The 115,343-nt window shown below is 43.0% G+C and carries 117 protein-coding genes (2 of these 117 cut by a window edge); 42 read left to right on the forward strand and 75 right to left on the reverse strand.

Translation table 11 applies throughout. The features are described 5' to 3' along the window. On the forward strand, window positions 1-1,158 hold the 3' portion of the coding sequence (locus tag DFP75_RS05415) for an alanine/glycine:cation symporter family protein (RefSeq protein ID WP_110573063.1). It extends 360 nt beyond the left edge of the window; 1,158 of the gene's 1,518 nt are visible here — the last part of the coding sequence; its start codon lies beyond the left edge, outside the window; its stop codon occupies window positions 1,156-1,158. Between the two features lie 118 nt (window positions 1,159-1,276). Here the strand turns inward: DFP75_RS05415 and DFP75_RS05420 are convergent, their stop codons facing one another. Together DFP75_RS05420 and DFP75_RS05425 are read right to left on the reverse strand one after the other, a co-directional pair. After that, a complete protein-coding gene (locus DFP75_RS05420) occupies window positions 1,277-2,857 on the reverse strand; it encodes an L-lactate permease (RefSeq protein WP_110573065.1) in 1,581 nt (526 codons plus the stop codon). 183 nt (window positions 2,858-3,040) lie between these two features. Next, a complete protein-coding gene (locus DFP75_RS05425) occupies window positions 3,041-3,700 on the reverse strand; it encodes an NADPH-dependent FMN reductase (RefSeq protein ID WP_110573067.1) in 660 nt (219 codons plus the stop codon). Between the two features lie 204 nt (window positions 3,701-3,904). Between DFP75_RS05425 and DFP75_RS05430 the strand changes: the two genes are divergently transcribed. Continuing rightward, window positions 3,905-4,666, forward strand: a complete 762-nt coding sequence (locus tag DFP75_RS05430; protein ID WP_110573069.1) for an EAL domain-containing protein — start codon at window positions 3,905-3,907, stop codon at window positions 4,664-4,666. A gap of 10 nt (window positions 4,667-4,676) precedes the next feature. On the opposite strand, the gene DFP75_RS05435 is transcribed toward DFP75_RS05430, so the two are convergent. Genes DFP75_RS05435 through DFP75_RS05450 form a run of 4 tightly spaced genes read right to left on the reverse strand, consistent with a single transcriptional unit; the run spans window position 4,677 to window position 6,748 of the window. Then, window positions 4,677-4,889, reverse strand: a complete 213-nt coding sequence (locus DFP75_RS05435; RefSeq protein WP_245926987.1) for an ASCH domain-containing protein — start codon at window positions 4,887-4,889, stop codon at window positions 4,677-4,679. Then, window positions 4,886-5,077 (reverse strand): DUF3185 family protein, encoded by a 192-nt coding sequence (locus tag DFP75_RS05440; protein ID WP_110573071.1) that lies wholly within the window; start codon window positions 5,075-5,077, stop codon window positions 4,886-4,888. The genes DFP75_RS05435 and DFP75_RS05440 overlap by 4 nt, the downstream gene beginning before the upstream one ends. Window positions 5,078-5,109: 32 nt before the next feature. Beyond that, window positions 5,110-6,024 carry an NAD-dependent epimerase/dehydratase family protein gene (locus DFP75_RS05445; RefSeq protein ID WP_110573073.1) on the reverse strand — a complete coding sequence of 305 codons (915 nt, stop codon included), beginning with the start codon at window positions 6,022-6,024 and terminating at the stop codon, window positions 5,110-5,112. A gap of 19 nt (window positions 6,025-6,043) precedes the next feature. Further along, window positions 6,044-6,748: a pseudouridine synthase gene (locus tag DFP75_RS05450; RefSeq protein WP_110574418.1), complete on the reverse strand. Its 705-nt coding sequence runs from the start codon at window positions 6,746-6,748 to the stop codon at window positions 6,044-6,046. A 197-nt stretch (window positions 6,749-6,945) separates the two neighbouring features. On the opposite strand from DFP75_RS05450, the gene DFP75_RS05455 reads away from it, so the two are divergent. From DFP75_RS05455 to DFP75_RS05475, 5 genes are all read left to right on the forward strand, one after another. Further along, window positions 6,946-7,899, forward strand: coding sequence for a TAXI family TRAP transporter solute-binding subunit (locus DFP75_RS05455; protein ID WP_110573076.1), 954 nt, complete (start codon window positions 6,946-6,948; stop codon window positions 7,897-7,899). Between the two features lie 174 nt (window positions 7,900-8,073). Next, entirely contained in the window at window positions 8,074-9,834 is a 1,761-nt protein-coding gene (locus tag DFP75_RS05460; RefSeq protein WP_110573077.1) for a TRAP transporter permease, read from the forward strand. A gap of 284 nt (window positions 9,835-10,118) precedes the next feature. After that, complete coding sequence (locus DFP75_RS05465) at window positions 10,119-11,315, forward strand: DEAD/DEAH box helicase (RefSeq protein WP_110573080.1); 1,197 nt, start codon at window positions 10,119-10,121, stop codon at window positions 11,313-11,315. A 316-nt stretch (window positions 11,316-11,631) separates the two neighbouring features. Further along, window positions 11,632-12,468 (forward strand): M23 family metallopeptidase, encoded by an 837-nt coding sequence (locus DFP75_RS05470; protein ID WP_245926988.1) that lies wholly within the window; start codon window positions 11,632-11,634, stop codon window positions 12,466-12,468. Continuing rightward, complete coding sequence (locus tag DFP75_RS05475; RefSeq protein WP_110573084.1) at window positions 12,378-12,842, forward strand: bactofilin family protein; 465 nt, start codon at window positions 12,378-12,380, stop codon at window positions 12,840-12,842. The genes DFP75_RS05470 and DFP75_RS05475 overlap by 91 nt, the downstream gene beginning before the upstream one ends. Here DFP75_RS05475 and rho read toward each other — a convergent pair. Further along, window positions 12,839-13,795 carry a transcription termination factor Rho gene (rho, locus tag DFP75_RS05480; RefSeq protein WP_110573086.1) on the reverse strand — a complete coding sequence of 319 codons (957 nt, stop codon included), beginning with the start codon at window positions 13,793-13,795 and terminating at the stop codon, window positions 12,839-12,841. The genes DFP75_RS05475 and rho overlap by 4 nt on opposite strands. Window positions 13,796-14,126: 331 nt before the next feature. Further along, window positions 14,127-15,557 (reverse strand): ankyrin repeat domain-containing protein, encoded by a 1,431-nt coding sequence (locus DFP75_RS05485; protein WP_181416999.1) that lies wholly within the window; start codon window positions 15,555-15,557, stop codon window positions 14,127-14,129. Between the two features lie 286 nt (window positions 15,558-15,843). Here DFP75_RS05485 and DFP75_RS05490 point away from each other — a divergent pair, with 286 nt between their 5' ends. Beyond that, the gene (locus DFP75_RS05490; protein WP_110573090.1) at window positions 15,844-16,968 is read left to right on the forward strand and encodes a helix-turn-helix transcriptional regulator; all 1,125 of its coding nucleotides are present in this window, start codon (window positions 15,844-15,846) and stop codon (window positions 16,966-16,968) included. Window positions 16,969-16,995: 27 nt separating this feature from the next. Here the strand turns inward: DFP75_RS05490 and DFP75_RS05495 are convergent, their stop codons facing one another. Together DFP75_RS05495 and DFP75_RS05500 are read right to left on the reverse strand one after the other, a co-directional pair. After that, window positions 16,996-17,163, reverse strand: a complete 168-nt coding sequence (locus DFP75_RS05495) for a hypothetical protein (protein WP_175404928.1) — start codon at window positions 17,161-17,163, stop codon at window positions 16,996-16,998. A gap of 97 nt (window positions 17,164-17,260) precedes the next feature. After that, the gene (locus tag DFP75_RS05500; protein WP_110573092.1) at window positions 17,261-19,402 is read right to left on the reverse strand and encodes a sensor domain-containing diguanylate cyclase; all 2,142 of its coding nucleotides are present in this window, start codon (window positions 19,400-19,402) and stop codon (window positions 17,261-17,263) included. 377 nt (window positions 19,403-19,779) lie between these two features. On the opposite strand from DFP75_RS05500, the gene DFP75_RS05505 reads away from it, so the two are divergent. After that, window positions 19,780-21,042, forward strand: a complete 1,263-nt coding sequence (locus DFP75_RS05505; RefSeq protein ID WP_110573094.1) for a hypothetical protein — start codon at window positions 19,780-19,782, stop codon at window positions 21,040-21,042. Between the two features lie 136 nt (window positions 21,043-21,178). Here DFP75_RS05505 and DFP75_RS05510 read toward each other — a convergent pair whose 3' ends face one another. Next, complete coding sequence (locus DFP75_RS05510) at window positions 21,179-21,532, reverse strand: DUF1428 domain-containing protein (RefSeq protein ID WP_110573096.1); 354 nt, start codon at window positions 21,530-21,532, stop codon at window positions 21,179-21,181. 273 nt (window positions 21,533-21,805) lie between these two features. Between DFP75_RS05510 and DFP75_RS05515 the strand changes: the two genes are divergently transcribed. Beyond that, window positions 21,806-22,681 carry an MYG1 family protein gene (locus DFP75_RS05515; RefSeq protein WP_110573098.1) on the forward strand — a complete coding sequence of 292 codons (876 nt, stop codon included), beginning with the start codon at window positions 21,806-21,808 and terminating at the stop codon, window positions 22,679-22,681. Between the two features lie 83 nt (window positions 22,682-22,764). On the opposite strand, the gene DFP75_RS05520 is transcribed toward DFP75_RS05515, so the two are convergent. Next, window positions 22,765-23,670: an ankyrin repeat domain-containing protein gene (locus tag DFP75_RS05520; RefSeq protein WP_110573100.1), complete on the reverse strand. Its 906-nt coding sequence runs from the start codon at window positions 23,668-23,670 to the stop codon at window positions 22,765-22,767. 143 nt (window positions 23,671-23,813) lie between these two features. Between DFP75_RS05520 and DFP75_RS05525 the strand changes: the two genes are divergently transcribed. Then, on the forward strand, window positions 23,814-24,944 hold the full coding sequence (locus DFP75_RS05525; RefSeq protein WP_110573102.1) for a hypothetical protein: 1,131 nt from the start codon (window positions 23,814-23,816) through the stop codon (window positions 24,942-24,944). A gap of 54 nt (window positions 24,945-24,998) precedes the next feature. On the opposite strand, the gene DFP75_RS05530 is transcribed toward DFP75_RS05525, so the two are convergent. Beyond that, on the reverse strand, window positions 24,999-25,157 hold the full coding sequence (locus tag DFP75_RS05530; protein ID WP_181417000.1) for a hypothetical protein: 159 nt from the start codon (window positions 25,155-25,157) through the stop codon (window positions 24,999-25,001). Between the two features lie 104 nt (window positions 25,158-25,261). On the opposite strand from DFP75_RS05530, the gene gloA reads away from it, so the two are divergent. Then, window positions 25,262-25,786 carry a lactoylglutathione lyase gene (gene gloA / locus DFP75_RS05535; protein ID WP_110573104.1) on the forward strand — a complete coding sequence of 175 codons (525 nt, stop codon included), beginning with the start codon at window positions 25,262-25,264 and terminating at the stop codon, window positions 25,784-25,786. Window positions 25,787-25,855: 69 nt separating this feature from the next. Here the strand turns inward: gloA and DFP75_RS18380 are convergent, their stop codons facing one another. Beyond that, window positions 25,856-26,008, reverse strand: coding sequence for a hypothetical protein (locus DFP75_RS18380; RefSeq protein ID WP_175404930.1), 153 nt, complete (start codon window positions 26,006-26,008; stop codon window positions 25,856-25,858). A 207-nt stretch (window positions 26,009-26,215) separates the two neighbouring features. Here DFP75_RS18380 and DFP75_RS05540 point away from each other — a divergent pair, with 207 nt between their 5' ends. Next, on the forward strand, window positions 26,216-27,175 hold the full coding sequence (locus tag DFP75_RS05540) for a ribonuclease Z (protein ID WP_110573106.1): 960 nt from the start codon (window positions 26,216-26,218) through the stop codon (window positions 27,173-27,175). 26 nt (window positions 27,176-27,201) lie between these two features. On the opposite strand, the gene DFP75_RS05545 is transcribed toward DFP75_RS05540, so the two are convergent. The 9 genes from DFP75_RS05545 to DFP75_RS05585 form a co-directional block, all read right to left on the reverse strand. Next, entirely contained in the window at window positions 27,202-27,711 is a 510-nt protein-coding gene (locus DFP75_RS05545; RefSeq protein WP_110573108.1) for a 2-thiouracil desulfurase family protein, read from the reverse strand. A gap of 61 nt (window positions 27,712-27,772) precedes the next feature. After that, on the reverse strand, window positions 27,773-28,378 hold the full coding sequence (locus DFP75_RS05550; protein ID WP_110573110.1) for a pyridoxamine 5'-phosphate oxidase family protein: 606 nt from the start codon (window positions 28,376-28,378) through the stop codon (window positions 27,773-27,775). 392 nt (window positions 28,379-28,770) lie between these two features. Further along, window positions 28,771-29,244: a hypothetical protein gene (locus DFP75_RS05555; RefSeq protein ID WP_110573112.1), complete on the reverse strand. Its 474-nt coding sequence runs from the start codon at window positions 29,242-29,244 to the stop codon at window positions 28,771-28,773. 113 nt (window positions 29,245-29,357) lie between these two features. Further along, the gene (locus DFP75_RS05560) at window positions 29,358-30,662 is read right to left on the reverse strand and encodes a KAP family P-loop NTPase fold protein (protein ID WP_110573114.1); all 1,305 of its coding nucleotides are present in this window, start codon (window positions 30,660-30,662) and stop codon (window positions 29,358-29,360) included. A gap of 94 nt (window positions 30,663-30,756) precedes the next feature. Beyond that, the gene (locus tag DFP75_RS05565) at window positions 30,757-31,581 is read right to left on the reverse strand and encodes an alpha/beta hydrolase (RefSeq protein ID WP_110573117.1); all 825 of its coding nucleotides are present in this window, start codon (window positions 31,579-31,581) and stop codon (window positions 30,757-30,759) included. Between the two features lie 237 nt (window positions 31,582-31,818). Next, a complete protein-coding gene (locus tag DFP75_RS05570) occupies window positions 31,819-32,790 on the reverse strand; it encodes a transposase (protein ID WP_110573119.1) in 972 nt (323 codons plus the stop codon). Between the two features lie 121 nt (window positions 32,791-32,911). Next, window positions 32,912-33,826: a DUF4868 domain-containing protein gene (locus DFP75_RS05575; RefSeq protein ID WP_110573121.1), complete on the reverse strand. Its 915-nt coding sequence runs from the start codon at window positions 33,824-33,826 to the stop codon at window positions 32,912-32,914. Beyond that, window positions 33,823-34,407 carry a hypothetical protein gene (locus tag DFP75_RS05580; RefSeq protein ID WP_110573123.1) on the reverse strand — a complete coding sequence of 195 codons (585 nt, stop codon included), beginning with the start codon at window positions 34,405-34,407 and terminating at the stop codon, window positions 33,823-33,825. The genes DFP75_RS05575 and DFP75_RS05580 overlap by 4 nt, the downstream gene beginning before the upstream one ends. A gap of 795 nt (window positions 34,408-35,202) precedes the next feature. Further along, on the reverse strand, window positions 35,203-36,684 hold the full coding sequence (locus DFP75_RS05585) for a carboxypeptidase M32 (RefSeq protein ID WP_110574420.1): 1,482 nt from the start codon (window positions 36,682-36,684) through the stop codon (window positions 35,203-35,205). A 208-nt stretch (window positions 36,685-36,892) separates the two neighbouring features. On the opposite strand from DFP75_RS05585, the gene DFP75_RS05590 reads away from it, so the two are divergent. After that, entirely contained in the window at window positions 36,893-37,261 is a 369-nt protein-coding gene (locus DFP75_RS05590) for a type II toxin-antitoxin system RelE/ParE family toxin (RefSeq protein WP_110573125.1), read from the forward strand. Between the two features lie 11 nt (window positions 37,262-37,272). Further along, on the forward strand, window positions 37,273-37,587 hold the full coding sequence (locus DFP75_RS05595) for an XRE family transcriptional regulator (RefSeq protein WP_110573128.1): 315 nt from the start codon (window positions 37,273-37,275) through the stop codon (window positions 37,585-37,587). Between the two features lie 74 nt (window positions 37,588-37,661). Here DFP75_RS05595 and dld read toward each other — a convergent pair whose 3' ends face one another. The 3 genes from dld to DFP75_RS05610 form a co-directional block, all read right to left on the reverse strand. Then, window positions 37,662-39,401 (reverse strand): D-lactate dehydrogenase, encoded by a 1,740-nt coding sequence (dld, locus tag DFP75_RS05600; RefSeq protein ID WP_110574422.1) that lies wholly within the window; start codon window positions 39,399-39,401, stop codon window positions 37,662-37,664. Window positions 39,402-39,575: 174 nt separating this feature from the next. Further along, window positions 39,576-40,004: a BLUF domain-containing protein gene (locus DFP75_RS05605; protein WP_110573130.1), complete on the reverse strand. Its 429-nt coding sequence runs from the start codon at window positions 40,002-40,004 to the stop codon at window positions 39,576-39,578. A gap of 110 nt (window positions 40,005-40,114) precedes the next feature. Beyond that, complete coding sequence (locus tag DFP75_RS05610; protein WP_181417001.1) at window positions 40,115-40,597, reverse strand: GyrI-like domain-containing protein; 483 nt, start codon at window positions 40,595-40,597, stop codon at window positions 40,115-40,117. Between the two features lie 79 nt (window positions 40,598-40,676). On the opposite strand from DFP75_RS05610, the gene DFP75_RS05615 reads away from it, so the two are divergent. Next, window positions 40,677-41,423, forward strand: coding sequence for a helix-turn-helix transcriptional regulator (locus tag DFP75_RS05615; protein WP_110573134.1), 747 nt, complete (start codon window positions 40,677-40,679; stop codon window positions 41,421-41,423). Here DFP75_RS05615 and DFP75_RS05620 read toward each other — a convergent pair. After that, the gene (locus tag DFP75_RS05620; protein ID WP_245926989.1) at window positions 41,420-42,298 is read right to left on the reverse strand and encodes an alpha/beta hydrolase; all 879 of its coding nucleotides are present in this window, start codon (window positions 42,296-42,298) and stop codon (window positions 41,420-41,422) included. The genes DFP75_RS05615 and DFP75_RS05620 overlap by 4 nt on opposite strands. A gap of 282 nt (window positions 42,299-42,580) precedes the next feature. Here DFP75_RS05620 and DFP75_RS05625 point away from each other — a divergent pair, with 282 nt between their 5' ends. Then, window positions 42,581-43,270 carry a DUF3800 domain-containing protein gene (locus DFP75_RS05625; protein ID WP_110573136.1) on the forward strand — a complete coding sequence of 230 codons (690 nt, stop codon included), beginning with the start codon at window positions 42,581-42,583 and terminating at the stop codon, window positions 43,268-43,270. Window positions 43,271-43,328: 58 nt separating this feature from the next. On the opposite strand, the gene purU is transcribed toward DFP75_RS05625, so the two are convergent. From purU to DFP75_RS05660, 7 genes are all read right to left on the reverse strand, one after another. Continuing rightward, window positions 43,329-44,195, reverse strand: a complete 867-nt coding sequence (purU, locus tag DFP75_RS05630; RefSeq protein WP_110573138.1) for a formyltetrahydrofolate deformylase — start codon at window positions 44,193-44,195, stop codon at window positions 43,329-43,331. Between the two features lie 91 nt (window positions 44,196-44,286). Beyond that, complete coding sequence (locus DFP75_RS05635; RefSeq protein WP_110573140.1) at window positions 44,287-44,934, reverse strand: sarcosine oxidase subunit gamma; 648 nt, start codon at window positions 44,932-44,934, stop codon at window positions 44,287-44,289. Then, window positions 44,927-47,944: a sarcosine oxidase subunit alpha gene (locus DFP75_RS05640; protein ID WP_110573142.1), complete on the reverse strand. Its 3,018-nt coding sequence runs from the start codon at window positions 47,942-47,944 to the stop codon at window positions 44,927-44,929. Before DFP75_RS05640 ends, DFP75_RS05635 begins: the two co-directional genes overlap by 8 nt. An 11-nt stretch (window positions 47,945-47,955) precedes the next feature. Further along, window positions 47,956-48,255 carry a sarcosine oxidase subunit delta gene (locus tag DFP75_RS05645; RefSeq protein WP_110573145.1) on the reverse strand — a complete coding sequence of 100 codons (300 nt, stop codon included), beginning with the start codon at window positions 48,253-48,255 and terminating at the stop codon, window positions 47,956-47,958. A 32-nt stretch (window positions 48,256-48,287) separates the two neighbouring features. Further along, the gene (locus DFP75_RS05650; protein WP_110573147.1) at window positions 48,288-49,541 is read right to left on the reverse strand and encodes a sarcosine oxidase subunit beta family protein; all 1,254 of its coding nucleotides are present in this window, start codon (window positions 49,539-49,541) and stop codon (window positions 48,288-48,290) included. A 244-nt stretch (window positions 49,542-49,785) separates the two neighbouring features. Next, window positions 49,786-50,703 (reverse strand): histone deacetylase family protein, encoded by a 918-nt coding sequence (locus tag DFP75_RS05655; RefSeq protein ID WP_245926990.1) that lies wholly within the window; start codon window positions 50,701-50,703, stop codon window positions 49,786-49,788. Between the two features lie 59 nt (window positions 50,704-50,762). Further along, on the reverse strand, window positions 50,763-51,860 hold the full coding sequence (locus tag DFP75_RS05660; protein WP_110573151.1) for an HD-GYP domain-containing protein: 1,098 nt from the start codon (window positions 51,858-51,860) through the stop codon (window positions 50,763-50,765). A 151-nt stretch (window positions 51,861-52,011) separates the two neighbouring features. On the opposite strand from DFP75_RS05660, the gene DFP75_RS05665 reads away from it, so the two are divergent. Both DFP75_RS05665 and DFP75_RS05670 read left to right on the forward strand, forming a co-directional pair. Further along, window positions 52,012-52,470, forward strand: coding sequence for an EVE domain-containing protein (locus DFP75_RS05665; RefSeq protein ID WP_110574426.1), 459 nt, complete (start codon window positions 52,012-52,014; stop codon window positions 52,468-52,470). A gap of 122 nt (window positions 52,471-52,592) precedes the next feature. Continuing rightward, window positions 52,593-53,579, forward strand: coding sequence for an OmpA family protein (locus DFP75_RS05670; protein ID WP_181417002.1), 987 nt, complete (start codon window positions 52,593-52,595; stop codon window positions 53,577-53,579). A gap of 19 nt (window positions 53,580-53,598) precedes the next feature. On the opposite strand, the gene DFP75_RS05675 is transcribed toward DFP75_RS05670, so the two are convergent. Further along, on the reverse strand, window positions 53,599-54,261 hold the full coding sequence (locus DFP75_RS05675; RefSeq protein WP_245926991.1) for a hypothetical protein: 663 nt from the start codon (window positions 54,259-54,261) through the stop codon (window positions 53,599-53,601). A gap of 220 nt (window positions 54,262-54,481) precedes the next feature. Here DFP75_RS05675 and miaB point away from each other — a divergent pair, with 220 nt between their 5' ends. The 5 genes from miaB to lnt are packed head-to-tail and all read left to right on the forward strand — an operon-like array spanning window position 54,482 to window position 59,810. After that, the gene (miaB, locus tag DFP75_RS05680; RefSeq protein WP_110573156.1) at window positions 54,482-55,837 is read left to right on the forward strand and encodes a tRNA (N6-isopentenyl adenosine(37)-C2)-methylthiotransferase MiaB; all 1,356 of its coding nucleotides are present in this window, start codon (window positions 54,482-54,484) and stop codon (window positions 55,835-55,837) included. Window positions 55,838-55,850: 13 nt separating this feature from the next. Continuing rightward, window positions 55,851-56,897: a PhoH family protein gene (locus tag DFP75_RS05685; protein WP_110573157.1), complete on the forward strand. Its 1,047-nt coding sequence runs from the start codon at window positions 55,851-55,853 to the stop codon at window positions 56,895-56,897. Further along, window positions 56,897-57,361 (forward strand): rRNA maturation RNase YbeY, encoded by a 465-nt coding sequence (gene ybeY / locus DFP75_RS05690; RefSeq protein ID WP_110573159.1) that lies wholly within the window; start codon window positions 56,897-56,899, stop codon window positions 57,359-57,361. Before DFP75_RS05685 ends, ybeY begins: the two co-directional genes overlap by 1 nt. A gap of 12 nt (window positions 57,362-57,373) precedes the next feature. After that, window positions 57,374-58,240, forward strand: coding sequence for a CorC family transporter (locus DFP75_RS05695; RefSeq protein WP_110573161.1), 867 nt, complete (start codon window positions 57,374-57,376; stop codon window positions 58,238-58,240). Window position 58,241: 1 nt separating this feature from the next. Continuing rightward, window positions 58,242-59,810 (forward strand): apolipoprotein N-acyltransferase, encoded by a 1,569-nt coding sequence (gene lnt, locus DFP75_RS05700; protein ID WP_110573163.1) that lies wholly within the window; start codon window positions 58,242-58,244, stop codon window positions 59,808-59,810. 86 nt (window positions 59,811-59,896) lie between these two features. Here the strand turns inward: lnt and DFP75_RS05705 are convergent, their stop codons facing one another. Next, on the reverse strand, window positions 59,897-60,343 hold the full coding sequence (locus tag DFP75_RS05705) for a hypothetical protein (protein ID WP_110573165.1): 447 nt from the start codon (window positions 60,341-60,343) through the stop codon (window positions 59,897-59,899). A 175-nt stretch (window positions 60,344-60,518) separates the two neighbouring features. Between DFP75_RS05705 and leuS the strand changes: the two genes are divergently transcribed. The 7 genes from leuS to dapA all read left to right on the forward strand — a co-directional run bounded on the left by leuS (window position 60,519) and on the right by dapA (window position 69,866). Continuing rightward, a complete protein-coding gene (gene leuS / locus DFP75_RS05710) occupies window positions 60,519-62,966 on the forward strand; it encodes a leucine--tRNA ligase (RefSeq protein ID WP_110573167.1) in 2,448 nt (815 codons plus the stop codon). Between the two features lie 67 nt (window positions 62,967-63,033). Next, window positions 63,034-63,549 carry an LPS-assembly lipoprotein LptE gene (locus DFP75_RS05715; protein WP_110573169.1) on the forward strand — a complete coding sequence of 172 codons (516 nt, stop codon included), beginning with the start codon at window positions 63,034-63,036 and terminating at the stop codon, window positions 63,547-63,549. A gap of 8 nt (window positions 63,550-63,557) precedes the next feature. Further along, complete coding sequence (gene holA / locus DFP75_RS05720; RefSeq protein WP_110573171.1) at window positions 63,558-64,589, forward strand: DNA polymerase III subunit delta; 1,032 nt, start codon at window positions 63,558-63,560, stop codon at window positions 64,587-64,589. A gap of 46 nt (window positions 64,590-64,635) precedes the next feature. Continuing rightward, on the forward strand, window positions 64,636-65,292 hold the full coding sequence (locus DFP75_RS05725) for a putative 2OG-Fe(II) oxygenase (RefSeq protein WP_110573181.1): 657 nt from the start codon (window positions 64,636-64,638) through the stop codon (window positions 65,290-65,292). A 93-nt stretch (window positions 65,293-65,385) separates the two neighbouring features. Continuing rightward, window positions 65,386-65,994 (forward strand): flavin reductase family protein, encoded by a 609-nt coding sequence (locus DFP75_RS05730; protein ID WP_110573183.1) that lies wholly within the window; start codon window positions 65,386-65,388, stop codon window positions 65,992-65,994. Between the two features lie 27 nt (window positions 65,995-66,021). Beyond that, the gene (locus DFP75_RS05735) at window positions 66,022-68,637 is read left to right on the forward strand and encodes a cyclic nucleotide-binding domain-containing protein (RefSeq protein ID WP_110573185.1); all 2,616 of its coding nucleotides are present in this window, start codon (window positions 66,022-66,024) and stop codon (window positions 68,635-68,637) included. 356 nt (window positions 68,638-68,993) lie between these two features. Further along, a complete protein-coding gene (gene dapA, locus DFP75_RS05740; protein ID WP_110573187.1) occupies window positions 68,994-69,866 on the forward strand; it encodes a 4-hydroxy-tetrahydrodipicolinate synthase in 873 nt (290 codons plus the stop codon). 72 nt (window positions 69,867-69,938) lie between these two features. Here the strand turns inward: dapA and DFP75_RS05745 are convergent, their stop codons facing one another. The 3 genes from DFP75_RS05745 to DFP75_RS05755 form a co-directional block, all read right to left on the reverse strand. Beyond that, on the reverse strand, window positions 69,939-70,178 hold the full coding sequence (locus tag DFP75_RS05745; protein WP_012070611.1) for a GlsB/YeaQ/YmgE family stress response membrane protein: 240 nt from the start codon (window positions 70,176-70,178) through the stop codon (window positions 69,939-69,941). Between the two features lie 280 nt (window positions 70,179-70,458). Further along, the gene (locus DFP75_RS05750; RefSeq protein WP_110573189.1) at window positions 70,459-70,893 is read right to left on the reverse strand and encodes a GNAT family N-acetyltransferase; all 435 of its coding nucleotides are present in this window, start codon (window positions 70,891-70,893) and stop codon (window positions 70,459-70,461) included. Window positions 70,894-70,935: 42 nt separating this feature from the next. Next, on the reverse strand, window positions 70,936-71,799 hold the full coding sequence (locus tag DFP75_RS05755) for an isocitrate lyase/PEP mutase family protein (RefSeq protein ID WP_110573191.1): 864 nt from the start codon (window positions 71,797-71,799) through the stop codon (window positions 70,936-70,938). Between the two features lie 644 nt (window positions 71,800-72,443). Between DFP75_RS05755 and DFP75_RS05760 the strand changes: the two genes are divergently transcribed. After that, window positions 72,444-73,730, forward strand: a complete 1,287-nt coding sequence (locus tag DFP75_RS05760; protein WP_110573192.1) for a cation:proton antiporter — start codon at window positions 72,444-72,446, stop codon at window positions 73,728-73,730. 190 nt (window positions 73,731-73,920) lie between these two features. Continuing rightward, window positions 73,921-74,784: an alpha/beta fold hydrolase gene (locus DFP75_RS05765; RefSeq protein ID WP_110573194.1), complete on the forward strand. Its 864-nt coding sequence runs from the start codon at window positions 73,921-73,923 to the stop codon at window positions 74,782-74,784. Here DFP75_RS05765 and DFP75_RS05770 read toward each other — a convergent pair. From DFP75_RS05770 to DFP75_RS05875, 21 genes are all read right to left on the reverse strand, one after another. Then, window positions 74,760-75,365, reverse strand: a complete 606-nt coding sequence (locus DFP75_RS05770; protein WP_110573196.1) for a PqiC family protein — start codon at window positions 75,363-75,365, stop codon at window positions 74,760-74,762. The two genes, DFP75_RS05765 and DFP75_RS05770, sit on opposite strands and share 25 nt — an antisense overlap. A gap of 15 nt (window positions 75,366-75,380) precedes the next feature. Further along, window positions 75,381-77,027, reverse strand: coding sequence for an intermembrane transport protein PqiB (pqiB, locus tag DFP75_RS05775; RefSeq protein WP_110573198.1), 1,647 nt, complete (start codon window positions 77,025-77,027; stop codon window positions 75,381-75,383). Next, on the reverse strand, window positions 77,024-78,301 hold the full coding sequence (locus DFP75_RS05780) for a paraquat-inducible protein A (RefSeq protein ID WP_110573200.1): 1,278 nt from the start codon (window positions 78,299-78,301) through the stop codon (window positions 77,024-77,026). The genes pqiB and DFP75_RS05780 overlap by 4 nt, the downstream gene beginning before the upstream one ends. Window positions 78,302-78,446: 145 nt before the next feature. Continuing rightward, window positions 78,447-79,289: an LEA/WHy family protein gene (locus DFP75_RS05785; RefSeq protein WP_110573202.1), complete on the reverse strand. Its 843-nt coding sequence runs from the start codon at window positions 79,287-79,289 to the stop codon at window positions 78,447-78,449. 3 nt (window positions 79,290-79,292) lie between these two features. After that, window positions 79,293-80,294, reverse strand: coding sequence for a hypothetical protein (locus tag DFP75_RS05790; protein ID WP_110573204.1), 1,002 nt, complete (start codon window positions 80,292-80,294; stop codon window positions 79,293-79,295). Window positions 80,295-80,318: 24 nt separating this feature from the next. After that, complete coding sequence (locus tag DFP75_RS05795; protein WP_110573206.1) at window positions 80,319-80,672, reverse strand: DMT family protein; 354 nt, start codon at window positions 80,670-80,672, stop codon at window positions 80,319-80,321. A gap of 488 nt (window positions 80,673-81,160) precedes the next feature. After that, window positions 81,161-82,210, reverse strand: coding sequence for a 23S rRNA pseudouridine(2604) synthase RluF (rluF, locus tag DFP75_RS05800; protein ID WP_110573208.1), 1,050 nt, complete (start codon window positions 82,208-82,210; stop codon window positions 81,161-81,163). Window positions 82,211-82,376: 166 nt separating this feature from the next. Then, window positions 82,377-82,736: a ribbon-helix-helix domain-containing protein gene (locus DFP75_RS05805; RefSeq protein WP_110573210.1), complete on the reverse strand. Its 360-nt coding sequence runs from the start codon at window positions 82,734-82,736 to the stop codon at window positions 82,377-82,379. Window positions 82,737-82,896: 160 nt separating this feature from the next. Then, a complete protein-coding gene (locus DFP75_RS05810; protein WP_110573212.1) occupies window positions 82,897-83,466 on the reverse strand; it encodes a DJ-1/PfpI family protein in 570 nt (189 codons plus the stop codon). 243 nt (window positions 83,467-83,709) lie between these two features. Then, window positions 83,710-84,000 carry a type II toxin-antitoxin system RelE/ParE family toxin gene (locus DFP75_RS05815; protein ID WP_110573214.1) on the reverse strand — a complete coding sequence of 97 codons (291 nt, stop codon included), beginning with the start codon at window positions 83,998-84,000 and terminating at the stop codon, window positions 83,710-83,712. Beyond that, window positions 83,997-84,260: a CopG family ribbon-helix-helix protein gene (locus DFP75_RS05820; protein WP_025265718.1), complete on the reverse strand. Its 264-nt coding sequence runs from the start codon at window positions 84,258-84,260 to the stop codon at window positions 83,997-83,999. The genes DFP75_RS05815 and DFP75_RS05820 overlap by 4 nt, the downstream gene beginning before the upstream one ends. Window positions 84,261-84,415: 155 nt before the next feature. Beyond that, window positions 84,416-84,616, reverse strand: coding sequence for a hypothetical protein (locus tag DFP75_RS05825; protein ID WP_110573216.1), 201 nt, complete (start codon window positions 84,614-84,616; stop codon window positions 84,416-84,418). Window positions 84,617-84,866: 250 nt separating this feature from the next. After that, window positions 84,867-85,283: a GNAT family N-acetyltransferase gene (locus DFP75_RS05830; RefSeq protein WP_110573218.1), complete on the reverse strand. Its 417-nt coding sequence runs from the start codon at window positions 85,281-85,283 to the stop codon at window positions 84,867-84,869. A gap of 134 nt (window positions 85,284-85,417) precedes the next feature. Further along, window positions 85,418-86,014 (reverse strand): class I SAM-dependent methyltransferase, encoded by a 597-nt coding sequence (locus tag DFP75_RS05835; protein WP_110573220.1) that lies wholly within the window; start codon window positions 86,012-86,014, stop codon window positions 85,418-85,420. A 139-nt stretch (window positions 86,015-86,153) separates the two neighbouring features. Further along, complete coding sequence (locus DFP75_RS05840) at window positions 86,154-86,612, reverse strand: GNAT family N-acetyltransferase (RefSeq protein ID WP_245926992.1); 459 nt, start codon at window positions 86,610-86,612, stop codon at window positions 86,154-86,156. A 62-nt stretch (window positions 86,613-86,674) separates the two neighbouring features. Continuing rightward, on the reverse strand, window positions 86,675-87,277 hold the full coding sequence (locus DFP75_RS05845) for a hypothetical protein (protein ID WP_217494965.1): 603 nt from the start codon (window positions 87,275-87,277) through the stop codon (window positions 86,675-86,677). A gap of 108 nt (window positions 87,278-87,385) precedes the next feature. After that, window positions 87,386-89,575 carry an ATP-binding protein gene (locus tag DFP75_RS05850; RefSeq protein WP_110573223.1) on the reverse strand — a complete coding sequence of 730 codons (2,190 nt, stop codon included), beginning with the start codon at window positions 89,573-89,575 and terminating at the stop codon, window positions 87,386-87,388. Window positions 89,576-89,686: 111 nt separating this feature from the next. Beyond that, window positions 89,687-90,001, reverse strand: coding sequence for a DUF6966 domain-containing protein (locus DFP75_RS05855; protein ID WP_110573225.1), 315 nt, complete (start codon window positions 89,999-90,001; stop codon window positions 89,687-89,689). Window positions 90,002-90,093: 92 nt separating this feature from the next. Then, window positions 90,094-90,876: a hypothetical protein gene (locus DFP75_RS05860; protein WP_110573227.1), complete on the reverse strand. Its 783-nt coding sequence runs from the start codon at window positions 90,874-90,876 to the stop codon at window positions 90,094-90,096. Window positions 90,877-91,439: 563 nt separating this feature from the next. Continuing rightward, window positions 91,440-92,801, reverse strand: coding sequence for an FAD-dependent oxidoreductase (locus DFP75_RS05870; protein WP_245926993.1), 1,362 nt, complete (start codon window positions 92,799-92,801; stop codon window positions 91,440-91,442). A 127-nt stretch (window positions 92,802-92,928) separates the two neighbouring features. Further along, window positions 92,929-94,566, reverse strand: a complete 1,638-nt coding sequence (locus DFP75_RS05875; protein ID WP_110573233.1) for an NAD+ synthase — start codon at window positions 94,564-94,566, stop codon at window positions 92,929-92,931. Window positions 94,567-94,639: 73 nt separating this feature from the next. On the opposite strand from DFP75_RS05875, the gene DFP75_RS05880 reads away from it, so the two are divergent. Beyond that, window positions 94,640-94,900 carry a PP0621 family protein gene (locus DFP75_RS05880; RefSeq protein ID WP_110573235.1) on the forward strand — a complete coding sequence of 87 codons (261 nt, stop codon included), beginning with the start codon at window positions 94,640-94,642 and terminating at the stop codon, window positions 94,898-94,900. Here the strand turns inward: DFP75_RS05880 and DFP75_RS05885 are convergent. From DFP75_RS05885 to DFP75_RS05905, 5 genes are all read right to left on the reverse strand, one after another. Beyond that, a complete protein-coding gene (locus tag DFP75_RS05885) occupies window positions 94,884-95,339 on the reverse strand; it encodes a hypothetical protein (protein ID WP_110573237.1) in 456 nt (151 codons plus the stop codon). The genes DFP75_RS05880 and DFP75_RS05885 overlap by 17 nt on opposite strands. An 82-nt stretch (window positions 95,340-95,421) precedes the next feature. After that, on the reverse strand, window positions 95,422-96,303 hold the full coding sequence (locus DFP75_RS05890; RefSeq protein WP_110573239.1) for a type II secretion system protein: 882 nt from the start codon (window positions 96,301-96,303) through the stop codon (window positions 95,422-95,424). Beyond that, complete coding sequence (locus tag DFP75_RS05895; protein ID WP_110573241.1) at window positions 96,300-96,677, reverse strand: type II secretion system protein; 378 nt, start codon at window positions 96,675-96,677, stop codon at window positions 96,300-96,302. Before DFP75_RS05895 ends, DFP75_RS05890 begins: the two co-directional genes overlap by 4 nt. Beyond that, the gene (locus DFP75_RS05900) at window positions 96,674-97,186 is read right to left on the reverse strand and encodes a GspH/FimT family pseudopilin (protein WP_110573243.1); all 513 of its coding nucleotides are present in this window, start codon (window positions 97,184-97,186) and stop codon (window positions 96,674-96,676) included. The genes DFP75_RS05895 and DFP75_RS05900 overlap by 4 nt, the downstream gene beginning before the upstream one ends. A gap of 92 nt (window positions 97,187-97,278) precedes the next feature. Then, on the reverse strand, window positions 97,279-98,151 hold the full coding sequence (locus DFP75_RS05905; RefSeq protein ID WP_110573245.1) for an alpha/beta fold hydrolase: 873 nt from the start codon (window positions 98,149-98,151) through the stop codon (window positions 97,279-97,281). Window positions 98,152-98,316: 165 nt separating this feature from the next. Between DFP75_RS05905 and pabB the strand changes: the two genes are divergently transcribed. The 3 genes from pabB (at window position 98,317) to DFP75_RS05920 (ending at window position 101,240) form a co-directional block, all read left to right on the forward strand. Beyond that, entirely contained in the window at window positions 98,317-99,741 is a 1,425-nt protein-coding gene (pabB, locus tag DFP75_RS05910; RefSeq protein WP_110573247.1) for an aminodeoxychorismate synthase component I, read from the forward strand. 8 nt (window positions 99,742-99,749) lie between these two features. Continuing rightward, window positions 99,750-100,400 carry a CoA pyrophosphatase gene (locus DFP75_RS05915; protein ID WP_110573249.1) on the forward strand — a complete coding sequence of 217 codons (651 nt, stop codon included), beginning with the start codon at window positions 99,750-99,752 and terminating at the stop codon, window positions 100,398-100,400. Window positions 100,401-100,505: 105 nt separating this feature from the next. Further along, a complete protein-coding gene (locus DFP75_RS05920; RefSeq protein WP_110573251.1) occupies window positions 100,506-101,240 on the forward strand; it encodes a phosphoadenylyl-sulfate reductase in 735 nt (244 codons plus the stop codon). A gap of 49 nt (window positions 101,241-101,289) precedes the next feature. On the opposite strand, the gene DFP75_RS18675 is transcribed toward DFP75_RS05920, so the two are convergent. Beyond that, window positions 101,290-101,595: a LysR family transcriptional regulator gene (locus tag DFP75_RS18675; RefSeq protein WP_110573252.1), complete on the reverse strand. Its 306-nt coding sequence runs from the start codon at window positions 101,593-101,595 to the stop codon at window positions 101,290-101,292. A 110-nt stretch (window positions 101,596-101,705) separates the two neighbouring features. Here DFP75_RS18675 and DFP75_RS05930 point away from each other — a divergent pair, with 110 nt between their 5' ends. After that, the gene (locus tag DFP75_RS05930; RefSeq protein WP_110573254.1) at window positions 101,706-103,052 is read left to right on the forward strand and encodes an anti-phage deoxyguanosine triphosphatase; all 1,347 of its coding nucleotides are present in this window, start codon (window positions 101,706-101,708) and stop codon (window positions 103,050-103,052) included. Between the two features lie 103 nt (window positions 103,053-103,155). On the opposite strand, the gene DFP75_RS05935 is transcribed toward DFP75_RS05930, so the two are convergent. The 9 genes from DFP75_RS05935 to hpaE form a co-directional block, all read right to left on the reverse strand. Then, a complete protein-coding gene (locus DFP75_RS05935) occupies window positions 103,156-104,448 on the reverse strand; it encodes an NAD(P)/FAD-dependent oxidoreductase (RefSeq protein WP_110573256.1) in 1,293 nt (430 codons plus the stop codon). Between the two features lie 60 nt (window positions 104,449-104,508). Continuing rightward, entirely contained in the window at window positions 104,509-104,928 is a 420-nt protein-coding gene (locus DFP75_RS05940) for a Rid family hydrolase (RefSeq protein ID WP_110573258.1), read from the reverse strand. A 42-nt stretch (window positions 104,929-104,970) separates the two neighbouring features. Beyond that, entirely contained in the window at window positions 104,971-106,110 is a 1,140-nt protein-coding gene (locus DFP75_RS05945) for an ornithine cyclodeaminase family protein (RefSeq protein WP_110573260.1), read from the reverse strand. Window positions 106,111-106,515: 405 nt separating this feature from the next. After that, complete coding sequence (hpaD, locus tag DFP75_RS05950; RefSeq protein WP_110573262.1) at window positions 106,516-107,445, reverse strand: 3,4-dihydroxyphenylacetate 2,3-dioxygenase; 930 nt, start codon at window positions 107,443-107,445, stop codon at window positions 106,516-106,518. Window positions 107,446-107,466: 21 nt separating this feature from the next. Continuing rightward, entirely contained in the window at window positions 107,467-108,795 is a 1,329-nt protein-coding gene (locus tag DFP75_RS05955; protein WP_110573264.1) for a TRAP transporter large permease, read from the reverse strand. Further along, entirely contained in the window at window positions 108,792-109,313 is a 522-nt protein-coding gene (locus DFP75_RS05960; RefSeq protein ID WP_110573266.1) for a TRAP transporter small permease, read from the reverse strand. The genes DFP75_RS05955 and DFP75_RS05960 overlap by 4 nt, the downstream gene beginning before the upstream one ends. 2 nt (window positions 109,314-109,315) lie before the next feature. Further along, window positions 109,316-110,338 carry a TRAP transporter substrate-binding protein gene (locus tag DFP75_RS05965; protein WP_110573268.1) on the reverse strand — a complete coding sequence of 341 codons (1,023 nt, stop codon included), beginning with the start codon at window positions 110,336-110,338 and terminating at the stop codon, window positions 109,316-109,318. Window positions 110,339-110,392: 54 nt separating this feature from the next. Continuing rightward, a complete protein-coding gene (locus tag DFP75_RS05970) occupies window positions 110,393-110,773 on the reverse strand; it encodes a 5-carboxymethyl-2-hydroxymuconate Delta-isomerase (RefSeq protein ID WP_110573270.1) in 381 nt (126 codons plus the stop codon). A 50-nt stretch (window positions 110,774-110,823) separates the two neighbouring features. Beyond that, entirely contained in the window at window positions 110,824-112,287 is a 1,464-nt protein-coding gene (hpaE, locus tag DFP75_RS05975; RefSeq protein WP_110573272.1) for a 5-carboxymethyl-2-hydroxymuconate semialdehyde dehydrogenase, read from the reverse strand. 251 nt (window positions 112,288-112,538) lie between these two features. Between hpaE and DFP75_RS05980 the strand changes: the two genes are divergently transcribed. From DFP75_RS05980 to hpaH, 4 genes are all read left to right on the forward strand, one after another. Continuing rightward, on the forward strand, window positions 112,539-113,294 hold the full coding sequence (locus DFP75_RS05980; RefSeq protein ID WP_110573274.1) for a helix-turn-helix transcriptional regulator: 756 nt from the start codon (window positions 112,539-112,541) through the stop codon (window positions 113,292-113,294). 76 nt (window positions 113,295-113,370) lie between these two features. Next, entirely contained in the window at window positions 113,371-114,108 is a 738-nt protein-coding gene (locus DFP75_RS05985; protein WP_110574432.1) for a fumarylacetoacetate hydrolase family protein, read from the forward strand. Between the two features lie 9 nt (window positions 114,109-114,117). Next, on the forward strand, window positions 114,118-114,879 hold the full coding sequence (locus DFP75_RS05990) for a fumarylacetoacetate hydrolase family protein (protein WP_110573276.1): 762 nt from the start codon (window positions 114,118-114,120) through the stop codon (window positions 114,877-114,879). 14 nt (window positions 114,880-114,893) lie between these two features. Further along, on the forward strand, window positions 114,894-115,343 hold the 5' portion of the coding sequence (gene hpaH / locus DFP75_RS05995; RefSeq protein ID WP_110573278.1) for a 2-oxo-hept-4-ene-1,7-dioate hydratase. 354 nt of this gene lie beyond the right edge of the window; the window shows 450 of its 804 coding nt (coding positions 1-450); it begins with the start codon at window positions 114,894-114,896; its stop codon lies off the right edge, out of view.

Here is a 115,343-nt window from a genome sequence, read left to right on the forward strand (position 1 = left end):
GGTCAATACCGTGGTGGTCCAGCGTATTACTTCGAACGTTGCCTAGGCTGGCGTTGGTTGGGTGTCTTGTTTGCTTTGTCTTCCATTATTGCCTGTGGCGTTTTCCTACCCGGCATTCAAGCAAACTCTGTTGGTAATGCTGTAACGCAAATCTTCGGTGAAGGCGTTATTGTCTCTAGCTCTTTCGGTGATGTTGGCTCTACCAAATTGGTTGCCCTCGCTGTGATCTTGGTCGTTTTGGCATTCATCATCTTCGGTGGCATCAAACGAATTGCAAACTTCACGCAAATCATCGTGCCATTTATGGCGATTGGTTACATTGTGATGGCTTTGATCGTTGTCTTCCTAAACATAGACAAAGTGCCTGGCATTTTCGGCATGATCTTTTCTGATGCCTTTACTGCACAAGCAGGTTTTGGCGCGGCAATCGGTTGGGGTGTAAAACGCGGTGTTTACTCAAACGAAGCAGGTCAAGGTACAGGCCCTCACGCAGCCGCTGCGGCAGAAGTTCAACACCCTGCACAGCAAGGTCTAGTTCAAGCCTTCTCTGTATACGTTGATACACTATTCATCTGTACAGCAACAGCCTTGATGATCCTAATTACTCAGCAGTACAACATTCAAGGTTCTTTGCCTGATGGTCAGTTCATCGTACAAAACGTTGATCCGTCTACTATCATTGCTTCACCAGCCTTTACTCAAATGGCATTGGCAAGTGTATTTGGTCATTCAGGTCCTATCTTTGTCGGTGTTGCGTTGTTCTTCTTCGCCTTCACCACGATCCTTGCGTACTACTACATTGCTGAAACCAATGTTGCTTACCTACGCCGTGCACTGAATATCAATGTGTCACTAACCTTCGTAAAACTGCTTATCATGTTCATGGTAGCTTACGGTACGGTTAACACTGCAGGTTACATCTGGAACCTAGGTGATGTTGGTGTTGGTCTAATGGCTTGGCTAAACATCGTGGGTATTCTCATGATTTTCTTCATGGCAAAACCTACAATGAAGGCATTGCGCGATTACGAAGATCAGAAAGCTGCTGGCGTAACAGAGTATACTTTTAACCCGAAAGCGCTTGGCATCAAAGGCGCAGAGTTCTGGGAAAAACGTTACGACAAGCAACAAGCTGAAAAAGCGTCGGAAAACAAATAATCTCAACACTTTGAAGTAACAATATTTGAAATAAAAAAGGGTTAGCTTATTAAAGCTAACCCTTTTTTATTTCTGCACACTGAAGAACCTTTGAATTCCCCAGTAGCACCATGCACTCTCAATAAAGACTTATGACAGAGAACAAAGCTGCCACCAGCCCATAAGCTAATAATGGAATAATAGTCCGCTTAATAATAAAGCCCTCTTTATTGCTTACTCCCAGAATCGTCGATACAGCAATAATATTATTAATGCACACCATATTACCCATGGCCGCTCCCGCTGATTGCAAAGCCAGCACCAGACTAACTGGCAGGCCAACCTTCTCCGCGATACCCAACTGAATCCCGCCAAAGGTTAAATTTGATACAGTGGCCGAGCCTGAAAAGAAAGACCCAAGCGCCCCCAGAAGGGCAGCGGCATAACTCCAACTGTCACCCAGTAACTCAGCAAAAGCCTGAGCCAATAACAACATAGGAGCTTGATGACCACCTTGCATCATCAGATTAACCATCACCAAGGCACCTATTAGCGAAAGCATAGGCAGAAACAAACGCTGGCCAGTGTCCCGTATAGAGGCCACAACAAGCTCTCGCGACATACCAAACAAAGGAATACAAACCAATGAAACGACAAGAAAAGGAATCGCTGCAGGCACATACAGGCTTTTATATTGCCAACTCACCTCCATACCCAAGATATTATTAATACTAAATACCAAGGCTCGACTCACTTCAAAACCCGCATCACCCAAACGCCAAGTTAACCAAGGCGTCATATCATTAAGTAATGCCTTCAACCCCAATTGAGGAATACGCGTCACGATAAGAATACTAATCAGCAAAGCGAAAGGCAGGAAAACCCTCATCACCGATTTCATCGTCATCGCGTTACCAGATGGACCAGTTTCAGCGGTTTCCCTTAAGCCAATCCCCTGCTTTGCCAACAAAACACTTAAAGCCAAGCCAATAGCGCCGCCAATTAACGAAGGGAATTCATAGTTCCATTGAGCAAACAGCACATAAGGCGCTGTACAAGACACAATACTGAGTAAAATAAACAAGGCGTTTTGACGAATATCTCGCCATGCCACCACAAAAGACAAAGCGATAAAAGGAACAACTAAAGCGGCCAAGCTATTAAGTAACGCGGTTTGTTTAGCGATTTCCATAAGCTGCATGTCGGATAATGACAGCCCAGACAAACCAAACCAGATTGGTGTTCCCACCGCCCCAAAGGACACAGGGACTGTATTCATCGCCAAGGTAAAAATAGCCACAGGGATAGCGGGGAATCCCAACCCAACCAATATAGGCGCAGCGATGGCGGCTGGAGTACCAAAACCAGACGCCCCTTCGATCATAAAAGCAAAGGCCCAACCTATGATCATCAGTTGCGCGACTTTATTTGAGCTGATGCTTTTTAACCATTGGCTGAGTTGTGCTTCCGCACCAGAAAAAAACATCACCCTGTTTAATAAAATTGCACCTGCAACAATAGAAATAGGCGTTAGTACAGACAAAGCCCCAGCGATTATATTGGCGCTTAACAACCCCACATCAGCCTGAAAAAACACCAACTGAATACAGGCAACCAAAACAGCAACAGCAGGCAAGGCTATGTGCGAAGGCACGGCATTCCGCTTTGTCATCGCCCAAATCAAAAGTAAAATCGGTAACGCTGACAAAATGGTATTCATGCTTTTCCTTGCTCAATAATGTCTGATGTCTCGCTGCGCCATAAGAAAACCTATTAGAAAACAAGCAACTTCCCCTTGTCAGTTTACACTTTTAAGAGGTTTTATTTATTGATGTGAATCAGCCATGAAAGCAAATAAAATCAAGCAAATAACCGGTAAAACATCTTAATAAATAAGCCTTTTCTATGGAGCATTCCTTTGACCAGGGTCTTTGGTAAAAGCAGGAGCCAAACTGTGTGGGTCAACTTGTTCTTTATAACAAGCAGACGCCTGTGCCCACCAAACTAATTGATTCAACGTACGACCAAAATAGCCAAGCCACTCGTTTTGATCTTCACCGTCTACTAAATCCCCATCCTCAGAAAAGACATTTTGTGCTTTCGGTACATGAATCATCGACGATACCGGCAAACAACCTAATTCCGACAAAAATGTTCGCATACCAATCGCAGCGCGCATTCCACCCCATTGGCCCGCTGAATAAGTCACAATAGCGCTAGGCTTATATGAAAATAAAGAACTGCCAAAATGATTAAGCAAGTTAGCCAACGCCGGGCTCATTGAATGATTGTATTCAGGACTCACCATAATATAACCATCGGCCGATGCAATTTTCTTAGCCAATGCATCCAGTTTTTCTGGGACCTGACTTTTTGAGTAAGAAAAATGCGGCTTAAAAACAGGTTCCAACGGATAATCCAACGCATCCACCAGCTCAATCTCATGATCGACATGCAGAGCGTTAAAAGCCGCCAAGCATGCTTTAGCAACCCTCTCACCTAATCTAGCGGGTCGCGGAGGCGTACTGTTTCTAACTGTTCCAAGAAAGATTAAAACCTTCATAAATGCTCACCCGATACGAATTATCAAAATGTATTTTCTGTAACATCCTACAATACCCAGTGAAATACAAAACTCTACACTGGTAAATTTGGGATGAAACCTCTATCGTTTAATCTATACAAATCATTGCAGTAGAGAATAAAGTAGCAAAGAAATACCTGACTCCCCTCTACTCACCAAACGAATCACACAGAGAACCGCAATATGATACAAAAGGACTTTCGAAAACTTGGCTGTGCAGAATGTTCAACTGGATGCGATTTAGGATTTGACTTCACTATGGCGTTTCAGCCGATTATTAATAGCCAAACCAAAACCGTGTTTGCACAAGAAGCCCTTGTTCGCGGCTTAAATCAAGAAGGCGCATTTCATGTTTTTCAAAACGTCAATGAAAGCAATCGCTATCGCTTCGATCAAAGCTGCCGCGTGAAAGCCATCAAGTTAGCTGCGGAACTGGGCATTTATAAAGACAGTTTTCTCAGTATTAACTTCTTACCTAATGCGGTTTACAAACCAGAACTATGCATAAGAACCACATTAAACGCGGCGGAAGAGTACCAATTTCCAAAAGAAAAAATCATTTTCGAATTCACTGAAAACGAACAAATCACAGACAGCAAACATTTAGAATCCATCATCTTGCATTATCAGCAACAAGGATTCCTAACCGCAATGGATGATTTCGGCTCTGGATTTAACGGCCTTAACCAACTTGCTGATCTAAAAACGGACATCACCAAAATTGATATTGCGCTGATTAAGAACATAGACCAAGACAAAAAACGCCAAATCATCGTAAGAAACTTAGTGAACCTATTTAACGAGCTCAACATGGTTGTTGTCGCCGAAGGCGTTGAAACACAAGCTGAATACCACACATTACGAGATATGGGCATTCATCTTTTCCAAGGCTACTATTTTGCTCGACCAAGCTTTGAATCGCTTGCTGAAATCAACTGGGACTAGCTAACAATATTTATTGATAAACAACCTTGAAGCGCTCTAAAACCAGCAGCATATCTTCCGTTGGCTCAATACCTAGTTCCTCACATTCAGCAGAGAAAAATGCCCAGTGTGCTTCTCGCCACCAAGCCAAGGTTTTATCACCCTCACCTTCAGCGGCAGCGAACTCTGCACTAACATCACAGTAGTAGTCAGCACTAAAAGGCGTATATTTTTCAGCATTCACTTCAACCTCGTTAGACCCACTAATACACAAGCAACACCACCCACCATCCCGATCCAAGCTTCTACGGGTGTCTCGCCACTTATTGCCCGTGTCACTTGTGAGCTAGCCGCATCGTAGATGTTATAGCCCCATACCGCCAAAGCTGCACCAGCAACAACCAAAATAATACCAATGATTTTATTATTCATATCGACTCCAAGGGGTGATCATTCAAAAATAGCTAAACATTAGCATTTGGTAGTTGAACATACTTTCGCCAATTATGTTGTTCTTTAAAGCCCAATACTTCACGAATTTTACGGTTCGAAAACAAGGCTTCATGCTCACCCATTTCACGAGTAAATGGCACCTTAGGAAAAAAACGTTCGGCTAACTCTTTTGTTGGGATAATGGCACCATTGTGATCGTTACCGGCATTAAAGACTTGAAAGCCTAAACCGTCTTTTTGCAAACACAAATCGACGATTTGCCCAAGATCACGCGCATCGATATAACAAAACGCGTTGCGACGACGCACTTCAGGATGCTCAAAATAATGCGGAAACAGCGACGCGTATTCATGCGGTTCAATCACATTGCCAATACGCAACGCGTAAATATCAATCCCTGAGCGACGTTGGAAACTGCGTGCCGTCTTTTCATTCACCACTTTAGACAAACCGTAACTGTCCATCGGGTCGACGTCGTAATCTTCTTCTAAGGGTAAAGAGTGGGGGTTAGTTTCACCGTCTGAAAAGCAAATACCGTAAGTCGTCTCGGACGAGGCAATAATGACTTTCTTAATACCAAGCTTCACCGCCGCTTCGATGACGTTATAAGTCCCTATGGTATTTACACGGAAGGTTTCATTATCTGGATTAATTAAGATTCTTGGCACCGCCGCAAAATGCACAACCGCATCAAATTTAGGCACACCGGTACCCGGCTCTAACTCGTCAAAACCAGCGTATGAAGTCATGGCATTAAACATTTGACCAGAATCCGTGATATCGGCAATAAGATTATCTACCTGCGGATGATCTAATGGCGTCAGGTCAAGGTTCAAGACTCGATAGCCCTGCTCCAGTAGATACGCAACCGCATGTTTTCCTGCTTTCCCGGATCCACCTGTAAACAAAACACGCTTTGCTGTCATACACTCACCTCCATGAATTTTAATTATTATTGAAAGACTCTACTTCATTCTTAGATAAATAGCGCCATTGTCCGATACCAAGGTCTAAAAAAACGTCACCTATTCGCTCTCTGTGCAATGCTACAACTCGATTGCCAACGGCGGCAAACATACGCTTAACCTGATGAAATTTGCCTTCGGTGATGGTTAAAAGGACTTCTCTTGGTGCAATAATGTCTAATTTGGCAGGACGAGTTAAACCTGTCTCACCTTGCAATTGCAGCCCTTGATTGAACTGAGCCACCAGATCGACACTCTGCTCTGCTGGAATGGCTTTAGACAATTGAACTCGATACACTTTGCCGCAATCATTCGTGGGTTGTGTAATATGGAAAGACCAACGACCGTCATCGGTGATCAACACCAAGCCCGTTGTATCAGCGTCCAAACGCCCCGCAATATGCAGTTCAGAAACCTTATCAACGTCTAAATAATGAAACAGAGATGGGTACATTTCATCGATATTCGAACACACAGTACCGGCTGGTTTGTGCATCATGATGTAGCGAAAATCACGCGCTTTTAGCCTAATACCATTTAACAATACAAGATTGTTTTCATGCACTTGAGCCGCTTCATTTGTCAGCACCTCACCATTTACGACAACAGCACCAGAGTGAATATATCGCGTCGCTTCTTCTCTGGTCAGTTCTGTGCTTTTACAAACAAACTTATCAAGGCGCATAACAGACAACATTAAATAGTGAAAGAACCAGACATTATCCTTGCTGATTCGCTTTTATCAACCACACATAGCTAAGGATACTTCGCATCAGTCACCTTGAATTGGTGGCCTTTTAGACTTCTTAATCAAAAAAGGATTCGTTATAATCCGCGCCCTATTATTAAAAACAGATAACTCAAAAAAAGAGACTAGCCTAGATGAAATTTTACCAAGCAGTAATCGGCACAGCCCTCGGTTTGGCTGTAACGCAATTGAGCTTCGCTCAAAGTCAAATTACCTTTAAATCAGCTAAGACTAGCTCTTCTTATTATCAAATGGCGGTAGAAATTGCTCAGGCTGTAAAAAAAGACACAGACAGCAAGATCATTGTTACCGTAGAAGAAAGCCAAGGCTCAGTGCAAAACGTCATGGAAACCGCCTTTCGAGGTGCCAATTATGTATTCACAACACCGCCTGCGTTAGTCAAATTAGCGCAGAACGGTCAAGCCATGTTCAAAAACAGAAGCAACCCGAAATTTAACGATATTCGAGCGCTTTTCCCTATTCCTTCCTTAGCCATGCATTTCGTCGTATCCGATAAGAGTGGCATTGATAGTTTTGCAGATATGGAAGGTAAAAAAATATTGCTTGGCAAAGGTACGTTCGGAGCCAATGAAGGCGCTAAATACATCAATCTGTTTGGTTTAGATGGTAAAATCGACCTTGCGCAAATAGAACTGTCTAATGCTGTACCCGCCTTGAAGAACGGTCAAATTGACGGTTTTGTCACTTCTGGTTCTTTCCCTGCTCCAAACGTGATCGAAGCTTCCGCTGGCACCAAAGTAAACATTTTGTCCTTCAACGATGATCAAATTGCCCAAACCAAAAGAACCAAATTGGTCATTCCAGCGGGCACTTACGCCGGGCAAGACAAAGACATCACCACAACGTCATTGCCAGTTGTCGTCTACACCAACAGCGCAATGGATGATGAAACCGCCTACACCTTAACCAAAGCCTTTTGGGATCAAAAAAAGAACATGTCCGATTCCTCTCCTTGGTGGAAAGGCGTTACCACGGACATGCTCAGCAACATCAATGGCAAAATCCACCCAGGCGCAGCAAAGTATTATCGTGAAATGGGCGTCACTCTAAGCGAAAACCAGCAATAAGCCACGGATTTAATGTGTCATACGCGACCTTAAATCCATCACGATGCATGATTTTTGGCTGATAAATAAGCAGAACGTTCTCAATTGTCCGTTCTGCTTATTTACTGCTTATGTATTCAATGCTTGTGATACAAAGCAACCTACTTACTCAACTTCTTAAACAGGCCGTACTTTATGCCTAGCAAATATTTTTGGGCCGGTTTTGGCTTCATTAGTATCATTTTCCATTTAACGCTGATTTTTTCAGGATTAGTGCCAAACTTAGTTAGTCGACCGCTTCATATGGCGCTGGCTTTGCCTTGGGCCTTTATTTTCTTAAGCAAAACACCTTTGCAGCGCTATACAGGTTATGTATTCACTGTTCTTGGGCTAATCGCCACTTTTTGGGTCGCTTACAATGCCGATCAATTAATCGATCAATATGGTTACATCAGTGAAAACTACCAACTGTGGATCGCAGGCATCTTATTACTTAGTGTTTTAGAAATGGCAAGACGTTGCATCGGTTGGCCCTTGCCTCTCGTCGCCGCCATCGCACTTTGTTACGGCCTGTTTGGGCAATATATTCCAGGCGAATTTGGCCACCCAGGAACACCCATCGGCAGTTTCTTGGGCACCTTAACCATTGCGGAAGGCGGCATTTGGGGCAAACTGACAGGCGTTTCTGTCAGCATTGTTGCCATCTTTGTTATCTTTGGCGCTGTACTAAACGCAGGGGAAGCAGGACAAGGCTTTATGAACCTCGCCATGGCGGCAGCGGGAAGACTTCGCGGTGGCGCAGCCAAAGTATCCGTTATTTCCTCGGCGTTATTCGGCTCTATTTCAGGTTCGGCTTCAGCTAACGTGGCCTCAACGGGCGCAATCACCTTGCCAGCCATGACCAAACTGGGCTACCCAAAGTCTCTTGCGGGAGCAACAGAAGCGGTTGCCTCTTCTGGCGGGCAAATTATGCCACCTTTGATGGGAGCTGGGGCTTTTGTCATGGTTGAGCTGACGGGCATTCCTTACCAAAGCATTATGATGGCGGCCATCTTGCCTGCTATTTTATACTTTTGGGCCGTTTGGGTTGGAATCGACGCCTTTGCACTGCGTTATGACCTAAAAGCCGTCAGCAAAGATCAGCAACCAAGTCGACGACAGCTACTGATTACTTGCAGCTTTTTCATGATTCCATTTGCCATTTTGCTTTGGGGAATGTTTGGGCCTGCATTTACGCCACAATTTGCGGCCAGTATTGCCATCTTTGGCGCGGCGCTTCTGCTCTTCTTTAACTCAAAAGGCGTATCGAATAAAAAGCAGATTTTTGAGCGTCTAGAAGACATTGGCATTAACGCTGGCAAACAAATCTCTATGATTGCCGCCATCATCTTGTGTGCGTCTATCGTGGTTGGCGTCTTATCCATTACTGGATTAGGCGTAAAAATCACGTCACTGATTATCTCAGGCTCATCAGGCATGCTTTGGCCTGCGATCATACTTACTGCTATTGCTTGTTTAATATTAGGTATGGAAGTACCGACAACGGCAGCTTATGTCATCTGTATTTCAGTCGCTGGACCTGCCTTAGCTCAGCTAGGACTTTCAGCGCTTCAAGCGCACTTATTTGTATTTTGGTTTGCTCTGCTTTCCACCATCACACCACCCGTTTGCGGAAGCGTCTTTATTGCGGCTGGCATGGTAAAGGAAAACTGGTTAAAAGTGGCGGGCGTCGCCATGATGCTGGGAATCGGCTTGTATTTAATCCCACTAGCGATGATCGCGAATCCATCATTGATCGAACTCGGCACAAGCCCATGGCTCGCCATTGCCAGTGCGCTAAAAATCGCTCTCGCATTATATTGCATTTCCATGGCCTTAATTGCGCCATTTAAGCCAGTGAAACGTGCACTGTATTTGTCTGTTGGGCTAGTGTTGATTTTTGCGCTTTCTATCTAGAACACATCTAAGCTCCTAGAATCGTAAGATCTAGGAGCTTAGGATATGTTTCCACAGCAAATAAGAATGTATTCCCCCCACCGAAAACCTTCAAACTTTTTATAAAACAACGAGTAAGACAATTTATTAATGTCTTAAACAAAAACGAACAAGACAAAACTTGTTCGTCTTATCACGACACTTAGCCAGTAAAATAGATTTAAGCGCCCCATAAACGCATTTATAAGCTATAATCCCCATCCCTTTCTTTTCAATTCCCTTACGACAGTCTGTCAGAGCACTTTATGCCATTTTCAAAACTGGGATTATCCAATCCTATTGTTCAAGCTATTACTGAATTAGGTTACCTAAAACCAACCCCAATTCAGAAACAAGCCATCCCAGCAATACTATCAGGCAAAGACCTAATCGCCACTGCACAGACAGGAACGGGCAAAACGGCTGCCTTTGTTCTGCCACTATTAGAACGATTCACTAAAGCCGGCACATTACGCGGAAAACGCATCCGAGTGTTGATTCTTGTGCCCACTCGCGAGCTAGCGGTTCAAGTCGAAGCCAGTGTGGCCCAATACGCGAAACACACAAAGCTCACCTCGATGGCGGTGTATGGCGGTGTGGATACCGAAGCGCAAAAAGAACGCTTAATTGAGGGCGTTGATATTCTGGTTGCCACGCCGGGCAGGTTGCTCGATTTGGCTCATCAGCGCGCACTGCACTTTGATGAACTAAAAGTCATGGTATTGGATGAAGCCGATAGAATGGTCGACATGGGCTTTGTTGACGACATAAATAAGATCATGGAGCGGTTGCCTGAAAACCGCCAAAATCTCTTATTTTCTGCCACTATGACAGACGATGTTCGCGCCCTTGCCTATGATTTTTCAGACAGCAAGATGACAGATCAAGCAGCGGAAATCTCTATTTCTCCAAACGTTCGCGCAGCCGCCAATATCAAACAATGGTTAATCACGGTGGATAAAGACACCAAGTCTGCTCTATTGAGTCACTTGATTAACGAGCAAAAATGGGATCAAGCACTTATTTTTATCGAGAAAAAACACGGTGCCGCTAAGTTGGTCGATCAGTTAGCAAAGCGTGGCATTGTGGCCGATTGTATTCATGGGGATCGAAGCCAAGCAATGCGCGAAAAGATCTTGGCTCAATTTAAATCGGGAGAACTAAAGTACCTGGTCGCCACAGGCGTGGCGGCACGTGGTTTGGACATTGGCGAATTAAGTCGTGTTGTCAATTACGACCTACCATTTAAACCCGAAGAATACATTCACCGCATTGGTCGTACAGGCCGCGCTGGCGCGTCTGGCGAAGCCATTTCTTTCGTTGCCATGGGAGATTTTAAAAACCTTTGCGCCATCGAAAGCCGACTAAAACACATCATTGATCGCAAAGAGATCGCAGGATTTCCGGTCAGAAAGGTCGTTCCTGTTTCAATCTTAAACTACGTTCGTAAGAGTAATCGTTAAACCACTCTTTTAATAAATAAGTCCCTTTAAGATGAAGAAGAATCGACTATGGCAACAATGTCGTTTTATACGGTTCTTTTTCATTACTTAAGTAAAAAGCAATTATTTAAATTATAAGGGCCGACAAGACATACAAAAGTTTACAAAGATAGACGCTTTGCTGTATATCTAAGTAGTGAAAAATGACGTTGGTAAATAAAGCAAACAAATGAAAGACAATATAACGGTATCCATTTCTTCAATTGATGGAACAAAGCATTTTAGTTTTGGAAAAAGAACTCGCCACACATTCAAGTTTGTAAGTTATGTCATTTTTATGGCGGTTCTTCTCACAGCAGGGGTTATTTACTACTTAGTTAATGATGCCGAAATGTCAAAGATAAAGTTACTAGAACTAGAAAACAAATCGTCCTCTTTGACAAAAGAAATCACCTCGCTTACCGCTCTTAAGTTAAGCTTAGAGCAAGATTTATCAGAGCGAGAAGAACGAATGCTGTTAGTCTCGGATCGCTTAAACGACCTAGAAAAAGTACTTGGCTTGGATGATCAGAATAATACGGAACTGGAATCTCGATTGGATACAGCGGCAATGAACTCATCATTACGAGTGGCCATGCTGACACAGATACCAAGCGGTCCTCCCGTTAAAAATGCCAGAACCTCGTCAGGCTATGGCAAACGACAACATCCAGTTCTTGGGATAACAAAGATTCACCGTGGACAAGACTTCGCAGTGAATACAGGAACACCTATTTATGCACCAGCGGATGGAACCGTTGAAGTCACAAGACCAAGTAAAGAAGGTTCAGGTAACTTTCTGCGCTTATTGCATGGATATGGCTTTTCCAGCTCTTACTCTCATATGAGTAAGTTTGCGGTTAGCAAAGGCGATTTTATTAAAAAAGGCGACTTGATCGGTTATTCTGGCAACAGCGGATTAACCTCTGGGCCACATCTGCATTATGAAATACGCTTCATTGGACGAGCACTCGATCCTAAGCCATTCATAGAGTGGGATGTTGATAATTTTGATTCAATTTTTGAAAGTGTAAGAGGTATACGATGGGAATCTTTGGTGGGCAAAATAGAGCTAAGAGTCAGTCAGCAACTACAACTCTCATCGCAGAAGGCTGCACAATTAACGGACAAATAAAAGTCGACAACCATCTGCAAATAGACGGCAATGTTGAAGGACAAATTGAAGCAACAAAACAAATTAAAATCAGCGTATCTGGCGATGTTCAGGGCGAAATTACCACCGACCGCCTGATCATTAATGGCAAGTTTGAAGGCATTTGTCGCGCGAACTACATTGAAATTCTAAGCTGCGGCTGTGTCAGCGGCACAATTTACAGCGATAACCTCAGCATCGAGCCTGGCGGCAAGTTTACAGGGATCACCAACCCATCAGAAAAAGAAGTTCAAAGCCAAGAACCATATGGTCGTCTTAGCAGCCTGGACACCTCAGACGAGCTAGATAATCAGGAGGACAAGATTGTCCTGATGAGCCATGATAAAAACGCTTAACTAGGCGAAAACGCACTCAGTAATTCAGCATTGGTTGGGTACTCTTGTAACAACTCAACCAATTTCTGAGCGCCATCAACGAGCGCAAGATGAGTAAGTGAGCGACGCAACGCGCGTACTTTTTCTAAGTCTTTGCTATCGATCAGCAGTTCTTCTCGGCGAGTACTGCTTTTCGCTATATCAATAGCAGGAAAAATCCTGTGGCTCGCCGCCTCTCGTGACAATACAATTTCCATGTTCCCCGTGCCTTTGAACTCTTCAAAGATCACTTGATCCATTCGGCTTCCCGTATCAACCAAAATCGTTGCAAGAATGGTCAGTGAACCACCATTTTCTATTTTTCTCGCAGCTCCGAATAGCTTACGCGGAATTTCTAGCGCCCTACTATCAAGACCACCAGACATCGTTTTGCCACTGCTTCTTCTATCCGCATTATGAACGCGAGAAAGCCGGGTAAGGGAATCAATTACAATCATCACATCTTTGCCTTCACCCGCCTGAGTTCGCGCAATATCAAGTAAATCATCCGCCACTTTAACGTGTTGAGCATAACTTTCATCCGAAGAAGAAGCGTGCACATCGGCAGCCACACTGCGTTTAAAGTCCGTCACCTCTTCCGGGCGCTCATCAATCAATAATGCATAGAGTTTTATATCAGGGTAAGCCGATCCGACCGCCTGACAAATGTGCTTTAACGTGGTTGTTTTCCCTGAGCCAGGTGGCGCAACAATCAAGCCTCGCTGTCCCAAACCTATTGGTGTAATTAGATCCATTGCCCGCATTGATAAATGCGTAGAACCCAACTCAAGACGAATACAAGGCGACGGATGCACTGCAACGCCATTTAAAAACCGCTTTTGAGGATCATTGGGGAATAAATCCTCAGCAGGTTCTTCGACAGAGGCTACAGTTGAAGTACGCTTGCCTTTCAAACTTAGTATTTTTCTCGTCATAGCAGGGGTTATCGCCTTGGGTAATTTAAAAGTCCGTGTGTGCATTTGAACACAATGCTATTACAAATCACGATTTATTTCGCTTTAAGCAAGCACTCTCGGCTCATTACCTTCGTAACGCACAATATCAAAATGTAAAAGCTCAGCCACTTTTCTGCAGAACCTTCCACTTTTATCGCACTTCTGTTTAACATTATTGCCAGTTTCAAGACAACGACTAGCCTCATATTCGTGTAAACACAGAATGGGGCAGCCACAAAAAATGCGACCTATATCGCATTTTTAATAACCAGATTCTGAATTCAAAAAAGAACATTGATTCTTAACAACATCAATTAATTCTCAACCGCTCAATGTATTTTATATACAATCTAGCACTGCTTTCGTGAGCGTTATATAGGCCATCTAAGGTGGCTTTTGATGCTGAATTCCCTGCCTGTTTACTATATTCAAGATAATAACTTTTTGCATTCAAGCACAATAATTCGACTTGATCTTCGTTACTTTTCCCACAGTCAGCCAACTCCCCTTTTCCAACTAAAAAGAAATAATTCTCTTTTATAGACGTTCGAGAAGCCTTGCCAGCAGCGCCACAGCTTTCATCATATACATTTTTTAAATGCCCGTAAGAAGCTTGTAAACTAGGATCACTACTGCCCTTAATCGCTTGAATATTAGCGCTCATAGATTGACAAGAGTCATCATTAGCCACTGAGCTACCAGCCTGCTTTAGCTGCTTATTTCGCACGACTTCAATCGCCTCTTTATTTGCCGCAAATAATTTTGGCGCATAGAGACGTCGTTCGACAACCGCTCGCTTAGCTGGATCGGGTATCTGAGACGTTTGCGCTAAAGATTGCTGAAGAGTTGCAAGACTATTTTTTTCACCTTCTTCGGACCAAATATCTTTCGCTGTGGCTGTCATAACCTGAGCCGCATCATCCGCGGATATACCTGAAGACACAGCTATGCCACCAATCACTGCGGTAGCGAATACTTTGCCAAATAGGCCATCATCGTCGCTGGTACTTTTATTAAGAGTGCCGCCACCCTGACGAATCAAGCTTGCGGCTTTAGACCCATCGCCGCATTTGTCTATCGCGTAATCTAAGGTACTGTATTTTCCGATTCTTGGAGAATAAGCATCAGCACCATGAGAAAGTAAATAACTGATAGCATCAGTATTACATTTTCTTGCGGCATGCATTAATGCGGTCATACCATTATCATCGCTATAATCTATATTCGCCCCAGCAGCTAATAGCATGTCCATTTGCAAAATAGTGTCGGATTTATTGTAAACCGAAAAAATACGATGCAGTGGGGATTGTCGTGAAGTAGTAGACCCTCCAGTTGCTACAACATTTGGATTTGCACCCGCGGCAAGTAAATCCGCTATCGCTAACGTATGACCTCGTTCAGCAGCAATCAATAATGGCGAGTTTTCATTAACAGCAAAACCAATATTACTCATTATCATGGTTTTATATTCAACATCAGCGCCAGCTGCTATTAACAGTTGAATAGCTTCTACATTACCGACTTTAGATGCTTCCCACAAAAAACTTGCGCCATTAACCAAACGGCCATTTGGGTTAATACCTGCCGCTAACATAGCTGTAAGCATATCGGTACGATTCCTATCTATCGCCTCTCCGACTGCGCCTGCTTGAATCCCAGAACTCCCCACTGTCGATAACAATCTCGACAACTCATTATCAAAAGCAACTTTATCTCCAGAGATGACCGCACTTTTTAACACAGAAGATGGCTCGATGGGTTCTACATAAGGTTTCCTTGATGCACACCCTGAAATGATGACACAAAGAAAGAAAATTTTTATCCATAAGGGCCAGTGCTTGATCATTTAAACCTCACATATGTACTAATAATAACTTACACTCTTTTAAAAAGTGCTTAGATGACTCTAAAACGATTAAAATAGAAATGAGTTTTTTTACAAATATAAACAGCAACTTTATTTTGTTCATACCCCATATGAGGGTATATTTTAACTTATATGTCCCCATGTACAGGAGCATCCCGATATGAAAGAAAACGCCATATTGGACTTAATAGATCTTATTTATGAACGTGGGTTTGAACATAGAGATTGGGACTATGTTCTAGAAAGGCTCTGTGAAACATTAAGAGCAAAAAGTGCTGGATTATTTTTCATAAAATTTCATAAAAACCTTTATCGGGTACTTGGGAGCTATGGTGTTCCAAGCGACTTTTCACCTGAATACCAAGAAAAATTAGGTGTACATGATGCAACAGGAACCATCATGAAGGCCTTACCTGAAGGGACGGCACTTGGGGTAATAGATCATAAAACATCAAAAATAGATTACCCTGATTTTTACCAAAAATTACTGTTACCTAACAATGTTGGCTACATAAGCGCTTTAAACATTTGTAATAATACAGAGTACTTCGTTGGTATTGGCATTCATCGCGGTATGGATCAGGAACAATTTAGTGACAACGAACTAAAAGTATTATCACGACTCTACCCTCATTTCCGAAGAGTATTTGATTTCTCTGACATCCTTGAAAAACTCCATGAAAAGGAGGAATTGCTTAGCAGTGCGCTAGCCAAAGTTCCGCTTGGCATAATTGCAATCGATGCTGATATGAGGATTCATTTCATAAATGATTTAGCAGCTTCATTAGCTAATAGTGTCTTTGGCCTTCATATTAAAAATAAACAATTATTTACCGATCAAACAGCATCGCAAAAGCAAATTAAAGCAAAAATACAAAGTGTATTAGACGGTCAGGTCTCAGCGTCATCATTGCAATTGGACAATAACAATAATATGACACCATTATCCATAACGATCACAAACTCAAGTATACAAGGTTTAGAAATATTAAAAGATGAACTCAATACACCAAATTTTGCCCTAATGTATATCTCACATCCTGATTTTTGCTCGCATATGTCATTGGGAGTTCTCAAGGAGGTATATAAGTTAACTACATCAGAAGCTCAACTAGCATTAGCCTTAACAAATGGCTTATCCCTACAAGACTATGCAGACTCTAAGAATATCAGCATTCAAACCGTAAGAAGCCAACTCAAAAGTGTGTTTAATAAAGTACAAGTAAACTCACAAACTGAACTAGTTCGCACTCTGATTATGAGCTCCTTCAATCTCTTATCTTGATAAGTAATTATAAGTTACTCTTAACATTCAAGGTCGTTTTTTCCCTGAGCCAGGTAGCGCAACAACCAAGCCTCGCTGTCCCAAACCTATTGGTGTAATTTGAGGATCATTGGGAAATAAATCCTCAGCGGGTTCTTCGACAGAGGCTACAGTTGAAGTACGCTTGCCTTTCAAACTTAGTATTTTTCTCGTCATAGCAGGGGTTATCGCCTTGGGTAATTAAAATGCGGTGTGTTAAATATCAACACGCTGATGTTACAGCCATAACCACTCATTTGATATTGAACATTGACTAATTCAATCTCGCCATACGAATACAATTACGACCACTGTTCTTTGCTTCGTACAAAGCTAGGTCTGCTTCTTGGAACAAGCGCTGAGGATCCACCGAAAGCTCAGGCCAACTTGCGATACCAATCGAAATCGTCAGGCTTTCTAAAAACGCGCCTTCATACTCAATCTTAGTATTCTCTACTGCAAGCCTTAGCTGTTCGGCTCGCTGCAAACAATCACCGCCCTTGGCTCGAGGCATAAGAATAACAAACTCCTCGCCACCTAATCGACAGACGATATCCGCTTGACGGAAGAAGCGGTTCAATAAGGCCGCCATCGTTTTTAATGCTTCATCCCCTGCTGGGTGACCATAGGTATCATTAAACTTCTTAAAATGATCGATATCACAAATTAATAATGACAGCGGCTCTTGATTCCTTTCCGATGACGCTATTTCATATTCCAACACTTCGGTAAAAAAGCGCCTATTTTTTAGCTTCGTTAAAACATCTTCATAGGAAAAACGCTGCAACTCTTCACGCAAAGCAAGATTCGCAAGTGTCATGTTAATTTTATCGACAGCCCGCTCTAACAAAGGCATAAACTGATCCGCTGGATAACAACGGCTCTCTTCCGTCACTTTCACCTGTAATAGCGCGACGTAGCTAACGACGCCTTGCTTATTGACTATCTTGAATGGAAACAGTCCTTGCTTCTGATCAAAAATGGCCTGTTCTATCACCGCCACACTAGGAGAAGTTGGCATTTCGACATTACGCCCCCAGCACTGTATGTCTTGCCAATTATCTGAGTTGACCACACTAAAAACACCAGAATATGGCAAACACAACTCAGCAATGCTATTGCCAATTTTATCAAGCCCCTGCTCTAATGTGTGGCAAGTCTCTAGGGCCAGAACAATATCACCGGCAATCTCCAGCTTTTGCTGCTGAAATAATAAGCTTTCGGAACGAAGCTTTTCTTTCTCTGCCATAACGGTGAGCTGCTCAGTTCGCTCGTTTACCTCAGACTCTAGCGATATATTCAATTTGGCTAAACGTCGCTGAGTAAACAAATAATGATTAAATGAAAGCCCGATAATCGCAACGGCAAACAGCAGAGCACCGCTTGATACAGGAACACTGCTCCATGAAACCCATCCATGAGCCACAAACATATCAAGCATCATCACAGCACAAAAGCCAAAGTAGGCAAGAATCAATATTTTCTGTTCTAAGCGTACCCGATTAAAAACAAACAACACAGAAGCAATCAACAGCAATAGCGTTACAATAAAGATGCCATCAAAAATAGGATACAGCTGGCTAATACTCACCACACCAAACAAACTCCCCATCCCAGCAGCCACCAAAAACATAAGATGGAATTTCCACAACCACTGAAAATGACGAACTTCTAAATGTGCCTTTGATAGCCATTCAGCCAACAACATAAACATCGGGATGGGCAACAAGAAATAAGCATAAGCGCCCACATAGTTCCAAAGTAACGGTTTATCCCACACCAACTTCATGACTGGGATATCCCCCAAAACCAAGCCTGCGGCCGCAAGTGAAAAGAAGCACACACTCAAGAATTGACGACGCTGCCCTCTAAATATGGCAAATACCGCTGCCATTAAGGCAATAAATAAAGTGATGCCCGCAACAAGAATGCCCTGAGAGGATTCACTTACCACCTGCGAAAGAATATCAATCCGTTCGCTAAGCTTTACTTCACCCCAGAAGCCAATATTGTGATAGTCAGAAAACACACGAAAATACAGCGTCTTTCCAGCAAAATCTTCTGGCAGCACGATCATATGCCACGGCCAACCTGCGAATTCTCCAGAGCCATCTTGATTAAATTGGCCATGTTTATAAATTCGCTCACCATCTAAATAAGCTTCTGCTAACAAGTCGATACTAGAGGCAAAAAACACAGGATCTCTTAGTGAAACATCGGGCAAAGTGATACGAAACCAAACATTTTCAAAAGCCCCCAGCGAAGGAGGATCGGCAGGAAAGTCTATTGGTCGCCATTGGGCGGAACTGTCTTGTTGAGTCCAGACCGGCACACCGTTAGAGTCAAACGGTGAATCCCCCAAAGAATACTCCCATCCAGTGTCTAGGCTTGTGTCTTTTGCCAATGAAGTGGACACTATACATAGTCCTACTAAAACACAGCATATTCGAGCAAAATTGAAAAATATTTGATGTAAGTACTTCAAAGTATTAACCGATTAAAATTAAGAAAAAAATGATCTATAGAGCAAAAAGTCACTCTAGCTTTTTTAATTAGATTATGAAAGCAGGTAATGTAGATCTATCACATTCACCCTTTTAATAAATCACGCACTATAAAAAAATATTATAGAGATTTTATTATAAGAAAACGTCTAAATAGATTTTAGAATTCACACACGGCTTTCATAGTGCTGACTTATTATAGTTATAACACTATTTTATAAAATATAGGCGAGGTTTTATCATTACCATCATCTCACCATGGATAAAGAACATTGAAGACATGTAACCAATGAATTTATTAAAAAAATACACAGGCTGGTTTGTCCTAGGCACCTTGGCACTTTACCTGATATCTGTCACACAACTTATTTCGGTGTTGCTCCCGACAATATTAGCTTGGTCTGCCAATATTGCCATGTGGCATAGCTTAGCACCCAGTGCAAAACGTCAAGTAAGTTGGCTTATGATTATTGGTAGTATGGCACTACTCTTTGCTGGATCCCAAGGTACTTGGATGACATGGCAACAGGTTTTTGCTGTCAATATACCTATGCTGGCAATGTTTGTGGCTGTTTCTTTTTTAGACTTAACCAACACAGCCGATAAGAGCAGTGAACTTCCTACAGGGTTTAAAGCCATCCTAAATACAGCATTAGGGGTTCAAATTTTAGGTGCCGTAATTAACCTTTCTGTTATTTTGGTATTTGCTGAACGTATGAAGGCGCCGAACAAATTAAGCCCCGTACAACAATTTGTCCTAACTCGTAGCTTTGCCTCTGCAGCTTGGTGGTCACCGTTTTTTGTTGCAACAGGGATTGCATTAACTTATGCACCCGGAATGCAATGGCAAAAAACACTGATTCCAGGCTTAGTGATGGGAGTTGTCGCAGTTATTTTTTCGACCACAGAAGCATTTCATCGAACAAAAGGTGATTTCAAGGGCTACCCAATTAAGCGCGAAAGCCTTTTTATCCCTGTCTTCTTAGCTTTGTCAGTGATACTTTTTCATTATATTTGGCCAAACATCAGCATACTTGTACTCATTTGTATTTTAGCGCCCTGCGCAACCATTCTGCTAATTAGCACCAACTCAAGAAAAGACAGTCTGCTTAAGTTCGTCAACCACAAGCTCCCTCAAATAGGCAGCCAATTTGCATTATTCTTAGCCGCGGGAATTTTCTCCAATGGTATCAGTGCCATTATTTTGAGCTACCCAGAATTATTTAATTTGGATAATTTCACCTTTAATCCGCCACTATTTTCTTTTGTGCTTGCAGCCATGATTATCGTCGGCGTCATTGGCGTTCATCCTGTAATCAGTATTGCTATTGCAAGCCCCATGCTACTGCCTCTTAACCCAGACCCGACTCAATTAGGCTTCTTATTTCTAAGTGCTTGGGCTATTTCCGCAGGCAGTAGCGGACTGACAGGGCTTGGATTACTCATGACAAGTCGCTATCAAATACCAACTAAAGTTATTGTCATGAACAGCCTTCATTATGCTGTTTTCATGTGGGTATTATGCTGTATCGTAAATTGGCCATTTTTATAAATCTTATATACAAAAAATTACATAAATCATTTCAAAAAATAATCACACAATAAGAAAATTCGATTCCATGAATAAAAACTCGATAAAAACCATTGAGGTTTATTCTTAAATTCTCTTCTAGATACAACGAAACTGATTAGACATCTGAAATAATATTGAATCCACCATAGATGATACGTTTACCATCAAAAGGCATTGGATTTTTATCAGGGTCCATTCTTAGGTCTTCCATTGCAGATTGCCATCCAGCATCACGAATTTCTTTTGAGGGCCAAGTGATCCAAGAAAAAGCGATCACTTCATCATCCTTCTTTTGAACAGCCAACGGAAAAGAAGTCACCTCACCTTCAGGAACATCATCGCCCCATGCATCCACCACATTTAATGCTCCATAATCTTTGAAGACAGCCGCCATTTTTTCAGCGTGCTCTATATATTCTTCTTTATTAGATGCAGGTACTGCTGCGACAAACCCATCTACATATGACATTGAGTAACCCTCTATAATTGAATCAAATAGATATAAATTTCTCACTTGGACCGAGCTCTATTTTTACTACAGTAATTCTAGCTGCCTTCTAGCACTACCGCCATTTGAAAAATATAAAGAGCTAAAATGACGGCTCTGATTGGCGTTTATGCATGCCTATATTAGCTGATGTTAAAATCAACGGTGTTACCCACCACTAAAACCCCGTAAAATGCCGACCTTTAGTACCGGTGTGCTGTTAAGTGAAATGACATCAATCAAAGAGACCATAGAATGACCGAACAAGTTCAAGTAATCGCAACGCACAATGGCAACTTTCATGCAGACGACGTATTTGCCGTAGCGGCACTTAAACATATTTTTCCGTCAGTAGAATTAATACGTACACGTGATTTAGACGTAATGGCAAAAGCGGATATAGTGGTAGACGTAGGCGGTATTTACGATGCAGAAACAAACCGCTTCGATCATCACCAAAAAGGTGGCGCAGGAGCACGAGAGAACAGCATTCCGTTTTCATCCTTCGGCTTAATTTGGCAAAAATACGGCGTAGAAATATGCGCAGGTGATAAAGAAGTCGCGAGCGCCTTAGATAAAAATTTAGTGTCTGCCATCGACGCTATAGATTGCGGACACGTGGAAGGCGTACAAACAGGCATTAGCCTAAGCCAAACCATCTCCATGTTTAACCCTACATGGCAAGAAGAAGGCGATTTTGACGCCTGCTTTGATGAAGCCGTTGCCTTCGCATCTCGCATCTTAACTCGCTTCATTGCCGCAGCAAGTGGTGGCGTAAACGCAAAGGCCATCGTTGCCAACGCCATTGAAAAAGCCGAAGACCCACGAGTCATCGTGTTAGAACAATACACGCCATGGAAAACCACCGTACTTAGATTGTCCCAAGACGCCTTGTTCATGGTTTACCCATCGCAAACCGGACAGTGGCGCATACAAACCGTGCCAGTTGAACTTGGCTCATTTGAAGACCGCAAAAAACTGCCTGCGCCTTGGGCAGGACTGTCAGACAAAGAACTGCAAGACGTAACAGGTTTGGACGATGCCATGTTCTGTCACAACGGCTTGTTTATCGCAGGCTGTGCGTCATTTGAAAGCACCATGAAAATGGCCAAAATGGCGTTGGAATATTAGATATTTGGAATAAAGAAAGACCGATGACTGAAACATCGGTCTTTTTTGTGTTTCCTGTACGTATTATGCTCGCTAGTCGCGAACTAAGCTTCCGCTTGAATAATCAGCCTTAAGGCTTGAGTATAGTATTTTCCGCCAGAACCTGTACGCTTTAGGTATTCATTAAGTTTACTCTTAGCTTGCTCTGGATCTTCCAATTTTAGCAAAGCTTCTCCCCAGAAATAATAAAACGCATCTTCCATTGGAGTATCAAGCTTATCAAGTAAATTGGCGTATATAACCGCATCTAAATACTCTTCTTGTTTTAAGGCATCAGTATAAGCGATAAGGTATTTGTCGCGTTTTAGTGACTCGGGAAGCCCCTCGTCACGAGCTTCGATTTCTTTTATGCGATTTTCAATTCCAGCCATTTTTTGCTTTAGTAAATAGGCTTCTCTGTATTGGTGGATCATATCTGAGGAAATGTCTTTGTTATTTTTGGCGTAGTCGTAAGAGTTGTTCCCATCATTGTTTTTAATTTCAGGGTCCATTCCTAGACCGAGCAGATATTGCACTACATCAGCCTTGCCCATATAAGTAGCGAGCATTAAAACGTTTCTGCCATAGTTATTGGTGAAATGGATATCTGCATCAGCTTCGACCAAAATACGTATGGTTTCAAGGTTACCACTGTATCGCGCGGCAGCTAAGAGAGGCGTCCATTGTTCATCGGAAGCTTGGTTTACATCTGCCCCAGCCGCAATCAGTTTTTTTACCAGAGAGTTGTAACCGCCTTCTGCGGCGTAATAAACGGGAGTGCGCCCATTGTCATAGCTCTCAGTATAGTTACGGACATTTGGGTTATAACCATAACTCAGTAGGCTTTCTACTTCCGCCACATCATTATTCCTAGTGGCAGAAATTAATGCGGGTTGTGAAGAACATCCTGTAAGGATCAGAAGAAGTATTAATGCACAGGGCTTTGTGAGTTTAGAAAAGGATATGTTCATAAAGTCTCTTAAAGTCTCTACTTGTACTATAGTTTAATTCTAGAAATCGTTATGGCTTTATAAAATAGTTAAGACCATAATACAATTTTTTGCTATATACCATAGTATTTAACTAGCATATTGGGCTGTGCGAAGAGAATCTAATGAAGATAAACCAGCGTTTAATTTATTTTGTATCGGTAACGTTTGTTAGCGTCGTATTTTTGTTAGGTGTGAAGGCGAATGCCCTATCACTTGAATCACTAATGAACGAAGATCAGGAAAGTGTCTCTAGTGGCTCTCAAGCATCCTCCAGCACTGCTTTTGAAGAGGCCATTAAAACAGAAGCGGCAAAAGCAGAAACAACACCTGAGGTAAGCATTTCCATAGGCGATATGATGGATAAAACCCCAACAAAGCAGGGAGAGCTTTCTCTGGAAAACATTTATCAAGGAAGGTCGCAACATCAGCTGATGACCGCGAAGCAAGAGCTAGCCTCCCTTAACAATCAGCTTAAAAGCGACTGCTCTTGCTCATTAAGCTCATCTAATGCTTGCTACGATTTTAATGCGCGCTCATTGGGGTTGACTCAGCAAAGTGTCATCAGTGCCGCCAATGAGGCCAACCAAATTCTTACTAATCAATCGAAAACTATTTGCCAGAGCTGGAATAACGCGAAAAATTTTGCCTCAGATGATCCTCAAACTATGCAACAACAAGTAGTGGTGATCAAACGCTATAAGAGCCTTCTTAATGAGGTAGAAAAAGCCAGCCAAGAGACTGCACAAAAGCTAACAAAACAAAACCGCCAAATAGAAGCAGCTATTGCCCAGCAAGAAGAAGACTCAGGGTTTGATTGGGGTAAAGCGATGGCGATGGGCGTTGGTGCACTAGCTGGTGGTTTAGGCGAGCTAGATATTGATTCGCAAACGCAAATCATCAGTAGCATTATTCAAGATAGCTACTCTAACGACCCCTCAATGAATAATTTACAAGCGACGGTGAATGGCCTCAGTTCCCAAATGAAGCAAGCATCGGGTAGTCAGAACAGCCTATCTAGTGGGCAAACAAACGGCAGCGGGCAAACGCAAAGCTTTTCCATCGACTTTGTTTATCGCGACTCTTGCCCTTCGCCAAGCAGTACTAAAATTAATGCGCCAATTAAAACCAATAGCCAAGCCTGCGCTAATGCCATGCAACGTTATGCTAAAGCCGCCAGTTGTAATTTGATAGATGATCTCGAAGCGGCACAGAGTGCTTATTACAGTGCTTGTGCTTCGGAGATTTACCAGTGAGATATTTACTCGGTTTCAGTGCTCTACTAAAAACTTATAGCTAGCTTAAAACCGTTAGGCGTTTCGAATTGGACGTTCGCACACGTAAACAGAGATAGTGGCAAAACCTCCCTGGAAAGGGTTCTCAAACTTCACTAAGTGGGATTCCACTGTTTCAAATACAGTGCCCAACAAAGCGATAAAATCGTCTTCCGGTGGGTTCTGTGACCACATCGCAAAAAAACCTTCCTTAACTAATTGACGTCATAAGGGGTTGGAATTTCACAGTCAGCCCCCAGCTCCTGAGTCATACACTGTTATAATCAAGGAGTACAAATATGAGTCGTCATTTTGAAAAAGCCGAAGGGTTGTGTGAAGAGAAAGACCCAGCAACAAATGGATTTGTGTTCAACCAAACCATGTTGCGCATTGCCGACCCTGTTCGCACTCTCGATTTTTATACTCGAATCATGGGTATGACGCTATTAAAGAAACTCGACTTTCCTGAGATGAAATTCAGTTTGTATTTTCTGACTCACGGTGAAGACTTCTCCGATATTAGTAGCGATGATGCAGAACGAACGGCGCAAACCTTTGGCCGCCCTGCTATGTTAGAACTGACCCATAACTGGGACGATACTCCAGAGAATACGCAATACCACAACGGTAACAGTGACCCACGTGGTTTTGGTCACATTGGTTTTCATGTGCCCGATCTAGAAGGCGCGTGCCAGCGTTTCGAGGCACTTGGTGTGCCATTTCAGAAGAAACTAAGCGATGGCAAAATGAACAACATTGCCTTTATCAAAGACCCAGATGGCTACTGGATTGAAATATTCAGTGCAAACCGCATGGCAAGTTAAACCACATTAAGCAAAAAGGCCCCTTTGGAACATGACAAAGGGGCCTTTTTTCTGCGATGAACTTTACTGCTAGCCTTTGTTAACACCGCCTTTGTTTGTTCTGGCATTTCTCTTCTGCTTCTTACGGTCGTTTTTCTCAGTGATGATTTTGATGGCTTCATCTTTGGTTAAATGAGGATGCTTAGCGATCAATTCTTCCACTTTGGTATCAAATGCGGTCATTTATAAATCTCATGTATTAAAAAGTACGAACAAGGTTTGTATTTTAGCTCAGGAAGCGTATAGAAGATAACAATTCTTAGCAGCGACGGATGTGAGTTTTTTGAAGCTAGGTAAATAATAAGCCATCTATACAACCCAAGATTGCCGCTTGGCCATGAAAACATTAGGCTTAGGCAGATAACCCGTCTTTATGCATCAAGGTAAAAAATGAATATTGTCTTTCTTGGAGCCTCGGCAGGCGTTCCCACCAAAACTCGTAATGTAACCGGCATCGCTGTGCGCGAAGAAAGAGGCAACGGCTGGTACCTTGTCGACTGTGGCGAAGGCACGCAACATCAGATACTTCATACCAATTTATCGATCAATGCCTTACAAGCCATCTTCATCACGCACATTCATGGCGATCACTGTTATGGGTTACCAGGCATATTGGCAAGTGCTGCCATGAATGGCCGCAAGGCGCCATTGAAAATTATGGCACCAAGTGGTGTGAAAGAATGGGTGGAAGCGACTCAGCAACATACACAATTGTATCTGCCTTATGACATTGAGTTTGTCAGTACTGATGATCTGCCATCTGTCGAATTTAGAAAAGTTCGTGTGGAAACGGTCGCCCTGTCTCACCGAGTCCCCTCTTATGCCTACTGTTTTACCGAAAAAGACATCAACCCGCGCTTGGATGTGGAAAAACTGGAGCGACATAACATCCCCAGAGGGCCACATTGGGGGCAGCTACAAAAGGGGCAAGATGTTGAGCTAAACGGCAAGCTAATCCATTGTGAAGACTATTTGCTCTACGATAAAAACCCGCAAAAAATCATAGTGGCAGGCGACAATGACCAGCCAGAGCTATTGGCTCAAATAAGCCATGGCACCAATGTACTGGTTCATGAAGCCACCTACACCAAAGACCTCGTTGAGAAGTCAGGCAACAGCTACGGCCACAGTTACGCCGAGCTTGTGGCGACCTTTGCCGAGCAAGCTAACATCCCCAACTTAGTGTTAACGCACTTTAGCCCTCGCTACCAAGCAAACCCGAACCTATCCCCTTCCATCGCCGACATTTATCAAGAAGCCAAAGCCCATTATTCGGGCAACCTGTTTCTCGCCAACGACCTTGACGAATATCAGCTGAACAAAAGCAATGAATTAAAAAAAAGGATCTAGAGGATCTAGAATCAGATGAAAAAATGCTATTTTTCATCTGATTCTAATATCCAATCTGTCTCTAATAGGCTTCGCAGTTCCGCTATCGTATGCTGGCTATAAACCTTGATGCCATTACGCTCTAACAAAGTAGCGGTTACACCTGCACCATCGATTTTATTTCCTTTAAATGTGCCATCGTATATTTTCGAACTGCCACATGAAGGACTTCCTTCTGCAAGCACGGCATAGTCTATTTTTTGCTTTTGGCAGAGTTCCAAAGCCTTCTTGGCGCCACTCACAAATTGAATCGTAACATCAACGCCATCGTTCCCAACAACCTTTGCAGCGCCATCGAGAACATCAATACCTCTTCCTTTGATTATTTCAGCAGGTGCTCTTGGAGTAGGTAGACCAGCAGACACTTCAGGGCAAAAAACCACCAGTTCTGCATTCGACCTGAGCCAAAAAAAATCAGACTCAGGGATGGATAAACAGCTCGCGTTGTATCTCACTTTATTGCCAACCAAACACGAACTAACCAGTACTTTTACCACTAGAACTCCTGTAAAAAACTAAAGCGCCGCACAGAATAATGCAAAGGGCTAAAAATAAAAATCATAAATCTCGTTTGTATCGAGCAATCATATCTTCTTGAGTTTCTGGGTCATCCTTTATTGCTAGCTGGTCGTTAATCATCGCCCCCATCGTAGGAAAATCCGCCCTATCTATTTGCGCCTTTAAAGACCAAAGTTCAGAGCGCATTAACGCTTTAGCACAATGTAAAAACACCTCTTTGATGGTGATCTCAATACAGGTTTTGGGTGGGTTTCTGTCATTAGAAAACAAGCTTAAATATTCTGACGAGGTTGAAATACGAGCAAGCCCGTTAATTCGAAGCGTTTCATCAACACCAGGAATCAAAAACAAACACCCGATTTGACCCGTTTCAATAATATTAACAAGGCTATCAAGCCGATTGTTTCCTTTCCCATCGGGCAAAATAATGCAGTTGTCATTGATAATTTTTACGAATCCCGGATTTCCTCCACGAGGAGAACAATCAACAGAGCCGGATTTTGCGTAGGTAGAAATTGTCACAAACGGAGAATGCGCGAGAAAGTTACTGGAGTGACGCTCTAAGGAAGGCAACTGCTTATCTTTGGCGCGTCCTTTTGGATAACCATAGACTTCTCTGAGCTGCTCTTCGGAATCAAGATACATAAAATCTCCTTATACTTAGCGCTTAACTTCGGGAAAGTGTCCAGAATAAAACTTAAAAACGTACTATTCTTACTCGGTATTTTTGCGGCGCTGTCTGAATCAGGTGTGTTTGTTTGGTTTAATTTTATTCTGGGCCGGATTATCTAAATCAACGGTTTTGGTTTTACCATTAATTGTATATGTAACCATGAGAAAATCTGGTCGAGGAGAGCTCGGATCTTTTCTCTTGAAATTAGGGGCAGATGAAAAAAATGCTCTAATATCTTAATTTTTCATCTGCCCCTAATATCTAAGACTCATAACGCCCCATTCAGGGACTTTTAATAGTTGGCTAAAATAACGAACGTAGTGAGGAAAGCCAACTATTAAAAGTCCCGAACTGCAATGGCGTGTTATATTTTTTGTGCTACATAGCTAGGTACATCGATCTTCTCGCCACCATTGCTAAAGTGATGATCAAAGGCGTATGCCATTTTTTCTAAGGGTGCGCCCTCGTAACCTAAAGTTTGGATTTCACTAATGTAACGTTCCATAAAAGGAACAGCTCCTAAATAGTTCCATTGCGCTACATGAACCAGTTCATGAAAATGTATACGTAAATTTGAAGCTATGTGTGGAAGGACATAATAAGTGTTTTTATATGTGATGCCATCAACTTCCATATCTATAAAATCTCCCAACCCCATTTGACGTAATTCGGGAAAATTTGGTTTGGGAATTTTATCTACGACTACAAAGTACGCTTGCTTTAGAAATGACAAAGGGTAAAAACCTTCAAAATCGTCAAAAAATTGAGAGCAACAAACCCTTTGCTCTTTGAATTCAATATTTGTTTGATCAATCCATTGTTCAATTTGATTTAACATCACCAAACTCCAGAAAAAATATAACGCCCAATTAAGCGGACGGAAACAGTTGGCTATAATGTGTAGCGAAGCGAAACTCAGCCAACTGTTGGAGTTCCGACTTAAATTGCTTGTTATATTTTGTTGTCAACTATTTCGTCTGATGGAAGTTTAAAAATAGAAACTATCCCGCAAACTTCCTCAAACTTTTCAACGTAAAATACATTAGATGCTTGCGGGGTAAGTACCTCACTGTAATGGTTTTTGAAAAAATCGTGTACCCACTTCTCCTTATCATTGCTAGAGAAGAAACGGCCATTACTAAGCTTCTCAAAAAGGTTAGCATTTTTTACTTTTATCATCGCTGCGGGCAAAAAGAATTCAAATAGCTCCTCCCCTTTATTTTTAGGCAATGTAGCAAAGCAAAAGCTAACATAACTAAAGGCTCTCTCTATTTCTCGGCTATTCATATTTAGATGTTTAGTTAGACACAAAGAAACAAACATGGATTTCAACTTTTCAAACCGTTCGCCTTTGTTTGACAGCTTAATATTAAATTCTAAAAGAAAACTATCAAATAATTGATTATATGAGCTTTCTTGATCATTGTTGTCTGCTAAAGGCAAATTTGCTTCTATGTGAATGAACTTCTCTAAATACTTTAATGAATCTGTCTCATCAACACCATATACACTTGAAATGATTTTTGATAATTGGGACTTGTTATATGAAATAACAAATATCACATTTTTTGCAGAAAAGAGGTGCTTAATTTTTTCTAGTACTTCAACAGCAAAATCAGGTCTACAGCGATCAAGTTCATCAATGAAAAATACAACCTTTTCAGAATTTAGACTAATTGACTCTAAAGCCTTTACGTAGGATTGAATATTTTTTTTGGAATCCTCGTATGCTTTAAATTTTTGACTAAGATCGAGCTCGAGAGTGCCGAATGTTGCGGATTGAAATGCGTTAGTTGCAACTTTTTGAACAGCAGAAGAATTTACAATCCCTGCTGTAAAGGACTTAACAGCTAAATTTGTGCCTAATTTTACCAATTCAATTGCAGTATTCTTAGTTACATTTTTTAAATGTTCTAATTGTTTATCTGCTTTAGTGCTTTTACCTATTTTTTTAAGGTGATTCTCAACCTCAGAACAAATTGTTGCCCCAATAGATAAGAAGGTATCACTCGAGAAGTCATTAGCAAAAGCATCATAATATATGGGAATCAAATGTTCTGAAGATTTTAAATCATGAATAAGCTGATGTATAAAGGATGTTTTCCCTGCCCCCCAAGTCGCATCAATCGCAAGGACAAAACCGCTATCAGTATTAGTGAATATATTTTTTAAGTTCGCCGCAAAATCTTCTCTACCAAAGATATAATGACTATTGCCACCTACTCTTGTTGTTTGATGCTCTATGGCTAATTTCATTGAACCCTCAGAAAAATATAACGCCCCAAGCAGGGGCTTTTAAGAGCGAAGCGAGTAAAAGTCCCGCTGACTTGGTTTGTTATACAGAAACCACTCATTGATTGCCATAAATCCAGTCCAGCCCTTGAATTAAAGTTGTTGGAAATGCTGTCGCATGTTTGGCTCCTTCTACAAGACTGAACTTAAGGAGAGTGTCTTCACTGGACTGAGCTTTAATTTTCTCTGCAAGCTGCTTAGCACCAGTAACCATATCCTCTCGTTCTCCAAACTCCGGTTGTTCCAAACTACCAACAGATAAATAAACTTTTATTGGCAACTCAGGCTTTACAATCCGCGAATCCAATATATGATTTTCGTCAAACCAAACTGACGGGCTACCTAATATATAGCTGCTGAACATGTTAGGGTGCTCGAATAGAATGAAAGCGCCAAACAAGCCACCCAGTGAATTGCCAACAAAAGTGCGTTGCAATGGTTTAGCTCTATAGTTAGCCTCGATATAGGGAAAAATAGTTTCACGAATAAATTTAGCATGCCCATCAGCGTTACCAGTTTGCATCTTCCAGCTAGTTGCTTTATAAGGCGTGTAATCTCTTACTCGACTTGATGCACCTTTAGACCCTTTCGAATAAGATACCCCAACGATGATCGCTTCTTCCATTACGCCACTATTCATTGGAAACCTTGTTGCACCTGAAGCAATTTGAAAGCTATACCACGCATCCATCAAGTAAATTACTGGGTAATTTTTGTCTTCATTTGATTCGTACGAGAGAGGTAATTTTATAAATAGTGGGTAAATCCTCTCAGTTGAAGGCTCAGTCAGTTCGATAACTTTGCTTCTTGGTATTTCTAGACCATCATTGGCGAAGCCCTGAGAGCTAAAAAACAATAAAATTAAAAATGCTAGATTTCTCAATGAAACTTCCTTTGTGTATAACGCCCGTATTAGACTTACCAAGACACCCACGTTAAAAACCTAGCCACATCATACAAAACCACCTTCTTCAAAGATAGTATTGATGTAAATTCATCTTTTATCGTTTTGTTAGGATCTAATTAACTACTAGAAGGCTAGTTATTGGATTTTTAGGCGAGTAAATTTACTAATACATGATTAGTATATAAAAAAAGATCTATAAACGGTGGAATTAAGCTAGGCGAGTAGTTGGTTATGACTGGATCTTGGCTTTCTATTTAGTTTGTGTGAATCACAATAATAAGCAATGGATTGTTCCGCACCAACCACTGCACCAGTTCTTGCGCCAAATTCTGCCGCAATACACAGCCAATTTTCTGAGGATATGTTGAGTCGTTGAAGAATCGGTAATAATGATGCGTCTATCGCACCTCGTTTATCTTCTCGGACGATTCGCCCAGTCATATCAACCAATTCAAGGTAGTCTGATAGTTCAAAAGGTAGACCATCTGGCATGTTTTCTCGTGGGTTCCCGACAAAAGGATAAAGCGGTTTTGGTTGCTTTTGATGTTTCGCTGCGGCCACACGCTTTTTAACGCTGGTGAACTCAGAAGTTTCAGGTGTTTGGCTTATTTTTGCTCTCAGTGGATTTAGATCAACATAGGCCATACAAGCCGCTAGTGCAGACTCATCAAGCAACGCTTGAGATTTGAAGCGCCCTTCCCAGAACCTTCCCGTGCATTTATCCTCAGCATTTGCTTGCCTAGCAATGGGTTCATTCAGTTCTTTCATCAGCCAACTGATGTCCATCAGCCGATTCCGATAGGTTTCTGCGGAGGATTCGACCAATTTTAAAGCAAAGTCTTCTAGTGCCTCTCCTTTGGCATATTTTTGAGTAAATTGCGTCCCTTTATGCAATTTATGCCAACGCTGAAGCACTTCTAACGTTGACCAGTTTTGAGCTTTTTGTGCATTCACATGCAGCACCACATGAATGTGATTACTCATAATGGCATAAGCGCAAATATCAATAGAAAAGAGACTGGCAAGAAATAAAAGTCTATCTTCAATCCAACCTCGGCGATGCTCGTAACATGCTCCCGTTACAGGATCATCACCACACAAAAACGCCCTACGAACACAGCGGGAAACGCAGTGATAGTAAGGCGTATCTTCTAAACTAATTTGCTGACTTCTGGCTCTTGGCATGACGAAATTCCTCTTCCATAAGAAATATACTGGTTAAATATACAGTATAGAAAGAAATCGTCAAGTTAGAGTGCGTGTCCACGTATCTGTTCGTATCTGTTTTTAAGGCCTTGTTAAGCACCTAGACTTGGGTAGCGTCAGGAACATCATAGGTATTGTCTGTTATTTCACTCATAAGCCTATGATCAAGCAGAACATTAATGATTATGCTTGCTGTATTCGCACAAGGGATTATGGTGTTATTTACAGGGTCAAAATTAATGCCCCAGTTTCTAGTGGTATTCACTCTTTGCAAAGTCGGAATGAAACTTGGTTCACTGTATATTCCTTTTTCTTCAATAACAGCCATACGTCTTAGCTGTATAGAATTTGTCCCAACATATTCGATAATCGGTGTTATGTCGGAAAATAAGCTACTGAATTCTGGGGATTGCTGGAGCTGTGTAAATGCCTGCACATATGCAGTTCTATGTTGCATAGCTGACTCAAAGCCGCGCTTATTAGCGATGAATAAAGTATTATTAATGACATATAAGTCAAAATTTTTCTCTATAGCGAAGCTATTATCCTCTACACCAGATAGCTCACCATTTGAAAAAATCATATTAATATATTTTTTGGGGTATGATGTTTTCCACGTAGAAGTAGACCTTTTTACGGCATAAACTGTAGTCCCATTTGAAGTAAATTTGACCACATAACCCTTTGCACCCTTCAGATCTTTTGCATCTGTTATTCTGTGCTCACTTTCAAGGCGATCAACTAGTATTTTCAGTTGAGGAAAGTCTGTATTTATAGGATCAATAGACAAACAACTACTCTCATTTGTCTGAGATATATAGGTATAAGGAGTATGTTCAGTGATCCGTTCAATTTCTGTTGCAATAAAATCCTTTAGCTGAGTGTTAAGATCATCTTCTGTTTGAACATAAAATGCTCTGAAGCGTGCCGCACTGCTACTGTTTTTGAAAACCCATAAGTGTAGTGTTGAATTTGCAAAATCAAATGATTTTAAAGATTGAAAGTCACCTGTCATTCGTTTATTCCTCGTGCAATATAAAAATCTTGTATCGTTTGGACCTTATAATTTCCTGGGGTTAGATGCCCCTTTTTTAAAATCCTTACATCTCGAGACTGTCCGTTAATATTGATCTTTGCCTCGTACAACCTCCACCCAAACATTAATAAAAGTGGATTCATAATAATCTGTCCTGATTTGTAAGTTATCGCAAACATCCAAAATAAGAAAACAGAAAAACCCAGGAGATTTTCTGGAGTTTCATAACTCATCCCCATAAATGAAACAACATAAGGGAAAACATAATTGATAATGTCGTTTGGTATCGTTTTAGAGCTTTCCACTTGTGCATCAAAAGGGAATGATATTTTTTTCAGAGATAGATTTGAAACAACTACTGATATACAAGTTACAACAATAAATATAATGGATAAATATGGACTATTAAAAGGGTTATATAAGCATTGCTTTATATCGGAGAAATCACAAAATGATCTGCTCCACCATGACATAGGAATATCTTGCACTGCGAGAATTAAAGCTAGTGGTAAATATGATCCTATGAAAATTATAAAGGCAGATAGAACTCTAAATTGCATTTTCTATTACCACTTTTATGTTCTCCAAATGCTGATGTTTCGTTTCGCTTAACGTCCAAAACAGAGGCGCGCTTCATCACGCCCAAGCTGACTTTGCTTGTTATGTGCTTTGCCACTGAATGCTACCTGTAACTTTTGACTCTGCTTCTGCAATGGCTTCATTTATTGTTTGATAGCTTCGGGAATTAACCCTTGTCGGCTATTGACTCTCAACTACGCTCCGGAAACGGACATAATAAAGAACACTATCTTCGTTTAATCGCTCTAGCTTTTCGTCAGGTTCTAGCATAACGATGTTAGTACCAGAATTTCCAAGTCACGGTCTTACTTATTTTGCCATCACTCTTTTAAATTTAGATCGCTTGAGCCTAATATTGTTGATCTCGTGCCAATGTCGGCCAAGCAATCCTTACTAAATTTATCATTACGATAAACTGACAATACAATGAAAAAAACAGAAAGACCATAAGACTTTTGGGGGATTTCACGAGCAAGATAAATGCTAGTAGATTTAGATCCCCGCCTTCGCGGGGATGACGGTTTATGGCGATGTTTGGTTTGCCTAATAATTGATGAGGTTGGAGGCTCTGAACCCCATCTTCCGTCTTCCCCTTGAAGAAAGGGGAAGAGACTTGGCAGCAGTATTGAATGAGTTATGCGTTTACGAACAACGGCAGATCACGCTTCGCTCATCGTGCCCTACGCTTTGGTAATTTATTAGCTAAGCAGGTGTTATAGGGATGGATCCCCGCCTTCGCGGGGATGACGATGTGCAAGCAAAGCAGCTTTAAAGGACTACAAGTACCGCCCTTCTAGGTGTTTTCTGAAATGGGTGGCGTTTAGGGTTTCGCCTGTGGCGCGTTTGACGAGTTCATCTGTGGTGTGGAGCGAGGCTTGTGACCAAATGTTGTCGCTTAGCCATTGGAAGATGGGGCTTAGGTCGCCGCTTTGGATGGCAGCGCCGAAGTCGACGTTTTGTATCATGGTGGTTTTGTATTGGGCGGCGTACATGGCGCCAAGTGTGTAGCTTGGGAAGTAGCCAAAGGCGCCATCTGTCCAATGGATGTCTTGCATGCAGCCGTTTTTGTAGTTGTCTTTGGTGGAGATGCCAAGGGCGGCTTGCATTTTTTCGTCCCACAATGCAGGCACATCGGTGTGTTCTATGACACCGTTGATCAGGTCACGCTCTATCTCGTAACGCAGGATGACGTGCGCTGGGTAGGTTAGTTCGTCTGCGTCGACGCGAATAAAGCCTTTTTCTACTTGGGTGTAAATTTTGTAGAGGTTGTCTTCGGCAAATACAGGGTCATTATGGGCGTTAAAAGCGTCTGCGGATAAGCGTGATAAGTGAGAGATAAACGGCTTGCTGCGCCCTATTTGCATTTCAAAAAATAAGGATTGCGATTCATGAACCCCCATAGATCGAGCTTCGCCGACTGGCAAGCCAGCAAAGGCGTTGGGTAAGCCTTGTTCGTAGCGAGCGTGGCCTGTTTCATGGACGATGCCCATTAAGGCTTGTACAAAGTCTTGCTCATCATAACGTGTAGTAATGCGCACGTCGGTTGGTACGCCACCACAGAATGGGTGCACGCTCTGGTCGAGTCGGCCGCGGTCAAAGTCGAATTGCAGCAGTTTCATCACTTCTAAGCCAAGAGCTTTTTGCGTTTCGGTGGAGAAAATACCCGATGGCAATAGGATGGATTCAGATTTCTGCTTTTCCAGTACTTTTTCAATCAGTTCTGGCAGCCAGGTTTTCACGTCAGTAAATAAGGTATTCAGCGACGCGGTTGTGGTGCCCGGCTCGTATTTGTCTAGCATGGCGTCATAAGGCGTAAGACCTAATGCAGCACCACGAATTTTTGCCTCTTCACGAGATAAAGCGACGACTTCTTTCCAGTTCTTCTCAAAGCCAGTCCAGTCATTTTCTTGACGCTGAGTGCGCCACGCATGTTCGCATTTGGAACCCGCGATGGATTGCGCTTGTACTAGATCTTCTGGAACCATGGTCGCTTGCTGCCATTGGCGTTTCATTTCCCGCAGGCTGGCTTTTTGTTCTGTGCTTAAGGGTTCTTGCTCGGCGTTACCAAACCATTCTTCTAGCTGTGGTTGCGTCGATAAACGGTGAATATGAACCGATAACTCGGCCATAGCATTGGAACGTGCTTCGCTACCGCCAGATGGCATGTTCGCGGCAGCATCCCAGCCAAGCATGGCTTGAGCATGATTAAAGTGACTAAGTGTTTGGTAATGTGACGTTAACTTGTCGTAGTTAGACATTGCAGTTTTCATCCTGTGCGGTTTGGGTTAACCAGAACGGTATCCATTTCAGTCATCTTATTACATTGGTATAAATGGGAATAGACAAAAAACCATTTCATAACTCTATTCACAAGCGAATCTAACACGTTCAGGTTGTGAAAATATACTCTTGACAGTATATACGTTAAAGCGTATTTTTTAGTCATAAAGACAGCAAGGATTGCTTATGATTTGGGAGATATTAATAACCGACGAATACGAACAATGGTTTCTTGGCTTGACGGACAAAGAGCAAGAAGACGTGCTATCAATGGTTAATGTATTAGAGATCAAAGGTCCTCAATTAGCACGACCCTATGCAGATTCTCTAAAAGGAACAAATAAGGTAAAGAACCTTAAAGAATTGAGAGTTCAGCATGCAGGAAAACCTTATCGTGTCTTTTATGCTTTTGACCCAACAAGGAAAGCCATATTGCTATGTGGTGGCCGCAAAGATGGGAGAAAAGATAAAACATTTTATGATAGATATATTCCATTAGCTGAAAAAGAATTCTTAAATTACTTGAAAAATAGTGATTCAGAAGAAACAAGATAGGAGGTTTAGCTATGGCTAAGTCGCTCAACGAATTACGAGAGAAAATTAAACCAGAGGTTCAAGCCGCAGCTAGAGCTAAAGCTGTTGCCATTATTGCAGAGATGTCTCTTGCAGAAGTCAGAAAAAAAAGAGGCATAAATCAGGCAGATTTAGCAGGCCTTATGAATATTGCTCAGCCAAACATCTCTCAAATTGAAAATCGTCCTGATGCCCTTATCAGTACATTGAATCAATATATTGAAGCATTGGGAGGTAAGCTAGAAATACACGCCAAGTTCCCTGACGGACAAGACATAGAAATTTCTCAATTCGCAATGATTAAGTAAAAAACAAAAAAGCCAAGACATCTTTAACAGAAACGTCTCGGCTTTTTGAGTTTTACTCTAAGCTCTAAGAAAGCTTATTTATGACAACCACAACCCGTGTGTTCGTCGCTCAGTTCTTGCCAGTTTTTCAGTTTACTGGTGCCGCCAATGCCGGCATTAAAGCGGTTAGTTGGGTCGGTTTTTTGGTAAAAATCACGCAACGCAGGTTTAGCAACGTATTCATGACCCACGTTGTGCTCGGCTGGGTATTCCGCGCCGCGGGCATCGTAGCTGGATAGAATTTGTTTCTTCACCGCTTTGGCATCGACGCCTTTTTTCATGATGTAGTTTTGGTGCATAACGTGACAGAAGAAGTGTCCGTAGTACATTTTAACCGCAACTTTGTCTTCAATGTCTTTTGGTAGCTCTTCAAACCAATCACGTTCATTACGAGGAAATGCGACGTCGATGGTCATGATAGAGCCTAGGTCCTTTTTGTTCATGATGTGATAACGCGTCAATGCGCCACCGGTCACAAAACGATGCAAAATAGCTTGGTCTGCTTCACGTTTGGTGCACGCAAAGAAGTCGCCTTCGTTGTTTTTAAAGAAGTTTTCCAAATAGGCTTGCGCTTCCGCAACGCCGTCGTTGCTGGTTTCCACTATCCAGTGATGTTCGTATTTTTCACGAAAATCTTCCATGCGCTTTGGTAGGTGATTCGGGAAAAGCTGACTCGCGTATTGCATCATGATGTCAGAGAATTTAGACGGCATGAATTTCAGTTTGCCAGCCCAACGATCGACCGTGCGTTTAAGGGCAAACATTTTAGGAATGTATTTAGTGCCCAGTTTATCGATCACCAAGTAGCTGTCTTTACCGTATTTTTTACTGATATCGTAGCTGCTGCTGTGCATGTATTCGCCAGATACTGGCAAATTTTTGAATGTCGATAACATGTCACGACGCATCTGTTCCATTACGGCTGGATCATTTGTACCAATGTAGAAAACTTGATACTTCTCTGGGATCGGGAAGGTATCAATACGCACGGCAAAGACGGCCAATTTACCAGCGCAGCCAGAAGCTTCATGCAAACGTCGTGGGTCGTTGTTAAAACGTGATGGCGTATCGGCATCTACATCTCGAATACGTTCATGGTATTCGTTGTCAGAACCCAATTTATCAGGGAATTGAACGTCTTTTTCTTGGTAAGTTTTGTTTTGCAGGTTGGTTAGAATTTCTTCTGGGTCGCTACCCAGCTCTATGCCTAGATTATTCACCAATTGCAGCTCGCCATCTGCCGTTACTTGGGCGAACAATGCCATTTCGGTATAAGCAGGCCCACGCTGAACCAAAGCGCCACCTGAGTTATTGCAAACACCACCCACAATAGAGGCACCAATACAAGAAGAGCCAATCACCGAATGCGGTTCACGACCATAAGGTCTCAACGTATCTTCTAGGCCAAATAAGGTACTACCGGCAAAACCAACAATTTGCTTGCCTTGATCAAGTAGCTGAATGTCGTCGATTCGCATGGTGCTAATAATGACGATAGGACGATCATAATCCGCGCCATTTGGTGTTGAACCACCCGTCAAACCAGTATTAGCCGCTTGCATAATAACGATAACATCCGCTTTCACACAGGCTTGTAGACATTTCCAGATTTCAACCAAACTACCAGGGCGGACAACCGCATACGCCTTGCCACCACCAAGACGAAAACCTTGGCTATAAGGTTTGGTCTTGTCTTCGTCTGTTAAAGTGTATTGATTTCCTACAATGGCCTTTAATTCAGCGGCCAAATCAAAGCTGGAATTGGTGTCCGTCATACTGTTTTCTGTCATAGAGGCTACTTCACAACGTGTCGGGAAAAGAGGCCAGTATACTAAACTTAACGACGAGTAAAAAACACTCCAGCAAAAGAATTAGGAATCATGTTCATAAGGATTGCTTATGCAAGGCAATAGTTACATAAGCATTATAGAGAGGTTTTTCTTAGCGTTTCACTGCGCTTCAGCCCGTTTTATCTCATCTCTGATATCCAGCAATAGAGACAAAGCACGCTCACCATTCATGTTATATGGGTCGAAGTTAATACTTTTTGTATGCTGGTAAAATAGCTCACGGAGGCTTTCCGTGTTTTGTAGATAGCCCATATTCCAGCTATCAAACTCTCTGTCGGAAATGACTTGGTAACCGATTATTTCAGGCTTCTTATGGCGGGAATCCGTCGCGATTTTATGATAAATCTGATTCACGTCTTGGCGTGTTCCTTCTAAACATTGAAGAAAGAACTGCCTGTTAAAAGACAACAAGCCTGTCACATTGAGGGCTTTATTATTGACTCGTGCCACTTTAAGAATGCGGGCAATGTCTTCCACCTCAAATTGCTCGGTAATGGTGCTAGTATAAATAAGTCGAACTAAATCCACATTAAGCCCTTTTTATATCGAACAAATATATAAACCATTTAAATTGAGGCTATCGTTTTTCTATACAAAAGTAATGTGGATTTAAGTAATTTTTGTATGTGTTTTTTTATCTAATTTAATTCCACCTGCTTCTCTATTTTATAAGGCTTAACAGCAATATACACGTCGACGCTTTTTTCACTGGTATAACATTCAAAATCTGCCGTGTAAGCGCGGTAATGTACACAATCGGAACTGCTAAAATAACGCCAAATATCCCCCCATACATCGATCACTACTTGTGGCATTTCCCCTTCACCAGAGAAAACCAGATACTCGCCGGCAGGAAGGTCAACATGTTCTAACTCTGCCATTGATGAAACATGATCCGGTTCAGCGCCAACTAAGACGTTGAAGTCGCCTGTGTAGTCAGACTCATACTGATAATATACGCCATATAAACAAGCGCCCTTTTCATAATTCACTGTGGCTTGCTGTGCAAAGGTTTGATGTAAGGCGCCTATCTTTGCGGTTTCTGGTTGCATTTCGCTAACATTATTCGTTCGCACGCTTAAACCGGCTATACGTTTTTCATCCAGTGTTATTTGCTTCATTTTAATCTCCATAAAATCGACTTGTTTAGAATAGATTCACTATATCGACATATATGACACTTTATGTCACATTAAAATCATGAATAGGTCCAACGCCAAAGATCGCCTAGATAGATTAGAGCAATTAACCGCCATTCTAAAATCAGAAGATGCCCTCACGACCAAAACTATCGCAGCCGAATTGAATGTCAGCGAGCGCACCTTATTTCGTGACATTGGAGTTTTACGGGAACGAGGATTGCCAATTGAAGCGGACAAGGGTCGTGGCGGTGGTATCAAGCTTCACCGTAATTGGGGTGCTGGGCGACTATCACTAGAAAACCAAGAAATGATCGATTTACTAATCAGCCTTGCCATTGCAGAAAGCATGGGACCGACTTTGTTTATGGGGAATATTAATACCGTTCGCCATAAGCTGATGGCTTCTTTTTCACCTAAGCAAAAAGATAAAATCCATCAGCTACGCCAGAGAATTCACATTGGTGAGCAAGCGTCACCAGACGTTTTACAGTCTTTCAGTATGAAAAAGCATGAAACAAACGCGACCATTGAAACCCTGCATACAGCCTTTCTATTTAATCAACGCCTGTCTATTGTTTATCATGACTTTCATGACCAAGAAACGCAGCGCGAGATTGAAGCCCATTATTTGTACCTTGGGTTTCCCGTATGGTATCTGTTGGCATGGGATCACCTTCGTAACGACGTACGTATTTTTCGCTATGATCGCATAAAGAAAGCAGACATTTTGCCACAAGAGTTTACGCTAAGACCGTTAAAGGATTTCAACGCTATCCTGACCAAGCAAAATGTCAGTACACTTTAATCTTCCACTTTTTCCGCATTCGCACCGTGACGCTGAAAGAAATCCGTTACGTCATCGACAATCGGCGCTTTGCTTTTCAAGAACCAAACAAGGCTAGACACCATCGCCACGTGATCTACGCCTTGGTAGATTTTACTTTCTACTGCGCCCTGCTCGGCTTGTATTTTTGCAATCAATTTGTCCATATTGCTTTTACCGACAATGGTATCTTCATCCCCCCAAAGCAGTAACATTGGCGGCTCTTTGCCATCAATAAACGTGGTTACTTGCATATTCGGGTAATTTTCTGGCGGACCAAACATGTCTTTATAGTCTTCTTCATATGGCACAAAGTCATAAGGCCCAGATAAGCCAGCAAAGGCTTTGATAATAGAAGGTGTTAAACCTTCGGCTTGCAAATACTGCTTGTCGGCAGTCAACATTGCGCCAATATGCGCTCCTGCTGAATGACCTGATATAAACAAACGCTCAGGATCGCCTTGGTATTTGGCAATATTGCGATATGTCCAAGCCACCGCCTTGGCACCGTCTTCAACAAAGGTTGGAAATTTTACTTGTGGGTATTTGCTGTAATCGGCAATTACTGTGATATAGCCTTTTTTGGCAAAGGCTTCCCCGACAAAGGGGTACATGTCTTTTGAGCCATCTTTCCAGCTACCACCATAAAAGAAGACAATGACAGGAAGTGATTCACCGGACGAATGCGGTGGAACGTAGACATCCAGTTTTTGCCAAGGCTCAGAACCATAAGCTATATCTTTTGCCCTTTCGGTATCACTGAATGCATTAGGTAAATTGGCTACTCCCAGCCCAACCTTAGTACAGGCAACGAGTAATAAAGAACTCAGTGCCACACATACTTTTGCTATCCTCAAAATAGACCTCTTGCTTCTCTTAAAATGAACTCAATTATAGTAATACGCAGCAGAGAGAAAAATAGACTAGAATTTTTATACTCTAATTTTCACCCAGAAATCATCAAATGATTGAACTATCAAAGTATATTTCCTAGAATGTTTTATGCGGTTGGAAACAACTAAGATTGGCGGGCTGCCTTAATGCGGTGCGCTGAGCGCTAGCTCTTTCCCCCGCCTTCTTTTTTGTGCTTCATAATTCCAATATACTCCCTTAGACAATCAACTTCTTAAGGATTAAGAATGTTTTTACTCTATGCGGATGAATCCGGAACCCCCGGTGGAGCTGATCAAGAACATTTTGTTCTTGCTGGAATAACAGTATTTGAACGAAAATCACATTGGTTATCTCTAGAGCTAGATAAAATAGCAGCTCGGTTTAATAATCAAGATCCCAATTCTGTTGAGCTTCATGGAGCGCCAATGCTGTCTGGCAGAAAGTTTTGGCGAAAATTTGATAAAGAAGATCGGCTCAACGCAATTAAAGATGCCTTACGTTTAATTGATGGCAAATACTATCGAGTGATTGCTTCCGTTGTTAAAAAAGGGGCAATATCCCCACAAGATCCGGTTTACAGTACCTTTCAGCAACTCATTACTCGTTTTGATCATTTCTTAGCAAGGGAACATACCCATTTCAAAAATCCCCAAAGAGGGCTAATTCTCTTTGATAAAAGTAGCAAAGAAGCCCCTATTCAAGCACTCGCTACAGAATTCAAAATAGATGGACACGAATGGGGGAAATTACGCAATATGGCTGATGTTCCCGTTTTTATAGATAGCCATGCAACTAGGTTAATTCAACTCGCAGACTTAGTCGCTTACGCCATATTCAGAAAATATGAAAAACAAGATAATCAATTCTTTGAAATGATTGAAAATAAGTTTGATTATTTTGGTGGCGTTCAACACGGCTTGCATGTAAGTGTGTAAAAAAGCCGCTCTTTGGAGCGGCTTTTTACTTTCAGTAATCTGCTGTTAGATAAGCTGATTAGCCGCCAAACACAACGGTGCGTTTGCCATTCAAGAATACGCGTTTTTCCACGTGACACTTCACTGCATTGAACAAGGTAACACGTTCAATGTCTTGCCCTTTCGCGATAAGGTCTTCCGCATAGTGAGCGTGGTTCACGACTTGGATGCCTTGGGAAATAATCGGACCTTCGTCGAGGTCGTTGTTCACGTAGTGAGCGGTTGCGCCAACCATTTTCACGCCTTTTTCCCATGCTTGGTGATAAGGTCTAGCACCTTTAAAGCCTGGTAATAAAGAGTGATGGATATTGATAGCGCGGCCATCAAGGTATTCACACATACTTGGGGAAAGTACTTGCATGTAACGCGCTAATACAACCAATTCTGTGTCGTATTTTTCGATCAAGTCACGCACTTGCGCTTCTTGTTCTAGCTTAGTTTCAGCCGTAATTGGCAAATGGTAATATGGAATACCATGCCATTTTGCAAGGTCTTCTAAATCTGGGTGATTTGAAATAATAACGGTGACATCTATGTTCAATTGACCTGTGCGAAAACGATACAGTAGATCGTTCAAGCAGTGATCGTATTTAGACACCATAATCGCCACTTTTGGCTTGTGATTTGGTGCCGTTAACGACCAATCCATTGAGAATTCAGCTGCACGTGCTGCAAACTCCGCCTTGAAAGTTTCTTCATTAAATTCGGAATTTTGTGGCAAGAATTCTATACGAATAAAAAAGCGGCCTGACTCTCTGTCATCAAAGGAGTGAATTTCATCAACATAGTTACCGGCTTCGGCCATATATCGAGTCACTACATCAACCGTTCCAATAATGCTTGGGCAGCTAGCAGTAAAAATCCAAGGTGCAGTTTTTGATTTCATACAATTGTCTCTTATTGTCTTAAGCTTTTATATTCACTTGAGGGCTGACCGCATGGTGCGATCAGCCTAGAAGTGACATAACTCAAATAACTTAGGCTTTTACCACTAGACCGTATTCACGACTTGCATCTTGAATCCACAACCAAAGGTAATCAGCAAAACTACGACGCACAACCAATTCGTATTTGTCATCCTCAAGACGGCAAATAGTCACACCACTTTTCGCAAAAACAGTAGACACGACTTTGCCAACTGGGAATTCACGTGGGTGTAAATCCACTGGTGTAGATTTCTTCAGCATGTTGACAACTTGGCTGCCAGACACATCAAAAATGGTCGTTCCGCCGCTGATGTTCACCAAAGAATAGTGTCCTGTCATGCTTTCATAGAAACGAGTTTCCAAGTCAAAAGCCTGTTCACCAGCAACAATAATCAACCACTCATCAGGCGATATCCAGCGAATTGAAACAGCATCCGTCGTTACAGACGTCAGGGGTTCCATTGGCAAAGCAGCACCTAATAAAGACTCAATCTGTGACAATTGCTCAGCGGACGGTACACAACGCAGCGTTAACAGACCTTGCAGTTTACGCTCATGAAAGTACACACCACCTTCTTTTGGGCCGTGCTGGCTAACGCTAGCAAGATCCGCATGGTGCAGCGGGCTTTCACCAACAATATCTGCTTCTGGCAATTGCTTTGTCACCAATTTACTTTCTGCTACTGTGACATCAGACATTTTGACGCTCCCCTTTTGGATCTAAGAATACTGGGCTGCAAATTTCAGCTTCAATAACACGGCCATCAGCTAATGGATAAAATACTCTTTCACCCATTTTATCTAAGCCACCTTTTACAAATCCCATTGCTACAGAGCGGTTCAAGTTCGCACTCCAGTAACTTGATGTCACATGGCCAACCATTGGCATTGGGATTGGTGCTTTAGGATCAAGTACACCTTGGGCACCTTCTGGCAACACCGCTTTTGGATCTATTGTTTTCAAGCCAACAAGCTGTTTGCGGTTCTCACGAACACAGTCTTCACGCTGCATACCACGCTTACCAATAAAGCTAAATGGTTTTTGCATAGAGACAGCCCATGACATGCCTAAGTCAAACGGATGTACAGAACCGTCCGTATCTTGACCAGCAATAATGAAGCCTTTTTCCGCACGCAAGATGTGCATTGTTTCCGTGCCATATGGTGTTAAATTAAATTCTTCACCATGTTCAAATAGCGCTTTCCAAACATGCATACCATAGTTTGCTTGTACGTTGATCTCAAAAGAAAGCTCGCCAGTAAAGGAAATACGGAACACACGTGCTGGCACGCCTGCAACCGTCATAGGTTTCCAATCCATAAAGGCCATGTTTTCTTTAGATACATCGTAATCCGTTAGCTTTTCCAACAACTTGCGGCTGTTCGGACCAGAAATAGTCATCGTTGACCAATGATCTGTCACACTAGTGAAAAACACTTCTAACTCTGGCCATTCTGTTTGGTGATAAATTTCTAACCAAGAAAGAACTCGAGCCGCACCACCAGATGTTGTGGTCATCAAGAAGTGGTTTTCCGCCAAACAAGACGTTACACCATCATCAAACACCATACCGTCTTCGCCACACATCAAGCCGTAACGACATTTACCTACTGGTAATTTCGCCCAAGCGTTGGTGTAAACACGGCCAAGGAATTCACGCGCATCTTTACCTTGGATATCGATTTTACCCAGTGTAGAGGCATCCAAAATACCAACAGATTTACGTGTTGCTAAACACTCACGGTCCAAGGCTTGTTGCATGGTTTCGTTGCCTTGTGGGTAGTACCAAGGACGTTTCCATTGACCAACATCTTCAAACTTCGCGCCACGTTCAACATGCCAAGCATGCATTGCTGTGTAGCGTTCTGGATCAAACAAAGCACCGCAATCACGTCCTGCGATAGCACCAAATGTAACAGGCGTATAGTTAGGACGGAAAATCGTTGTTCCCGTTTGTGGAATGGTTTGATTGAGCATTTTCGCCGCAATCGCCATGCCGTTAATGTTACCTAGCTTACCTTGGTCAGTACCAAAGCCCATTGCCGTATAACGCTTAACGTGCTCGATTGATTCAAAGCCTTCACGACAAGCCAACTCAATGCCTGATGCGGTTACGTCATTTTGATAATCAACGAACTGCTTAGGCGCTTTAGATGTTGGTTTTGTGTGCGGGATATGGAACAAGGCCATTGCTTTGCCTTCTTCAATCGTTTCCGCTTTTGGCAACACTACGTCTTTCTTAGTCATTCCCAAATGAGTCAATGCATCCGCTGCGGCACTCACACCTTCAGCCAAAGCTTGCTCTGTTGTAAAAGAACCGTTAATTGCACCAGCAGTTAATTGTTTCTGATACGTTGTTCCTGGAACAAAACCTAAAATGTCATCGTTCCACACTGGACGAGAACCTGTGTGACAAGACAAGTGAATAACTGGGCTCCAACCACCAGAAGAAGCTACGGTATCCGCTGCCATTTTGATGATAGGACCGACAACGGCATCACCAGCATCGTTCAACGGTGCGATAGAAACCCCCGTCACACGTTTACTGCCGTGAGCTTCGATAACGCCTGAGCCCACCATGATACTGATACCACGTTCGCGCGCTGCATCAACAAACGTACCTTGAGGATTCTTACGAGAATCAACAATAGCCACCACGTTGCGACCCGCGTCATGCCAATCTAGCGCCGTGCGGTAAGCGTTGTTGTTTGATGTCATTAGTACTAGGTTTTTACCAGGTACTACGCCATAACGGTTGATGTAAGTTGATACGGCATTTGCCACCATACAACCTGGCACATCATTGTTGCCGTATACCAAAGGACGTTCATGAGCACCCGTTGCCAAAACAACCCACTTAGCGCGAACACGATGGTAGCGCTGAGCAACTTGACCATTCGGCGCACGGTCTGCAAATTGATCGGTACAATGTTGTTGAATCGTCAAGAAGTTATGGTCGTGGTAACCATTAACTTGAGAGTTTGGCAGCATCAAAACATCGTCATATGTAGACAATTCTTTAACGACATCAGCCACCCATTCTGCAGCAGGTTTACCATCTAGCAATTCTGTACTGCTTAGTAAGCTTCCGCCAAATTCATTTTGCTCATCCGCGATAATCACTCGAGCACCGGCGCGTGCTGCCGTTAACGCTGCAGCTAAACCAGCAGGGCCAGCACCAACAATAATGACATCACAATGTTGATTCATTTTGTCGTAGATATCTGGATCATTTTCTTTTGGAGCTCGACCAAGACCTGCGGCTTTACGAATAAAAGATTCGTAGGTTTCCCACATAGATTTTGGGTACATGAAGGTTTTGTAGTAAAAACCCGGTGGCATCATCTTTCCACCGACTTTACCAACCAAGCCCATCATGTCGTTATCAACACTTGGCCAACCATTAGTTGAACCTGCAACCAACCCACCGTAAAGCGATTGTTGCGTCGCACGTACGTTAGGAATTTGTGTCGCTTCTGTTGCGCCCACTTGCATTATAGCATTCGGTTCTTCTGCACCTGCCGCTACGATGCCGCGAGGACGGCTGTATTTAAAGCTTCGGCCGATAATATCGACGCCATTAGCCAATAAAGCAGACGCCAGGGTGTCACCCTCGAAGCCTGTGTACTTTTTGCCATTGTAGGTAAAAGTAAGTGCTTTAGAGCGATCGATACGACCGCCATCTTGAAGACGATTCTTTTGAGTCATTATGGCGATCCTTACTTACTCTGAATTGCGTTAGCCACAACAGTTGGCTGTTCGCCGACCTTGTAGACTTCATTTATTTCGTAAGTTTGAGTGTCACGAGTAACGTTGAAGTACTTACGGCAACCTGCTGCATGTACCCATAGCTCGTGATGTATGCCTCGTGGGTTAGCACGGAAATACATAAACTCACCCCATTCTTTATCCGTACAAGCATCAGGATCTAGCGGTCGAGCGATATGCGACTGTCCTGCCGCGTGGAATTCTTCTTCCTCACGGTATTCGCAACAATGCGGGCAATAAATATGAAACATGGTAACTCTCTCCTTATTCGGTATTAGCCCGTTTAGTGTGCTACGCCAGCCGCGCCGTGTTCATCAACAAGCGCGCCGTTATGGAAACGGAACATAGAAAAAGGTTTAGCCAATGGGTGCATTTCACCCTTCGCCAGAGACGCAGCAAATACATGACCTGACCCTGGTGTTGCTTTAAAACCACCTGTGCCCCAACCACAATTGAAAAACAAGTTTTTCACTGGTGTTTCACTGATGATAGGACAAGCATCTGGACAAGTATCAACGATACCACCCCATTGGCGGTTCATACGTACTCGGCTAAATACTGGGAACATTTCCACAATCGCTTGGATCGTATGCTCGATCGTCGTATAGGAACCACGCTGCCCGTAACCGTTATAGCCATCAATACCAGCACCGATAACCAAGTCACCTTTGTCTGATTGCGACGCATAACCGTGTACATGGTTTGACATAACAACCGTATCAAGAATAGGTTTAATCGGTTCAGATACCAAAGCCTGTAGAGGGTGTGACTCTAATGGCAATTCAAAGCCAGCCATTTTTGCCATCACACTAGAATTACCGGCAACAACACAACCTACTCGATCAGCTCGAATCTCGCCATAACGAGCGGTACGAACACCAACAACGGTGCCGTCTTCGATAATCAGATCTTCAACTTCTGTTTGTTGGATAAGATCCACACCATGCGCATCCGCACCACGGGCAAAACCCCAGGCAACAGCGTCATGACGAGCGACACCCGCACGTGGCTGCCAAGAAGCACCCATTACTGGATAACGCGCACGATCAGAACAATCCAATACAGGAACAATCTCTTGAACTTGTTTAGCGTCTAACACTTCACCATCGATACCGTTTAAGCGGTTCGCATTTACACGGCGTTCAATATCACGCATGTCTTGCAAAGTATGACCAAGATTCAAACAGCCACGCTGTGAAAACATCACGTTGTAGTTTAGGTCTTGGGATAAGCCTTCCCACAATTTCATGGCGTGCTCATAAAGGTGTGCTGCTTCATCCCACAAATAGTTTGAGCGCACGATTGTTGTATTTCGAGCCGTGTTACCACCACCCAAAAAGCCTTTCTCAATGACAGCGACATTGGTTACACCAAATTCTTTTGCCAAATAATATGCGGTCGCTAAACCGTGTCCGCCACCGCCTACGATGATTACATCGTATTTCTTTTTAGGGGTTGGATTACGCCACACCCGCTGCCAATTTTCGTGATGGCTAAAACTGTGCTTTAACAACCCAAAGCCTGAATAATGCTGCATCAGATCAGCTCCTTACATAAACAATCGTTTCGACGATTATCGTGGTGTGGTTAAAAAGGAAGTAGCGTTTCGGCAAACCGAGACGCTATAAACCAAGTTTTCATAGTGATAATAGAGAGAAAGATTTACGATCTAATGCTTGGAAGCGTCTAGCGAATGACAATTTACGACAGAGCGGAAATGTCGATTTTAGATAGGTTAAAAAACACTCTTATAGTGGGGCTAAATATTGCTCAAACGGACGTTATTCGCGCAATGAATCATTCCAGATCTGATTCGCGGCTTGGTGAAGTAAGCTATGGCGCTTGGCAACCTTTTCTTCATTTCTGTCATACCCGCCACCAATGACGCAAGCGACAGGAAGCTGTTGCGATACGCAGGTATTTATAATGTATGTATCTCGTTCAAAAATGCCTTCATCTGTTAAATTTACATGACCAAGCCTATCGTCTTTGTGAACATCCACACCAGCGTCATAAAAAACAAAGTCAGGTTGATACTCTGCCAATAATGATGGCAACGTGGCTTTTATAATAGACAAGTACTCTTGATCATTTGCGCCTTTGGGTATCGCAATATTGACGCCGGATGTCTGTTTTATCTGCGGGTAGTTTTCTTCACAATGCCAAGACACTGGGACTATGTCGCTTCTGTCTTTAAAGAAGGCAACAGTGCCATCCCCTTGATGAACGTCGCAATCTAAAATGAGAATCTTCTTTGCCTTACCTGATTCAATCATCGCCAGCGCGGCGACAGCCAAATCATTAAATATACAAAAACCCGAGCCATGAGACGGATGCGCATGGTGCGTGCCGCCCGCAAGATGGCAAGCTAAACCGTGTTGAAGTGCCAATTCACTGGTAAGAATCGTACCTGATACCGCTCGCAACGTTCTTTCCACCAGCCATTCAGACCAAGGCAGGCCAATTTCTTTTTCCTCCTGCTTACTAAGCTCGCCACGAATAAAGCGCTGCACATAGTCTTTGGTGTGAGCAGCCATCAAGACGTTAAGAGACAAAGGCGATGGCGTGTATTGATTCGCCTCGGTCAGAATCCCTAAATCCTCCAAGACTTCCGCCAACAAACCAAACTTACGCATTGGAAAACGGTGCCCTGCAGGAAACGGAATACTGTAATGAGGGTGAAATACAAGGGGAAGCAAAGTGACGTCCATGGATAACTAAATACAAGTGAATAAGATGGGCACTATGCTAACAAGCTCTACCGGCTTTTTGCGACCAAAACTTTCCGCATAGCCGCATTGAACGACTCAATAAGTTGCGGCGGAAAGCCTTTACCACTTTCGAAATTCACCATTTGCACGGCTTTAATCGCACTTTTTCTGTATTCACTGCCCGACTTGCCCCAGACAGTATCAATAAACATAACCGCCATCGCTAAAATAAAAGCACCTTGCGGAATAAGAGAACCCACCAAACCTTCCGGCATACCAGAGCCGTCAAAACGCTCCTTATGCGCTTTAACCATTGCAACCGCGTCTTCCCAACCTTCATGCTTCGCCAGCAGTTGAGCACCCACAAGTGGATGATTTTGTTCAGCTTGCTGCTTTCGCACCTCATCATTTTTGCAACTTAAAATAGGCGCCATCCCCATATTATGCATGTAGGCGGCAGCACTAAGTTGAGCAGGATCAACCGAGTTAACACATTCAGCATTGATCAACTGAGACAGCTTTAAAATGCGCTCACTGCGTTCTGATGAATAACCTAAAAGCCGATTTAGTTTCTGACTAAAGCCAATAAAGAGGTCAATATCCGCTTGTTGCTCTGGGGTGAATTCCACCTTGATGATAACCGAAGCGGGTTCTGGTGCGGCTTTTTCTTCTACGACTTGATTGCATCGTCGCAGTAAATCAGCCGCCATTTCAGGGCGTTTCGTATCATCTTCTTCTGCATAGATGGCATCCAGGCCATGCTGAAGCACATCACGAAGCGCATTTTCAGCAACATGGGATTGGTAGATTTGCTTTAACAAGTCGTACACTTTTTCGATCACGACCATAATCAGCTCACCTAAACTATGATGATACTGAATGTAGCCTCCGCGCATGCCATCCACTATTTCTTCCAGTTTATGAAGCACACCCACCAAAGGGTCTAAGAAGCAGACTGAGCAATTTCCCTTCATGCTGTGGAGCGAACGAAAGAGTTTATCCAGCTTATCAAAGGAAAAGCCGTCAGTTTCAATACTGTTAATAATCTCTTCAATTTCTTGCTGAGCTTCAACATAACACTCTAGCAAATCATCCTTGAGCTCTTTTTCTAATGCTGAAAACGCCTTACAAGCAAAGTGACTCATTTTGTTCTTCCATCTTCGGGGGATGTAACTTAAAAAAGCATTGAGGCCTATCAAGTCATTCGGTAGTCTCACCCTATAACTCTTCTAATTGTAGATAGAATATTTGTAAGCGTGAACATATAGAATGTTTCATTGTGAAACTGAGGTGCGTATGCCAAATTATTGGCTCATGAAGTCAGAACCAGATGCATTTTCTATTGATGACCTAAAAAAAATGCAACGCTCCCCATGGGACGGGGTCAGAAACTACCAAGCCAGAAACTTTATGCAGACCATGAAAGAAGGCGACCTTGTCTTTTTCTATCATTCAAGCTGCACTCCTGCGGGCATTGTCGGCGTAGCAACCGTTAGCAAAGAAGCTTACCCAGACCACACTAGCTGGGATCCAAGCAGCGCCTATTACGATCCAAAATCCACGCCAGAAAAGCCCAGATGGTTTATGGTCGATGTAGAGTTTACAGAGAAATGGCCTGCCATATTAACGTTAGCAGAATTAAAGCTACACCCAGAGCTGGCCGATATGTTATTAACCAAGAAGGGAAATCGGCTATCGGTGATGCCAATTACAGCGGATGAATGGGAGTACATCAACCTAATAGCAAAGAAATAAACCTCACTTGTCATTGTAGATTTTTAGTTATAAGAAAAAATTATAATACGCCTTTAGGGCACTCCTAAAGGCGAAATCCTTAGACTGAGTATTTAATAATGAGTGTCAGCAGAGTAGCCTGGATGGCTATTGTATTGTCTGCCTTATATAGCACTTTATCTATTAGTCAGACGTTGTACCCAACTAGCCTTGTGGAGTCGCTAAAAGATTCCGACCAAGACGGTGTTATTGATGCCAGGGACTTATGCGCCAATACGCCAGCAGGCATCGCTGTTGATAATACTGGCTGCCCATTCACAAAACTGGAATATTATAATTTTAACTTTGATGTTCAATTTGACACCGCCAGCTACAAACTAAAACAAGATGCCTACGGTGAGCTGGACAATCTCGCTTTATTCTTACAATTACAGCCAAGAACCAAGCTGTTAATAGAAGGCCATACCGACAACACAGGGCCATCAAGGATCAACCTGTTACTTTCCAAGCAACGCGCTATTGCGGTTTCTAGCGCCCTAATCTCTAACTTTGGCATTAATAAAAATCGCATCAAAACATTTGGCTATGGGCAAGAACGCCCTATTGCATCAAACGACACAGAACAAGGAAGGCTGCTGAACAGAAGAGTCAGCGGAGAAATCGTCATTCCTTTCCTCGCCCCAGATGCTTTAAACCAGACAGTAAGTCAGTCACTGCACTTATCAAATCAAGTAACCATTGCGTTTGGCAGAAATAGATACAACATAAAAGCAGAGTATAGATCCACGCTAGAGGCCATCAATAGACTCTTACGGGATCACCCTGACACGCTTGTCATTATAGAAGGTTACACGGACAACACCGGAAGCAAGGCTTACAATCGAGCGCTATCATTAGAACGAGCCAATATGGTGGCTGACATAATTAACTCATTCTCCCCCATCGCCCCAGACAGAATTAAGACCATAGGCTACGGACAAGACTTCCCTATCGCATCAAACCAGACACCGGAAGGAAGAATCATGAATAGACGTGCCGAGATAAGCATAATGAAAAGGTTTAAAGCGGCACAAGAAGTTGCGATACCAAAATGGACTATTTGGAGTGTCGATCAGCTGGAGAAAGAATAAATTTGCCAGCTTAAACGGCCTAATGAAATTCACGTTCACGTTGTTTTAAGGATACAGCGTGATCAAAGTAATACTGTACGACAGCACCAACATAATCATAATTATCACTCGTTCTAGCGATAATCCCGACACTGCCCATCTGATTATATTTTTTAGGCTGATAGTAAGCCTCAATACGCCAGCCTTCTTCATCAATACTGTAGTTTTCCCTGAATACAGAGGCTCGCAGATCGTCATTAAAATAGTAGCTGGCACCGATTCGAGAACTCGTCACATTGCTCAAGGTTGTATCCGCAGAGATGTAATTTGCGGTCAATCCAAAGTCCCCCAAAAACAGCTCCCCAATAAACTGCCCAATAACGTCACGCTCACTCTTTAACTCTTCGTCCATGGGTTCTAATTCAGACACACCAAGCCCCAGCCCCAAACGACCATAATCATTTCGAAGAAACCAGTTAGACGAAAGCTCTGATTGCGCAAAGCTGTCCGACGATGAACCTGTAATTAAATAATTACTGTTTAGTAGAACCTGAGTAGAAAGGTAGTCGTTGATAGGAATATTCACTTTAAAGTCAATATTCATAAGAGACTTCTCACTTAAAAGCCCATACCCTAAGCCGAAAACAAAATTAGGGCGTTTCTCTTCAGCGTAAGCAGCACTCGTGCCTAGAACGACTGACAAGACAAAAATCCGAGAAAATATAGTCAAAACATGTCCGCGCAAAAATATAAATTATAGGGTTATTGTGACTGGTCTTAGACAAAAGCTCCAGTAGCAAAAAATGTGACTATTTTCACATAAAATGAAGGGAATTCAGAACACCTCTGGGATTCGGAAGCAAAGCCCAATATAATAGCCCCAAAGTCGATTAGACGAACTCATTTTTAGGTTAATACGTTACATGGCAAAAAAACTTTTTATCCAGACTCATGGCTGTCAAATGAACGAATACGATTCATCTCGTATGGCAGATTTACTTGGCGAAAGCCATGAAATGGAACTCACAGATAACGCAGACGAAGCCGATGTTTTGCTGCTAAACACTTGTTCTATACGCGAAAAAGCTCAAGACAAGGTCTATCATCAGTTAGGCCGCTGGAAAAAGCTTAAGCAAAAGAACCCGAACCTTGTTATTGGTGTGGGTGGTTGCGTAGCAAGCCAAGAAGGCGATGCAATTCGCAAGCGTGCCAAACATGTCGATATGATTTTTGGGCCTCAGACGCTACACAAATTACCTGATATGGTGAACGCGGCCGGAAAACACATCCCAATAACCGATGTTACTTTCCCAGAGATCGAGAAATTCGATCACTTGCCTGCCCCTCGCGTTGAAGGTGCAGAAGCCTTTGTTTCTATTATGGAAGGCTGTAGCAAATACTGTACATTCTGTGTTGTGCCGTACACTCGTGGCGAAGAAGTCAGCCGCCCATTTGACAGCATTATCAAAGAAGTTGTGCAGCTGGCTGAGCAAGGTGTTCGAGAAATTCACCTATTAGGGCAAAACGTTAACGCTTACCGTGGTGAAACCGCTGAAGGTGATGAAGCTGATCTTGCTGACATCATTCATGCTGTTGCACAAATAGATGGCGTTGAACGCATTCGCTTCACAACATCACACCCAGTTGAGTTCACCGATAGCTTGATCGAAGCTTTCCGTAACGAGCCTAAGCTGGTCAGTCATTTGCATTTGCCTGTACAAAGTGGTGCCGACAACATTCTTAGTGCGATGAAGCGCGGTCACGACCGTCAATATTACATTGATAAGATCAACCGCATTAAAGAAGCACGCCCAGGCATTAGCTTGTCTTCTGACTTTATCATTGGCTTCCCTGGTGAAACAGACGAAGATTTTGTCGATACTATGAATCTTATTCAAGAAATCGGCTTTGATCACTCATTCAGTTTTGTATACAGTCAAAGACCTGGTACGCCAGCTTCTAATTTGGAAGACGATACGCCGGAAGACGTTAAAAAAGAACGCCTTGCAATTTTACAACGCCGTATTAGTCAACAAGCCTACGACATCAGTTTGTCTATGGTTGGTGAAGTTCAGCGCATTTTAGTCAGTGGTTATTCACCACGTGACCCAGGGCAACTTCAAGGTCGAACAGAAAACAATCGGATCGTAAACTTCCGTGCGTTCGACCCTCAATTAATCGGTAAATTCGCAGATGTCGTTATTACAGATGCTTATCCAAACTCCCTATTGGGTGAATTGGTAAGTTCCGAGCTCGACTCTGACTTTGTACTTCAATAATCAAAGGTAAATCTTGGAAACCACACAGACAACTCAACAAATCCGTTTAGCACCTGCCGCAGCCGACGCTTTGGCTGGGCTATGCGGTCAACTCGACGAGAACATCAAGTTAATTGAAAAAAGACTTGATGTATCTATTAAATATCGTGGCGAACTATTCGACATTTCCGGTGAAGACTCTGAACATGTAGCAGCAACGAAAACGCTACTAGAAAATCTTTATCGCGAAGCATTGGCGAATACCAGTATCACTCCTGAAACGATCCACCTTTATCTGCAAGAGTCAGCGATCGAATCGCTATCCAGCAGCAAAAGAGGCAAAGGTGATCAGTTGGTGATCAAGACGCGCAAGGCATTTATTAAGCCTAAAGGCAAAAACCAACAAGGCTACGTAAAGCAAATTCGCAAACACGACATCAACTTTGGTATCGGGCCAGCGGGTACAGGTAAAACTTACCTAGCCGTTGCGTGTGCTGTTGAAGCATTAGAGGCTGATCGCGTTGAGCGAATTATGTTGGTACGACCTGCGGTTGAAGCTGGCGAGAAGCTTGGCTTTTTGCCGGGTGATTTATCACAAAAAATCGATCCTTATCTGCGCCCTCTTTACGATGCTTTGTATGAAATGCTTGGGTTCGAGTTGGTCGATAAATTGATTGAGAAAAATGTCATTGAGATCGCCCCTCTTGCCTTCATGCGTGGTCGTACGTTGAATAACGCTTTTATCATTCTAGATGAGAGCCAAAACACGACAAAAGAGCAAATGAAGATGTTTCTAACACGCATCGGCTTTGGCTCAACGGCGGTAATCACAGGCGACACCACTCAGGTCGATTTACCTCGTGGTACAAGCTCTGGTTTAGCGCAAGCCATGCATGTATTAAGCGACGTCAATGGCATCAGTATGACGCATTTCAGTTCTTCTGACGTTGTCCGTCACCCATTGGTTCAGCGTATTGTTGAAGCCTATGATAAGTTCGACATCGAAGTTGAAGAAGAAAAGAAAGCTCGTACTGAAGCTCGTTTAGCTGCGCAATCCGAACAATCAGCGAGCACAAAATAATGGCGACGTTAGAACTTGATCTACAAATCGCAACAAAAGAAACCGCGAATATTCCAAGTGAAGCTGACTTTCGAGTTTGGGTTGAAAAAGCCCTTGAAAATTCTGATGAAGAGTTCGAAGTCACTATTCGCATTGTCGACGAAGAAGAAAGCCACGCGCTCAATAAAGAGTACCGTGGCAAGGACAAGCCGACGAATGTGCTATCGTTTCCATTCGAGTCTCCACCTGGCTTAGAACTCCCTTTATTAGGCGATTTAGTTATCTGTGCTCAAGTCGTGACGAAAGAAGCCCAAGAACAAAATAAAGAATTGTTTCATCATTGGGCTCATATGACCATTCATGGCATCTTGCATTTATGCGGCTATGATCATATAAATGATGACGAAGCAGATGAAATGGAATTGATAGAAACAGAGCTTCTTGCCTCTCTATCCATTTCCGACCCTTATTTGATTAAAGAGTGAGTTAACACCCCAATGAGTGACGACCGATCGAGTTTATCCAACGATCAACATAAATCCTGGTTTGAGCGTTTAGCGCAAGCCTTCAATGATGAACCACGAAGCCGTGGTGATATTGTTAAACTTCTAGAAGCCGCCGTGAAATCCGACATTATCGATCGTGATGCTTTCACCATTGTTGAAGGCGCACTGGAAGTGTCTGAGGTTCAAGCACGGGACATTATGATTCCGCCTTCGCAAATGGTGGTAATAAAGTCCGAAGACGACCCAAAAACATCACTCCGTAAAGTTATCGATTCTTCCCATTCACGTTTCCCTGTTGTTGGTGAAGATTCGGATGAAATTCTTGGCGTGCTCTTAGCCAAAGACTTACTGCCTTTGTTGTTCAAAGACGGTGATATCACCATAGAAGACATACTGGCCCGTTTACGTCCTGCCAACTTTATTCCCGAAAGTAAGCGTCTAAACGTTCTTCTGAATGATTTTCGAACCAAACGCTACCACATGGCATTGGTTCTAGATGAATATGGCAGTGTGTCAGGCTTGGTTACCATTGAAGACGTGCTAGAACAAATTGTCGGTGAAATTGAAGACGAAACTGACAAGCTTGATGATGAAGGTATTCAGGTCACAACAGAGCCTGGTGTTTACCTTGTTCCAGCTTTATGTACCGTGGAAGACTTCAATGAGTTCTTTAAAGTAGAACTTAACGAAGAAGAATTCGATACTATCGGCGGGATTCTGGTGCAACAATTCGGTCACGTTCCATTGCGTGACGAAGAACTGTTTTTTAGTGATTTCCACTTTAAAATCGTAAAATCCGATGGACGTAGAATCAAAACGATCCAAGTATCCAAATCAACGGCTAATACATTAGATTGATATGACTGAATCTCACCCTGACTTGAAAACAACACAAGCGGGGTGGGTTCCTCGTTTTGTGTCTAACCTCTCCAAACGTTCTCCTATTTTACTTGCCCTTATCGGTATTATTGCTGGCGCGATTGGCGCAACCAGCTTCTCGCCTTTTTATATTTGGCCTAGCTATTTCGTTACTCTTATCGTCTTTAGCATTCTGGTCATGACCAGCACGACGGCAAAGTCTGCGTTTTGGCGAGGCTCATCCGTTGGATTAGGTTTCTTTGGCGCAGGTGTATCTTGGGTATATGTCAGCATCGCTGAATATGGCCAAGTTGGCATTATTATCGCTGCCCTCATTACCTTCTTATTTATCTGTGTTCTCTGTGCTTTTTGGTCATTTTCCGCATGGCTAGCATGGCGACTGAGCCAACGCTTTACACAGATTCCTGCCAGCCTTTGGATTACCCTAAGCTTATTAGTGGGAGAATATTTACGCAGCACCCTTTTTACTGGCTTTCCTTGGTTGCTGCCAGGCTACGCCATAGAAAATACATGGTTATTCGAACTGCTGCCCATTGGTGGCATCTGGCTAACCAGTGCCTGCGTTATACTTACCGCCAGCGTTATCGCCTGCATAATGCTGAAAAAAACCAATCAGCTGATACCTTTTATCAGTGTATTGGTTATTTGGCTGAGTTCTGCGTATTTGCAATACTTCCCTATTTCATGGGTACAACAGACGGGCACGCTGAAAACAACTTTAGTACAAGGCAATGTAAAGCAGGATGTAAAATGGCTTGGAGAGACAGCCGTCAGATCCTTAGCTTATTACCAACAAGAAACACTTAACCATTTAGACAGTGACCTTGTTGTTTGGCCTGAAACAGCCATCACCTTCACCTACCCAAGAATCAAAGATCACTTTAAACCTTTTGCAAAAGAGCTCGCTGAAAATAACACAACCCTAATAACAGGCATTCCCGATGTTAGCGAAAATAAACGCGACTACTTCAATGCCATCTGGGCAACAGGAAACGGCTTTGGGCTCTATTACAAACAAAGGTTGGTTCCTTTTGGGGAATACATTCCATTTGCTGAATACATAGGCCCCATCCTAGATGTTTTTGGCATGCCCATGTCGAATTTTAAGTCAGGGGATGATAACCAGCCGGTTTTGCAAGTCGGTGAATGGGGAGTCGCACCCTTCATTTGCTACGAAATTGTCTACGCAGAACAAGTAAGACGGATGGTAAGAGACAGTGACTTCCTGATCACTATCAGTAATGATGGTTGGTTTGGCACTTCTATTGGCCCTTGGCAGCACTTACAAATAGCGCAATTTAGAGCCAAGGAAACAGGTCGTTATGTGATCCGTGCAACCAACACTGGCGTTACGGCATTCATCAATGAGAAAGGCGAAGTGATTGCTCAGGCCCCTCAGTTTGAAAAGGCCACATTAACGGCTGAAGCAAAAGCCTTCAGCGGCATCACGCCTTATGTTCAATGGGGCTATTGGCCTACGTTCTGGTTACTCGGATTTGGCTTCATCTTCTCTTATCTTTACGGTCTAATTCTGCGCCGTAAAAACTAGGTATACACCCGATGAAAACCACAGCGAGGCAAATATCAAGCATCGCTGTGGTTTACTCTATTGAGTATCCCAATAAAACGTGACTCTTATGATGCTTTATTGGTTAGCTCTTCGTGCGTAGACATTAAGCCATAATGACAGATTTCGCAGGGCATTAATGTTTGCTTAGTTTCCACCACATTTTCATGGCCACATGACATGCAACGGTAATTGCCCGGCTCGACCTCGGTCCCCACCACATGACATTCCTCAAGCGGCACTGGGTTGTTATTGACATGATTAATCAACCACAACAAAGCAGCATCTTCTTTCTCGTCAAACTCCTCAACTAGCTCATGCCCTTCATCAAGAACATAATGCCAATTGGCGTCGACCCACGCTTCGGTATAACCCATTTTGTCATGCCAATAGGCCGTCATTAAGGCCACATCTTCTAAGAACCAATCCTTTGCTCCGGCCAATGTTTTGCGTGCTTCCTCGACCAAACTGGAATCGTGAGTCTCTTTTGGTGAATCTTTTTTCATAGAATTCATAACTCCTCCTCTATGCACCTTCTAATTAGGGCTCCATCTCTATAAAATAGCGGATATTTTCAGACTCTGTTGGCTTTTGCATCATTATCTTGAGCTATGCCGCTATAATGGCCTCTTTTCATTAAGAGAATACAGGTCTACCAACCTTTCGTCGATCACGGGATAAGAATACATCATGCAAGAACAATATAATCCGCAGCAAATCGAACAAGCTGCTCAATCTTTTTGGGACGAAAATAAAGTCTTCAAAGCCGTCGCTGACTCCAGCAAAGAGAAGTTTTACTGTCTTTCGATGTTTCCTTACCCAAGTGGCCGCCTGCACATGGGCCACGTTCGTAACTACACCATTGGCGATGTAATTTCTCGCTATCAGCGCATGCAAGGCAAAAACGTCCTTCAGCCAATGGGTTGGGATGCTTTCGGTCTTCCTGCTGAAAACGCTGCCATCAAACACAAAACTGCACCAGCAAAATGGACCACTGAAAACATCGCCTACATGAAAGGCCAGCTTAAAGAGCTAGGTTTTGGCTATGACTGGGACCGTGAAATCGCTACTTGCACGCCTGAATACTACAAATGGGAACAATGGTTCTTCACTCAGCTTGTTGAAAAAGGCTTGGCTTACAAAAAAACCGCTGCCGTTAACTGGTGTCCAGAAGACCAAACCGTATTGGCCAATGAACAAGTAGAAGAAGGATGCTGCTGGCGCTGTGGCACCACGGTAGAGAAAAAAGAAATTTCTCAGTGGTTTATCCGCATCACTGATTACGCTGAAGAATTGCTAAACGACCTTGATCAACTTGATGGCTGGCCAGAAAAAGTAAAAGCCATGCAACGCAACTGGATCGGTCGCTCAGAAGGCCTAGAGTTTAGCTTTGCAGTAGAAGGCAAAGACGAGCGTCTGTCTGTTTACACAACACGACCAGACACCATCATGGGTGTCACTTATGTTGCCGTGGCAACTCAACACCCACTGTCTTTGGAAGCCGCTGAAAATAATGCTGATCTAGCTAATTTCATTGCTGAAAGTAAACTGATGTCGACTACGGAAGCGGATCTAGCAACCGTTGATAAAAAAGGCATGGACACAGGCTTCAAAGCCATTCACCCAATCACTGGTGAAGCGGTTCCTGTTTACGCAGCCAATTTCGTCTTGATGGATTACGGTTCTGGCGCCGTTATGTCCGTTCCAGCACACGATCAACGTGATTTTGAATTCGCGAAAAAATACGGCCTAGCCATCAAACAAGTTATCCAGCCTGCTGGTGAAGAAGTGGTTGATTTAGAAAAATCCGCTTTCACTGAGAAAGGTGTACTTTGCAACTCGGGTGAGTTCGATGGTTTGGATTTCAAAGCCGCTTTCGATGCCATTTCAGCTTGGATGGTAAAACACGAATTAGGCGAAGTGAAAGTAAACTATCGCCTACGTGACTGGGGTGTTAGCCGTCAACGTTATTGGGGAACACCAATCCCAACCATCAACCTGAAAGACGGTTCTGTTGTCCCTGTTCCAGCAGATCAACTGCCTGTTGAATTGCCAACAGACGTGATCATGGATGGTGTGAACTCACCAATCAAAAACAATCCGGACTTCTCTTCCATCATGTTCAATGGTGAAGAAGCAGAACGCGAAACAGACACCTTCGATACCTTCATGGAATCGTCTTGGTATTTTGCTCGCTACTGCTGCCCAGAAGCTACCGATGCCATGCTAACCGAAGAAGCAAACTACTGGCTTCCAGTTGACCAATACGTTGGTGGTGTAGAACATGCGATTCTTCACTTATTGTACTCTCGCTTCTTCCATAAATTGCTACGTGACGCGGGTCTTGTGAACTCTGATGAGCCATTCAAACGTCTATTGACGCAAGGGATGGTAAACAAAGACGGCACTAAGATGTCTAAATCCAAAGGCAACACCGTTGATCCTCAAGAAATGATCGAGAAATACGGTGCGGATACTGTTCGTTTGTTCATGATGTTCAGCGCACCACCAGAGCAATCACTTGAATGGAACGATGCCGGTGTTGATGGCGCTTCACGCTTCCTACGCCGTCTATGGGCGCTGTGTTACCGTCACACAAACGCAGGCAAAGTGGGTGCATTGAACATTGCAGAACTGAATGGCGCACAAAAAGCCTTGCGTCGTAAAACGCATGAAACCATTCAGAAAGTATCGGACGATATCGAACGCCGTCAAACGTTCAATACTGCCATTGCCGCTGTCATGGAACTTTGCAACGAAATCAGCAAGTTCGAAGACACATCTGAATTAGGTCTTGCCGTGGCTCAAGAAGCGCTAGAAGCTGCAACACTGTTGTTGTCTCCTATCGTGCCTCACATCGCTCATCAGCTATGGTCTGAACTTGGTCACAGCGACAACGTCGTAAATACACCTTGGCCAGCCCTAGACGAAGCTGCTTTGGTAAAAGACGAGCTTACCATTGTTGTTCAAGTACTTGGTAAGAAGCGTGCCGAGCTAACTGTGTCAGCAAGCGCTGACAACAAAACGATCGAAGCAGAAGCATTGGCAAACCCAAGTGTTGCCAAATACCTTGAAGGCAAAACTGTCCGTAAAGTTATTGTCGTTCCAGGCCGCTTGGTGAACATCGTTGCCAACTAATTAAGGCATTCTAAGGGATGGCTCGGCCATCCCTTTTTTCCTTACCCACCAGACAGGAATCACGAATATGATAGCCGCACTTTCCAAAACAAATCGCCTACTTATATTGGCTCTATTCTCTATGAGTCTCGTCGCCTGTGGTTTCCATTTACGCGGACAAGTGGATCTTCCAGATCAACTGAAAGTAATAACCTTAACGTCCGACAGCGGCTCTGAAGATTTTGACCGCTCATTGCGTATTGCTTTAGCAAGTGCTGGCGTCACTATCATCAATGAAGCCGATGCGACAAAAGCAACATACAACTTAAAAGTGAATGCCATCAGCTCAAGCGATACCGAATTGGCACGCAACGCTTCCAATGATGTATCACAAGTTCAGCGCCGTCTGACCAGCCACTACTTTATTCGTCAGGCCAATGGTAAAGCGGTCTATGGACCAAGAACCATCAGCACAACCAGAACATTGACCAATCAAGACGCAGAAGAAAGCGCGAAACTCTCCTATAACCAAAGCCAAATGCAAAGCATGAGTGAAGATCTAGCCGATCAACTCGTTTACGACTTAAATTACGCTCCTCTTTAGGAAATAGAATGAAAGTCCGTGCGGATCAACTAGAACAGCAGCTGAAAAAAAACTTCGCTCCCCTTTATATTATTTCTGGGGACGATGTTTTGCTCTGCCAAGAAGCGGCGGACAGCATTCGTAAAGCCGCTCAAAAACACCAAATTGATGAACGCTTACGATTTGTTGCCGACGCTCAGTTTGATTGGCAAGAAGTCATCAATGAAAACCAAAGTTTGTCGCTCTTCTCCTCCCGTCGACTGTTTGATATTCAAATAGACAAGATGGGGGAAAAGCACAGCAAAGCCTTAGCTCAATTAGGCCAATCACTGAGCGAAGACAACACGATTTTACTCACGCTGCCTAAAATCGATGCGCGCACCCAAAAAGCCAAATGGTTCACGCAATTGGAATCCCAAGGCGCGTTTGTCCAAGTCTGGCCTATAGACGCAAACAGGCTACCCGCTTGGGTTCAACAAAGAGCACAATCACTGAATCTTTCTCTAAGTCGTGAAGCTGCCAGCATCATCTGCGAGCGCGGTGAGGGAAACCTTCTAGCCCTTTCCCAAGAGCTTGAAAAACTGGCCTTACTTCATGGTCAGGGCGCTCAGATTGACGCAGAGAAAATCATAGAATCGGTGGCAGACAGCAGTCGCTATTCTATTTACGATCTAAGCGATCGCATCCTAATGGGCAAAACCAAAGAAGCCATGCACTGCCTCAATCAATTGCTTGGCGAAGGCGTAGAACCCAGCATTATTCTCTGGCTCTTTAACCGTGAAACTCAAACATTGGCGAATTTACTCCAGTCGATGCAGTCTTCAAGCTTTAGACAAGCCTGCCAAAGCGAAAAAATATGGGACAAACGCGTCCCTTTCTACGAAAGCGCGATGTCACGTCACAATAAAGTGACCCTACCTTACATACAAAACTATCTTGCGCTAATGGACAAAAGTATCAAAGGCCTTGAAGGACCCGATAACGCAACAGGCTTTCGTAATCTAGTCATGATGTTTTGCGGCTTCAAACCCGTCGTAACGGAATTAGACATCCCAGCATAGCGCTAACAACCAACACCCAGCTCATCTTCTTATGTAGGTATAAAACATGACGGACGCGTCAATCATTGAAGAAATTAACACTTGGACAACACCGTTATTTGTTACTCAAATGCCAGACCATGACTTTTTAAAAGAAGCATTACTGACAGCGGTTTACCAACAAAAAGCGACGCAAACAACAGCGATAGAAAGCCAAATAGCCCCGAAAGCGAAACATGCTCTGCACGAAAGCACATTGGATTTTTTGGATCTGGCGGACGCGAACGTTATGGAAGCTAAGCGTGCATTAGAAGAATTGGTATTAGAAATTGCAGCATCGGTTAACCAAGCCTTCTGGCCAGAAGACATGGAAGCCGATGCTCATATCATTGAGTCTTGGTACCATGTCACCCAGAAAGGCGGTTACCATGATGCTCACTCACACCCAAATTGCTCCTGGTGTGGCATTTACTATTTAGAGCCAGGGGACGCTAACATCGAAGGCAATGGCGGACTAAATCGCTTTTATGACCCTAGAGTGAACGCAGAACATTACGCCGATCCGGGCACAGCCTATTTAGGCGGTCATGGAGTGTGGGACTTCACCCCAACCGATGGACAAGTGATTATCTTTCCATCCTACTTAAAACATTCAGCTTTACCTTACTTTGGCGATAAAGACCGAGTAGTCATTGCCTTTAACTGCATAATAGAAGCGTATTAAAAAGAATTTTAATTAGTTTCCACTCAAACATTCACAATAGATCGGTATTTGTAGTAATTTAACAAGGCATGTTTTATTAGTACGGGGAAGTCTATGCGTGTCCAGTTTGATCAACTCAGTGCAAATCAGCGCTACCATTTGATCACTCAAACTATTACTCCACGCCCTATTGCGTGGATTTTAACCAAAAATGAGAGTGCAAGTTACAACCTTGCACCCTTTTCCTATTTTGCCCCCGTGTCATCGGACCCTGCCATTGTGATGGTTTCCATAGGAAACAAATCAGCAAACGTCGCCAAAGATACAAAAAACAACCTACTTCGAGAAAAGGAATGTGTCTTGCATATTCCGAGTGAAGAAGTAATGAATGCAGTGAACGAAAGCTCGGCGACCTTAGCTTATGGTGAATCCGAAATACCCGCTTCAGGCATAACGTTAGCCGAATTCGCTGCAACGCTACCTCGAATTAGCGAGGCAAAAGTCGCCATGCACTGTAAATTGTACGATGTACACTCAATCGAAAACGCTTCGTTTACGGCTGTTTTTCTTGAAATACTGGATATGTATATTGATGAAGACCTTGTCACTCAAGAGTCTTCTAGGATTATGGTAGATAACCAAAAGCTCAACCCTCTCGCTCGACTCGGTGGCGATGATTATGCCCTTGTAGGCAAAACAGTGACGATGAAACGTCCTAATTAGGGCATCACAGATTTGAGGTAAACAAATATGGACGTAAAAAAACACATAAAAACTTTCCCCTTTATGGCTGATGTTGACAGTGAATTAATGGCATCTCTCACAGATCTAGCCAGCATAAAATCACTGAAAGCAGGCGAAGTGTTAGCCAAGCAATTTGAAATAGGTCAGCACATCTATTTCTTATTGGAGGGTGAAGTTTCCATTTCAGTTCCATTGCAAGATACTGGCAAATCCTACAACGTAGGCGTTATAAACAATCTTCTTTCGCCAATAGGTTGGTCTGCTTTCCGTCACCCTTCACGCTACGCCACCACCTTTACCGCCACAAAATCCACCAAACTCATCATGTGGCCTCTGGTGGAACTACAAAAAATACTCGATGCAAACCTAGTATTTGCCTCTCGTTTTTTGCAGTTCGTTTACCAAGAATCGTTACCTGTTCTAACCAATGTTCAAAACCAAACCCGACCATTCTTTTCTAATGAAACACTGGCGTTTGAAGAAACACGCCCATTGATCGATTCCGAAACACAAGTTCACGCACTAAAAGATGCGATTAGCTTGCTGAATTACGCACCATTTTGTGAAACATTCACTCAAGCTGAGATACATGCTCTCGCCAAAAAGTCCTCTATTTTATTGGCTCATCAAGGCGACATACTCAGTCAGCAAGACCAACCCGCAGACGGTTTATACCTCCTTATAAAAGGCAAAGTCGTAGTCAGTTACCAAACTGAAGCCGGTGACATCATTACCACTCGCACCATTTCACGCCCTGGAACCGTGCTTGCTTGGGCAACCCAAGATGCCGCAATGAAAAACCGAGCGTCCATTATTTCATCTCGAGACAGCAGCGTTCTATTTATCGCGCGAGATGATTTACTGGCCATATTCGAAGACAATCCAAAATTCTCAGTAAAATACTTATACCGCCTAATCTGGTTAATTGGCGCACATCTACTGGCCGCCAGAATGCGTTACTTATCTCAGATAGCCAACGACGAAGTGCTCGCGGTGAGTAACGTGATTGAGCAAAATGCAGCCTTGTTACCGGTTAGCTCTCCACTTTATAAAGTCAGCGAGCTTCTCAAAAGCGCGGTCACAACAGATGAAGCATTTGGCGTACTCTACAAATGCTTGCATTTTGGCCGCGTATTGGAGCGCACCATTTCTGGTATGTGTCTGGACATTTTAAAAGATCTACAGCGAGAGAATGCCTTTTATCGCCACCTACAAAACGTCTATGACACCATTAATAGCTTGCCGAAAGACACGCCTGCGCTTGATGCTCGACGACTAGGAACAGAGCTGTTTAAACAAGCTTTCCAGCAAGTACCCTATGTGATCAAAGGCTTAGAAAATCTACCTAAAAAAGCCGGCTCACTGTTTATCTACAATCACTTGCTAGGATCCCCAACCAACCGCCTACCTAACGGTTTTCGATTCTCTATGGATGCGCAATTTATTAGCGCCATGGTCATTGATAATGAATATGGTGTTTCTGGGCAGAGAGTGGTTCGCCGCAGCAAGGAAAGTGAATTCTGGCGTGATGATTTTTACAGTCGATTTGGTAATGTGTTTATTAATAGCTGGGAAGATCTAGCTAAAGACACACCCGAACACGATGCTTTTATTAAGCAGTCACAAGAAACATTACGACAAAATTTCCCATTGATGATTTCACCAGAGGGACAAAGCTTCGGCACCCATCAATCACCAGGTAGTTTTTTACCTCATGCTTTTGAGTTAGCTGGATCCATGGGCAGCGACGAACCTTGGATAGTGCCGATTGTTGTAGCGAACTTTGATAAACGAGCTGATCACAACCTCTATACTGTCATCATCAAGCCAGCGTTTAAACTTTCAAGCAGAGTCGATTACACAGATAAAAAAGCGTTAAATACGTTTTTGCTATCTTACCAAGAAGAATACAAAGGCTACGTTGAAGAAGCTGTCGAACTATCAAGAGAGATTCGACAATACCCTATTTTTAGCGGGAAAAATGGCTACCGCTCCAATGTCATGAGCCTAAATCAGATCGATGTTGAATTTGAATCTGATGTTCGCGAACTTGAATTTCATTTAGCTTATCAAGTTTACAAAGACCGACCTGTTGCTTTTTACGGTTCTTCCACTATGCGTTTGTGGACCGATTTTGCGAATAATTTCCGTGACAAAGGCGGAATTAATTTAGGGTTTGGCGGTGCAACACTAGAGGCGTGTGTGTACTACTTTGAGCGCATTATTCTGCCACACAACCCACGCTCTATGGTGATCTACGCTGGCGATAATGACATAGGAAATCATTATGACAGCAACAAAGTGGTTGAACTCTATATCGAACTGTTGCAAAAAATTGACCGACACTTGCCTGGCATTCCGGTGACCTTAATCAGCATCAAGTGCAGCCCTGCTCGCATGAAAATGCGTGACACCATAGAGAAAGCCAACCAGCAGTTAGCACGCTTGGCTAAAACACGACCAAATACTCAATACTTAGACTTATTCTCGGCATTACTGGACAAAAACGGGGAGATAAAAGACACACTTTTTGAAGGTGACAGGCTTCACCTCAATGAAAAAGCCTACCAACTGTGGACCAATCAACTGCTTCAAAACGAAAGTTTTATCTTTCAAAAGTAGCGAGAAGTGAAATCCCCAGCATTGGTTAATATGCTGGGGATTTCAGTCCACGCCAGAATACAGTCACTGGCGCATTTCACAACATCAGAATGGCACGAAAAAATGCTTACCTGTATTGACCTTTATTTAAAAAAAGGCCAGCATAGAAGCACAAATTATCTAGCAGAATAAAGACTTATTACTTTATGAATAACCAGATCTTAAATAAACGCAACGGCGATAAACGTAAGGCTAAGAAGCTCTGCGGCGCTGACGTGTGGATGTAAGATTTTAAACAACTCACCGGCAGCATTCTCGCTGACGGTTTAACGCTTTTCTCAGCAGAATGCATACCGGCCTAACAAGAAGGCAACAGTATGTTCTACGGTGCAATAACAGCATTAATCACTCCCTTTCGAAATGGTCAGCTGGATGAAGAAGCCCTGCGCAAAATTGTTCGCTGGCAAATAGATCAAGGCATTAACGGCTTGGTTCCAGTTGGCACAACGGGTGAATCGCCTACCCTGAGTGAACATGAACACAAACGCGTCATTGAGATCACCGTTCAAGAAACCAATAAAGCGGTTCCAGTACTTGCTGGTGCAGGTTCTAACAATCCTGTTGAAGCGGTAAACTATTCTGAATTTGCTTACCAAGCTGGTGCAGATGCCACATTACATGTTGCTGGTTACTACAACCGTCCGAATCAAACTGGTTTGTACGAACACTTCAAATACGTACACGACAATAGCAAACTCCCTATCATTCTTTACAACATCCCACCACGCGCTGTTGTTGGTTTAGAGGTGGCAACACTATCTCGCCTTGCGGAATTACCAAGAATCATCGGTGTAAAAGACGCCACTGGCGATCTAACGCGCCCTATTCGCGAGCGAGCGCTGATCAATAAACCATTTAGCTTTTTAAGCGGTGACGATGTTACCACGGTGGCCTATAACGTCGGCGGTGGTAATGGCTGCATTTCTGTTACTTCTAACGTCGCACCAAAACAGGTTGTTGAATTGCAGCGCCTATGTCGTGAAGGCAATTATGTAGAAGCTGCACAATTGCAAGACAAGCTATTTGCTTTGCACAGCGCTTTGTTTATCGAACCAAATCCGGCTGGACCAAAATACGCAATGTCATTACTTGGGCTATGCACAGAAGAGTGTCGATTACCCATGGTCACTCTTCAAGACAGCACAAAAGCCACCATTCGCAAAATTATGGAAGAGCTAGAGCTTATCTAAAATTGGATTTGAAAATACCTGCATAAAAAAGCCCGTATCAGTGATACGGGCTTGTTTAAATAACACTTAACGTTAGGATTTAGCCAGCCGCACAACATAAAGCAGAATAATTGCGCCAACTGTTGCCGTCACGAGCGACCCTAAAAAACTACCGGAATACAAACCAAGAAGCTGGAAGGTAAAACCGCCCACAAAAGAACCAACAACACCAATAACAATATTACCGATCAAACCAAAGCCGCCGCCTTTCACTAACTGACCAGCTAACCAACCGGCTAACGCACCGATAAACAAAAAAGCTAATATTTCCATAAAAATAATCCTTATCCTGTTTAGTGTGTCGTTTTAGACTAACACCTATTCATTTGAGCGCCTACAAAACTCACCCAATCCCCTTTACAACTAACCCGTTTATTCTTTTTTCTGTGCCTTTGTCATGAAAGAGTCAGACTTTCTTAATAAATAAAGAAAGCGACACAGATCAGCCACCAGCCTAACCGAGATAATAAAATGCTCAAAAAAAAAAGGGCCAATACAATATTGGCCCTTTTTTTACAGTCACTCGATATACTAAGTTCTGCGGTCTTACAATTTATACGTTTAACTCAGAGGAAGAATTAAACGAGAACATTCGTACTTCGTCTCTTGGAAACCAGCCCATAGATTCATAAAAACCTTGGGCAGCCTTATTGTCCGAATGAACAAATAAATGGGTTTTAGCAATCCCTTGTTCCGCAAAGGCAGCAATGACTGTATTAACCAATTGCTTTCCAAGCCCTTCTCCACGAGAGCTAACGCTGACAGCCAAATGCTGCAGGTAACCCCGACGGCCGTCCGTACCAGCCAACACCGCACCAACCACCAAACCTTGCTTTTCTACTACAAAACTAAGTCCTGGGTTTTTCTTTAAATATAAGGCGATATTGTCTCGCGAATCGGCACCACGCAGACTCATAGATTCGGTGTTGCCCCACAAGGCCATCACTTGGTCATAATCGGAAATTAACATTTCACGCAGCACAAACATCTCCTTTGCCTTAACATTATGCACAACGAGCACGTTTCTAAATTATTCCTGAACGTCCATATACTTATTTGCCCAAACACGGTTTTCTTCCAAAGTAGAGTAACGTGTAGACAATTCAGAAGCATTCAAAGTGCCTTCAGCAATACCGCGCTGCTCACGCAAGCAATCGTAAGTCGCTTTAATCGCAGCAAAATACGCAGCATGACCATTAACAACAATTCGAACACCATTCGCAGCAAGACGCTCACGATCACGCAATTCTGGATTATCGTACGCAACCAACATAATTGGAATTGAAATGTGCTGGCTGATTTCTTCTAGATGAGCAAAGTCACGGATACCAACCATACAAATACCATCGACACCAACCGCTTGGTAAGCCTTAACACGGGAAATAGTCTCTTCGGTTGTCAACTGACCCGCATTGGTACGTGCAATAATGCTCATAATCGGATCAATACGCGCTTCTAGAGCCGCTTTCAATTTACCTACAGCTTCTTCTACAGGAATCAAATCTGTCGATTTGTGGCCATACTTCGCAGGCAACAACGTATCTTCTATCGTTAATGCTGCAACACCAGCTCGCTCAAGCTCAACAATAGTGCGCATCACATTTAATGCGTTGCCGTAACCATGGTCTGCATCCGCAATAATAGGCAAACGCGCCACACGACCAATTCGAGTCGCTTGCTCTGTAAATTCACTTAAAGTAATCAAAGCAAAATCTGGTGCAGCTAATACCTGCAAAGATGCAACAGAACCACCTAAAATCCCAACTTCAAAGCCAAGATCTGCAGCAATACGAGCCGACATAGGATCAAATGTAGAAGCGGTGTAATAGCACTTTCCGCTTGCTAATAATGCTCTAAAGTCATTTCGTAAATCATGCTGGGAAGGTGTTGCCATAAATATACTCCTAAAAAAGTCACTAAATCTCATATTGAGATGTTTTCACGATGTAACAAGCGAAACCAAAACGAGGCAAAAATAAACGGGAAAGCGGATTTTATAGGGTATAAATGAGCATTTCGAGTTTGTTTTTCACAAAGTAATGACGTAGGCAGCAATCGCGCAAAATCTCACATAGTGTAAATGTGGCAGATTATACTCTCCTTGGGAGCTCGCTTCATCTAATTCAGACCAATTGGTTAGGTTTTGTAAGTAAATGACGGCCAAAAGAATGAAAAATTCGGTTAAATGAAAAAGACTTACAAACTATGAAAAAATCATGGATATTGTTTTAAGCGACTGACCACACTCAAGAATGCCATTCAAAGTAAGAATGATTTTTTTGCTCATGGTATTCAAAAAATGCACAACCCAACACCATGACGTTGTTATTTTCCTACATAAAAAGTAAAAAATCGTCATAAGAGATGATTTCTGAAATAAACTTTCTTGTTTTTTGAAAAAAATCGCGCATTAGGACTGTTTTTTGTACAGCCAAACAGTGACATAGACAAATTCTAGGGATAACATACTGTCCCAGCATCCCCCCGTGCTCCCTTTTATAGATCTCACTCTTTATTGATAAATGTTAAGGTTCTCACATGAACGCTTGGTATCTCATCTGTTTCTTATCGGCACTAGCGGTGTTTATCGCTTTTACCAACCAATACATACTAAAAATGCAAACAACAATCGCGATTACCACTGGATCCGTTGTTATTTCCTTACTTTTGATACTTGCAGTAAAGATGCTAGGCGATGAAACAGCCTTATTTATCACCCAAGTTGTTTCCGGCATCGACTTTAATCAGCTATTACTTAAAGGAATGTTGGGCTTTTTGTTGTTTGCTGGGGCGCTAGAAATTGACCTAAACGCATTAAAAAGGCAGCGTTGGGAAATCACCATACTGGTGCTTTTTTCTACCCTAGTGTCGACCTTTATCGTTGGTTACTTAAGCTACTTCGCCTTTTCGCTGTTTAACTTCCCTATTCCTTTCATTTACTGCTTGTTATTTGGCGCCTTGATTAGCCCTACGGACCCTATTGCCGTTCTGGCAATCATCAAGCAAATGAGTGCGCCGCAAGGCATCTCTATTCAAGTAGAAGGGGAATCCTTATTTAATGATGGTGTTGGCTTAGTTATTTTCACCACCATTTTCGCTGTCGCGTTTTATGGCACTGAAGCAAACTTCACCGAGGTCGCAGAGCTCTTTTTAGTGGACGCTATTGGTGGTATCGCATTCGGTCTTGTTATCGCACTGGTTGGCCATTTTGTCATCATCAACTGCAAAGACATAAACACACGCTTGCTCGTTACGTTAACTATCCCTTCTGCTGGCTTTGCGCTGGCAAATATCTGGGAAATCTCCGGTGCCCTTGCCATGGTTACCAGCGGCATACTTCTTGGTAACATTACGCGAGCAACGGCATCAAAAAGACGTGGGCCTGATGGCACACGTTACGTAAAAGATTTTTGGCACGCAACTGACAGCTTCTTAAACGCTTTACTCTTCCTAATCATCGGCATGCTGATTGTTACGATTCCTTTAACATGGCAAATCATTGGCCTTGGCTTAGTCATGGTTCCTATTGTTTTGTTGGCTCGTTTTATTAGCGTTGGAAGCCCTTATTTATTGTTCAAAAAATTCCGTGAATACGATAAGCATTCGGTAAAAATCCTGACATGGGGTGGCTTACGAGGAGGCTTGGCGTTAGCGATGGCGGCGGCTATTCCAAAAAACCAAATGATGATTGAAGGGTTGGATTTACACGACATCATGGTCATTATTACCTACGTCGTGGTTATTTTCTCCATCATTGTACAAGGCTTAACCATCTCTCCGTTGATCCAGAAAAGCATCGAAGCGGCAAAAGAAAAAACGAAGTAAGCCAAAGCAGTAATTACATCATAGAGAAGCCAGCATCAAGTTGGCTTTTTTTTGGCTAAAATTTATCTGCTTCACTTTCTATTCATTTCACAATATTTGTCATAGATCACAAAAATAAACATGTTATCGTCATAAAATACTTTTATAGGAACACACAACCAGAATTCACTTAGTACAAGAGAGCACAACAGTGTCAGAAACCCTACAAAGTAAGCCTTGTCATTCAGCACTCATCACCAAGCGCAATAATGTCAAGATATCAGGCAAAGGCAGCCAAACCATTCTGTTGGCTCACGGTTTCGGTTGTAATCAAAATATGTGGCGCTTTGTGCTTCCTCACCTTGAAAAGCATTTCAATGTTGTCATGTTTGATTATGTCGGTTGCGGAAACTCCGACTTTTCGGCTTACCAAGAAAGTCGTTATCAACACCTAGAAGGTTATGCCTTAGACATTATTGAAATTTGTGATGAATTAAACCTACAAAGCGTCATCTTTGTGGGCCATTCAATTAGCAGTACGATTGGTTGGATTGTTGCGGATCAACGACCTGAACTGTTCTCACATATGGTTTCCATATGCCCTTCTCCCTGCTTCATAAATTATGGTGAAGACTACCAAGGCGGCTTTGAACGAAGTGACCTAGAAGGTTTAATTCAACTAATGGACAAAGACTATATTGGCTGGGGGAATTATTTAGCGCCCATGGTGGTCGGGGCGGGATTACCAAAAATAGACGCCAACGTTGATGAAAACGACCAGTTAATAAATGAACTACTGACGAGCTTCTGCTCTACCGATGTCACCTACTCCAAACCTTTTGCCCAAGCGACCTTTTTCTCCGACTGCCGTAAGCTACTGCCTAAAATCTCCCACCCTTGCTTATTATTACAAAGTTCCAATGATGCATTAGTGGATGTTTCTGTGGGCGAATACACACAGCAAAAACTCAAAAATGCGGAGTTGAAAATAATCGAAGCGAATGGCCATTGCCTGCATATGACCCATCCTATGCACGTGTTTGATCACATTCAATCTTTTATAGAAAACGATTGAGCAATCGCTTGTGCCATAGGGTCAACCACTTGATTAAACCAGCTAGCAGATAAGGTTTGCACCATGGCCGAGTAGCCGTCTGCTTGTAATTCTTTTTTCACATAAAAAGTATTAGACGCAGACAGCTCTCCTGTTTCTGAAATAATCTGCCAACGCCCAGAAATATGGGCAACCCCCTCTAAATCCGCATAAAAATCATCAACTTCAATATTAAGCAATGCGATTGCATAAGAAGGTAACCTTTGGCCTGCAAACCACGTAATGTCAGGCAATGTTCTTTCTAAACGCTGCTGCGTTAAACGCGTTAACTGTGGAGATAATGTCTCTGCCCATAAATTACTTTGAGAACGATGCACTGTGCCTTTATTCGTTACCAATACGATCTCGTTACCCGCCAAATAGTTCGCTACAACCACTGGCATTAACTGTACGGAGGTACTGTTTGTGGGAAGAGCTTGCACCTCTTTTAAGTCAGCGTCCATTAATAAGTATTCATGGCTTTGTACAGCAGGGGTCGAGCAACCTACGACCATCCAGCTCACTATCAACAACAAAATGACACGAAAACCTACTTTTACCATTGTCTTGTCCTTGTACTATTTCGCGGCTTTAGGCTGCACATCACTACGTGGTTTACTATCAAAAATTAGGGTATTTGGGTTTTCCCTAAGTTGACGAAGTAATGGCTGTAATTCATTCAATGCACGACCTAAAGACACCATATTCTCTCTTAATGGGCCGCCTATTTGACCATTGGCCTGATACGTTTCTAATGTCAAATTCAGCTCATTTATCGCCGCTGTCAATTCGGCAGGCAACTGCTGAGTGTCAGGCGAATTGAGCAATTCCGTCACACCTTTACTAACAACTTGTAACTGACGCAAGGCTTCACTTGCCTCGCTCATCGTTGCAGACACTTGCTCCAACGTACTATTGATAGGCACCTGAGACAAGTTATCTAAAATTTTAGCCACTTTATCTTCCATATTGGCAAAGGCATCCGGTGATGTTGGGAAAACATTAAACCCAGCAAACTCTTTCCATTTAACAGGAGGAGGATTATCAACATAGTCGATATTAATCACTTTGGCGGCGTTCAAATAGTTACCAATTTTTAGCGATGCTCGTAAACCATTGGCAATTCGCTCTTCTATATAATCATTCCATTGCGCAAGAGACATTCCATTCTCGGGATTCAGAGCATTTAAACGTTGCGGTTCAATTCTTGCTCGAACCGGAATCAACGGCTTATCTAGCCCAGTTAAGGTTTGCATTGGAATGCCGCTAAATGGCACTTCTAAGACAGTGCCAATTCTTACTCCTCGAAATTCCACAGCAGCGCCTGGTGTCAACCCACTCACATTGCTATCGAACATAAATACGTAGTTTATAAACTCGCTGTACATGTTATTTGTGGCGCTCTCTTTCGAGGCGTACAAACGAAAAGTCGCCATGTCTGCAACAGGTACACCTGCCATACGGCCTGTTGGTAACCCAAATGAAATCCCACCAGCAAAGAAGGTTTCTAGGGAATCAAGACGAACCTCAAAGCCACTCGCAGAACTCTTAAAAGAAAGCCCCGGCGTTAACCAAAACTGTGACTCACTATTCACCAAAGCATCATAAGGCGAGCGGATAACCACATTATAAGTAATGGCACCTTTATTGGCATCGAAGCCCACTTTCTCGACATAACCCACTTCGTAGCCACGAAAATGCACAGGCGCACCCACATCCAACTTCACCCCATCCATACTGGACAAAACAAGGCGCACGCCTTCGTTTTCTGTTGAAAGTGGTGGCTGACTTAACAAGGTGAAATCCGTTTGTAATCGACCCTTAGCTCCTGGCTTCATATCGATATAAGCACCAGACAACAAGGTTCCTAAACCACTCACGCCTTCTTTGCCTATCCTAGGCTTCACCACCCAAAATCGAGCATCGTCGCGCAGCATTTGCTCTGTACCATGCTGCATTCGTACCTTAATAATCGCTTTTTCAAAGTCATCGCTTAAGCGAATGCCAATCACCCTTCCCACATCCACATTACGTGATTTGAGCTTGGTTTTACCTACTTCGAGTCCATCGGCATTAGACGCGACCAAAGTAATAACAGGACCTTGGCTAGACCAGTTTTCATACAGCATCCAGCCAGCCACTATCAAGGCGATTAGCGGCACTAGCCAAATAGAATTAAATCTGACTTGTCGCATATTTTCGACTTGCTTGTTCTGATCACTCACTCTGTTCCCCTCTCCAAAGCAGAAGCACTCGATTCAGGCGCTTTATCCCATAATAACCTTGGATCAAATGTCATCGCCGCTAACATAGTTAAGACAATAACAGCGGTAAATGACAAAACGGCAGGCCCAGGTAAAATTGACATAAAATTCCCCATCTGCACCAAACTGGTCAAAATAGCCACAACAAACACATCGATCATCGACCAACGCCCAACGAATTCCGTAATCCGATACAGTTTAATTTTTTGCTCTGTCTGTTTATCATCAGGAAAATAAGCCTGCCAACACAACCAACTCAATGCCAACACTTTGGCAAGCGGTATCACCACACTCGCAATCAAGATAATCAGCGCAACGGGATAAGAGCCTAAAGACCAAAGCAATAAAACCCCACCCATAATGGTGGAAGGATCCGTACTGCCCAAAAATGTCGTTTGCATGATAGGGAATACATTCGCAGGAATGTACATCACCAAAGAAGCAACAAGTAACGCAACGGTAGTACTTATACTCCTTGGACGTCGGCTATAAACAGAATGACCGCAACGATTACAGTGAGTGGTATCAATAGTATGGCTCGCACCACAAAAATGACAAGCAAGCAACCCTTGCCCTTTAGCCGTTGCCTCTGTACCAGTTACATTAGCCGCTTGACCAGAAATTTGATGCCAAAACCACCGTTTATCAACCAATACAACCGTTTTAAGCAACAATATTACGTAACCACAAAAAGCCCAAAAAGACAGTCCAAAGGAAATATCGGCCAGACTGTTCATTTTTACTAAAGCGACCAATACCCCCACCAGAAAAACATCGACCATCAACCAAGGTTGCATCACCGTCACCCAATGCAAACTATACCCTTGAATAGTGCGCAACGTGAGCTGCTGCGGATGCCGAAAAGACCAAACCAAAAACAAAACCGACACTAGGTAAATAATTGGAAAAACAAACAAGGCAAGACTGATAATGGCACCAAGAATCAGGTAGCCCTGCCCCAACAAGACTTCAAGAGTATTGAATAGAGTAACGCTATGCTTGATGCCATTTGTCGAGAAGGCTAAAAATGGAAAGCTCATGGCTAACGCAAGCATCAATAAAGAGGACAAACCAGCCCCCATGATCCTTGCAGACACATGCTTATGGACACTCACTAAAACATGATCGCAATGCTGACAGCGGTAGCGCTCGCCAGCTTCCAGTGGCGGAATACAATTAACAAAATCACACTCATCACAGATGGTGATCGTTTCATGAAATTGCGAATCACTCATAATAAAGCCACGAACTACATACCTAATTAAGTTAAAGCAACCAACCTATCTAACACGAAGCCTATGACAATAATCAAGCTATCAAAGATATTCCAATAACCTAAATATGCTAAAAAGTAGCCTTCCTAGAGAGAACGACACATCACTAACGCTGTAATATCTGCTGAGTTTCAAACGACAAAGGCGTGGACTTCCAACCACGGATACTCGTATCCACATCCGCTTCCACGCTGACATCAACAGACACGGGGTCCGAGCTCATCAAAAGGCGATATAAGCTCGATCCCATATCCCCCACGCTAATGGAAAGCGGTATAGAAAGACGCTGAGTTTTTCCTTCCAGCAAACTGATGTTTTGTATATTGCCTTCGCCCAACGACTTACCTGCTGTTTTCAATTGATAGCCGACTTTGCTCAATGTTACATCAAAGCGATTTGGGTTAGTCACCTCTAAATCAACACTCAATTTAACCCCGCTCAGCCCAATAGAGTCCACATTCAAATTCTTAAATGCCACCTCCGGCTGCTTTGGAATAGGAAGAGCACCGGCAAAATGAACGGGCATACTTAAGTTGCCTAATACAGGCAAATCAACCACAACATCGCCGTCTACTGCGTAGTTGAACTCGGTCATTTTGGATAAATCGCCAACACTCTTAATGACTTGATCAAAGGTCAATGTCACCGGCAAAGCGATGCTGTTACTGCCTTTTGCTGGCAAAGACAAACTGGCATCAGGCTGCTTCACCTTGGCTATGTTCTGCTGGTTGATCAATAAATCCAGATCAAATCCCGCTGTTTTAAGAGCAAAAGAGTTAGGGTTACTGACTTTCACATCCACCAGCAGCGTGACAGACTCTGTCGACAAACTCTCAATGGCAACCCCAGTTACCGACGCTTTTGGCTTGTGAACATCCATCGTCTTTTGCAACGCACTGCAACCAGACAAAAGCACAATAAGCGCCATAGTTATAAAACGAAAAAACATGCTCTACGCCTTCTTAATTACTGGAAGATAGCCTTGTATACGCTCAGGCAGTCTTTGTACAAACACAGAGCGAACAGAATGCCAATAAAAAGACAATAAAAGTAACGACGCTCCCACTACAACCCCAGTCACCGCAAAGCTGTAACCCACGCCACCATAATGGTCAAACAAGCTAACCAAAGCGTAAATTACATATATCAAAGACGACACCATAAAAGCACGACGATCAATCGAGATAGACACCACCGTCATCAACATGTACAAAAGGACAATCAACAGCATATTCGTCAAACTTTCATTACCATCTAAAATGCCTAAATTAGAAAAAATAGGATGAATAATTAAAGGGGCTGACAACAAGTGTAACCAAAATGCCACATCCGACTTACGTGTTGTACGGCTCGTATCACCTGCATCCCAGTACATCGCCAAGGAAAATGATATACAACCACACAAAAACAAAGTGACCATCGTAAACCCTGCACTTTGAGGGAAAAGACTCAGCACACTTGAACCCAACAAAGCTAAGGCTGTTGCTGTACCAACAGCGACCGTAATTGGCACCTTAAAACGACGCCAATGAAGATAAGCAGCCAGCGTAGACACCGCAGTTGAAAAAATCACCGCATAGCTAGACTGATCACCCAATAAAGACCCCGCAAAATTAAAAGCTCCGCCCACAAAAGTAAGCAGCAGCACGATGGCAGGTAACGCCATTTTCCGACGCTTCACAAAAACTTCAGCCAACCCCCAAGACAAGGCGGCAAACACCAAATACGCCAAACTGTCATGAATTGACATCAATACCCAAAGCGATGAAAACAGCAGCAAGGCACAAGCAATCACGATAAAGATATCGTTAAAACCGCCCACCAAGCGAAAGTTCTCTTCATCTACCGCAGATGAGCCATTTGATGACGATACAAGCTGACGGAACTCCTCCACGGCATTAGCAGAAAAGACACCTTGCTTGACGGCTAAATTTAAATCTTCGTCGGTATACATAACCATCCTTATAGACAATGTCTGCTACACGCTAAACTTACTGCGAAAAGCAAAATAAACGGCGCCGACTAAACATAAGCCAGCCCAAAGGTAATCCAATTTTAAAGGCTCTTTTAAGTAATAAACTGAAAACGGCACAAAAACCATCAAGGTTATCACTTCCTGCATAATTTTTAACTGTCCGACATTCAGTGCGGTATAACCGATTCGATTAGCAGGCACCTGCAACAAGTACTCGAACAATGCGATTCCCCAACTAACCAGAGCCGCAATAATCCAGGGCTTATTATTCAGCTCTTTCAAATGTGCGTACCATGCAAAAGTCATAAAAATATTGCTACAAATAAGCAACGAAACACTTAACGCAATAGGGTTCATACACCGTTCTCACAACACACGAAAGTCAAAAAATAGACGCAAAAAGACAGAAAAAACCACTATCCTTAGCTGCATGTCGCCCATTATAAACAAAACTAAAACGCTTGCTGCAAACTTACAATATCTTCTCAAATAACCCTTTACTTGCTCTGCAATAAGCACATACTCAGGGGGCTACGACATCACTTTCACAGTGTGAATACCAAGCGTAGCAACAGCCCTATCGTAGGCAAAAGCCCACGAAGGTTATACAGTTATGGCTAATGGTGAATATCATGAGTAAAGGTCAAAACAGTAAGAAAGATTCAAAGAAGAAACCGCTTTTAACGGCAAAAGAAAAGAAAGCAGCGAAGGTGTCTAAAAAATCGACCACCAACAGTATATTAGGAAACTAACCTCGCCTGCTAGCCACCATCATCTTATTGGTGGCACTAGATTCGAGCCATATAAGCCCTAACTTATCATTAGGGCTTTTTTATTTTTCATCACTACGGGCGCGATGATTTCTGAGGGCTACGACCATTTGCAGGACGTTTACCTTTAGGAGCAGGCTTACCATTTCCTTTTGGTGCGCCACTAGGTTTACCAGTCGGACGTTTACCAGCCCCATTTCCAGCGGGCTTCTTGCCATCACCAAAAGGACGACGATCTTTTCCTTTCGAACCAGCAGGCTTTCTAGAATCCTCCCTTGGGTGTTTAGTATTGCCTTTCGTCGCAGCCTTGGGCTTTGTTGGTGGTTTCGGCTTTGACGCACCAGCAGAACGAGTATTTTTACGCGGTGCATTGCGAGACTTCTTAGCGGGTGCACTGGCTTCCGAAGAAGAATCCTCAACAGACTTAAGCAGCACAGACAACTCCTTCTGCGTTAAATCTCGCCATTCACCAACAGGGATTCCTTTCAAACTTACATTCATAATCCGCGTACGTTCAAGCTTCACAACGTCATAGCCGAAATACTCACACATACGACGAATCTGACGATTCAAACCCTGTACTAACGTAATGTTAAAGACATTCGCTGTGACCTTCTTAACCGGACATTTCTTCGTCATCGTCCCCAGAATCGGCACACCGCCCGCCAAACCAGCAATAAAGTCATCGGTAATCGGCTTATTCACCGTCACCAAATACTCTTTCTCGTGGTTATTCCCGGCACGCAGCACTTTATTAACCAAATCACCGTTATTGGTCAAAAAGATCAACCCCTGAGAATCCTTGTCCAAACGACCAATTGGGAAAATACGCACCCCGTGGCTAACAAAATCAACAATATTATTCTTCTCGGAACTCTCCGTCGTACTCACAATACCAACCGGCTTATTAAGAACGATAAAAACAAAATCATCCGCGTCTTGCGGCTCGATGATTTGCCCATTCACTCGCACCGTATCGCCAGCAACCACCTGATCGCCCACCGAAGCACGCTTGCCATTGATGAACACATTACCTTGTTCAATAAAGCGGTCAGCGTCCCTTCGAGAGCAGATACCGCTTTCGCTGATGTATTTATTTAAACGAGTAGAGGAAGCGTTAAACATAAAGTGCCGTTTACCTAATAAAAAGCCTTTCTAAAAATGAAAAGCTTAAACTGAATGAATCGTAACAACGAGATGGCGCACATTATATAGGAAACGCCGTGAGCATTTTAGGGAGATACAAAGAAATCTAGAAATATATCCGCAATCAAAAACGGCGAATAAAGGATTATTGATGCGTCTCTAAATAGTATTTTTCCTGTTCAAGAATACGATCTGTATTAAGAGAAGCAATACTCACGTCATGCGAGTGCGGCAACATTCCGATGGTCTGCAAATGCAGATAACGCATCGCACAGACTCGCAGAAAAGACGTGAAATTATCCAAATTATGGCCCGCATCTAAGGCTTCATGATTCAGCTTGGCAATCATCTGCGACAAGGACAACTTATCGCGCTGAGCAATCTCTTCCAGCGTAAACCAAAAGAAACTTTCCAATCGAATACTGGTGACCATGCCATCAATACGCAAAGAACGAGTGACATTTTCCCACAGACTAGGATCTGAATTCACAAAGAGCTTACACATTGTATTTTCCCTATCGAATGACGTTTTTTATTATTGGAATGAAATAACTCAATGCAAACAGTCTAGCCGAAGATGCAGAAAAATAGTCGGACGAATTTAACTTTTACTGTCTCATGACAAAATCAAATCCGCCCTCATAGACTCACCGAGTCTCAGCTTTTTACTTGTCTAGCAAAACATAAAACTGCGCAAGCCAGGCAGGATGAGCAGGCCACGCCGGTGCTGTCACCAAATTGCCATCGGTCACCGCCTGATCAACGGGAATATCCATAAATTCCCCTTTCGCAAGCTCCACCTCGGGCTGACAAGCAGGATACGCAGAACACTTCCTGCCCTCCAAAACACCTGCAGCCGCCAACAACTGCGCACCATGACACACCGCCGCCACAGGCTTGTTGACATCAAAGAAATGCTTAACCATCGCAACGACAGCTTTATTCAAACGAAGATACTCAGGCGCTCGCCCACCGGGAATCACCAAAGCATCGTAATCTTCCGCCTTGATATCCGCAAACGTCGCATTCAACGCAAAACGATGCCCCGGCTTCTCCGTATAGGTTTGATCGCCTTCAAAATCATGAATCGCTGTCGCCACGGTATCGCCAGACTTCTTATCTGGACACACCGCATGCACCGTATGACCGACACTCATTAACGCCTGAAACGGCACCATAGTTTCATAGTCTTCCGTGAAATCACCCGTGATCATTAAGATTTTTTTATTAGACATGACACCTTCTCCTGTTTTGGTTAAAACGTCCTATGTTGTAACAGCTAGAGAAAGCAAAAAGGTATTAATGGGTTATTACATTGAACCCTTCCCCTTTTCGAAACCAAAAACAGTAGGTCTGATGAGACGAGGAACGAGGCGTGATCTGACGCTGAAAGCAAAGCTTTCATCTTGTAAGTCGCGCCTTTAGGCCGACACAAAACGAAACAGCGAGGAACATAGCGAATTCGCTGCTTTGTTTTGTTATAAATTTTTCTCACTTTCCTTGCTGTGCCAAACTCTCAAAAGATAAACAATACCACTGGTGATTAAATACCGGACGGTGTAATCACCAATATATAGATCTCGGATTTTTTCAGGATCTGGCGCTTTTATGACCGGCAAGCCAATTTCAGGGAATTGCTTTAGTTTGAAAATTCCTTCTTGAAGATCAATTGCGATTCTTCGTGCGGCGTAAGGATTCTGAACCTCAACAAACTCGACAACCCGTTGAAGATCTTTCACCGACTCTGGAGAATATTCAACCTCTATCATTTCGGTGGCTCTTTACGCTCACCAGTGCCCCAGCTATTTAGCCAGGCATTCACATCTGCTTCAGCAATGGATTTACCCGCTTTAATAGACTCTAGAGCCTCCAGAGTGTCTGCCCACCGAGACTCCTCTACAGACTGCCTTGCCAAAAACTCTTTAATCGCTTGATTTATAAGATAATTCTTACTTCTATCTAACTTGCTAGCTAAAAATTCAAGTGGCTTATCTATGTCATCCGCTAGCCGAATACTTGTAATACCCATTAAAACGATCTCCTGTACTAATTTGTAATACATTTTAGTACATGCGAACACTCAAGGCTAGAGTGATTTATAACGCCTAGCACAGGGGCGGAACGTAGTTTTGTCCCTTGCTGCTGATTGTTATTTGGCACTCGGAAATCTCAACATCTCACCAATTATATTTTCCAAATCCTGATGCTGAAATGATCGTGCGGATACTCGCGTTTAACATGAATACTCGATATTTCTACACCAAACAGAGCTTTCTTTAGATTGACGTTCACTTCATCACTTTCATATTCGGGAATCACAAGAATCATGTATTTTTCAATATTTTGATCCGATATGCCTTTCAAACGCACAACATCCTTTAGCAAAGATCCTCCTTTATGGTCCACGGAGTCTAGATGAGACTGCATGACGATAGTCTTGTCACTATTTATGAACTCAGATCAAAACAATGAATGACACTCTGATGAGCGGGTAACTTCGTCGCGTCTAACTGACTTCATAATGGAACCAAAAACCGTAGGTCTGATGAGAAGAGGAACGAGGCGTGATCTGACGCTGAAAGCGAAGTTTTTATATTAGCAAGCGTTAGGAATAACTCTAGACGCTTTGTTATGATCAGCCTTGAAACACGCACTGAACCTTCTTGACATTAAACCCGATACTTTCGTAAAACTTGTGCGCATCAAGCCTCTTTTCGTCACAACGAACTCTGAACTTACCTAAATTTTTAGCTTGAGCATATTGAACTAATGCTCGACCAACACCGTGACCGCGACTTTCAGGGGAAACAACTAAACCACCAATTTCAAAAAAGTTGTCAGATGCAAGGCGTCTAGCATAGAAAAGATGTAGCCAACCAATAATTTGACCTTGCCACTCCGCTACAAATACTTGGTCTTGAGTAGAATGGAGCAATTCTTGAAGTTTTGTGGTGGATTCAGTGGAGGATAACTGAGAATAGCCAAGGTGTTCTGAGACTTTATTGATACCGTTGGCATCCAATTCTGAAGCTGATCTGATGATGTATTCCATTTGAGGTTTCCTCCTAGATTATAACGCTAAGCTTTGTTGCTGCAAACACCACCAAAACCCAAATAACCACCGTAAACACCCTATCCAATTGAACCTAAACCGCCATAGATTTGCAGTCCGACTTAAGCGCCGTGTTATCTACGTTTCACCGCGACCACGGAGTATGTGTGCCAATGCTTCATTCTACCCAATGAAGTTTTAGCACCTTCATCATGTTCAAAGAAACTGACTATTTCAAAGTCAAAAAACAAACCCTTTACCTCTGATTCCGATAAAGGTGTTGTTGGACTACGGTAGTTGTCAGCCCAACTGTCTTTCAAACCCATAAAGTCACCAGCAAATACCCCACCGATCTGAATTGAAGATTTAATATTGCCCAAAGTCGTTTCAAATTGGTTGGGGTCAGCAAAGTACAGACTTGAATTTGCAACAACAACACCAGATTTAGGATAGTCGAAAGACTCAAACGAAGACTCTGAAATGTCCACTAATGACTTTGAACTAAACCTGTCTCTACAAATAGCAATCGAATCTGGATTAATATCGAAACCATAAACTCGAAAACCCTGTTGTTCTAAATACTGGATGTCACTGCCAGTGCCACAACCACAGTCAATGGCTACTTTGAGATTTGATTCATTGAGTCGAACTGCAAACTCAGTACGTTTTGAATGTGGGCGAGTTAGTGCCTTTTCGTAGTACTGACGCCAAATTTCAGCATTTTCATCCATAAGTATGTGATTTTCCGTGAAAGTACATGACGCCGCGCTCACCGGCGAGTAAGTTGGTGCTGTTTTTCTGCCTTTTCTCTTAGCAAAAACCGCGACAACTGTATCGAGTCTGCGTCCAGCAATCTGTTATGTTTTTTATTTAACGCACTAATTTCTTTGACATATTGTAGCCAGAAATCGTAAAGCCAATTTCTTGGTACAGAGCTAATGCTCGTTGATTTTGATAAGCAACTCTAAGCTTAATTTGATTAATATCAGCAGAAACCAAAAGTTTTTCAAGTTGGCTGATAGCTTGTTTTCCATAACCATTACCACGGTATTCGTCTGCAATATAGAAATCGTAAATGAACGTTGATGCATCACTCGATTTGATAGAATGCCACAGATAACCAATAACTTTTAAAGAATTAGCCGAATCTATTTCGATACACATTAAATCATGTTCGTTGGTCTCAAGACCATTTGGAAAATGTCTAATTAGATCTTGATGAGCTAAATCAGTGGCGATTTCAATCGAGTGACCATAATTTTGAGCGATTTCTTGGCTATAATCAGCGATAAAATAATCGCAATAAGCAGGATACTCTTCAACTCTCATTTTCCTTAGGTTAATCAATTAAATCTCCAGATTACGTTGAACAGTGATAGAAACATGACGCTTCAAGCAGAGGCACCAGCTTCGCTGGTGTCCTGCTGGCTTGATTTGTTATGTGTTTTGGTTAGACTCCTGCCAATACTCAAAGCTTCCTCGAATATTTTTAGCATTTTTTCAAAGGTATCTAGCGTAGCTCCAGAACTAAAAGCTCCGTCAGGCTTAATATCTTGAACAACTGCGTCGATTAATTGATGGAAAGTGATAATTTCAGACGCTTTGCCATTTATGATGACACCAATATTTTTGCAGTTATCTTGATACACCCTCGAATAGTGAGGAGGAACATCTACAATCAAAGTGCATAATACGCCTTCTGGCTGTGTTCTCAGGTAGGTTACTGTCTCTTCAATGGCCAAGAGGTAACCTCTATGATCAATAATTTCTACAAGAGCTTTTATTTCTGCTAGAAGACAATTTTCGATTTGCCTGGAAAAGTTCACATCACGACGTTTTTCCATGATCCAAGTTGGGAAAAATGAGGCTATTGCGCCAGCTACCGCACCACCCAGAGCGGCATAAACAGGAAGCCACTCGTTTGGCTTCGAAGCCGTTATTTCATTAATAATTTTTAAAGTTTCAGCTAAAGACTGTACATCTTGAGGCGACACGTTTAACTCCTTACATATAACGCCGCCATAATCCTCGCGAGCGTCAGGCGACCGTAGCGAGCGAATTTAATGGTCTTGTTATAGGTCTTATTATAGGGCGGGTTCACTTCATTGAGGAACTGGCACTGCAGATTCTAATTCTAAAATTTCTGAATACAATTTAATTAAGTGTTCGATAGTCAAATCTAATATCGGTTCATACATGAAAGAGTTAAGGTGAATATTAGAGCTAACAGTAATACTAACCTTCTCGAGGGTTCTGATAGCTTGACTATCAGGCAATTCTTTTGTATAGGATTTTATTAGAGCACCAAACTGATTCATTGATTCACACCAATAAGTATCATCAGATTTTACTTTTCGTATTTCTTCGATAAGAAAAACTTCAGCTCTCATTCTAATAGCTATTGACAAAACCACTTTATCTTCTAAATTAAGCCCCTCATGGTTAGCCCTATCTTTAATTTCATTTGCTTTAACAAACAATAACTCTTTGAAAGAGCTTGCATCGTTAGTCGGGTAATTTGTATTAAATAAGCGATTATAGATTTCATAATAATCACCGATAGTAATTTGGTCTGTATCTTCTTTCCAGTGCAATAGACTAGTAAGCTTTAAGTAATCAGGATCGGCCTCACCTTTAATATATTCAATTAGATTTCTTGTAAAAGGTACTGTCGCGCAAAGAATAAAATCACTATTATTTATGTTTCTTTTCCACTTTCCGATAAAGTAGTTTTTAATACCTTCAGCTTGAGAAAACGCTATACCATTTTCAGTTCTGCTAGCCATTAAACATCTTTCACGATGAACAAAGTTATTTGCCAAAGTTCTAAAGAAATCAAAATTATGAGTCAGAATTAACTGTGAAAAATGTTCGATTTTAGAAATATCTTCAAGGTATTGAACAATAGCATGCTTATTTTTGTAGTCGAAAGAATCTGCAACGTCGTCAATAATAAAAATGGTCTCTGCTGATTTTCTTTTTCTATCTTCGACTTCAAAGATAAAATTTAGAAGATAAAGTGCGCGTTTCTCCCCTTGACTTAAAGACTTTATTTCGCTTCTAGTACAGTCTATTTGATCATCACCATCTTTGAATGTGAACTTTAATTTTGCTTTATCTCTTCCTAAAGCAGCTTCAACTTGGTTGAATAATGATAAAGTAAATGGCATATCGACAAAGCGATTATTAAAAAGCTCTATAGCTTTAGACCAATTCGGAGCTTCTGTAGCAGCGTCCAATTCAATTTGACGTAACTCAGCCTGGTTGGCAGAAAAAGCCTCTAGGAATACGTCAGAATCTGGACTGTTTTGAACATAAAAAGCCCATAGACACCTCTTGAACTCTACTTGCTTCTCAGGCTTTGTATTTTGTAAAAGCAAATCAACTTCCGTTGCAGAAATATTTTCCAACAATGTAATTAGCGCTTGCGTTTGTGCGTTCTTAGCTAAGTTGCTTCTTAATTTTTTAAGCTCAGCATCACTGTCGATTGACTCATGTACAATCCTCATTTTTTCTTGGAGCTCTTCATAATCAATTGAAGAATTATCACCTTTTAGATGAACTTTATGCCCACCGGCAAAGTACCCTTGTTTATTTAAGGTATTAAATGAAGTATCAGCTTTTACAGGGTTAAAAATTCCGCGAGTATAAATTGTTCCTGCTTGATCAAAGAGTTCTTGATACCGTTGATTAAACTCATTGGACTTTGATAAAAACTCAGAACTCTCTAATATTGAAATAGCCTTAGGGTCAAATATCTCATTATAAATAAAGCTTTCTAGGTCTTCGCCAATGAAAACTCCTTTTGCTAACTCTATTGCCTTTGAGAAACTATCTGTTTGAAAGTCATTTTTCAGTATATTTTCGATATCATCTTTTTTTATTTTTGACTTTTTCTGTAGCGATGTTTCTAGCTTTGATTTCAACTTATTAATATCTGTGACTAATGAGTCATATCTAGCTTTACTTTCCTGATTAATAAGAATGTTCGTTACGGCTTCGTTGTCGGAGCTAATTTCTATTTCAGATTTAAGAACGTATATTTTTTCCTTTTGTATATCGATATTATCAACTTTAACAATACAAGTAGGCTGGCGATTAAAACGTTCTTCATTTGGCTGGTCATCTTTTGATAAAGCTTCAAAAGTTCTAGAGAACGATGTTTTCATTAGTCCATTTGGGGCATAAATTGAGTAAGCTTTAGCTTTTCCTCCGGCACTCGAAAAATCAAAAGTTTCATCTAATGAAGAAATACCATAACAGTTTTTGAGGTATACTTTTAGGCTATCCATAACACATCCTTTTAATTATTCACCAAGACCGAATTTATCACCCAGCCCTATAACACCTAAAGCACGGGCGGTAAAACCAGAGCAAAGCGGCGGTTTTGACGTCAAGTAATTTTACTTGTTAGCTATACGCTGCATACCCTGCGCAAATGCATACAATGAAGAAAGCAACTCTTGAAATTGATTGTTAATTTCTTCATGGTTTGGTTTCCACTGAAACTTACCATTTTTATCTGTGGTTTGACCTAAAACTAGATCATTAAGGCTTCCCATGCCTCCGCTACCCGAAAGTATAGTTTCAGCACAGCGCTGGTACTCACCATCATCAAATGCAGCCAAAGCCTTTTGAAAGAACTGTGACCAACGACTTTCATCTTCCTCAAGCAACACAATTGTCAGAATTAGATCTTTTCTAGTTTTATCGTACATAACTTCCTTCAGGCAGCTAACACCCGCGTAATGAGCTGGTTTGGAGCGCCAGCGGAAAACCAGTCCCAATTGACGCGTTTGTTAGCTTTTGCTCAATAATACTCTTCATAAGGGTTTTCATTTTCCAGTTTGGAAAAGCAATCTTTACACAGAGCCTTATAGCTTTCCCAGCCCTTCATATTACCAAAATCTACTTGCTCAAGGTCTTCCTCAAACTCAAGAGCCTGACAATGCTCACATTCAACAACTGGCTCAGAATGACCACATAAGTAACAAGTATCTGTACCATCGTGAATTACAAATGTATCTTTTTTACAAGCTGGACATTCCCATACCTCATCATCTGGAATTTCTTCAGCGACCATTCGTTCGGAAGCTCTGTTCTCTAACTCTTCGATATAGCTATCAAGATTTAGCAGCTCTGAATGGAGTTTAGGAGGAAGTAGAGAAACAATATCTGAATCCAAATGATCACGACAAAACGATGTATAAAAACCAACAAGACTCACAAAGTTAGACTTAATTTGCTCTATCGAAAGATCAAACTCAAAATGAACAATTTGATTTCTAAGCTCAGATGCAGTCCTAATGCACTTTACATCAGGTTGCTTTAAATTAACTTTCGATATTTTTTCAAGCCTTTCAATCGCCAGGCCCAGATCTACTGTATGCTTCGGCTTATCTATGTTCGAATAAACAAATATTTCATTGGTTCTTCTCAGGCGCTCTTTTAAGCTAGTTTCGATTGCTTGCACTAATAGCAGTATCGCAAATTTCCATTTGTCTTCGTCTGATTCGGCCTGAATTGCCTTATTCACAGACTCCAAGAAAAAGCTTATTGAATTTTCTAGAAGTGTCATTTTTAAATTAGGCACTTAATCTCCAAAGAAAGCTAACATCTTAATAGTCTGCATGCATGTTTAAACATATTTAAAACCTTCTTAATATCCTTGTAAGTCTCTGACTCTAAAGCCATGAATAGAGATGCTAGCAAAAGCCAAAACCGGAAAAACGAGCATGCGTGTTTTTTCATTTATCCACTGCACGTTATTTCCTAAAAAAGAGCACACGGTAGATCCTTATTCATTGATATTAGGAAACTTTTTTACTTTCTACCAGTACAAAACGCGCACAACGGGTTTATTTGAAATGGCTAAACGCGCAAAAATGCGTTTATTTCAAAAATAGACTGTATATACAGACATAAATTACATCTTCTTTATTAGCTCAGGATCCTTTGATTGTCGGCATAAAGGCTCGACCTACCTAAACAATGAAAGCTTCGCTTTCAGCGTCAGATCACGCCTCGTGCCTCGTCTCATCAGACCTACGTTCTTTGGTGGCTCACTATGAAGCCCAAAAAAATAACCCCATTCTAATCCCTTGAAGAAAGGGGAAGGAACTCAACTCCGCTTAGCTTTTTGCTGAACGAAAGAACTCAGTCTTTCTTAAGATACCGCCCTCGCGGTTCGTCACTCTCGTGTAATACCATTTCAGAATGCAAGAATTCAGCGGCGGCGGCGGAGTCTTTCACTTTTACGGCACTGCGCTCTAACATTTCGGCTTCATATGCGGTTAGCACGCTTTCACGTATGCCTTTCTCGCGCCAATGGGATAAAGACCAGCATCCCTTGGTAATTTCTCTTGCCAAGACCAGTGCGTCTAATAAGGCTTGGTTCGCGCCTTGGCCTTTAAACGGGCTCATTGGGTGGGCAGCATCGCCTATTAGGGTGGCTTTTCCGCTTGCGGCTAGGTCTGCCGATGTTAGTAAGGCGCGATCATAGACAGGATAACCAGACACCATGGAAGCTTTGGTAGCGGATAAGATCTGTGGAATGGGGTCGTGCCACTGGGTTCTTCGGCAAGCTTCTTCTTTAAGGGCTTGTGGCCCTTGGGCGTTTAGTTGCTTGGCCTCATCTTCTGACATGGGAAAGCTCAACTGCCACATCACAGAATCTGCGGCATAGGGCATAATGTAGATTCGTTCATTACCGTTGGCGGTTTGAAAAACGGTCGCGGAATCCAATAAGTCGCTTTTAATGCCATCAAGATCGCTTAATGAACAAATGCCTAGAATCACGATACAGCCAAGATAACGCAGTGGGCTGGCTTCATCGCCGATCAATTGCTTGCGTACAGCACTTCGAATGCCATCAGCGCCTACAACAAGGTCTGCTGTGCTGCGTTTAATTTCATTACCTACTTTAAAGGTTAGCTCAACCGCGCCATCGGATTCTGTAAATTCAACGAGCTGATGATTCCACTGCACTGCACTAGTTTCACCGAGTTGATCGAGTAGCGCTAAACGCAGTGATTGACGAGCGATATGGACATTGGTGCGCTTTACCGAACTTGGCTGTTCAGCCGATGCCATCCATTTTCTCATTCCCCATTCAGCAACCACTTTACCTTGTGTGGTGTGAACAAGATGACGAGTGGAAATAACACCTTCTTTTAAGGCAAAAATCCCCAAGCCTTCAATTGCCTTACTCGCCTGTTGCAGGGTTAGACCATAACCTTGGGAGCGCTCATTAAAGCTACTGTCACGTTCGTATAATGTGAAAGGAATGCCTCTGTGCAAACAGGCAACAGCCAAAGCAACACCACCAATGCCGCCACCAATGATGGCGACATTAGGGTAATTTTCTGTGTCTACAGGTGGGAACTCATCGGACGGTATGACACCTGCACCAGAGCAAGGCAGACAAGATTCAAGATGTCCTTTGGGACGAATAGGTTCTACGCCTTCACCATTGTTTTTAACGAAGGCATCCCATTCCTTCTGGTAAGTTAAACGCACTTTTTTTCGTAGTCTTCGGCTTTTTTTACCGCGCCCCTGACATTCTGGACATACCGTCCAACAACTCTTCTCGTTTGCCACTCTTATCACTTCTATTGGTAAGCTATAGTCGATGTTTTATTAAACTTTACTCGCCGATGTGCCAACCATTGGTAATCGGATAACGACGATCTCGTCCAAAGCCACGAGCAGTAATTCGAACGCCAGTAGGCGCTTGACGACGCTTGTACTCGTTTACGTCCACTAAGCGAAGTACGCGATGCACTGTGTCGCGATCAAATTGGTTAGTCGCTAAAATAGCGTCTGCACTTTGATCCTCTTCAATGTACATGCGCAAGATTTCATCGAGGATGTCATAGCTTGGCAAGGAATCTTCGTCTTTTTGATCTGGAGCCAGTTCCGCTGAAGGTGGACGGGTGATAACACGTTCAGGGATGACGTAGCCCAAAGTATTACGGTAGCGGCAAAGTTTGAATACCAAGGTTTTGAAGACATCTTTTAGTACGGAATAACCACCAACCATGTCGCCATAAAGAGTGGCATAGCCTACCGCCATTTCACTTTTGTTGCCTGTGGTTAAGACCATGTAGCCTTTCTTGTTAGAGATTGCCATTAAGGTCACGCCACGAGTACGCGCTTGCAGGTTTTCTTCCGTGGTGTCTTTACCGTAACCTTCAAACTCAGGTGCAAGCACTTCACTGAACGCAGACACCATGGATTCAATCGGTAAAACGCTGTATTTCACGCCTAACAAGTTGGCCTCTTCTTCGGCGTCGTGCAAGCTAATGGACGAGGTGTAAGTGTAAGGCATCATTACCGCCTGTACACGATCAGCACCAATGGCATCCACTGCCACCGCCAAAGACAAAGCAGAATCGATACCACCACTTAAGCCCAGCACAATACCTTTAAAGCGGTTCTTGGTGATGTAATCACGCAAGCCAAGCACCATGGCTTGATACACGCTGGCCTCCAAACCTAATGCTGGAGCAATGACACCTGCGACAGGTTCAACTTTGTTAGGCTGGCTTTCGTCGACGATCATATCGATGCTGTATAGACCCGCTTCAAACCAAGGCGCTTGCATGATTTTCTCGCCTTTGGCGTTAACCACAAATGAGCCGCCTTCGTATACCAACTCATCCTGTGCGCCCATGTAGTTCACATAAACAATCGGCAAGGAGACTTCTGTCGCGCGCTGATGAAGCAATGCTTCGCGTTCGCCCATTTTTTCGATGTGATAAGGCGAAGCGTTCAAGTTAAGGATAAGTTCTGCACCCGCGGCTTTAGCTTGGGCAATCGGCTCTGGGTGCCAAATATCTTCGCAAATACTTAAACCGACTTTTACGCCCTTGATGTCCACCAGGCCTGCTTCTTGGCCTTCGCTAAAGTAACGCTTATCATCAAACACGAGGAAGTTAGGCAGTTTCTGCTTGGCGTATTCCACCAACAAGTCGCCTTGATAAATCACCCCAGCGCAGTTAAATAGCTCTCCATCGATTCGACGCGGATAACCAACCACCACATAAATATCGCGAATCTCGGCTAATAATTTTGCCAAGGCAGATTCAATTCGCTGGTCCAAGCTAGAACGTAACAATAAGTCTTCTGGTGGGTAGCCAGTTAACGTCAACTCAGGGAAAACAACGACGTCTGCGCCTTCTTCATCACGGGCTTTTTTCGCCGCTTCGATGACGGATTGAGTGTTTTTTGTAATGTCGCCGACCAGCATATCCAGCTGGGCCATTGCAATTCGTAATGTCATACAGTTGCTATCTCGTGAACTCTGTTAGAATATGCCCGTTATTGTCTGGAATAACCTAAGCTAGGTAAAGTATATGATCGTACGTTTGATCGTTTTTGTTGCTATTTTCTTTATTGGTTGGTGGTTATACCGCCAATTTATCATTTTTAAGCAGGGCCAATCGCAGCAGGGAAGTAAAAATAAAGGCCAAAGTAAAAAAGAAGCGTCTCAAGAAAGTATGGTTCGTTGTGCAGAATGCCAAACTTTTACGCCGCGCTCTCATGCCATTCATGACCAAGAAGCACGTGCATTTTGCAGTGCCGAGCATTTAAAAGCCTTTAATCAGAAGCACTGACCCAACCGCTTGAAATGCGCTGACTTTCACGCCACCACCAGCAGCGATATTGTTGCTGGTTTTGTGTGGCACACAGTCGATAGTAAACCTGACTATTCTCAGATTCCTCCGGTAAAGACTCGTAGCTTTCCCACCGATAATGCAGTAGTCGCCCTTCTTTATTAAACCAAGAGCCCTCCAAGTTAGGATCATTTAACTCACAAAAGCCAAGGCATTCACTTGCCTTAGCCGTAGTAAAACTTGGAGACACTATCCAAGCCTGTTGAAAATCTTGCCAAATTTGCTGTTCCATTTCGATTTCATTCAACTGACCGCGCCACTGATAGGAAGCCAACACTCTGTCTTGGTAATGCATAGACACACTCGCTACGATGAACAGTAGCGCAATAATTGGCAGCGATACCCAGCCGCGCTGGGCTTTTAACAAAGAAAAATCCATTTTCTAGGTTTCCTTAATGTTTCTTTCGGGCTGTGCTTTTCCTTATCCAAGCACTTCAGATACGCGTTTAACGTCAGTGCATTTAAAGAACAATAATTTGATTGCCTACCCCCTGACAAGGCGACAAATAACGCCAGACCTCATCTCTCATAGAATGATATTCCTGCTGAAACGCTGTCTTGCCTGACATTTTGCAATCACTTAATTGGTACTGATATTCCACCCACAAGCCCTTTATGCTTGTTAGCGAAAATTCCCCATGGCGCGTTTCTAATGTATCCACTAAACCGTTGCCGCTGCTATCCAATAATGGATAGACAGCAATACGTTCAATCCCATTCCACAGCTCTAAAGAATTACCGCTCTCTTCTGGTGTTCGCCAGAGTGCGTTTACGCCTTCTTTGCCTGTTGAGACATACCAATAGAAAGCGTCTTGGCTTTCGATAATGCCAGACTGCCCTAGGGCAACGTCTACACCAAAATCGATGACGCTTTTTCTCGTCGTTACATTTAAAACCTGACCATCATAGTAGGACTCGCAAGACGAAAATGACGCCTTATCCCCCGCTTTCCAATGGCAATCCATGGTCGTTTCTATTGGGTTGTCATCAAGCATTATCGAGCGCCGACACAAACCATAATCCACGCCCTTTAACCAATCGGAGCCTTTACTCACTTCACGTGCTGCCAAACGCGCAGGAGGCACATCGCCCGATTCAATCGTTAAAAATAAGCGCTCATCTATACGGCAACTCGCTGGCAAAAGGCGCGCCCATTGCGCTTTGATGTGAGAACGAATGGCGTTTTTGATGATGTGTTGATCTTGATAAGTTTGCGCCAATAATTGGCGTTCTTGCATACGCGCGAGAGCGGTGACTAAAAAGGGTAAAAACAAGGCAATTAAGGCACAAACCACCAGCAACTCGACAAATAAACTGCCCTTCAAATATTGTCTCAGATTCATTGTTCAGCCTCCTTTTTTGACGTCATAACCGCCGATTTAGGCAAAGGGTGTAATGAAGCCTGAAACCAGCGTGTTAAATCATCGCCTGAGCATCGCTGGCAATCTGGGTATATTTGTACGTGAGTATCTTGGGAACGATCCAGCCAACTTACAGAGCCGGTTAGCTGCACCATAGACGCTTGTTTTTGCTGGTTTTCCGTGTGTTTGCGCTGCTCATTGGCTTGCTGAGTGAATTGCCATTGAGCAGAGCTTTGCCGTTGTGCCACATACAGAACAGCAGAAAACAGCGCCAAGCAAAGAACCACCTCAAGCATGATCCAGCCTCTTTGCCTTTGTCTTGGATGTGTTTCATAAATTCCACTAGGCAAATTCATCCGCACTGCCCTCCAACCATTGGTTGTGGATCGGACAGATAAAATCGCCCACTTTGGTTTAATACCAAGTCCGCTTGCCATGTTCCTAAACAAAATGAAAACGTCCCATTCTGATAACCAGACAAGCCATTAGGCAGAAACTCTATTTGCTGTTTTTTAATCGGAAATCCATGCCACAACACAGTGACGGAAGGGTCAAAGGCGATTTGCCTAAACGCATTTTTAGCACCAGTGCGAGATTCCAACTGATAAAGCATGAATCCCAGAGACCAATCCCCCACACATCGGATACCACCACAAACAAAACTGGTTTGACCGCTTAAAACCGCCAATTGGCGAGCTTGAGTCAGTGCGTCTGCTAGACGCTTCATTTCTGTTTTTAGGGTGTTTTGATCTTGAGCTTGTTGGCTAACATGAAGAAAATGCAGTGACCCCATATGGGCCAAGATACTTAAAATTGCCAGAACGCAGAGCAATTCCAGTAGGGAAAAACCGTGTTGACGGCTCATTGAAAACCTCCTTGTTTTCAAATTTTGGCATGCGATAAGAGTAACTCACGAAAAGGCGTCCTGCCCTGTCAATCACTCTGATTTAACCTTTATTAATGATCCTTATCAGCAAACCATTTATTGATATGATTCGCTAGTTGCCTTGGCTTTTGGAAAGGCAATGAATGGTCACAAGCGCTCATGGTTTTATGTTGCCAATCAGCATTACGCTCACTTAGTAGATCGTAATGTTGACGCAAGGCTTCATGGCTTAATTCCCCTGAAAACAAGAATACTTGCTCTGAAGAATCTATCATGGCCTGACGAATATGCGGCTGATTCGCCATCATTTCCACATGATCTGTCACCGCATCCAGCGCATAGGCAAAACCAAATGGTCGATGGGCAAGACGCGACTGTGTTGTGGCTTCCGCCACTGGGTGTTTGCGTCTATTAGGCGATACGCCATCCATAAAGCTCGCCACGCCCAGTTCCACATCTCCTGTATCTCGGATCAACTTTGACGCATGACGATACTTTTGGCGCACGTCCATCAAGGTCGCTAAGTCTTCTCGGTCCAAAGAAGCGGGTTCAAATAACGCCATTTTGGCTTTCTTTTTGCCTTGCTTGCTGCGCTGATGGTTCAAATTCAATGCAACCAAACCACCGAGAGAATAAGCAACCACATCAAAATCGTCCCATTTTACATGGGCTAATAAGGCTTCAACCTCGTCGGTCAATTCATCTATCGACACAGAGGCTTCTTCACCATGATGGTGATAGGAATCTCCCATGCCTTTCAGATCTGGAACCAACATCCAACGCCATTGAGTAAAATACGGCATCATGGGCGCGAAGGTAATTTCACCGGCGACACCAGCACCATGTAATAATAAGCAAACGCGGTCGCTTTCTGCTTGGGGATTCTCGTAAAGGCGGTACGCAATGCGCGCATTGGGTAAAGAAAGAAAAAAAATGTCAGACACTTGTAATTAACCTGTGAGGAGCCTTATTAAAAGAATACAATGCTGTGATCAGCAAAACGAATACATTGAGACCTTGCGCCTTATTTTGCGAGCGAAATCAAGACGAGTCTAGTTTAAACAAAGTTTTGATAAGCATAGATCTCATATTACTAGGTATTAAAATAAATGTCAGAAATCAAACAAGTAAATCTACCTTATCAGACGTCATTATTGTCTTTCTTTTCTGCAGTACGGGACTTACCTTACCCAGCCTTACTCGACAGCAATCACGAACATTTTCCTGACACAAATTACGATATTTTAGTCGCCAAGCCAATCGCTCGTGTTCACCCTACAGAACATAGCCAAGCCATTACTTGGTATGAGAAGCCACTTTACGAACTCAGTCATACAGACAACCCAATGACGCTGCTGAATGAGTTAATGAGTTTAATTTGCCAAGAAACTTGGGCGCAGTCTGCCCCAAAAGACCTGCCCTTCATTGGTGGTTTATTGGGTTTTTATGGCTATGAAAGCGGCCACTTTGTAGAGCAACTACCTGATACAGTAAAACACGACATACAACTGGATACGTTAAGTGTTGGGCTTTATGGCTGGGCGGTGGTGACCAATCATCAAGAAAAAACCACTCAACTCATTACCTCGCCTTGGTGCCATGCTGAAGATGTCGCCGATTTGATTAACCGTTTTACCAGCGCCTGTGATGATGTCTTGGTCAAGCATGACCTAAACGAAGCACGACCTTTTGTCCTACAAGCGCCTTTTACCTCTAACATGAGCGACGCGGAATACGCACAAAAATTCGCAACGGTTCAAGACTATATTCAGTCTGGAGATTGTTACCAGGTCAACTTGGCACAGCGTTTTTCCACTCAATACCAAGGCGACACCTTTACGGCGTATCATGCATTAAGAGACGTTTGTCCAACGCCATTTTCTGCTTATATGGAGTTTTCTCCAGAGCAAAGTATCTTGAGTCATTCGCCAGAACGGTTTCTATTATGTGATCAAGGCCGAGTGGAATCCAAACCAATCAAAGGCACAATCGCTCGTGGCAAAACGCCAGAAGAAGACAAAGCGAATGCAGACAAATTACTCGCTTCCGAAAAAGATCGCGCTGAAAACTTAATGATTGTCGACTTGCTGCGTAATGATCTAGGCCGCACTTGTTTAACAGGCAGCATCAAAGTGCCCAAGCTTTTTGAGTTGGAAAGTTACGCTAATGTGCATCATTTGGTGTCAACGGTAGAAGGCAAAATCGATCAAGCGGACCAAGCCATTCGAGTTTTCCATCAAAGTTTCCCTGGCGGCTCTATCACAGGCGCTCCGAAAATTCGCTCGATGGAAATTATCGATGAGCTAGAACCTCACGAACGTTCCGCTTACTGTGGCTCTATTGCCTATTTCAGTGCCAACGGTCAAATGGATTCGAGCATCACTATCCGCACTCTGGTGGCTGATCATGGCAACTTACATTGCTGGGCAGGCGGTGGATTGGTAGCCGACTCAAAATGCCAAGAAGAATACCAAGAAACCTTTACCAAAGTAGGCAAATTGACCCATACTCTAGAACAAGACTTTTTGAAATAGGCCGTACTATGTCTGACATAGAGAAGTTTTTAAGTGCTCCTCCCATTAATCTAAGTTTGGATGATATTCGCGCAGCATTAGACAAGGAGCCCTACGCACAACAAATTCATAACCCTGATGAGCAAATGTTCCCCAAGGGATATGACTTGCAATATCGGTCTGCCGCTGTGCTTATTCCCATTTGGCGAGAGCCAGAAAATGGGGAGCTTTACGTTCTTTTAACTCAACGCGCTCTTCACATGCGCAACCACCCTGGACAAATCGCTTTCCCAGGCGGCAAACATGACCCCGACGATGCCAGCATTCAATACACAGCACTAAGAGAAACTTTAGAAGAAGTTGGACTGTCACCCGATTGCTTTGATCTACTGGGCGAACTAGGTGAATACTGCACCATTTCTGGATATTGCATCAAACCGATTGTCGCTGAAATGACACGCCGAAGTGAATTAAGCCTTTGTGAAGACGAAGTAAAATCTGTCCACTGGGTGCCATTACGCCACCTGCTTACCCCACAAAATTACCGATTTAGGAAAAAGAAGCTCGACACCATAGAGCGAGGCTACTTTGAAATCGACTATGAAGAAATTCGCATATGGGGCGTTACTGCGGGTATTTTATACGGGTTATATCAAACACTGGCCAAACACATTCGCTAATATCACTTTCAAGCATTATAAGGTTAGTGTTCTTTCGTCTTTTGCTTCATCGACACAAATTGTTATCGTACCAATAACGTAACTTAGATCAGGGTACATTATCCTATGCCAGCATTCGACTTAGCGTCTTTTATTGCTAACAATAAAGAAGACGAAGCTCAAAAAATTATCCATAACGCGATTCGAGAATTCGACAACATCGCCATTTCTTTCAGTGGCGCAGAAGACGTTGTTCTTATTGATATGGCTGTCAAAGCGAAAAAAGACATCAAGGTATTTTCTCTAGATACCGGACGCCTTCATGCAGAAACCTACCGTTTCATGGAGCAAGTACGCAAACATTACAACATTCAGATCGACATTCTTTCTCCCGACCGTGAAGCTCTAGAAAACTTCACTCGCGAAAAAGGCTTATTTAGTTTCTTCGAGGATGGTCATAAAGAATGTTGTGGCATCCGTAAAGTACAGCCTCTGAAACGTAAATTGGCGACGCTTGATGCGTGGATAACAGGACAACGTAAAGACCAAAGCCCAGGAACACGCAATGTTCTGGCGTTTGCTGAAAAAGATGCCGCGTTTAGCACAGATGAAAAAGATTTATTTAAATTCAATCCATTGGCAAATTGGTCTTCTGAAAACGTATGGAACTACATCAAAATGTTTGACGTTCCCTATAATGAATTGCACTTGAAAGGTTTTACCAGCATAGGTTGCGAGCCTTGTACGCGCCCTATTTTACCGAATCAACATGAACGTGAAGGTCGTTGGTGGTGGGAAGAATCTGAACACAAAGAATGTGGTTTACACGTCGCAAACCTAATACCAACAGCTCAGCAATAAGCACCTAGTTTATCTATAACTAGGTTAGCCCTAAACATGCTTGATGTTATCAGGCATGTTTGGCTGTTTCAGTCTCATCTGCAAATTGGTTTTCAAGATAATTCTGCCAAGACGCAATAAAATCGTTATAGCACACTTCCAGTTCTTGTATGTGTTGCAATAAAATCCTTCCTGCTGGTGTCATTTCCGTGGTTCGTCCATGACGAAGCAGCAGCGCCTCGCCCAAATCTCGTTCTAGTTTTTGAATATGCTGACTCACCGCAGGTTGAGTTAAACCTAACTGCTTCGCAGTTTTGGTAAAACTCCCAGTTTGAACCAAGGCCTTAAAAGTAATGAGATGTTGTGTATTAAGCATAAAGAATCCTTATAGTTAATTACATTATGCCCAATGCTATTTTTACGAACATTGACCTATATCGTGTTTTCGTGAAAGACTGAATATTATTAGCCCTATGGATTAACAAAATGACCACTGCACAAGATGTGATGTTACCTTGGCACGAAAGACAATCCGGCCATCAAGAGTCCCGCGACAATGATTACCGTACGCCTTATCAGCGTGATCGAGCCAGAATCATACATAGCGCCGCATTTCGTCGACTTCAGTCAAAAACCCAAATCCTCGCTATCAGACAAAACGACTATAGCCGCACACGCCTAACCCACTCCTTAGAAGTGGCTCAAATTGGCAACGGCATTGTTCACCAGCTAAAACACAGCTCGCCCGCAGACGCAGACTTTCAACCTTGGCTTGCTGATGATGCATTAATCGAAACCATTTGCCTAAGCCACGATATTGGTCACCCTCCTTTTGGTCATGGTGGTGAAATTGCCCTGAACTACATGATGCAAACTTATGGTGGTTTTGAAGGCAATGCGCAATCTCTGAGAATTCTCGGCAAACGTGGTTCTTACTCACCTATTTATGGCATGGATGTTACCCGCCGAACCTTATTAGGCGTTTTAAAGTACCCGGTTCTGTATTCAACAGTGGTAGGCAATTACCCCGAAAAACCAGCTAACTTCCGCCAATTTAAAGCGTCCAACTGGGCGCCGCCAAAATGCGTCTACCAAGAAGAACAAGACTTACTAAATTGGATCCTTGAGCCCTTGAGCCAAGCTGACAGGACCTTATTACAAGAAGTACATCAAGCAGAGCCAGACGGCCACGCTAAAGCCAAACACGCCAGTTTTGACACCAGTATTATGGATCTTGCTGACGACATCGCCTATGGCGTACATGACCTAGAGGACGCGATTGTTCTTGGTATGGTGACCAAAGACATGTGGTTAGAGCATTTAGAGCCCAAACTCGCAGCTTTAGCATCGCCCTTTTTAGCTGAAAACCTAAACGACATACGTACACAACTTTTTAGTCGCCAAAGCCACCTTCGTAAAGAAGCGATCGGCAGCTTAGTCAGCTGGTTTATTACCTCTTGTCGAGTGGTTGAAAAAACACAATTCGAGCATCCTTTATTGCGTTTTCAAGTCGGCCTTCCAGAAGGTCAACGCCAAGCATTAAACTTGTTAAAACAATTTGAAATGCAACACATCATCCAACGTCCGGAAGTGCAAATGCTCGTCTATAAAGGCCAGCAGATGTTATTGGAAATGTTTGAGGCTTACTCAGCCGACCCAAGCAGATTACTGCCTAGGGAAATCGCCAGCGAATGGCAAAAAAGCCAAGATAGAGGTGAAAATGGACTTCGTATCATCTGCGATTACATGGCCTCTATGACCGACGATTACGCCAGCCGGATGTACAACAAACTGTTTGTTCCAAGTTTAGGGTCGGTGTTTGAACCCATGTAGGTTGAACCTTCTTGTAGGAATAACTAAGAAGTGGCTAAAAAAATACCCCAGATTGACTTATGTAGATCTGGGGTATTTTTTTAGGAGCCGTTGTATTTAGAACTTACAGTCGACCAAATTTATAAGGACTTGGATCGATAATAGGCTCTACGCCTGACATTAAGTCGGCCGCTAATTGTCCAGCCGCTGGCCCTGTTCCAAAACCATGCCCAGAAAAGCCCGTTGCTACGGTCAAACCTGGAATGGATTCAATTCGATCAATCACCGGATTAGAATCAGGAGTAACATCGATAATGCCAGCCCATGCTTCAGCAATTTCAGCCTTTTCAAAGATAGGCCAAGCCTGTCTAAGGTTGTTTAACGCTTGCTGGTTCAAGTCGGCATTGAAGTCAGGATCATTGGTTCTCACTTTTTCAAAAGGCGTGCGGCTATTTGCATTCCAACGACGAGATAACCCCAAATCTTTAAAGAAATAGCTGCCCATCGAAATATTTAAAAAACTGCGCTGAGTACGAAGTTGATCAAGATACTTATGGCCAATTAACAAATGATCAAGCGTCACCGGAGCATCCAGCTTCCCGCGCTGCGTGATGATATAACCGCCATCCTGATGTTTTCTAAAAGAGAAATCAGGCCCACCCACGGCAATGTCCGTTGGCCCTTCCATAGGTTTGGTTCGCAATACAGAGCAAATTAAAGGCAGTGTCGGAAATGAAATACCGAGATTACCCAAGAATCGCCTAGACCACGCACCGCCTGCTAGTAGCACTTGTTCACAGCGAATCGGCCCTTTTTCCGTGACCACGCCTGACACTTTTCCGCCTTCCGTCGACAAGGTTCGTACCGCGCATTGCTGAACAATAATCGCGCCTTTTTTAATCGCGGCTTTAGCGATAGCCGAAGCAGCAATAGAAGGCTCTGCGTTACCATCGGAAGGTGTATAAATACCGCCGAGCCAGTTGCCTTTACCACCAGGAACCAGTTGTTCAATTTCTTCAGGGCTAACCATCCTTGAGTCTAACGACAGCGACTCGACAGACTTTAACCAGCCTTGGTGCATGGCAAGCTGTGCTTGGTTTTTCGCCAGAAACATGATGCCAGATTGCTTATAACCAACATCTTGCCCTACTCGGCTTGGCATCTCGGCCCAAAGTCGATCTGCGGCTTGCGCTAATGGAACATCATGTAAATGACGATTGGTTTTACGAATCCAGCCTAGATTTCGTGAGGATTGTTCACCAGCCACATGACCTTTTTCCAACAGTACAACAGGAATATTGCGCTCTGCCAACGCTAACGCGGCGGTCAAACCAACAATGCCACCTCCGATAATGACAACGCTGGTTGAGTCAGGAAGCTGATCTTGGGTCTCAACCCTTTCGAGTGTTTTTGTCATAATTTTTTCCTGAAGAGTTAGGGAGGATCCGAAATTTGCTCCTCCCCTGATGCAGATTTATTAGCCGATAGAAATATTTTGAACATCAGCAGTGGACGCACCGCGATAAGCCGTCACTTCCAGCTCCACTTTATAAACCGTTGAACCCAAAGGAGGACAAGTAACGGTAGAAGCAGGATTCACGCCTTTGAATTTTTGCCCGATCGCATCCATAACCTTTGGTGTATCAGCTGGGTCTTGAATAAAGACACGAGAAACAACAATGTCCTCAAGGCAAGAATCAACGGCTTTCAAAGCCAACTCAATATTACTAAAAACTTGATCTAACTGATCAAGCACATCTTCAGGAATTTCTTTTGTTTGAGGATTTCGACCAGCACTATTCGATACAAATATCCAATTATCTACCGACACAACACGGGAATAACTCGCTTTTTCTTCGAATATAGAATCTGTCTTTGCTTTAATTATTTTCGCCATTTTGTCTTACCTAATATTTAAACTGAGAAAAAATATTTCCGATTAACGTAATGCTGGAACATCCCAAAGATTCAGTGAGACGCCAATGCCTTTTTCAATTGCATTACGATAAACCACTGTCGCCCAAGCGACGTCTTCCACTGGCATACCGCCCACAGATAAAATAATGATCTCTTCGTCGTTCTGACGAGCAGGAGAATCGCCATAGACAATTTTGCCAAGGTCTTCGAGGTCATCATGGGAAAGCTTGCCTTCTGCAATCATGTCCATGCAGCGCACACCTACAAGCGGAATCACGTTATGAGCAGGCTTAGGCACTTCCTCGTACCATGCTTCGTACAAGCCAGTGTTATCAAGGACTTTACGAACATCCTTTTGCTCCATGCCATCATCTAAACTGCAGCTTGCTGGCATCGCTAGGAAAGCACCCGGTTTTACCCATTCACGCTTAACTATTGGGTAAGTGGACGGATCACCCACTTCGCCTGAATTACAGTAAGTAACAAGGTCTGAACCACGAACCACCGCTTCGACACTGTCTACCACATCAATTGTGGTAACCTGTGGAAAGGTTTCTTTAACCCAGTCAATAAAGCTGTCTAGGTTTTTCTGACCACGGCCTTTGACTTTAATCGTATCCACTTGAGGGCAAGCAGCAATAAAAGCCGCTACTGTTGTTTTCCCCATCACCCCAGGGCCAAGCAGTCCTATTACTTTAGAGTCTTTACGAGCTAGATAACGCGCCCCCACACCAGGAATGGCCCCTGTTCGGTAAGCAGATAGCAAGTTAGCAGACATATACGCCAAAGGTGCTCCTGTATCGATATCATTTAAAATCATCATCAGAATAGAACGAGGCAGACCTTTCTCTCGATTGGCGATATTAGAGCCATACCATTTCACACCGGAGGTTTGGAAATTACCGCCAAGATAGGCAGGCATCGCCATTAAACGGCGATCGGCTGTTGGCTTTGGCATGGTAGGAAAAGGAGATTCATCAGGAAACGTAATCATCGCACCATGAGAGTCATTATTAGGACCCGCCATACGGTAATCACCTGTATACAAAAGCCCAAACATCTCTTCCATGGTATCCACGCAACTTGGCATATCGGTTACGCCGGCTTTAATCATGTCTGGTTCAGAAAGGTAAATAAAATCGATTTTAGTATTCTCACTCATGGTGCTGCCTATTCTAAAAATGGTTTATATTTTTATATTAATAATGATGTTTTCGAAGAATAAATAGATCCAGCAATTAAACTAAATCAATGTGTACGTTTATCACTAAAATATTAAGATCACATCGTACAAAAGAACTTATTATTAATATGGCATCAACTCCTTTTAAATAACACTCTACTTTTTTAGCATTATTTATATTGGAGAATTCAAACGCCCTCTTCTGAAAGAAGATAAAACGGAACATTTTTATCGTATCGACAAAAAAACACCATTCATATATCCCTTTAGGGACATTTGAACCCTGTTCTAGATGGAACGCAGAGGATGAGAAAGCTAAGATTTATTACTCAGCATAAATGGCTGCCCGAAGATTCGATGCAGCCATTTGGGAAAAGTTGTGAATTACAGGCGGCTGGTACCGTAAACAAATGTGCCGTTCTCAACGGACGCCTGAGGCGCTGGAACAGCGTCACCTGTTTGTGGTGACACAGGGAAAATAGCATTAATCTGCCCTGTACCAGAGCTACCAAAATACGGAGTGATCACTTCTACCTTTTGATCATAATCTGACCAACCAAGTGCACCCAACAGCATAGCGGTATCATGCATGAATCCTTCGCCATGGCCTTTTGCCGCGTATTCAGGCAGCATCTCGCAAAATGTTTTCCACTCTGCGTTCTCCCACATTTCAACGACTCGATGATCGAGACTCTCAAGAAATGGGCTCCACACTTTGGTAGAGAAATCGGGAGCCTGACCGTTCTGAGCAAAGCGATGGGACAGCGAACCGCTTGCCAAAATGGCAACCGTACCGTCGTAGTGTTTTTCAATCGCCTCACGGATAGCCCATCCCAAACGCGCTGAATCATTTAAGTAATGAACCGTTAATAGAGCTGAGACTGAAATACACTTGAAATGTTGGTCTGGATTCATATAACGCATTGGCACTAGCGCGCCGTATTCAGGCGCTAATGTCGTCGCATCATGCGCCATGGTCTCAACGCCTTGTTCATTACACACCTTAGCAATAATACGACCCAGCTCTGGGTTACCATCGAGGCTGTATGGCATATTATTAATGAAGTGTGGCAGTTCATTACTGGTATAAACCCCTTCCCAGTGTGGCGCACAATTAATGTGATAATTCGCATTTACCAACCAGTGCGTATCAAACACAACAATGGTATCCACCCCAAGCTCACGACAACGCTTAGAGATTTCAAGGTGGCCATCTATAGCCGCCTGACGAAAGCCTTTTTGAGGGCCATCAAGCTCCGAAAGATACATAGATGGCACATGTGTTATTTTTGCAGCAAGAGCTAACTTACCCATAGTAAATCTCCAAAATAGTGTTTATCTATATAACAGTTCTGGTAAGAAAAGAGCGACAGATGAAAAGACCACAATCAAGCCGAGTCGAACCATATCAGCACACCAAAATGGCGTAATACCCTTAAAGATCGTTCCCGCTTTCACATCCTTCAATACAGCACTCAACACAAAGACATTCATCCCTACAGGCGGCGTAATAAGACTAATTTCTGTCACCACAACCACCACGATACCAAACCAGACCAAATCAAAACCTAGGCTTTGTACCAAGGGATAAAAAATAGGAACCGTCAAAAGAATCATGGATAAACTTTCAAACACCATTCCTAGCACTAAATAAATAGCGATGATAATTAAAATAACCCCAAACGCTGAAAGGTTAAAACTTTGCACAAAAGCCAATAATTCAGCGGGCAAACCGGCAATAGTAATAAAGTCCGAAAAGATTAACGCGCCAATTAACACCGAAAACAACATTGCCGTGGTTCTACCTGTATCAATTAAGGCATGAAAAATCGCCTCGACTGTCAGTGATTTACGCATTAGAGCAATTAAGAAAGCCCCTCCAGCGCCAACACCTGCGGCTTCAGAAGGAGTGAAAACACCAAGATAAATCCCTCCCATTACCACAAGAAATAAAACCAAAACACCCCAGACATTTTTCAACGCCTGTATACGTTCAGCAAGACCAGTACGCTCTGCACTTGGGCCTTTTTCTGGATGCCGCCAAACGACATATCTCACGGCCAACAGATACAGAAAAATCCCCAGTAAACCAGGCAAGAAACCAGCGGCAAACAATTCGCGTATACTGGTCTCCGTTAACAAACCATACATCAGCAAAATAACACTAGGTGGTATTAAAATACCGAGTGTAGATCCTGCCGCAATAGATGCACTGGCTAAGCCATCGCTGTAGCCATATTTTTTCATCGGCGGCATGGCGACCTTGGCCATGGTTGCAGATGTTGCCAAACTCGAACCACAAATCGCCGAGAAACCACCGCAAGCCACAATCGTTGCCATGGCTAGACCGCCTTTACGATGCCCCAAAAACGCATTGGATGCTTTATACAATTCACCCGATAAATTTGCTTTCGTCACAAAGTTACCCATCAAGATGAACAACGGTATAACAGACAATCCATACTCTTGTGAGGTATCGATAATACGATTTGTCGCAAGAGATAAAGGTCCAGTCCAACGAAAATCAAACACATTATCGAAACTCAAACCTTGCAAATAACCAAAGCCAACAATACCAACCGTTCCCATAGCAAAGGCGATAGGCATTCTAAAAATGAGAATAAGCACTAGAAGAATGGCAAAGCCAAAAGCAGAAACAATCATTCAGCCACCTCCACTTTTGACATCACAGCATAAAAAGCTTTCAGCATAAGAATTGCGGCGGTAACAAACATCATGATAGAGATAAACTGGATAAAATACGCCACAGGAATATGCAAAAATTCCGTCATGACACCGCGACGTAATGACCTAGAAGCTTGAAACCAAACACGTTCTGCCACGAAGAAAAAACCAGCAGCAATCACTAAATTAATAGCTAAACCACTGATTTTCATAAACATTTCTGGCAATACACGATCAAGAATATCAACCACCACATGAGCGCTAGTAAGGGTTACGATAGGCAACTGACAAAAAACAATGATACAAAGAGCCAACTCAGTAAGCTCAGTTGTACCGTTGATAGAGTTGTTAAATACGTAACGTCCAACCACGTCAGAGCAAGTCAATATCATCAAAGCAAGCAATACGAGTGACGACACAACCTCAAGAACAAAGGCTAGCCATTTAGCTAGCCCAAATTCTTCATGGTATTTATTAACCATCGCAGATAACCACATCGCTATTCTCCATGCTTCGCTGCGTACTCATGAGCCGTATCACGAAGGTATTTCAACGCGTTACTGCCGTTATAACCTTTGTCATCCGCGGTTTTTATCCAGCTGGCGCTGGCGTCAGACAAAGTGGCTTGAACATCTTTAACGAGCTTATCATTGGCAGACAAAGTAGTGACTGTGACGCCATTTTCACGTGCCGATTCTATTCCTGCTGCATCACTTGCATCCCACGCTTTACCCGCTAGCACGGATAACACTTCCCCTGATGCATCATTAATTGCTTGTTGATCTTCTTTATCTAAATCTTCAAACACATCAGGATTCATGAACATTGAAAAGCTGCCCATGTAGAGGCCATCAGGGAAAATGGTCAAATACTGAGTGACTTCTGAAAGGCGCAAAACTTTCTGCTCTACCGCAGGTAAAAACGCACCATCAATGACGCCTTGTTGCATCATCTCGTAAACTTTTGGTGCAGGCGCGCCGACTGGTGTCACATGGAATTTTTCCGCAATGATACTTTGCACACCGCCACCGATGCGGATCTTTTTATCTTTCAGATCATCAATGGAATTGACTGGAAAATTTGAATGAATTTGACCCGGTCCATGCGTAAATAAAGCCAGTAGTTTTAGACCATCGAATTCATTAGAGGCAGAAAAGAACTTTTCATAGGTCGTCCACAATGCGTAAGAGGCCGCTTCCGCATTAGTGCCTAGCCCTGGTTGCTCTACAACTTGGGGTAATTCAAAACGCCCTGGAACATAACCATGGTAGCTATAACTCGCATCCACTATTCCGTCTTCAACCAAATTCCACATCGTTTTAGGGTGGCCTAAGCCATAAACGATTTCGACATTAATACGTCCGTCGGTGGCATCCGATATGGCTTTACCCCAAGCAGGAATAACCACTTGGTTCATAGGATTGGTCGGTGGAAGCCAGCTAGCAACCCGGATTGTTTCTGCAAACGTCATGGTAGACAAAGTGGCGGCTACAGCAATAGAAAAAATCTTTTTAAGGCTCATCACGATTACCCTCTATTTATAATTATTTTAAATCGTTATTGACTCAATCAGGCTCTACTTAAAAAGAGCATGAATATTGTTCTTATTAAATTTAAGAACAGGATCCAGTTCCGTCAGTTCAAAAGATATCTGGCAATAACTGTTATCTGTGATCGGTTTCATCCATTCGCAAAAGATAGCAAATACCTTTTCTGCTACCTCTTGGCGTACTTCCATGCTTCGACCATGACCTATTTTTAAATTCAAATTGATCAAGGCGAAGTCATCACGCCCATCCGCAACACGAAAATGATCACAACAAATCGCCCGACTGCGCACACCACCAAGAGGAAAGTGCCCAGTTGAAACAATGTACTCATGCAGCGCTTTAAACACTGGCTGAAAATCTAAACGCTCTTCAAGATTGGCTGAATATTCAAAAACAAAATGTGGCATAAGAATGCTCCAACAAGCGCGAGGGCATCACGCCCCCGCCAATGTTTAAACTACACACCCCACTTTGGAATGTGGTGTGAGCCCATGCTGATACAAACATTCTTTGGTTCGCAGAAGACTTCGAAGCTGTAGTCTCCCCCTTCGCGGCCTGTACCCGACGCCTTCTTACCACCAAACGGGGTACGAAGATCACGTACGTTTTGCGAGTTTACAAACATCATGCCTGCGTCTACTTTTTGCGCGATGCGATGAACCTTGCCTACGTCTTGCGTCCATAAATAAGACGCTAGGCCGTATTCATTGTCGTTCGCCATAGCGACCACATCGGCTTCATCTTCAAACGGTATCAATACCGCAACCGGTCCAAAAATTTCCTCACGGGCAATGCGCATGTCATTGGTTACATCACGGAATACGGTTGGACGAACAAAGTGACCGCCTTTCAGATGATCGGGTAACTCATCTACTGGCTTATCTGGGCCGCCTGCGATCAAGGTCGCACCCTCTTCCATACCGATACGAATGTAGCCTGTCACTTTGTCAAAGTGCTGTTGACTGATCAAAGAACCTACTTGCGTATTCAGATCTGTCGGATCGCCGACTCTGATTTTGCTCGCTCGCTCCGCAAATTCCGTCGCGAACTTATCGTAAATGCCTTTTTGTACGAAAATACGAGAACCTGCTGTACAACGCTCACCATTGATCGAGAAAATGCCAAACACCGCAGCGTCCATCGCGCGTTCGTAGTCGCAATCTTCAAAGATCATTACTGGTGATTTACCACCCAGCTCCATAGAAAATTTCTTTAAGCCAGCATTGGCAATAATGTGTTTACCCGTTGAAGTACCGCCAGTGAATGAGATCGCATCCACATCGTCGTTAGTAATGATGGCGTTACCTGTTGTTGCACCAAAACCATGCACAATATTGAACACACCTGGTGGCACGCCCGCTTCGATGGACAAACGACCGAGGAAATCTGTTGTCAACGGAGACAATTCAGACTGCTTCATTACCACTGTGTTACCTAACGCGAGCGCAGGTGCTGTTTTCCATGTTCCCGTCATAAAAGGTACGTTCCATGGCGAAATCAGCGCGCACACACCCGTTGGTTGGTACAGGGTGTAATTCAACATTTGGTCGTCAACTGGGTAAGTATGACCGTTCATCTGCTTGGCTTTATCAGCGAAGAAATAGAAGTTATTCGATGAACGTGGAACCAACGCATTCAGCGTTTGGTATAGAGGTAAGCCTGTGTCAGCGGTTTCGAGGCGAGCAATTTCTTCAACATTCTCAGCGATAAGGTCGCCCAGTTTTTCAATGATTTTCGAGCGTTTTGCTACTGGCATAGCCGCCCATGCTGGAAAGGCATCTTTGGCAGCTTGAACCGCTTCAGCCACCTGCTCATCAGATGCGTGAGCCACTTCTGCCAATACTTCACCTGTAGCGGGATTAAAAGTCTGGAACGTTTCTTTGCTCTCAACCCATTTGCCGTTTATCAAGTTCTTAATCATTTTTCTTCTCTCTACTGATAAGGAACCGAACGAGAATATCTCGACATCGATTTAGTTAACATGTTAAATAAATTAAACTTAACATGTATAGTATGTCAAGCACACTTACCAACAATGAAATGCATTTATTGAAAAAAAGACAAAGATAGAGATATGTGGAATACCTTTTGCATTAATTGACTTTTAGTGCAGATGTGAAATTATCCTTCTGTGCCCTATCAAATAACTGACAATAAACGGGAGCGCATAACATGCTAAATTCAAGCCTTTATGACACTTTGCCTTCTCTTATCAATAGCATTGGTCAACAGCAGTTTTATGATCAAGTTGCCTATTCGATTAAAGCGCTAGACCCCATCTCTAACATCAGAATTGTTAGCTATTCGAAAACAAACCACCCTGTTTTCTTAGGCGGCTATCCAATGTCAGAAATTGATGAAGTGTATTGTAAATCGGCCTACTTACTAGATCCTGTCTATGACATGATCTGCGATGATAAAGTGCAGACTGAATTCTTTACGCTGGATAGCCTAGTTAATAATGATGATTTTCGAGACTCCATTTACTACGATACCTTCTATCAACAACTAGGTTGGTGCAATGAAACAAACATTGTGATCGGCACAAACAGTGACAAGAAAATCTGCATCGTCTACTCGACAAAAGACAATGACTCGTCTGTTCAAGCGTTAAATCGAGAGTTATTCCCATGCCTCAATTCGATCAAAGCCGCCATTTTGACTCATGAACGTGTTGGTTCACAGTTACAGCTAAACCAAGTGATTGAACATGAACCCCTAGATACTCGCCGCTCTATCTTTGAAAATCACCATCTAACCAAACGAGAAAAAGAGATTGTTGAACTTATCTTAACAGGGCTATCTTCGGCTTCTATCGCAGAAAAATGCTTTGTCTCGGAAGGTACGGTTAAGAACCATCGCAAAAACATTTATCGTAAACTCAAAATAAAATCTCAGGCTGAGCTTTTCCGTAAATTCATCCAATAAATTCTGCAGTGTATTGACAAGGAAGTTTTTTTACGAAACTATACTTAACATGTTAACTACATTTGGTAATAAAAAAATGTTCCATTACAGACAAAAAGAATCAAATGAAGTGGTATTCAAAACAGCGAACGCCAGCTTTGAAATTAGATTAGATAACAGCATGCTCCCACCAACATCTGGCAGCGTGATTGGTGTCGCACTAAATAATAAAGCACTAGCTAAGTCTTTGGAGCAAGCGTTTAACGAGAAGCCGCATGTTCAGCCCCCTAAAACGCCTGTTTTACACATTAAAACGGATAATACTCATATCGGGTATGCGAGCAGCATCAAGGTGCCCACTGACAAAGGCGCTGTTTATGCAGGCCCTTCGTTGGGTATCGTTATTGGCAAGACGGCAACTCGCGTCGATACCAATAACGCCTTAGATTTTATTCAAGGTTTTACGGTTGTTAACGAAGTGAGCTTGGCTGAAACCTCCTTCTACCGTCCTGCGGTAAAAGCAAAATGCCGCGATACTTTCTGCCCTATTGGCCCATGGACGGTAGACAAAACCGCAGTAAGTCATCCTAATAATTTAAGTATCAAGACCTTTATTAATGACACATTTGTACACGAGACAAATACCGATCAATTAATCCATTCGGTGGAAGAGATTGTCAGCTACATAAGCAGTTTTATGACGCTGGAAGCAGGAGACATCATCATCGCGGGAACACCCGAGCGCACACCGGAATTAGAAATTAAACCTGGTGACAGTGTCATGATAGATATCGAAGGCGTCGGCCGTCTAGCCAATCCAGTAGAACAAGAATAGGAAGCAGTCATGAAAAGCGCTCGTATACTTTTTAACAATAAAACATTAGACGTCACCATCAACGAACAGGATCAAGTTGTTACTCAACAAGGTGATGTATTAGCAGACGGTTCATTTACATGGTTACCGCCTTGCGAAGGTAAAATGTTCGTTTTGGCGATTAACTATGCCGATCATGCGGCTGAACTCTCTTTCAAAGCACCAGAAGAGCCTTTAGTCTTTTTGAAGAATAAAAACTCCCTAATTGGTCACGATCAAAACACTTACCGCCCCGATAACGTCGATTACATGCATTATGAATGTGAATTAGTTGTGGTCATCGGCAAAGAAGCCAAAAACGTTTCGAAAGAAGACGCAATGAACTATGTCGGTGGTTACACAGTGGGCAATGACTATGCAATTCGCGACTACTTAGAAAACTACTACCGCCCTAATTTGCGCGTAAAAAGCCGTGATACTTGCACCCCAATTGGTCCATATCTCGTTGATGCCAAAGACATTAAAGACCCTCATAACTTGATGCTGCGCACTTATATTAATGGTGAACTCAAGCAAGAAGGCAACACTAAGGATTTGGTCTTTAATATTCCTCATCTTATCGCCTACTTAAGTGACATTATGACATTAACACCAGGCGATATGATCTTTACAGGCACACCAGAAGGTCTGGCTGATGTAAAACCCGGTGACGTGGTAACCACAGAAGTAGAAGGCGTTGGCGTTTTAAAAAATACCATTATTTCTGAAACAGAATACCTAAAAACAATTTAAATTAAGGGTGTAGCATGCTTTCAAAAGACATTATTACGGCTTGCGCTAACAAGCTTAATCAAGCAGAAAAAGAACGCGTTCAAATCCGTCAAATCTCACTAGATTATCCAGATATCACGTTTGATGATGCGTACGCCATTCAACGTGAATGGGTGCAAATGAAATTAAATGAAGGTCGCAAGATAATTGGCCATAAAATTGGCTTAACATCTCGTGCGATGCAGATGAGTTCACAAATTGATGAGCCCGATTACGGCACCTTGCTTGATGACATGCTGTATTACGATGGCTGTGAAATTGAAACGGACAAATTCATTGTGCCGCGTATCGAAGTCGAATTAGCTTTTGTTTTAAAAAAGCCATTGAAAGGACCAAACTGCACGATTTTCGATGTTTATAACGCCACAGATTATGTTATTCCAGCCCTTGAGCTTATTGATGCTCGCAGTCAATCTATCGACCCA

The organism is Marinomonas alcarazii (genome assembly GCF_003208215.1).
Lineage (GTDB): Bacteria > Pseudomonadota > Gammaproteobacteria > Pseudomonadales > Marinomonadaceae > Marinomonas > Marinomonas alcarazii.

Coding starts and splice junctions, on each gene's coding strand:
- DFP75_RS05940 (WP_110573258.1), bottom strand. CDS start 104,928: ATGGCGAAAATAATTAAAGCAAAGACAGATTCTATATTCGAAGAAAAA.
- DFP75_RS05585 (WP_110574420.1), bottom strand. CDS start 36,684: ATGTCTAACTACGACAAGTTAACGTCACATTACCAAACACTTAGTCAC.
- DFP75_RS18675 (WP_110573252.1), bottom strand. CDS start 101,595: ATGCTTAATACACAACATCTCATTACTTTTAAGGCCTTGGTTCAAACT.
- DFP75_RS05955 (WP_110573264.1), bottom strand. CDS start 108,795: ATGATTGTTTCTGCTTTTGGCTTTGCCATTCTTCTAGTGCTTATTCTC.
- DFP75_RS05735 (WP_110573185.1), top strand. CDS start 66,022: ATGGACGTAAAAAAACACATAAAAACTTTCCCCTTTATGGCTGATGTT.
- DFP75_RS05705 (WP_110573165.1), bottom strand. CDS start 60,343: ATGAATTCTATGAAAAAAGATTCACCAAAAGAGACTCACGATTCCAGT.
- DFP75_RS05530 (WP_181417000.1), bottom strand. CDS start 25,157: ATGTGGTCACAGAACCCACCGGAAGACGATTTTATCGCTTTGTTGGGC.
- DFP75_RS05900 (WP_110573243.1), bottom strand. CDS start 97,186: ATGAGCCGTCAACACGGTTTTTCCCTACTGGAATTGCTCTGCGTTCTG.
- DFP75_RS05795 (WP_110573206.1), bottom strand. CDS start 80,672: ATGAACCCTATTGCGTTAAGTGTTTCGTTGCTTATTTGTAGCAATATT.
- lnt (WP_110573163.1), top strand. CDS start 58,242: ATGACTGAATCTCACCCTGACTTGAAAACAACACAAGCGGGGTGGGTT.
- DFP75_RS05420 (WP_110573065.1), bottom strand. CDS start 2,857: ATGAATACCATTTTGTCAGCGTTACCGATTTTACTTTTGATTTGGGCG.
- DFP75_RS05495 (WP_175404928.1), bottom strand. CDS start 17,163: ATGACGAGAAAAATACTAAGTTTGAAAGGCAAGCGTACTTCAACTGTA.
- DFP75_RS05730 (WP_110573183.1), top strand. CDS start 65,386: ATGCGTGTCCAGTTTGATCAACTCAGTGCAAATCAGCGCTACCATTTG.
- DFP75_RS05665 (WP_110574426.1), top strand. CDS start 52,012: ATGCCAAATTATTGGCTCATGAAGTCAGAACCAGATGCATTTTCTATT.
- DFP75_RS05625 (WP_110573136.1), top strand. CDS start 42,581: ATGTTTTTACTCTATGCGGATGAATCCGGAACCCCCGGTGGAGCTGAT.
- DFP75_RS05810 (WP_110573212.1), bottom strand. CDS start 83,466: ATGTCTAATAAAAAAATCTTAATGATCACGGGTGATTTCACGGAAGAC.
- DFP75_RS05840 (WP_245926992.1), bottom strand. CDS start 86,612: ATGAGAGTTGAAGAGTATCCTGCTTATTGCGATTATTTTATCGCTGAT.
- hpaE (WP_110573272.1), bottom strand. CDS start 112,287: ATGATTAAGAACTTGATAAACGGCAAATGGGTTGAGAGCAAAGAAACG.
- DFP75_RS05560 (WP_110573114.1), bottom strand. CDS start 30,662: ATGAAATTAGCCATAGAGCATCAAACAACAAGAGTAGGTGGCAATAGT.
- DFP75_RS05540 (WP_110573106.1), top strand. CDS start 26,216: ATGAATATTGTCTTTCTTGGAGCCTCGGCAGGCGTTCCCACCAAAACT.
- DFP75_RS05780 (WP_110573200.1), bottom strand. CDS start 78,301: ATGAGTGATTCGCAATTTCATGAAACGATCACCATCTGTGATGAGTGT.
- leuS (WP_110573167.1), top strand. CDS start 60,519: ATGCAAGAACAATATAATCCGCAGCAAATCGAACAAGCTGCTCAATCT.
- DFP75_RS05590 (WP_110573125.1), top strand. CDS start 36,893: ATGATTTGGGAGATATTAATAACCGACGAATACGAACAATGGTTTCTT.
- miaB (WP_110573156.1), top strand. CDS start 54,482: ATGGCAAAAAAACTTTTTATCCAGACTCATGGCTGTCAAATGAACGAA.
- DFP75_RS05515 (WP_110573098.1), top strand. CDS start 21,806: ATGACCGAACAAGTTCAAGTAATCGCAACGCACAATGGCAACTTTCAT.
- DFP75_RS05640 (WP_110573142.1), bottom strand. CDS start 47,944: ATGACTCAAAAGAATCGTCTTCAAGATGGCGGTCGTATCGATCGCTCT.
- DFP75_RS05915 (WP_110573249.1), top strand. CDS start 99,750: ATGTCTGACATAGAGAAGTTTTTAAGTGCTCCTCCCATTAATCTAAGT.
- DFP75_RS05990 (WP_110573276.1), top strand. CDS start 114,118: ATGAAAAGCGCTCGTATACTTTTTAACAATAAAACATTAGACGTCACC.
- DFP75_RS05425 (WP_110573067.1), bottom strand. CDS start 3,700: ATGAAGGTTTTAATCTTTCTTGGAACAGTTAGAAACAGTACGCCTCCG.
- DFP75_RS05875 (WP_110573233.1), bottom strand. CDS start 94,566: ATGACATTACGAATTGCAATGGCCCAGCTGGATATGCTGGTCGGCGAC.
- DFP75_RS05490 (WP_110573090.1), top strand. CDS start 15,844: ATGAAAGAAAACGCCATATTGGACTTAATAGATCTTATTTATGAACGT.
- DFP75_RS05835 (WP_110573220.1), bottom strand. CDS start 86,014: ATGGATGAAAATGCTGAAATTTGGCGTCAGTACTACGAAAAGGCACTA.
- DFP75_RS05445 (WP_110573073.1), bottom strand. CDS start 6,024: ATGACAGCAAAGCGTGTTTTGTTTACAGGTGGATCCGGGAAAGCAGGA.
- DFP75_RS05725 (WP_110573181.1), top strand. CDS start 64,636: ATGACGGACGCGTCAATCATTGAAGAAATTAACACTTGGACAACACCG.
- DFP75_RS05820 (WP_025265718.1), bottom strand. CDS start 84,260: ATGGGTATTACAAGTATTCGGCTAGCGGATGACATAGATAAGCCACTT.
- DFP75_RS05510 (WP_110573096.1), bottom strand. CDS start 21,532: ATGTCATATGTAGATGGGTTTGTCGCAGCAGTACCTGCATCTAATAAA.
- DFP75_RS05770 (WP_110573196.1), bottom strand. CDS start 75,365: ATGGTAAAAGTAGGTTTTCGTGTCATTTTGTTGTTGATAGTGAGCTGG.
- DFP75_RS05815 (WP_110573214.1), bottom strand. CDS start 84,000: ATGATAGAGGTTGAATATTCTCCAGAGTCGGTGAAAGATCTTCAACGG.
- DFP75_RS05885 (WP_110573237.1), bottom strand. CDS start 95,339: ATGGATTTTTCTTTGTTAAAAGCCCAGCGCGGCTGGGTATCGCTGCCA.
- DFP75_RS05750 (WP_110573189.1), bottom strand. CDS start 70,893: ATGTTTGTGCTGCGTGAAATGTTAATTTCCGATTATGACCAAGTGATG.
- DFP75_RS05965 (WP_110573268.1), bottom strand. CDS start 110,338: ATGAGCCTTAAAAAGATTTTTTCTATTGCTGTAGCCGCCACTTTGTCT.
- DFP75_RS05645 (WP_110573145.1), bottom strand. CDS start 48,255: ATGTTTCATATTTATTGCCCGCATTGTTGCGAATACCGTGAGGAAGAA.
- rho (WP_110573086.1), bottom strand. CDS start 13,795: ATGACGAGAAAAATACTAAGTTTGAAAGGCAAGCGTACTTCAACTGTA.
- DFP75_RS05985 (WP_110574432.1), top strand. CDS start 113,371: ATGTTCCATTACAGACAAAAAGAATCAAATGAAGTGGTATTCAAAACA.
- DFP75_RS05550 (WP_110573110.1), bottom strand. CDS start 28,378: ATGTATCTTGATTCCGAAGAGCAGCTCAGAGAAGTCTATGGTTATCCA.
- DFP75_RS05695 (WP_110573161.1), top strand. CDS start 57,374: ATGAGTGACGACCGATCGAGTTTATCCAACGATCAACATAAATCCTGG.
- DFP75_RS05890 (WP_110573239.1), bottom strand. CDS start 96,303: ATGAATCTGAGACAATATTTGAAGGGCAGTTTATTTGTCGAGTTGCTG.
- DFP75_RS05945 (WP_110573260.1), bottom strand. CDS start 106,110: ATGAGTGAGAATACTAAAATCGATTTTATTTACCTTTCTGAACCAGAC.
- DFP75_RS05595 (WP_110573128.1), top strand. CDS start 37,273: ATGGCTAAGTCGCTCAACGAATTACGAGAGAAAATTAAACCAGAGGTT.
- rluF (WP_110573208.1), bottom strand. CDS start 82,210: ATGTTTAACGCTTCCTCTACTCGTTTAAATAAATACATCAGCGAAAGC.
- DFP75_RS05505 (WP_110573094.1), top strand. CDS start 19,780: ATGAATTTATTAAAAAAATACACAGGCTGGTTTGTCCTAGGCACCTTG.
- DFP75_RS05760 (WP_110573192.1), top strand. CDS start 72,444: ATGAACGCTTGGTATCTCATCTGTTTCTTATCGGCACTAGCGGTGTTT.
- DFP75_RS05520 (WP_110573100.1), bottom strand. CDS start 23,670: ATGAACATATCCTTTTCTAAACTCACAAAGCCCTGTGCATTAATACTT.
- DFP75_RS05470 (WP_245926988.1), top strand. CDS start 11,632: ATGGCGGTTCTTCTCACAGCAGGGGTTATTTACTACTTAGTTAATGAT.
- DFP75_RS05855 (WP_110573225.1), bottom strand. CDS start 90,001: ATGTACGATAAAACTAGAAAAGATCTAATTCTGACAATTGTGTTGCTT.
- DFP75_RS05745 (WP_012070611.1), bottom strand. CDS start 70,178: ATGGAAATATTAGCTTTTTTGTTTATCGGTGCGTTAGCCGGTTGGTTA.
- dld (WP_110574422.1), bottom strand. CDS start 39,401: ATGACGGACACCAATTCCAGCTTTGATTTGGCCGCTGAATTAAAGGCC.
- DFP75_RS05920 (WP_110573251.1), top strand. CDS start 100,506: ATGCCAGCATTCGACTTAGCGTCTTTTATTGCTAACAATAAAGAAGAC.
- pabB (WP_110573247.1), top strand. CDS start 98,317: ATGTCAGAAATCAAACAAGTAAATCTACCTTATCAGACGTCATTATTG.
- DFP75_RS05715 (WP_110573169.1), top strand. CDS start 63,034: ATGATAGCCGCACTTTCCAAAACAAATCGCCTACTTATATTGGCTCTA.
- DFP75_RS05450 (WP_110574418.1), bottom strand. CDS start 6,748: ATGCGCCTTGATAAGTTTGTTTGTAAAAGCACAGAACTGACCAGAGAA.
- DFP75_RS05555 (WP_110573112.1), bottom strand. CDS start 29,244: ATGTTAAATCAAATTGAACAATGGATTGATCAAACAAATATTGAATTC.
- dapA (WP_110573187.1), top strand. CDS start 68,994: ATGTTCTACGGTGCAATAACAGCATTAATCACTCCCTTTCGAAATGGT.
- DFP75_RS05635 (WP_110573140.1), bottom strand. CDS start 44,934: ATGTCTGATGTCACAGTAGCAGAAAGTAAATTGGTGACAAAGCAATTG.
- DFP75_RS05575 (WP_110573121.1), bottom strand. CDS start 33,826: ATGACAGGTGACTTTCAATCTTTAAAATCATTTGATTTTGCAAATTCA.
- DFP75_RS05660 (WP_110573151.1), bottom strand. CDS start 51,860: ATGAGTCACTTTGCTTGTAAGGCGTTTTCAGCATTAGAAAAAGAGCTC.
- DFP75_RS05440 (WP_110573071.1), bottom strand. CDS start 5,077: ATGAATAATAAAATCATTGGTATTATTTTGGTTGTTGCTGGTGCAGCT.
- DFP75_RS05610 (WP_181417001.1), bottom strand. CDS start 40,597: ATGAAGCAAATAACACTGGATGAAAAACGTATAGCCGGTTTAAGCGTG.
- DFP75_RS05930 (WP_110573254.1), top strand. CDS start 101,706: ATGACCACTGCACAAGATGTGATGTTACCTTGGCACGAAAGACAATCC.
- DFP75_RS05525 (WP_110573102.1), top strand. CDS start 23,814: ATGAAGATAAACCAGCGTTTAATTTATTTTGTATCGGTAACGTTTGTT.
- DFP75_RS05980 (WP_110573274.1), top strand. CDS start 112,539: ATGCTAAATTCAAGCCTTTATGACACTTTGCCTTCTCTTATCAATAGC.
- DFP75_RS05880 (WP_110573235.1), top strand. CDS start 94,640: ATGATCGTACGTTTGATCGTTTTTGTTGCTATTTTCTTTATTGGTTGG.
- DFP75_RS05460 (WP_110573077.1), top strand. CDS start 8,074: ATGCCTAGCAAATATTTTTGGGCCGGTTTTGGCTTCATTAGTATCATT.
- DFP75_RS05830 (WP_110573218.1), bottom strand. CDS start 85,283: ATGGAATACATCATCAGATCAGCTTCAGAATTGGATGCCAACGGTATC.
- DFP75_RS05570 (WP_110573119.1), bottom strand. CDS start 32,790: ATGCCAAGAGCCAGAAGTCAGCAAATTAGTTTAGAAGATACGCCTTAC.
- DFP75_RS05430 (WP_110573069.1), top strand. CDS start 3,905: ATGATACAAAAGGACTTTCGAAAACTTGGCTGTGCAGAATGTTCAACT.
- DFP75_RS05895 (WP_110573241.1), bottom strand. CDS start 96,677: ATGAATTTGCCTAGTGGAATTTATGAAACACATCCAAGACAAAGGCAA.
- holA (WP_110573171.1), top strand. CDS start 63,558: ATGAAAGTCCGTGCGGATCAACTAGAACAGCAGCTGAAAAAAAACTTC.
- DFP75_RS05650 (WP_110573147.1), bottom strand. CDS start 49,541: ATGCAGCATTATTCAGGCTTTGGGTTGTTAAAGCACAGTTTTAGCCAT.
- DFP75_RS05790 (WP_110573204.1), bottom strand. CDS start 80,294: ATGTATACCGACGAAGATTTAAATTTAGCCGTCAAGCAAGGTGTCTTT.
- DFP75_RS18380 (WP_175404930.1), bottom strand. CDS start 26,008: ATGACCGCATTTGATACCAAAGTGGAAGAATTGATCGCTAAGCATCCT.
- gloA (WP_110573104.1), top strand. CDS start 25,262: ATGAGTCGTCATTTTGAAAAAGCCGAAGGGTTGTGTGAAGAGAAAGAC.
- DFP75_RS05960 (WP_110573266.1), bottom strand. CDS start 109,313: ATGTGGTTATCTGCGATGGTTAATAAATACCATGAAGAATTTGGGCTA.
- DFP75_RS05580 (WP_110573123.1), bottom strand. CDS start 34,407: ATGCAATTTAGAGTTCTATCTGCCTTTATAATTTTCATAGGATCATAT.
- ybeY (WP_110573159.1), top strand. CDS start 56,897: ATGGCGACGTTAGAACTTGATCTACAAATCGCAACAAAAGAAACCGCG.
- DFP75_RS05465 (WP_110573080.1), top strand. CDS start 10,119: ATGCCATTTTCAAAACTGGGATTATCCAATCCTATTGTTCAAGCTATT.
- hpaD (WP_110573262.1), bottom strand. CDS start 107,445: ATGGGTAAGTTAGCTCTTGCTGCAAAAATAACACATGTGCCATCTATG.
- DFP75_RS05785 (WP_110573202.1), bottom strand. CDS start 79,289: ATGTTTTTTCGTTTTATAACTATGGCGCTTATTGTGCTTTTGTCTGGT.
- DFP75_RS05850 (WP_110573223.1), bottom strand. CDS start 89,575: ATGGATAGCCTAAAAGTATACCTCAAAAACTGTTATGGTATTTCTTCA.
- DFP75_RS05670 (WP_181417002.1), top strand. CDS start 52,593: ATGGCTATTGTATTGTCTGCCTTATATAGCACTTTATCTATTAGTCAG.
- DFP75_RS05935 (WP_110573256.1), bottom strand. CDS start 104,448: ATGACAAAAACACTCGAAAGGGTTGAGACCCAAGATCAGCTTCCTGAC.
- DFP75_RS05475 (WP_110573084.1), top strand. CDS start 12,378: ATGGGAATCTTTGGTGGGCAAAATAGAGCTAAGAGTCAGTCAGCAACT.
- purU (WP_110573138.1), bottom strand. CDS start 44,195: ATGAAATCAAAAACTGCACCTTGGATTTTTACTGCTAGCTGCCCAAGC.
- DFP75_RS05455 (WP_110573076.1), top strand. CDS start 6,946: ATGAAATTTTACCAAGCAGTAATCGGCACAGCCCTCGGTTTGGCTGTA.
- DFP75_RS05970 (WP_110573270.1), bottom strand. CDS start 110,773: ATGCCACATTTTGTTTTTGAATATTCAGCCAATCTTGAAGAGCGTTTA.
- DFP75_RS05805 (WP_110573210.1), bottom strand. CDS start 82,736: ATGTGTAAGCTCTTTGTGAATTCAGATCCTAGTCTGTGGGAAAATGTC.
- DFP75_RS05615 (WP_110573134.1), top strand. CDS start 40,677: ATGAATAGGTCCAACGCCAAAGATCGCCTAGATAGATTAGAGCAATTA.
- DFP75_RS05755 (WP_110573191.1), bottom strand. CDS start 71,799: ATGGCAACACCTTCCCAGCATGATTTACGAAATGACTTTAGAGCATTA.